Genomic DNA, 109484 nt, shown 5'->3' on the forward strand with positions numbered 1-109484 from the left:
GCGGCGGCGAGGCGCTGGACGCGGGCCACGTCCGTGATGTCGGAGCGCAGCGTCGAGGCGTCGGCGACGGAGCCGACGAGGCGGGCCGGGCGGCCCTCGCCGCCGGGCACCAGGCGGCCGCGCAGCCTGAGCCATTTGGGCGGCCCGTCGGGCTGGAGCACCCGGAACTCCAGCTCCCGCTCGCCGATCGTCATGTGGTCGGCCTCGACGACGGACATCAGCGAGGGCAGGTCCTCCGGCACCGTCAGGCCCATCAGGCTCTCCACCCGGCCGTCGAAGTCCTCCGGGTCCATGCCGAACAGCTCCAGGACGTCGTCGTCGACCTGGACGCGCCCGGTGTCCATGGCGAGGCTGAAGCCGCCCGGGGGCAGTTCCGAGCCGTCGACGAGGGCGGGGGGCGCCGGGGAGGCGACGGCGTCGGCGACGAGGCCGAGGCAGTGGCGGTCCTCGGCGTCGAATCCGCCGGGCCGCTCGCTCACCGCGAGCAGGCAGCCGCCGCCGTCGTGGCTGACCGGCAGGGCCGCCAGGTGGAAGTCACGGCTGGGTACGCGCCGCGACTGGGCCTGCGCCGCGAGGTCCTCCGGGTCCAGCCACACCTGCCGTCCGCGGTGCGCCTCGGCCACCGGGGAGTGCCCGGCGACGGGGTAGCTGTCGCGCACCCCGCACTGCGTCCTCGGGACTCCGGCGGACTCCGCCAGATAGAGCAGTTCGCCGTCCGCGTCGGGCGTGTACAGGCCGGCGAAGGCGGCGCCGGCGAAGACGAGGGCCTGCTCCAGGATCCTGCGCACCCGTTGGGGTGAGTCCGGGTCGGCGGCGATCGCCGTCAGGGCGCCTTCCGCACGCAGCGTCCTCCTGCTGCCTCCCGCAGCGCCCTCACCGACCACATTGGCCATTACAGCGCTTATGGGACACCTGCGCAGCCCCTGTGGCCGTTCGGCGGCTCCGGAGGGGGACCCGCGCGGCGGGCCGGGTCCGCGCGGGGGAGCCTTACGGCGCCGGGCCGGGGGTAACCGGAGGGTGCGCCAGGGAAGCGGGACGGGGCCTTAGGCCGCTCCCCCGAAGCATCCGGCCGCCTTTCCTCGCCGCTCGTCGTGCGCGAGGACCCCGTACGGGGGAGATTGGGTCCCGTGGCCGGTGGCGCGGCCGCGCGAGGAGGTGGTCGGCGTGTCGGAGGGGCAGTCCTCCGCGCAGGCTCCGTCCGGGGTACGGGCGCCGGTCGGCCGTCCGCTGCTGTCGCTGTCGCTGGCCGCGATGATGGACGAGGTGCACGCGCACTCCGGGGCGGTGTACCTGCTCGCGCCGGACCAGCCGGTGCTGGAGATGGCGGTCATGGCGGGGCTGCCGCGCGCCTTCGCGGCGCCGTGGGAGCGGGTGGGGCTCAGTGCCCCGATCCCGGTCTCCGACGCGGTGCGCGAGCGGCGGCTGGTCTGGGTGGGCGGCGAGGAGGAGATGGCCCGCCGCTATCCCCGGATCGCCATGGTGCTGCCGTACCCCTTCTCCCTGGCGGCGCTGCCGGTGGCGACAGCGGCCAGGGCGTACGGCGCGATCTTCGTGACCTGGCCCGGCGCGCACCCGCCGGACCTGTCCGACTGGGAGCGTGATCATCTGACCGCCGCGTGCGACCGGCTGGCGGTGCGGCTCGAGCGGGCCGCCGAGCAGAGCCTGCCGCTGGCGCCCGAACCGGATCTGCTGGCGGCGCCGCTGGTCGGCGGCATGGCGGGCACGCTCGGCTCGGTGGAGGCGGCGCGGATGGTGGCCCGGCTGCCGTACGGCCTGTGCTCGCTCGATGTGCACGGGCGGGTCACGTTCGCCAACACCGCCGCGTCCGAGCTGCTCGACGTCGCGACCACCCGGCTGCTCGGCGCCCACCTGTGGGCGTCGGTGCCGTGGCTGAACGACCCCGTGTACGAGGACCGCTACCGGGCCGCGCTGTTCAGCCAGCACGTCACCTCGTTCGTGGCGCTGCGTCCGCCGAACGAGTGGCTGTCCTTCCGGCTGTATCCGAGCACGACCGGACTCAGCGTCCGGATCAGCCGGGCGCGCGCGGTCGCGGAGATGAACCGCACGATGCCGCGGCCGGAGCGGGCGGGCACGCGGCTGGTCACCATCTCCCAGGTGCTGAGCCTGGCCGGCGCGCTGACGGAAGCGGTCGGGGTGCAGGACGTGGTGCAGCTCGTCGCGGAGGAGATCGCTCCGGCGGTGGGCAGCCAGGGGCTGGTGATCCTCGGGTCCCGCGCGGGCCGGCTGCGCGTCCTGGGCCACCGCGGGTACCGGGATCCGCAGGTCGTCGAGCGGTACGACGGGATGCCGCTGTCCGAGCCGACGCCCGGCAGCCAGGTGCTGCGCACCGGGGTACCGGCCTTCTTCGAGTCCCGCGGCGACCTCGAACGCCTGTACCCGACGCTGGTCGAGCACGTGTCCGAGTTCACGGCGTGGGCGTATCTGCCGCTGATCGCCTCGGGCCGCCCGGTGGGCACGTGCGTGCTGTCGTACGCGGCGGCGCACCACTTCACGACGGAGGAGCGGGCGGTGCTGACCAGCCTGGCCGGGCTGATCGCCCAGGCGCTGGAACGGGCTCTGCTCTACGACGCCAAGCACCGGCTGGCGCACGGGCTGCAGGAGGCGCTGCTGCCGCACACGCTCCCGCCGATGGCAGGTGTCGAGGCGGCCGCGCGCTATCTGCCGGCGACTCAGGGGATGGAGATCGGGGGCGACTTCTACGACCTGGTGCCGACGGAGGGCATGGCGGCGGCGGTGATCGGGGACGTGCAGGGGCACAACGTGCGGGCGGCCGGCCTGATGGGGCAGGTCCGCACCGCCGTCCGCGCGTACACGGCGGTCGGGCAGGCGCCGGAGGAGGTCATGCGCAGCACCAACCGGCTGCTGCTGGACCTGGGCTCGGAGCTGTTCGCGAGCTGTCTCTATCTGCGGCTGGATCCCGCGCACGGGCGGGCCGTGATGTCCCGGGCGGGCCATCCCCCGCCGTTGCTGCGCAGGCCGGACGGGCGGGTGAGGGTGCTGGACCTGGCCGGTGGCCCGCTGCTGGGGATCGACGGCGCGGCGACGTATCCGTCCACGGAGGTGGACCTGGCGCCCGGTTCGCTGCTCGTGCTGTACACCGACGGTCTGGTGGAGTCCCCCGGCACGGACTTCGAGGACGCTCTCGCCGACCTGAGCCGCCGCCTCACCGACCTGGGCGACCTGCCCCTGGACGACCTCGCCGACGCGCTCGTCCAGCACGGCGCGGACCCGGAGGGCCGCCCGGACGACGTCGCGGTCCTCCTCCTCAGGGCACTCCCGACACCGGAATAGCCGGGACCGCCGTCCCCTGGCGGGAGCGCTCACGGCTCCGGCAGAACCCCGCGGGGCAGTCATGCGCAGGCGAGCGCTCCCGGACACGCGCCAGGGACTGCCGACGCCCGGCAGGAGCGCCCGCAGTGCCGGGCGAGCTCCCGCAGGGCAGAGATGCGCACGGCACGGCCGTCCCGGGCACAGTCACGGAGCATCGGAGCACGGCCGAGCCGGGCGAGGCTCGCGGGTGTCACGCCCGGCCGGTCCGGGTCGGGTGGCATGCGGTGCGGGCGGGCTGCCGGGGTCCGGGGACGGAGGTGCCGGGGGAACGGCTCGGCCCCGCCACGGGTGTGGGGCGGGGCCGGCTCCGGGTGGCAGAAGGTCAGTGGGTCCGGGTCAGGCCGGAGTCGTGGCCCGCCCCCTTGCCGGCTCCGCCGTCACCGGCGCCCTCTCCGGCTTCCCCGCCGGCGCCTGCCTGGTCACCGCCGGCGCCCTGGTCGCCGCCTACGCCCTGGTCGCCGCCGGCGTTCTCGTCGCCCGCCTGGTCGCCGGCGCCGGCCGCGCCTCCGTCGCCGAGGGTCGCGCCGACCGCCTCCAGGGCCGTGGTGACCGGCTGGAAGAACGTCTCGCCGCCGTTGGTGCAGTCGCCGCTGCCGCCCGAGGTCAGGCCGATGGCGAGACCGTCCTGGGTGAACATCGAGCCGCCGCTGTCACCGGGTTCGGCGCAGACGTTGGTCTGGATGAGGCCGGTGACCGTGCCCTCGGGGTAGTTCACCGTGGCGTTCAGGCCGAGCACCTGGCCGTCGGCGAGCCCGGTGGTACTGCCCATCCGGAACACCTGCTGGCCCACGGTCGCCTCCGCGGCCTGGGAGATCGCAACCGTCTGGTCGCCGACGTCGACCTCGCTCGGCGCCTGCGTGGCGGGGTCGTCGTACGTGACGAGGGCGAAGTCGCCCTGGCCAGGGAAGACCGCCTGGTCGACCGTGGCGATCGGCTGTCCGCCCTGCGTGTCGGACCACTGGTTGCCGCCGGCGGCGCAGTGACCGGCCGTCAGGAAGGCAGGACTGCCGTCGGCCGCGGTGACGTTGAAGCCGAGCGAGCAGCGCGCTCCGCCGGAGAAGATGGCGTCACCGCCGGAGACGAAGGTCTTGAAGGTTCCCGCCGACTTCTTGACGGTCGCCATGCCGGAGCCGAGGCTCTCGACCGTGGACTCCAGCCGGTCCCACTTCTCGCCGGTCACCGTGCTGTCGGCGGTGACGAGGATCTTGTTGGTGCGCGGGTCCACGGCCCACGAGGTGCCGGGGATGGTCGCCTTCGTCTTCAGGGTCTGCGCCCCGGCCTCCAGCTCGGTCATGCTGTTGTCGACCTCGCGGACGGCCGCGCCCGCCTTCTTGGCCTGCACGATGACGTTGTTGTCGTCGCCCGCCACGACGTTGACGACGAGCTGCTTGTTCTCGCCGTCGTAGTAGGAGCCGGCGAACGCGTCGCCGAGGAGGCCGGCGAGCTGCGAGGCGAGGTCCGAGGCGTCGCCCGCCTTCAGTGTCTTCGGCGCCGCCGCCGCGTCGCCCGACGCACCGTCCTGCGACGCGTTGGCGTTCGGGAGCAGGATCGCGGCGGCTCCGAGCGCCACCACACCGCCCGCGGCTATCGCGGCCTTGCGCTTCGGAATTCGCTTGTGACTCAAACTTCTCGACCTCCTGTGGGGGACCGGAGTCGTGCCGCCGTTCGGCAGCTGTTCGGGGCGCCTGGACGGCTGTTGGTACGCATGGGGCGGCGGGTGCGTTCAACGGTGCGTCACCCTCACGCACCGGAATCGGCCATGATCGGTGCGTGGTGACCATGGAGCGGAATCCCGGTTTCAGCGAATCTGCACAGCGAAAGCCCAACCCGGTCACCGGAGGCGGTGGTCGTTCACAGGCCGGCGGACCGGGTCACGCCTTTGCGGCCGGTGTGCCGGATTCCGCCCACGGGGCCGCAAGCGGCCGGATGGGGCGATGCGGTGGGGCATGTGAAGAAGTCGCCGCCGACCCGTGCCCCCGTCTGCACGCTTGGGCCCTCCTGCGGCGCAAGTTGCCTGGTGAGACGTTTGATTGATTGGAAGCCGCCGCCCGCCGCGTGCTTTGATCCATCGCACCGCAAGGCCGTTCCGGGCTCCCGGCGACGGGCGTCCGGCGCCCGCGGTCGCGGCCTTCACCGGTCCCCGGAGGGGGCCGCTCCCCCCTTGTGACATTCCATACGAAGGGAAGTTCCCACATGAACTCCACCCCCCAGGTCGAGACCGTCGAGATCTCCGACGCCGACCTCGACAACGTCTCCGGCGGCCTGTCCGTGAACGCCGTGAACACCCTGACGGGCGCGGTGGACAGCATCGCCCCGGTCTCCGGTCTGGTCGACACGGCCGTCGGCACGGTCGAGGGTGTGACCGGTCTGAACACCGCCCCGGTCACCAACCTGGTCGCCGGTCTCTGATCGCGTCCTCGCGTCGCCGAGTCCCGGAGCCGCCCCCCGGCTCCGGGACTCCGTGGTGCGGCAGGGGTCACCCCGTCCCCTCGCTTCGCCGCCCCGTCACATCACTTCGCCACCCCGTCACATCGTTCGCACTGTTCGTCCAGGTGAGGGAAGACCCGTGCAGTTCCGCCAACAGGCCCTCGCCAAGCTCCAGTCGCCGGAGGAGCTCGACCTCCCGGTGCGTTTCGCCCGCCCGCAGGGCTGGCTGGTGCTGTCCGTGACCGTGATCGCGATGGCGGCCGCCTCGGTGTGGGCGCTGACCGGATCGGTGTCCTCCACGGTCGCCGCGCCCGCCGTCCTCACCCACGGCAAGGGCAGTTACGTCCTGCAGAGCCCCGTGGCCGGCCAGGTCACCGCCGTGCTCGCGAAGGAGGGCGAGCGGCTGCCCGCCCGCTCCCCCGTTCTGAAGGTGCGCACCGAGCGCGGCGACACCGTCGTCCGCTCCCTCGACGCGGGCCGGATCAGCGCGCTCGCCGCCGGCACCGGACAGATCATCGGCACGGGGGCGGATGTCGCCGCCGTGGAGAAGGTCCCCGGCGGCGATGCTCCGCTGTACGCCACGGTCTACGTCCCGGCCGGGAGCGCCGCCGACATCCCGGCACACGCCCCCGTCGACCTGACGGTGCAGTCGGTGCCGAGCCAGGAGTACGGGGTGCTGCACGGCGAGGTGACGTCGGTGGACCGTTCCGCCCAGTCCGCCCGGCAGATCGCCGCGTTCCTCGGGGACGCCCAGCTGGGCGAGCAGTTCACGAAGGAGGGCAGACCGGTGGCCGTCACGGTCGAGCTGGCGAAGTCCTCCGCCACGAAGAGCGGTTACGCGTGGTCCTCCGCCGAGGGCCCGCCGTTCGAACTGACCTCGATGACCCTCGCCTCGGCCTCGATCCGGCTGGCCGACCGGCGTCCCGTCGACTGGCTGCTGCCGTGAGCACCGCGCAGGAGACCCGCGGCCGGCGCCGTGCCGCCCCGACCGGGCGGACGGTGCCCAAGTCCCGGGCCGGGACCGTGCGTAGCCCCACCGTGCTCCAGATGGAGGCCGTGGAGTGCGGCGCCGCCTCGCTGGCGATGGTGCTCGGCCACTACGGCCGTCATGTCCCGCTGGAGGAGCTCCGCATCGCCTGCGGCGTCTCGCGGGACGGCTCGCGCGCCAGCAATCTACTCAAGGCGGCCCGCAGTTACGGGCTGACCGCCAAGGGCATGCAGATGGACCTGGCCGCCCTCGCCGAGGTGACGGCCCCGGCCATCCTGTTCTGGGAGTTCAACCACTACGTCGTCTACGACGGCATGGGCCGCCGGTTCGGCCGGCGCGGCGTGTACGTCAACGACCCCGGCAAGGGGCGGCGGTTCGTCCCCCTGGAGGAGTTCGACGGCAGCTTCACCGGTGTCGTGCTGGTGATGGAGCCCGGCGAGGACTTCACCCGGGGCGGCCGCAAGCCGGGCGTGCTCGGTGCGATGCCGGCCCGGCTGCGCGGCACGGCCGGCACCATGCCCGCGGTGGTGCTGTCGAGTCTGCTGCTGGTGGCGGTGGGCGCGGCGGTGCCCGGACTGAGCCGCACCTTCATCGACGACTTCCTGATCGGCGGGCGTACCTCGACGCTGGACGCGCTGTTCACGTCGATGGGCGCGTGCGTGCTGCTGACGCTGGTGCTGACCTGGCTCCAGCAGGGCAATCTGCTGCGCGGCCGGCTGATCTCGTCGACGCTGTCCAGCGCCCGCTTCCTGCGCCATCTGCTGCGGCTGCCGGTGACGTTCTTCGCCCAGCGCAGCCCGGCCGACCTGGTGCAGCGTCTGCAGTCCAACGACGCGGTGGCCGAGACGCTGGCCCGCGACCTGTCGTCGGCGGGCGTGGACGCGGTGGTGGTCGTGCTGTACGCGGTGCTGCTGTACACGTACGACCCGCAGCTGACCTTCGTGGGCATCGGGGTGGCGCTGCTGAACATCGCGGCGATGCGGGTCGTCATCCGGCTGCGCGCGACCCGTACGGCGAAGCTGCGGGCGGACACGGCGCGGCTGACCAACACGGCGTACACGGGTCTGCAGCTGATCGAGACGCTGAAGGCGACCGGCGGGGAGGACGGCTACTTCCGCAAGTGGGCCGGGCAGCACGCCATCACCCTGGAGGAACAGCAGCGGCTGGGGGTGCCGAGCGCGTGGCTCGGGATCGTCGCGCCGACGCTGGCCACGCTCAACAGCGCGCTGATCCTGTGGATCGGCGGCATGCGGGCGGTCGAGGGGCACATCTCGGTCGGTCTGCTGGTGGCCTTCCAGGCGCTGGTCACCCGGTTCACCGCACCGCTGACCCGGCTCAACGGCGTCGCGGGCCGGATCCAGGACTTCGCGGCGGACGTGGCCCGGCTGAAGGACGTGGAGAGCTTCCGCGCGGATCCGCTCTACGGCCGTCCCGGCGCCGGTGAGTCGACCCGCCGGCTGCACGGCCATGTCGAGCTGCAGAACCTGACGTTCGGCTACAACCCGCTGGACAAGCCGCTGCTGACCGGTTTCGACCTGACCGTGGGTCCCGGACAGCAGGTGGCGCTGGTGGGCGGCTCCGGCAGCGGCAAGTCCACGGTGTCCCGGCTGATCTCGGGCCTGTACACGCCCTGGGAGGGCGTGATCCGGATCGACGGGCAGCGCATCGAGGACATCCCGCGCGGTGCGCTGGCCGCGTCCGTCTCCTTCGTCGACCAGGACGTGTTCCTGTTCGAGGGCAGCGTCCGCGACAACGTGGCGCTGTGGGACCCGTCGATCCCGGACGAGGCGGTGGTGGAGGCACTCGAGGACGCGGCGCTCTACGACGTGATCGTGCGCCGTCCGGGCGGCATCCACAGCCCGGTCGAGCAGGACGGCCGGAACTTCTCCGGCGGCCAGCGCCAGCGCCTGGAGATCGCGCGGGCGCTGGTGCGCCGGCCGAGCATCCTGGTGCTGGACGAGGTGACCAGCGCGCTGGACGCCGAGACCGAGCTGGTGGTGATGGACAACCTGCGCCGGCGCGGCTGCGCGTGCGTGGTGATCGCGCACCGGCTGTCCACGGTGCGCGACAGCGACGAGATCGTGGTCCTGGACCAGGGCACGGTCGTGGAGCGCGGGCGGCACGAGGAGCTGGTGACGCGCGGCGGCGCGTACGCGGCGCTGGTCAGGGAGCGTTGAGATGACAGCCGTGCACGAGGGGCAGGGCGGCGACCTCGTCCTGGGCGCGCTCGGATCGCTGGGCACGCCGATCGACTGCTCCGGGTTCGGGCGGCTGGACCTGGAGGGGCCGCAGGTGCTGTGGCTGATCGTGTCCGGCGCCGTGGACCTGTTCGCGGTGGACGCCGAACAGCAGGGCCACTGGCATCATCTGGGCCGGCTGGAGGCGGGTTCGCTGGTGCTGGGTCCGGTGGCAGGACCGGCGCACACGCTGGTGGCGCGGCCGCTGCGGGACTGCGTGGTGCGCCGCATCGGCCTGCGCGAGCTGTACCAGCCGGCGAGCACCCAGACCTGGTCGTACGACGCGTACGGCAACCCGCAGTACGTGCCGCCGACGACGAGCCCGCTGGAGTACGCCCTCGCGCTGGGGGTCGGGCGGAGTCTGTCGGTGCTGTTCCAGGCGCCGATGGCGACGGAACGGGCCGCGGCCCCCACCGACGACGACGTGTTCTGGATGCAGGTCCCGCCGGGCAGTGTGCAGTACGGCTCGCTGTACGGGGCGGAGGCGGCGGCCGAACTGCTGATGGATCCCGCGCTGTGGCAGAGCATGGTCGACCAGCAGTACCGGCTGATGACCACGCTCGACCGGTGGATCGAGCAGCTGGAGCAGACCCACGAGGACCGGACCGCCGAGGGCATCCGGGCCGGTGAAGCGGTGCGGGTCCAGGCCGACCGGACGCTGCTGGCGGCGATCGGCAAGCGGTCCGGGCAGCGCACGACGGCGGCCGACGCGGATGCCACGTACGCGGCGTGCCGGCTGGTGGCCCGGGCCGCCGGTGTGCCGCTCGCGGCGGCAACGCAGTCCGGCACCGGCGGGGACCGGCTCGATCCGGTCGAGCAGATCGCCCTGGCGTCCCGGGTGCGCACCCGCATCGTGCGGCTGGAGGGGCGCTGGTGGCGGGACGACGTCGGTCCCCTGGTGGGCCGTCGCGCGCTGTCGGGTGCGCCCGTGGCGCTGCTGTGGCGGCGCGGCGGCTATGTGGCGGTGCATCCGGCGACGGGCCGGGAGACACCGGTCGAGAAGGCGAACGCGGAGGAGTTCGAGCCCCGGGCGGTGATGTTCTACCGGCCGCTGCCCGAGCGGCGGCTGAGCCCGCTGCGGCTGCTGCGGTTCTGTATGTCGGGCACGCGCGGCGATCTGACGGGTCTGCTGCTGAGCGGGCTGGTGACGGTGGTGATCGGGGCGCTGGTGCCGCTCGCCACGGGCAAGGTGCTCGGCGAGTTCGTGCCGGCGGCGCGGACGGACCTGATCGTGCAGCTGTGTCTGGCGGTGATGGTCTCCAGTGTGGTGGCCGCGGCCTTCATGCTGCTGCAGAACCTCACCCTGCTGCGGCTGGAGGGCCGGGTGGAGGCCACGCTCCAGCCGGCCGTCTGGGACCGGCTGCTGCGGCTGCCGACCCGGTTCTTCACGGAGCGTTCCACCGGTGAGCTGGCGAGCGCGGCGATGGGCATCAGCGCGATCCGCCGGCTGCTGGCCGGGGTGGGGCCCACGGTGACCCAGTCGGTCACGGTGGGGGCGGTGAACCTCGGGCTGCTGCTGTGGTTCAGCGTGCCGATGGCGCTGGCCGCGATCGGGCTGCTGGTCGTGATCGCGGGGGTGTTCCTGGGTCTCGGACTGTGGCAGGTGCGCTGGCAGCGGCGCCTGGTGGTGCTCACCAACAAGCTGAACAACCAGGCGTTCCAGACGCTGCGGGGGCTGCCGAAGCTGCGGGTGGCGGCGGCGGAGAACTACGCCTATGCCGCGTGGGCGTCCCAGTTCGCCCGCGGCCGTGAGCTCCAGCAGCGGGCCGGCCGGATCAAGAACCTGTCGGCGGTGCTGGGCGCGGTCTACCTGCCGCTGGTCACCCTGGCGATGTTCATGCTGCTCGCGGGGCCGGCGCGCGGCTCGATGACGGCGGCGGAGTTCCTCGCCTTCAACACCTCGGTGACGATGGTGCTGACCTCGGTGACCCAGCTGACCGGCGCGTTCGTGTCGGCGGTCGCCGCGCTGCCGCTGTTCGAGCAGATCAGGCCGGTGCTGGACGCCACGCCGGAGGTGCGCGCGGCCAGCACCCGGCCGGGTCCGCTGTCCGGTGCCGTGGAGGCGCGGCGGCTGTCCTTCCGCTACTCCGACGACGGGCCCCTGGTGCTGGACGACGTGTCGTTCGAGGCGCGGCCGGGCGAGTTCGTGGCGGTGGTCGGCCCCAGCGGCTGCGGCAAGTCCACGCTGCTGCGCCTGCTGATCGGTTTCGACCGGCCGGTGTCCGGCAGTGTCCTCTACGACGGCCAGGACCTGGCGGCGCTCGACCAGTCGGCGGTGCGCCGGCAGTGCGGTGTCGTGCTCCAGCACGCGCAGCCGTTCACCGGGTCCATCCTGGACGTCATCTGCGGGAGCGAGCCGTACACGCCGGAGGAGGCGATGGCGGCGGCGGAGATGGCCGGGCTGGCCGACGACATCCGGCGGATGCCGATGGGGCTGCACACCATCGTGTCGGGCAGCGGCGCGGTCTCCGGCGGTCAGCGCCAGCGGCTGATGATCGCCCAGGCGCTGATCCGCCGGCCGCGGATCCTGTTCTTCGACGAGGCGACCAGCGCCCTGGACAACGAGACGCAGCGCACGGTGATCGAGAGCACCAGAGCGCTGAAGGCGACGCGGATCGTGATCGCGCACCGGCTGTCCACGGTGCTGGACGCGGACCGGGTGGTCGTGATGGAGAGCGGCAAGGTGGTCCAGCAGGGTCCGCCCGCCCGGCTGCTGGCCGACACCGGCGGACGCCTGCACGAGCTGGTACGGCGCCAGCTGGCGTGAGCGGCCCGCTCTCCTAGTGCCCCGACAGGCAACGTTCGCCCCGTCGCGACGCCCGGCACGCACTCTCGCCGCACCGGCCGAAAGCCCAAGTACGTCCAGTACGAGGACTTCCGGCCGACACGCCGAGAGCACGCACCGGACGCCGCTCCTTGACGGGCAAACGTTGCCTGCCGCGGCACTAGGCGTCCATGCCCGGTACGGGGGCGCCGGAGGGCATGCCCGCGGTGACATAGGCGGCGTACAGCTCCTGCCACGGGGCCCCCGCGCCCGCGTGCGGCCCCTCGAAGCGCTCGCCCCGGGCCCGCGCGTCCAGGGCGGCGAGGCACACGTCCCAGCCCGCGCTGTTGCGGGCGGCGGTGTTCTCGGTGCCGAGGACGTTGGTGAGGGTGAAGCGGGTGCGCTTGTCGGTCAGTTCCTCCAGGTCGAAGTGGAGCTCGTCGTCCTCCCAGGTGAAGGAGAGATGGCGGGGCGCGTCCACGGCGATGACCCGGCCGCTGGTGTCCTCCAGCGCGGGGTCGCCGCTGAAGGACACGGTGCCGCCGGGGCGCAGGTCGAACTCGGTGCGGGAGGGGAACCAGCGGGCCAGTTCGTCCGGGTCGGTGACGAACTGCCAGACCCGGTCGACGGGGTGGTCGTACTCGCGGGTGAAGCGGACGGCCGGGCGTCCGTCGTCCAGGGTGACGAAGGTGCCGGTGGGGTTGGCGGCCATGGGGATCAGTCCTTCGGTGCGGGGGTGCCGTGGGTGTCGGTCCGCTCGTCCAGGCGCCGGCCCAGCGCGTCGAGGCTCTCGCTCCACAGCGTGCGGTACGGGGCGAGCCAGGCGTCGAGGGCGGCCATCGGGGCGGGGTCGAGGGCGTGGACACGGCGCTGCGCGTCCTGCCGCACCCGGACCAGGCCCGCCTCCCGGAGCACCTTCAGATGCTTGGAGGTGCCGGGCTGGCTCAGGCCGCACGCCTGCGCGATCTCGCCCACGGGCCTCGGCCGCTCGAGGAGCAGAGCGACGATGGCCCGCCGGTGCGGGTCGGCGAGGGCGGCCCAGAGGGCATCGGACATGGAACCCAATATGCCTCTGCGGTTATATGCCTGTCAAGGAATGGAAGGCCGGTCTTCGCCCTCCGCGGCGCCCGGCCCGTTGGTCCGCGCGGTGAGTGGGTACCCACGGGCCATGCGAACCAGCGTGGTGGATGTCGGATCGAAGACCGTCAGACTCGTCGTGTCGGACACCGAGGGCGGTGCGCCGCTCCCGGTGCACACCTCCAAGTGGCGGCTGCGGCTGTCCGAGCAGGTCACGCCGGGCGGGCCGGTGCCGGAGCGGGCCGTGGAGGACCTGGTGGACGCCGTGGGCGCGGCGAACAGGGCCGCCGCCCGCTGGGGCGCGGCGGGCCCCCTGGCCTTCGCGACGGCCGTGGTGCGCGGCGCCCCGAACCGCCGGCAGGTGCTGCGTACGGTCCGGGAACGGACGGGCGTCGACCTGTGCACCCTGCCGGGTGAGGTGGAGGCGGAGCTCACGTTCCTCGCGGCACGCCGCTGGATGGGCTGGCGCTGCGGACCGCTGGCGCTGCTGGACATCGGCGGCGGGTCGCTGGAGGTCGCCTTCGGCCGCGGCAGGCTGCCCGACTTCGCGGCCTCGCTGCCGCTGGGCGCGGCGCGGCTGACGCACGAGTACTTCGAGGCGGAGGACCCGCCCTCCCACGACCGGGTGCGGGCGCTGCGCCGCCGGGTGCGCCACCAGTTACGGGACGCGGCGGCCCGGATCCGCTGGGAGGGCCCCCGTACGGCGGTCGCCACGTCCCGCACCTTCCAGCAGCTGGGGCGGCTGTGCGGGGCGGCGCCCGGGCGACACGGGCCGTTCGTGGAGCGCGAGCTGTCGAGCGAGGATCTGCGGGTGGCGATCGACCAACTGGCCGCGCTGCCCGCCGCCGAGCGGGCCAGGCTGCCCGGCATCTCCGCGCCGCGCTCCGCGCAGAGCCTGGCGGGGGCGGTGGTGGCGCACACGGCGATGAAGCTGACCAGCCTGCGCACGGTGACGATCTGCCCCTGGGCGCTGCGCGAAGGAGTGCTGTTGCGTCACATCGAGGACGGACCGTCCTGGTGGGCGGAGATCACCCGCCTCAACGAGAAGGAGGCGGCCGCCACCGACCCCGTGCCCCTGCGCATCGCCACCGCGCGCGGCTGACCGCCACACCACGACGAGGGGAGACACCCGTGTCCGAGCAGGACGACCGCAACGAGCCCGAGTCGGCTGTCGAGGAGGTGCTGCGCGAGGTCGAGGAGGCCGAACGCCGCGAACGCGACTCCGCCGGGACCGGCGGCGACCGGGGTGAGGCGGGCGACGCCATCACCCCCAGCACCGAGGCCCAGGAGGAGTCCAGGGGCGAGTAGGGCCCGTCACCGCCTGGCCGGGGATGGTGTGGCCGATGTCCCGCAGACCGCCGGTGATCTCGGTGATGACGTGGTGCGCACCGTCCTCGTTGCCGGTGTGGCCGAGCCAGGTCGGTGTGGCGATGACGAGGATGCGGGATCCAGCAGCGTCGCGTGCACGTCCGGCCAGTCGTCGCCCTCGTGCACGGCCTCGCTGACCACGCCCGGGGCGATGTCGAGGTCCACCGCGCGGACCACGTCGACGCTTTGGGGTACCCCCATCGCAGGCCGGTACCACGCCGGCGCGGGTGTCCCGGCGCCGTCCGGGTACCCGGTGCGCATGGAACACGCTCGACCGGAACCGCTGCTGCCCGAACCGCGCGGCCCCCTCAGCCGGGCCGTGCTGAACCATCTGCGGGGCACCGGCCCGCTGCCGGACGGGGAGGAGGTCGCGGCCGCCCCCGTGTACGGCGACGACCTCCAGCTCGCCCTGTACCTCTGCTACGAACTGCACTACCGGGGGTTCGCGGGCGTCTCCCCGGACCTGGAGTGGGAGCCGGAGCTGCTGCGCACGCGTGCCGCCCTGGAGCGGCGCTTCCTCACCGCCCTGCGCGCGGACGCCTCGCGCCACGACACGGTCGACGACGCGCTCGCCGGGATCCTGGTGGAGCCGGTGGACGGCACGGGCGTCAGCCACTTCCTGCGCGACAAGGGCGAGCTGTGGCAGCTGCGGGAGTACGCCGCCCAGCGCTCCCTGTACCACCTCAAGGAGGCGGACCCGCACGCCTGGGTGCTGCCCCGGCTGCGCGGGCGGGCCAAGGCGGCGATGGCGGCGGTGGAGTTCGACGAGTTCGGCGGCGGCCGGGCCGACCGGGTGCATGCCCGCCTGTTCGCCGAGCTGATGACCGACCTGGGCCTGGACACGACGTACGGCCGGTACCTGGACGCCGCCTGCGCGGAACTCCTCGTCACGGTGAACCTCATGTCGCTCTTCGGTCTGCACCGCTCCCTCAGGGGCGCCCTGGTGGGACATTTCGCGACGGTCGAGATCACCTCCTCGCCCGGTTCCCGGCGGCTCGCGCAGGCGATGCGCCGCACGGGCGCCGGCCCGGCCGCCGAGCACTTCTACGACGAGCACGTCGAGGCGGACGCGGTGCACGAGCAGGTGGTGCGGCACGACGTCATCGGCGGTCTGCTGGAGGACGAGCCGCACCTCGCCCCGGACATCGCCTTCGGGGTGGACGCCACGGTGTTCACCGAGGACCTGCTGGGCGACCGGCTGCTCGCCGACTGGCAGGCGGGCCGCTCGAGCCTGCGCACCCCTCCGGCCTCAGAAGTTCACCCATGACTCTCGTGTACGGGGGTACTCGGCCGTTCGTGAAATCACTCGTACCCCCGGGCGTGTACGCCCCCCAGGAGGACACCGCACTGCTGGCCGGTGCCCTGCTCGAGGAACCCGTGCCACCGGGAGCCGACGTGCTCGACGTGGGCGCCGGCTCCGGCGCGCTGGCGGTGGCCGCCGCACGGTGCGGCCACCGTGTGACCGCGGTCGACGTGTCGTGGCGTGCGGTGTGCGCGACCCGGCTGAACGCGCTGCGGGCCGGTGTGCCGGTCCGGGTCCGGCACGGAAACCTGTTCACGCCGGTGCGTGGCCGGACGTTCGACCTGATCCTCGCCAACCCCCCGTACGTCCCGGCGCCCGGCGGACGCGGGCTGCCGCGCGGCCCCGCCCGGGCCTGGGACGCGGGTGACGACGGCAGGCTGGTCCTGGACCGGATCTGCCGGGAGGCTCCGGCGCTGCTGCGGCGCGGCGGTGTGCTGCTGCTGGTGCAGTCCGCGCTCAGCGACCCCGAGCGCACGCTCGGCGGGCTGCGGACGGCCGGGCTGAAGGCCGCGGTGACCCGGCGCCGGCGCATCGCGTTCGGTCCGGTCCTGCGGGACCGGGAGCAGTGGCTGCGGCAGCGGGGTCTGCTGCCCGCGGCGGAGAACGAGGAAGAGCTGGTGGTGGTCCGTGCCGAACTCCCCGTCTGACGCCCCGCGACGCGTCACCGTGCAGCGCAAGGGGCCGCTGCTGCTGGAGGGGCCGGTGGAGGTGGAGCTGGAGGACGGCACGGTGGTGTCCTCCGACCGCTTCCGGGTGGCCCTGTGCACCTGTCGCCGCAGCCGCCGATACCCCTGGTGCGACACCAGCCACCGCGACCGCGCGTAAGGCCGTCCCGGCCCGGTGCCGCGGGGATGAGCGCGCGACGGCACCCCGCGGGCGCCGGGCTGTGCCCCGGGGCCCGCACCGGCGCCGGGCCCCGCTGAAAAGCCCGGAGGCCGGCGGGCGGCCCCACTCCGCCCGTCGGCCTCCTTGCGCGAGATCGCACGTTCCGCGAGGGGGCTCGCACTCCCCAAATCTGCGGGCCGCCGCGCGGTCACGGGAACCGTGCGATCCCGGTCTCAGAACGCGAAGACGCTCGTACCGTGAGCGTTCATCACGCACATGTTGGAGAAGATCCGCTCGTAGGAGACGCGCTGCCCCTGCCACACCCCGTCGACGGTGACGAGCACCGGGTCGTACTGCTTGGTGCAGATGACGCCTTCGCGCATCGTCAGGGCGTCGAGGTCGCCTCCGACGTCGTTCAGATCCGCGCAGGCCGACGCGGCCGCCGGGTGGGTGCCCGAGGGCGCCGGGGCACAGGTCAGGGTGACCGCGCGTTCCGGCGTGACGGTCGCCGCGCTGTCGCCGTGGCCCACGGTGAGCACCAGGGCCGAGGGGGCGTAGAGCGCGGACGGGGCATCTCCCGGGGCAGCCAGCGCGGCCCCGGACAGGGGTGCGCAGACGGCTGCGGCCGTGAGGCCGAGGGTGGTGGCCCAGCGCGCGGTGTTCCGCATTGTGTGCATCCTTCCGCTTCGTTTCATCGGTTCGCCGGCCTGTGCCCGGTAGTGCCGGACCGGCGTGCCGGAGTCTGCCGAGTCCCCGGCGGAAACTCACGTCGACCATGCGCGTTTCAGTAACCTTGCGTGTTGAATCAGTGGCGTGAAGTGACAAGGTGAACAAGGCTCGACCCGGCAACCGGGCGGCCGCCGCATATGCGATGCGGCCAGATGGCCGAAAACCCGCCGCTGGTTAATCGGCCTGAAACATTCCGATTCCGCTGTCGGCAGACCGTTCCATGACCCCTTGTGTTCATGGAGCTGCCGAGTAATGGTCATTACATGATTACGAACGAGCAACGAGAACAACTGCGGGGCTGGTTCGCGGGCCGGCTCCCCGACGGTCTCTTCGACGGGCCGGCCGAGATCACGGCCGACCGCGAGGAGATCCTGGTGATCGGCCGCATTCCCGGCCCCGAGCGGACGGAGGACACCTCACCCGCGGAGCGGGACGCGGCGGTCGAGGGCAGGATCCAGGAGTTCCGGGAGCGCACCCGGGAGGACCGGATCGCGGTCGCCCGGGACGCCGAGCACCGCTTCCGCCGGAAGGTCTCCTGGGGCGTGGAGTGCGAGGGCCGGCGCGTCCTGTTCACCCATGTGGCCGCGCCCGTCATGACCCGGCTGCGCCAGCCGGAGCGTCAGGTCCTCGACACCCTCATCGCGGGCGGGGTGGCCCGGAGCCGCAGCGACGCGCTGGCCTGGTGCGTGCGTCTGGTCCAGCGGCACTCCGACGACTGGCTCACCGAGCTCCGCGAGTCGCTGGAGCACGTCCAGCGGGTGCGGGACCGGGGACCGGACGGCGCACCCCAGCAGGACGGGCCGCCGTCGGCGGACGGCGGCTGACTCCGACGCCGCCGCTCGTCACGCGAGGCCGCCCGACCACCCGGCTGCCCGGCCTCCCGGGCGCTGGACGCGCTCGGCGCATACTGTCATCCGCTGCGTGCTGGCCGAACTCGACCTCACCCTGGCCCTGTCGGGCCACACCACCGCGGCCTCGGTGGGCCCCGGCGACCTTGCCTCCGGTCCCACCGCCGGGTGAGAAGAGCCGGAACCGTGCCGCGCGGCCGGGGTGAGGGCCCGGGTGGGGCCCGCCCGGCCGCGCGCGCTCAGGCCAGTGGCTCGGTCAGCTCCGCGTAACGGGCCCGCGGGGTGTGCGTCCCGGTGATGGAGAGGGTGTCGGAGTCCGAGGCCGTCCGTATGGGTTCGGCCGCCCAGCGCTGGTCCAGCGTCCGGTCGCGCACCTTGACGACGATGTCGGCGTTCGCGTCGGGGTTCGCGGGCGTCAGGGCCAGCTGTTCGTCCCAGCGGGGCAGCAGTTCGCCCTGGATGGTGAGGTCGTAGCGCACGTCGTCGCGGCGCCGGTCTCCGGTGTCGGCGCAGGTGCCGAGGACGACGACACCGGCGTCCTTGTGCGAGTCCAGGCACAGCCCCGGGTCGGCCACGTTGCGCAGCAGCCCGTCGTCCTCGTACGTCCACTGCTGGGTCCACTGCGAGGAGCAGTCCGCCAGCCGGGTCCCGGAGCCGTCCTGGGGCTCGCCCCGGGTGTCGAGACAGAGCCCCGAGCCGATGTGGCGCAGCCGGGTGCGCCCCGGTGCGCTGGGGAGTCCGGCGGCGCCGGGCGGGGACGCGGAGGGCACGGCCGCGCGGCCGTGGGCGCCGGTCGAACCCGTCGGGTCGGCCGCGCCGCCGCCCGGGGTGGGCGCGCCGGAGATGAGCACGCTCACCAGCACCCCCGCGGACACCGCGCCGAGGCCGGTGAGCAGGGTTCTGGTGGAACGCACCGGGTCCGGGAGGGTCATGCCGGTGAGGCGGTCGGGCACGGGGATCCGGGCCAGCAGCCGGTGCCGGCCGCTGCCGGACGGTCCGTCGCCGCCCCGGCGCCGGCGCCGGGCGGCCCGTCCGGTGCGCGGTCCCGCCGTTGTGCGCCCCGGGCGCGAGTCGAGATAGCGCCGGGCGCCCCACCCGAGCACCGCCTCGGCGATCAGTGTGCCCAGGCCGCCCTCGAAGTGGCTCAGTTGCTCCGCCGCGTTGCGGCAGTAGCGGCACTCCGACAGATGCTGCCGCACGTCCGGCAGCAGGGCCCCGCCCCGGCGGATGGGAACGTCGAGGAGACGGTTGTAGAACCGGCAGTCCTGCGTCGGCGCCAGTTCCTGATGGGCGAGGACACAACTCTGACGGAATTTGTCCCGCGCCTGTTCGAGTGCGCCCAACGCGATGTCGGGATCCATGCCCAGCAGACCGGCCGGTACGGAAATCGGCTCGGCCTCGACCTCGACATGCCAGAGCAAACAGCGCGCGAGTGCGGGCAGCGAGCGGAAAGCCCGATGCGCGAGTGTGCGGTTTTCCGGAGTCATGGTCGTCGCCGCGCGCATGCCGCGCCCGCCGGCCGGTTTCTGCAACGCCGGCAGAACTTCCGCTATTCGGTCGTCGGCCGCCCACTCCCGGACCGTGTCCCGCACTCCCACCAGCAGGACCGGCCGGAGGGCGACGGCCGATTCGCCGACGGCGACCCGGTCCAGGACCCGGTGCAGGGCGGCGGCGGTGACCATCGCGGCGGTCTGCCCCGACGAGGCGAGGCAGACGGCGGCGTAGTCCTGCATCGCCCGCCAGTGCCGCGCCGTCAGCAGCGCGACGGAGTGGGCGGCCTCGCCCTCCGGACGGCCCCGCAGCCGGGCCGCGAGGGCCTCGTCGGATTCCCCGGGGTCCCCGCCCGGCGGGGAGTAGGGGGATCGAGGGGGGTGGGGGGTGTGCACTGAGATGGTTCCTTCCCACAGCGCATGTGACATTCGAGCGTTTCTCGACGCCGAAAAGGGGCACGAGCGGTGCAAACCTCTTTGGCGTGCGCGGGGGGCGGGAATTCACCTGCGGCGAATCGGATCCGGTTCTTCAACTGCGTGCGCGTCCCCGGCCTTTACCCCCTCACAGGTGGCTCACTCTCGCACAACCCGCAGTCGGCCAACAAGGCGGTTGGGCAACATCCCCGCGTTGACAGAAAGTCAGAAAGGGAAGGCGGCCCGCGGCCCTCGCTCCGGCTTTCACACCCGGTTTTCTTCCGGTTCACATCGCGGACGGCACAAGGGCCGCCCGGCGCCCACCCGAGCACCCGCCGGCGGCCCCGCCCCGGCCGGTGCGCACCCCGTGTGAACGACGCGCTCCCACCCGGCATGCGCGCACGCTCCCGGCGCACGCCGGAGCGCAGTCAACTGGTCACGGCCCTTCTCGGAGGTCACGCGCAGAAACGGCGGCTCTCCTGCGCGCACGGCCGCCGGCCCCGATCCTCCCGCCCTCGGCCGGCGGCCCCGAGGGGCCCCTCTCCCCCGCGCCGGACGGCGGCACACACTCAGATCTGCCAGGAGCGCAGCCGGTCGGCCGCCGCGTAGACATCGGCCTCGCCGGAGATCAGATCCCGCGCGAGGTCGACCAGGGCGCCGTAGGGCGGATCGATGCCGGCCCCGCTGACGAACATGTAGGCGACGGCCGTGGCGCAGGCGAAGCGCGCGTTGGCCGAGGGCAGCGGGCGCAGGACGGCCAGCGTGTGCAGCAGCGCGGCCGCCCGCCAGGCCGCGTCGGAGTTCACGCCCAGCCGGGGCGGATCCACGCGGTGCCGGGCGACGGCCGCGACCAGTGCGGAGAAGTCGTTGACGGTGGGCTGGTCCGGGAGGACCTCCTCGTGCCGCTGGAGCAGCCAGGGCACGTCGATGTGCAACACGGGTGCCATCGGTCAGGCGGCCCGCCCCTCGCCCTTGGCGGGTGGTTCGTCGTCCGGGAAGGCGGCGGCGAACTCGTCCTTGTGGGAGGCGAAGAACCGGCGGAAGGCCTCCGCACCCTCCTGGAGCGCACGGTGGCGGGCTATGTCGGCCGCGGCCGCCTCCCGCACGAGCGCCTTCATGGACGTACCGCGCTCCTTGGCGATCTGCCGCAGGTCCTCGAGCTCGCGGTCGCTGAACTCCACGTTGAGAGCTGGCATGACCTTACGGTACCGCTCGGGTACTGACTCGTAAATATGCCCAGGTCACCAGGCCTTCGCCGGGGTACCGACGGATGCAGGACACAACGATCCGGTGAGACGCGGGTCACATTCCCGCTCCGTGTTGTCACATTCCGGGCCGCTGTCCCCGTCGCATGGGTGAGCGCGCACCTGGGAGGCCACCCATGTTCAGCACCCCTGTACCCGGCACCGACGAACCGCTCGACGAGGCGACCGAGGTGTTCCTCGGCCATCGCGAGCTGCTCTTCGGCGTCGTCTACAACATGCTCGGCAGCGTCGCCGACACCGAGGACGTCCTGCAGGAGACCTGGCTGTCCTGGACCGCCCGCGGCGGCGGGGGCGCGCCGCTGGACGGGGTCGCCAACCCCCGCGCCTATCTCGTGCGGGTGGCCATGAACCACGCGCTGAGGCGCCGCGCGGCGGTCAGCCGCAGCCGGGAGACCTATGTCGGTCCCTGGCTGCCCGAGCCCCTGGTGGCACAGGAGGAGGCGGACGATCCCGCGCTGCGCGCCGAGTCGGTGTCGCTGGCGATGCTGGTGGTGCTGGAGTCGCTGAGCCCGCTGGAGCGGGCGGTGTTCGTCCTGGGCGAGGTCTTCGGCTATCCGCACGCCGAGATCGCGGAGATCATCGGCCGCAGCCCGGCCGCCGTACGGCAGCTGGCGCACCGCTCGCGCGCGCATGTGCGGGCCCGGCGCCCCCGGTTCCGGTCGCACCCGCGCGTCCGGCGGGAGGCGACCGAGCGGTTCGTGCGGGCGGCGCTCGGCGGGGACATCGCGGCGCTGATGGAGATCCTCGCCCCGGACGTGACGGTGTGGACCGACGGCGGCGGCAAGCGCAAACCGGCGGGACTGCGCCCGGTGCACGGCCGGGACAAGGCGGTCCGGCTGTTCGGCGCCTACGCCTCGGGGCGCGGTCCGCGCGCCGCCCGCGACCTGGAGCCGCGCTACCGGAAGGTCAACGGCGACGACGCGGCGGTGCTCTTCCAGGGCGGCTCACCATTCGCCGTCATGGTGCTGGACCTCACCCCGGACGGCGAGCGGGTGCGCGGCGTCTATGTCGTCGCCAACCCCGACAAGCTCGGCCATGTGCCCGGGGAGGAGGCATGAGGACGGTGGAGCGGGCCGGCCGCGGCGAGCGGATCGCCGACTGGTTCGACGGCCGGCTCGGCACGCACACCCTCGGCCGGAAGTATCTGCGCAAGGTGTTCCCGGACCACTGGTCGTTCCTGCTCGGCGAGATCTGTCTGTACAGCTTCGTGGTGCTGGTCCTCACCGGCGTGTATCTCACGCTGTTCTTCCACCCGTCGATGAACGAGGTCACGTACCAGGGCAGCTACGTCCCCCTCAACGGCGTACGGATGTCCGAGGCGTACGCCTCCACGCTGGACATCAGTTTCGACGTGCGGGGCGGACTGCTGATCCGCCAGCTGCACCACTGGGCGGCGCTGGTGTTCATCGCCGGGATGCTCACGCACATGATGCGGCACTTCTTCACCGGTTCGTTCCGCAAGCCGCGCGAGGTCAACTGGCTGTTCGGCTGGAGCCTGCTGTTCCTCGGCCTGTTCGAGGGGCTGTTCGGCTACTCGCTCCCCGACGACCTGCTGTCCGGCACGGGCATGCGGTTCGTGAACGGGGCGCTGCTCGCGGTGCCGGTCGTCGGCACCTACCTGTCGATGTTCCTGTTCGGCGGCGAGTATCCGGGCGAGGACATCGTGGCCCGCTTCTACTCGCTGCACGTGCTGGTGATCCCGGGGATCATGGCGGCGCTGGTGGTGGCCCACGTACTGCTGGTCGTGTACCACAAGCACACCCAGTTCGCGGGGCCCGGACGGACCGAACGCAATGTGGTCGGCGCCCCGTTCATGCCGGTCTACCTGGCGAAGGCGGGCGGCTTCTTCTTCCTGGTGTTCGGCGTGCTGACGGCCGTCGCCGCGGTGGCGACCGTCAACCCGGTCTGGTCGTACGGCCCCTACCGCGCGGACCAGGTCTCCACGGGCGCGCAGCCCGACTGGTACCTGGGCTTCGCCGAGGGACTGGTGCGGATCATGCCAGGCTGGGAGATCACGCTGTGGGGGCACACGCTGGTGCTCGGCGTGCTGATCCCCATCGTGGTCTTCCCGCTGCTGCTGGTCCTCATCGGCGTGTACCCGTTCCTGGAGGCCCGGTTCACCGGTGACCGGCGTGAGTACCATCTGCTGGACCGGCCGCGCGACCGTCCGGTGCGCACGGCGATCGGGGCGGCCTGGATCAGCCTCAACCTGATGCTGCTGGCGGGCGGCGGCAACGACATCGTGGCGACCCGCCTGCATCTGTCGATCAACACGGTGACCTGGGCGGTGCGAGCCGGGGTGTTCGCCGTCCCGGTGGTGGTGTTCGCCGTCACCCGGCGCGTCTGCCTCGGCCTGCAGCGGCGCGACCGGGAACTGGTGGAGCACGGCAGGGCGACCGGTGTGATCAAGCGGCTGCCGCACGGTGAGTACGTCGAGATCCACGAGCCGCTGGACCCGGCCCGGCTGCACACCCTGACCGCCCACCGGCGGCCCGGGGAACTCGTGGAGCGCGGTCCGGCGGACGAGGGGCCGCCGGACCGCGGGGCGGAGCGTCAGCCCTGATCGGCCACGAAGGAGGCCATCCGGGTCAGCGCGGCGTTCCAGTTGATCGTGTGCTCGTTGGTCGACCAGGACTGGATGTCGTCGATGAAGCAGAACTGGCCGACGCAGCCCTGCAGTTTCGACTGGGCGTAGGGGTCCTGGATGCTGGAGTTGGGTCCGCCGGAGAGCGTGCCGGGCGGCGGGTTCGGCAGGTCGGGGTCGAGCTGTCGGGCGTACCAGCGGCTGTGCTGGTTGTGCGCGCTGACCTCGCCGTAGCCGGTGACGTAGGACATGTTCAGGGCGTTGCGGCCCAGGATGTAGTCCATGCTCTGCAGCGCGCCGTCACGGTACTCGCGCGCGCCGGTGAGGTCGTAGGCGGTGGCGAGGACGACCGCGTTGTTGAGGACCTGGTGGCTGGAGCCCCAGTCGTAGACGTTGCCGTCCGGTGCGTACGGCATGCCGTACGGGTGGGCCCGCAGCGTGGCCAGGTAGCGGTCGGCGCCCTCGACCACCGACTGGCGCACGGCGTGCCGGCCGGGCAGCCGGTTCGGCACGGTCGCCAGGTCCAGCCGGCCGGCCGCCGCGGTGCGCGACCAGTCGAAGCCGAGCGGGCCGAAGATGTCAGCGGTGTGCACCGGGGAGTTCAGCACATACTCCTTGAACTGCCGCTCCCCCGTGGTGATGTAGAGCTCGGCGGCCGCCCAGTAGAACTCGTCGGACACCGTGTCGTCGGGGTAGGCGCCGCCGCCGATGCCGTCGTCCGGGTCGGCGAGCAGGTCCGGGTGGTCGAGGGCCGCCGCCCAGGCCGTGCGCGCGGCCGCCAGGGTCCGGGCCGCGAACCGCTTGTCGTACGGGCGGTAGAGGCGGGCCGCCTGGGCGGCCGTGGCCGCGAGGTTGAGGGTGGCCGCCGTGGTCGGCGGGTGCAGTTCCCGCTTCTGCGGGTCGTCGCTGGGCAGCAGGGGCAGGCCCGTCCACTGCTCGTCGTGGATCTTGTGGTGGGCCATGCCGGCCAGCGGCTCGCCCTCGGGGACCTGCATCTTCAGCAGGAACTCCAGTTCCCAGCGGGCCTCGTCCAGGATGTCGGGGACCTTGTTGCCGCTCTCCGGGATGTCCAGCGTGCCGTCGCGGAGCTTGTGCGGATCGCCGGTGCGGGCGTGCCGGGCGCGCTCGTAGGTGCTGAGGACCTCCCAGGTGCTGATGCCGCCGTTGACGACGTACTTGCCGTGGTCGCCGGCGTCGTACCAGCCGCCGGTGACGTCCAGGGTGTGGTCGCAGACACCCGGTTGGCAGGGCACCGCGCCGTCGCCCTGGTTGGGGGCCACGTCCACGTGCCCGGCCGGGCGGCCGTATCCGGGGCGCAAGTCGTCGCGGATCTCCGTGCCGCTGCGCTGGGTGTAGTAGTACTTCGCCGAGTCGAGGCGCAGCCGCTCGTACGCGCGCGCGTCGATGTCGAAGGGCCGGCTGGTCTCGCCGTCCACGACCAGGGTGTAGCCGGTCCCGCGTCCCCGGTAGGAGCCGAAGTCCAGGGAGTGGACGTTCTGCCCGGAGGAGCCGTCCACGCCGCGCGGGACGGTCCAGCCCGTGCGGACCACCCGGCCGTCGTCGTCCTTCAGCCGCCAGGGCAGCCGCTCCACGGCGTCGGTGACGACGGTGGCGTTCTTCGGACCGGAGGGCAGGTAGGCGACCTGGTTGACGCGTACCCGGGGCCCGGTGTCGGGTTCGTACGGCTCGGGGGCGACGCCGCCCAGCAGGGACACGTCGTCCACGCAGAACCGCCAGGGGTCCGCGCTGCCGCCGAGCTGGAAGCCGACCTGTCCCTGTGCGGTGCCGACGGGTGCGGTGAAGGTGTACGAGTAGGTGTCCCCAGAGACGCTGAGCTGCGGGGACACCTCGTAGTAGGTGTCGTACGGCGACACCTGGAGACCGACGATCGCCCGCACGACATGGCCCGCGGGCGAGCCGGTCGCGCTGAAGGAGAAGCGGTACGACTCGCCCTCGACCAGGGTGATGTCGTTCTGGCCCACGACCGCGTCCCAGCGGTTGGCGGTGCCGCCGGGGACGTCGGCGCACAGGCGGCCCTCGGACGGGCCCGCGGTGACGCCGTCGGAGGCCCACCAGGAGTCGGTGCCGTTGTCGAAGGTCCCGTTGCGGACCTGCTCGACCTCGTCGGCGCCGGCCGGAGCGGCGGGCAGCGCGGTGAGGGCGGTCGCCAGCAGGCCGGTCAGGGACAGCAGAGCGGTTCTGCGTCGTTTCACGTCTGGGCTCCTCTGCGGAGGTGCGGGGGAATGGGAGCGCTCCCATCTCCGTACGCGCCCCATGGTTGTGGCTGGTGTGACGGTCCGTCAACGCCTGGGACGGGACCGGTGACGTTCCGCCCGGCCCCGGGACGGGCCGGGGCTTCGCGTTCGCGCCTGGCCCCGACGCACTAGGCTGGGGCCCTGGCGATACACCGGTTCACGGTGAGTGTGCGTGGGAGTGGCGACGATGAGGCCGGACGACCCGTTCGACGATGCCGTGACGGCCCGGGCCGTCATCGCCGCCGACGGCACGCTCGCGCGGTGGAGCGAAGGGGCGCGCCTGCTGCTGGGCTACCCGGCCGAGGAGGTCGTCGGCCGCCCGGTCGCCGACCTGCTGGCCGACGGGGCGTCCCCGCCCCGTCTTCCGAACGACCGCTGGAGCGGCACCCTCGCACTGCGGCGCCGTGACGGCGGGACCGCCACCGTGTGGGTGCTCGCCCACCGCAGACCGCCGGACGGCGACGGCCCCGGTGAGTGGCTCGCCGTCACCCCCCTGGAGGCATCGGAGCACGAGCTGCCGGACGACCCCCTGGTCAGGGCGGCCGTGTACCAGTCGCCCTGCGCAACGATGGTCTTCGACGACGCGCTGCGGCTGCGCGGGGTCAACGACGCCATGGCGTATCTGCTCGGGCTGCCGGCCGGGCATCTGCGGGGCCTCAGGCCCACCGACATCGGCGGCCGGCCGCAGCACACGGAACTCGAACAGCACCTGGAGCAGGTGCTGCGCACCGGCCGGCCGCACGAGATGCAGACGCACATGAAGGCCACCAGCGAGTCCCGCGCGCACGCCTGGCTTGCCCGGCTCGCGCCGCTCACCGACGGGGCCCGCCGGGTGCGCGGGGTGTGCGTGACGGCCCACGACTTCACCGAGCAGTACCGGGCGCGGGAGCGGCTGCAACTGGTCAACGAGGCCAGCATCCGCATCGGCACCACCCTCGACGTCACCCGTACGGCTCAGGAGCTGGCGGAGGTCTGCGTCCCGGCGCTGGCCGACTTCGTCAGCGTGGACCTGCTGGAGCCGGACGAACCCGGGGGCGAGCCCGTCGAACCGCTGACCACCCCGGTCTCGCTGCGCCGGGTCGCCCATCTCTCCCGCACCCCTGGCGCCCCGGAAAGGACGGCCGAGGTGGGCGAGATGGTCGTGTACCCGGCCGCCGCGCCCCACGCGGACTCGCTGATCGCGGGCCACAGCATCATGGCCTCGGTGTCCTCCGGCGAGCTCGACCCGTGGCTCAGCGTGGACGAGACGCGGGCCCGGCAGCTCCAGGAGTTCGGCATCCACTCGATCCTCTCCGTCCCGCTCCAGGCCCGCGGCACCACCCTCGGCGTCGCCGCCTTCACCCGCTTCAGCCACCCCGAGGCGTTCACCCACGACGACGTGCTGCTCGCCGAGGAGGTCACCGCGCGCGCCGCGGTCTGCATCGACAACGCCCGCCGCTACTCGCGCGAGCGGGAGACCACCCTCGCCCTCCAGCGCAGCCTGCTCCCCCGCACCCTGCCGCGCACGGCCGCCGTGGAGGCCGCCACCCGCTATCTGCCGGCCTCGCGCTCCGGTGTGGGCGGCGACTGGTTCGACGTGATCCCGCTGTCCGGGATGCGGGTGGCGATGGTGGTCGGCGACGTGGTGGGGTACGGCATCCAGGCGTCCGCGACGATGGGCCGGCTGCGCACGGCGGTGCGTACCCTGGCCGACATCGACCTGGCCCCCGACGAACTCCTCACCCATCTGGACGACCTCGTGCACCACCTGTCGCAGGAAGGGGGCGGCGACCACGGCGGCGGCGGTGAGGTCGGGGCGACGTGTCTGTACGCGGTGTACGACCCGGTGTCCCGGCGCTGCACCCTGTCCCGCGCGGGGCACCCCGCGCCGGTCCTGGTGGCGCCGGGCGGGGCGGCCCGGCACCTCGAACTGCCGTCCGGTCCGCCGCTGGGCACGGGCGGGCTCCCCTTCGAGTCCGCCGAGCTGGAGCTGCCGGACGAGGCGGTGCTGGCCTTCTACACCGACGGGCTGGTGAAGTCCCGCGGCCGCGACACCGAGGCCGGTCACGCGCTGCTGCGCGAGGCGCTGTCCCCTGCCTCCGGACCGCTCGACGGGACGTGCGACCGCGTGCTGCAGAGGGTGCTCGCGCCGGGCGGTGCGACCGACGACGTGGCCCTGCTGCTGGTCCGCACCCACGGGCTGCCGGCCGCGCAGGTCGCCACCTGGGACATCCCCGCCGACCCGGCGCTGGTCGCCCCCATCCGCAAACAGGTCCTCGACCAGCTGGCCGCCTGGGCGCTGACCGAGGCCTCGTTCACCGCCGAGCTCGTGGTGAGCGAACTGGTCACCAACGCCATCCGGTACGGCGCCCCGCCCATCCGGCTGCGGCTGATCCACGACGACTCGACGCTGATCTGCGAGGTCTCCGACACCAGCCACACGGCCCCGCACCTGCGCCGGGCCAAGACGTGGGACGAGGGCGGCCGCGGACTGCTGCTGGTCGCCCAGCTCACCCAGCGCTGGGGCAGCAGGCACACGGCGGACGGCAAGACCATCTGGTCGGAGCTGGCGCTGGTGGACGAGATGTGAGACGGGGTGGCCGCCCCGGGTGAAACGGGCCCCGGCGCCCGGCCTCGGCGGCAGTCGCGCTCGTGGTGCCCGGCGCACCAGCCTCCCGCGGCTCCGGAAGCGGTACGCCGGGGACATCCGGACGGCCACCGGGCGGCCCGGCCCTGCCGGCACCCGGTGCCGCACCGCCGTGCTGAGCGCCGCCTTCGGGGGGCTGGGTCCCGGGGCCGGGCGGCGCCACGTCCCCGTCGTGCTGACGAACGTCCCGCACCCGCGCGCTGTACGGCTACCCGGGTGCCGCCCGCCTCGACCCCGCAGGCGAGCAGCCGGGCCGGGCGACGACCGTGACACTCGCGCCCCGGGCCGCCGCCCGGGCGGTGCCGCGCTGTGCGAGCCCCGGGTCAGCGGCGCGCACGGCGGCCCCGGCGGCCCTCCCGGTCACTCCGCCGGACGAACGGGAGCCGCTCGGGGTGCCGTGGCGGGGCCGGTGCGCTCAGTGCCGGGCGCCCTCCCTCCTCGGCGTCCGTCACGGTGCTCCGCCGGGCAGCGGGCTCCTGACCCCCGGCAGCGGCGAGGCGGCGGGGCCCGTGCTCAGTGACCGGCGATCGGGTGCGGAACGTAGGGCCGCTCGAGTTCCTCGGTCTCCTTGTCGCTCAGTTCCAGTTCGACCGCGGCCACCGCGTCCTCGAGGTGCCCGGGCCTGGCCGCTCCGACGACGGGCGCGGTGACGGTGTCCCGCTGGAGCAGCCAGGCGAGGGCGACCTGGGCGCGCGGTGCACCGCGCCGTTCCGCGATGCGGGTCACCGCCTCGACGACGGCGCGGTCGCCCTCCTGGTAAAGGGTGCTGCCGAAGCGGTCGGTGGCGCTGCGCCCGGTGGTGGCGTCCCAGTCCCGGGTGAGCCGGCCCCGGGCGAGCGGGCTCCAGGGCAGGACGCCCACGCCCTGGTCGGCGCAGAGCGGCAGCATCTGCGCTCCTCCTCCCGGTAGAGGAGGTTGTAGTGGTTCTGCATGGACACGAACCGGGTCCAGCCGTGCAGGTCCGCCGTGTACTGCGCCTTGGAGAACTGCCAGGCGTACATCGAACTCGCCCCGATGTAGCGCACCTTGCCGGCCTTGACGACGTCGTGCAGGGCCTCCATCGTCTCCTCGATCGGGGTGTCGGGGTCCCAGCGGTGGATCTGGTAGAGGTCGATGTAGTCGGTGCCCAGGCGGGTGAGGCTGTGGTCCAGCTCGGTCATGATCGCCTTGCGCGAGAGCCCGGCGCCGTTGGGTCCGGGCCGCATCCGGCCGTGCACCTTGGTGGCGAGCACGATGTCGTCGCGGCGGGCGAAGTCGCGCAGCGCCCGGCCGACGATCTCCTCGCTGGTGCCGTCGGAGTACACGTTGGCGGTGTCGAAGAAGGTGATCCCCGCCTCCAGCGCCTGCCGGATCAGCGGGCGGGAGGCCTCCTCGTCGAGGGTCCACTCGTGTGCGCCGCGGTCCGGGATGCCGTAGGTCATGCATCCCAGACAGATCCGCGACACCTCCAGGCCGGTGGAACCGAGCTTCACGTACTGCATCGTTGCTGCTCCTGCCTTCGGGGAGGGTCCGTGGCCTTGTTGCCGGACGGGTCAGACGGAGCGTACGTGTTCGTGTGCGCTCCAAGCCGGGTGCGCGTCACTCCCGGCGCAGCAGGTCCAGGGCCCGCTCCCAGCCGAACTCCGGCCGCCCGCCGTCCACTTCGCCCTCGCCCTCGTAGGGGTCGCCGAAGCGCACGCCCATGCCGCGCAGCCTGGTGAGGCTGTCCCGGTAGGCGGGGTGGGCCGCCAGCGCGCCGGCCACGCACGGCAGGACGGCGATCGGCACGCCGAGCCCGGCCGCCTCGCACAGGGTGCCCAGGGCGAGGGTGTCGGCGATGCCGGCCGCCCATTTGTTGACGGTGTTGAAGGTGGCGGGCGCGACCACCACGGCGTCCGGGGCGGGGAAGGGGCGCGGTTCCCCTGGCCTGCGCCAGGCGGACCTGATCGGACGGCCGGTCTGCGTCTCGACGGCGGCGGCGTCGAAGAAGCCGTTCATGGCGAGGGGTGTGGCGATGACACCGACCTCCCAGTCCCGCTCCTGTGCGCGGGTGATCAGCTTGCTGACGTCCGCGGCGACACCGGCGGCGCAGACCACGACGTAGAGAAAGGGCTTCTCGCTCACCCGGAAACCCTATGCGCGCGCGGGAAAACCGATTGCCGCTCCCCCGGGGCAAGCCCCAGGATCTGGCCATGAGCCCCCGTTCACTCCCGTTGCCGCTGTCCGCCGCCGCGTCCGCCGCGGGCCGACAGCAGCAGTCCGGTCCGTGGGAGGGACCGACTCCGCAGCGGTCATGACGGCCGCGCTGCTCGCGGGGCTGCTCGCCGGCTACGGCATCGCCGTCCCCGTGGGTGCCGTCGGCGCGTACCTGGTCTCCCTCACCGCCCGCACCTCGCTGCGCACCGGAGTCGGCGCGGCCCTCGGCGTCGCCACGGCGGACGGGCTGTACGCCCTGGCCGCCACGGTGGGCGGCTCGGCCCTCGCGGCGGCGCTGCGGCCGGCGCTCGGCCCGCTGCGCTGGGTCTGTGTGCTGGTGCTGCTGGCGCTGGCGGCGTGGGGCGGGGCCGGCGCCGTACGGCAGTACCGGGGTCACCGGCTCGCCGTCCGGCAGGGGGCGGCGCCCGTACGTCCGGCGCGGGCCTTCGCGACGCTGCTGGGGATCACCCTGCTCAATCCGACCACCGTGATCTACTTCGCGGCGCTGGTGATCGGCTCCCGGAGCGGGGAGGCGGCCTCGCTGCCGGAGCAGGCCGTGTTCGTCACGGCGGCCTTCGCCGCTTCCGCGAGCTGGCAGGTGCTGCTGGCCGGGGGCGGTGCCCTGCTGGGGCGGGCGCTGACCGGTCGCCGGGGGCGGCTGGCGACCGGGCTGGTGGCGAGCGGCGTGATGACGGCGCTCGCCCTGCGCATGGCGGTGGCCGCCTGAGCGGGGCACCGTCAGGATGAGATCGGCGGGCCGCGGTGTTGGACGGTGACCGGCTCGTTGACGGTATCCGAGAGACGATGGGACGGATGTCATGCCTCTGCAAGGCGAGTACGAACCCAGCCCCACCCGATGGGTGCGCGAACAGGTGGAGCTCTACGAGAGTTCCGGCGGCACGCGCGGGACGACGCTGCAGAACACGCGGCGCCCGGTCATCCTGCTGACCAGCGTGGGCGCGAAGAGCGGCAAGCTGCGCAAGACGCCCCTGATGCGTGTCGAGCACGAGGGGCGCTACGCGGCGGTGGCCTCGCTCGGCGGCGCCCCCAGGCATCCGGTCTGGTACCACAACCTCAGGGCCGACCCCCGGGTCGAGCTCCAGGACGGGCCGTCGAAGTGGGACATGACGGCCCGTGAGGTCACCGGGGAGGAGAAGGCCGAATGGTGGGAGCGCGCCGTCGCGGCCTATCCGCCGTACGCCGACTACCAGAAGAAGACGGACCGCGAGATCCCCGTCTTCGTGCTGGAACGGTCCGAGCACGGCTGACCGACGCCGGGGCCCGGCGGGCGGGGCGGAAAAACTTCGCTCCGGTGTGCATGAAGCGCCGGCCGCCGGGCAGTCGTGCTTCAGGCCCCGCCGCGTTCCCCCGTCGCGGCGGGGCTTTCCCGTGCCTCGCGCGCTTCCGCGGAGCCCCGGTCGGTGACGTCGAGGAAGACCTGTTCGGCCTCGGGGACCGCGCGGGCGATGGACCGTTTGATGCGTACGGCGACCAGCTCGACCCGCTCGCTGTCCAGTCCGGGCGCCAGGTCGACGCGGGCGGCCACCAGCACGGTGTCCAGTCCGGTCTTCATGGTGAAGAGCGCTTCCACGCTGTCGATCTCGGGCTGTGCGCGCAGCAGCTCCCGGATCCGTCCGCCGGTCTGAGGGTCGGCGGCCTCGCCGATCAGCTGGTCGCGTGCGTCGCGCCCGAGCCGGTAGGCGACGTAGACCAGCAGCACCCCGATGGCGAGCGACGCGGACGCCTCCCACACCACCTGTCCGGTGGCCATGTGCAGCGCCATGCCGGCGATGGCCAGGGTCACGCCGACCACCGCGGTGCCGTCCTCGGCGAGCACGGTGCGCAGCGCCGGATCCCGCAGGCTGCCGCCCTGCCGGCGCACCTGGTACAGGGCCCGCAGCAGGGAGCCGCCCTCGGCCAGCAGGGCGACGCCGAGCACGATCAGTCCGGCGACGTAGCCGCTGAGCTGCTCCTCGCCTCCCGTCCTGAGCGCGTCGACGCCCTGGTAGAACGAGAAGCAGCCGCCCATGACGAAGATGCCGACGGCGGCGAGCAGTGACCAGAAGAACCGCTCCTTGCCGTAGCCGAACGGGTGACGGCGGTCCGGTGGGCGCCGGCTGCGCCGCAGCGCCGCCAGCAGGAACACTTCGTTCAGGCTGTCGGCGACGGAGTGCGCCGCCTCCGACAGCAGCGCCGGGGAGGCGGCGGCCAGTCCGCCGACGGCCTTGGCGGCGGCGATCACCAGGTTGGCGGCGAGCGCCACCAGCACCGTGATCCGGGTTCTGCGATCCGATCGAGTACTCACCCTCGGCCGATTGCCCCGGTCGGCCCAGGCCACACCGTGCCGTGGGCGGAAAAAGGGGAACGCGGTCTCTGGGACGTGCGGACGACGACGAGGAGGGCACCATGGGGCGCGACGGCGGGGACGACGGGGACGGCGGCAACAGCGCGTACGGCAGGAGGCCCTTCAAGCGGTCGAGGGCGCACTTCAGGGACCGGATCACCGCGGACGGCCGGGACGGCTGGCCGGTGGCGGCCGGGCGCTACCGGCTCGTGGTGAGCCGGGCCTGCCCGTGGGCGAGCCGGGCGCTGATCTCCCGGCGGCTGCTGGGCCTGGAGGACGCGCTGTCCCTGGCGGTCGTCGATCCCCTCCAGGACGACCGCAGCTGGCGCTTCACCCTGGACCCTGACGGGCGCGACCCGGTGCTGGGCATCCGGTATCTGAGCGAGGTGTACGACCGGCGTGAGCGGGACTTCCCCGGCGGGGTGAGTGTGCCGGCGATCGTGGACATACCCAGCGGCCGGCTGGTCACCAACGACTACCAGCAGATCACCCTCGATTTCGCCACCGAGTGGACGTCCCTGCACCGCGAGGGCGCGCCCGACCTGTATCCGCGGGCGCTGCGCGACGAGATCGACGCGGTGATGGACGACGTCTTCCGGGACGTCAACAACGGCGTGTACCGGGCGGGTTTCGCCACCGGCCAGGACGAGTACGAGGAGGCGTGCGCGGCCGTGTTCCGGCGTCTCGAGCGGCTCGCGGGGCGGCTGGAGACGCAGCGGTACCTGGTGGGCGACACCATCACCGAGGCGGACATCCGGCTGTTCACCACCCTGGTGCGGTTCGACGCGGTGTACCACGGCCACTTCAAGTGCAACCGGTGGAAACTGACGGAGAACCGGGTGCTGTGGGCGTACACCCGTGACCTGTACCAGACGCCCGGTTTCGGCGACACGGTGGACTTCGACCACATCAAGCGGCACTACTACCAGGTGCACACCGGCATCAATCCCTCGGGCATCGTGCCCCTCGGTCCCGATCTGTCCGGCTGGACCGAGCCCCATCACCGCGAGGAGCTGGGCGGCCGGCCCTTCGGGGACGGCACCCCGCCCAAGCCGGTGCCGGACGGCGAGGAGGTACCGGCGCGGGGCCGCCCCTGACCGCCTCCGCGGGCCGCCCGGCCCGGCGGACTCCCATCCGACGACAACGACAGAGCCGAACAGGAGATTGACGTGGCGAAGAAGAGCAAGAAGAAGATGCCGCTGGCGTACAAGCCCATCGGTTTCGCGCTCGGCTGGACGAGCGGCACCGTGGCGGGGATGGCGTTCCAGAAGACCTGGAAGGTGATCCGGCACGAGGACGACGCGCCGGACGCGCTGGACCGCGACCGCCGGTGGGGCGAGATCCTGCTGGCCGCGGCCATCCAGGGCGCCATCTTCGCGGTGGTGCGCAGTGCCGTGGACCGGGCCGGTGCCAAGGCGATCGAGCGTTCCACCGGCACCTGGCCGGTCCCGGACAAGGGCGGCCGCGACTGACCGGGGCGGTCAGCCCTGCTTGGGGGCCGTCGGAACGCCCCGGCGGACGGTGAAGGAGTGGCCCGCCGGGTCGGCGTAGCCGCGCTCCTCGGCGGGTCCGGAGGGGTCGCCCGCCTCCATCGGGCGGCCCCCGAGGCCCACGATGAGACGCTCCACCGCGTCCAGGTCGTCCACGACGAACTCCAGGTGCGCCTGGAGCGAGTTCTCCGGGCGTGGCCAGCTGGGCGCGGTGGCGTTGGCGTCGCGGCGCAGGGCCAGCCGGAAGCCGTCGGCGGCCCGGATCTCCACCCGGTTGGCATGGGCGTCGGCCTCCTCGGCGCCCAGCAACTCCTCGTAGAACTCGGCGAGCTTCTCGGGCTCGGCGCAGTCGAGCACCACCACGCCCGTCGTCACCAGTGCCATGTCTCCTCCGCAGGGGTCCGGGCGCGGGGCGCTCCCGCACCGCCCTGTACGTGACACCTGTCCCCACTCGCCGGTTTCGGTCGGGCCGGCGAGCGACGAACGTCACAGAGACACGAAAGAACTCGGTCGCAATTCGAAGACATATGTCAATCGAACATGCTCAAATTCGCTCGACCGAAGGTAACTTGCAGGGCAGGGACCGGTGTTGGGGCCGATCCCCTCTCCCCGAGCACCGGAGCAGGCTGGAGGCGATGGCGTCGTGCGGTACGAACCTGCACCGCTGACCCGGCATCTGCGTGTCCGTCAGGACCGTGGCCACACGGTCCTGGAGTTCCGCGGCGAGATCGACATCGCGGCGGCCGCGGAGATCGTCCCCCACCTGGACGTGGCGACCGCCGAACCGGACGCGAGGGTGGTGATCGACCTGACCGGGGTCGAGTTCTTCGACCTGTCGGGGCTGCGCCTGCTCTACCGGGCCCGGCACCGGACCATGGACGGCTCCGGCAGCCTGCGTCTCGTCTGCACCCACCCGTTGACGCTGCGGATGCTCCGCATCACCGGCCTGTCCCGGCTGCTGCGTCCGTGGCCGAGCGTGGACGCGGCCCTGGAACAGCCCGAGTCCGCCTCCGGCCCGGTCTGACGCGCCCCCGGCGGCCGCCGGGCGCCCGCCGTGCGCCCCCTCGTGCTTCGGACGCGGCCCCGCATCCGCCAACTTCCCTGCCTGTTCCGGGACCTGAGGGGCATCCGGACTTCCAGGGAAGGAGGGCCGTCGCCATGACGACTCCCGATGAGGGACCGGCCGTACGGGTGCCCGGGTGGGTGAAGGCGGTCGGCGCGGTGGTGGTGCTGCTGGCCGTGCTGGTCGCCGGGATGGGACTGAGCGTGCTGCCGGGCCTGAAGGACCTGTTCGGCACGGAGACCCGGGACCGCACCGGGCCCGCGCTGCTCGAGTCCGTCCAGGACATCAGCCGCTACGACGCCGCCTCGGGCAGCTTCCAGGTGGTGGTGGACCTGGAGAAGGACGCCAGGTTCCTCCCCGACGCGATCCGCGGCAGCCGCACGCTCTACGTGGGCGCCGGCACCGTGGACGCCTATGTCGACCTCGGCGAGCTGGACGGCGACGACGTCCGGGTCGACGAGGACCGCACCTCGGCCACCCTGCGGCTGCCCCACGCGCGCCTGGGCACCCCGGCGCTGGATCCCGAGCGCTCCTATGCCGTGTCGAAGCAGCGCGGGCTGCTCGACCGGCTCGGCGACGTCTTCGCCGACAACCCGAACAGCGAGCAGGCCGTGCAGAAGCTCGCGGTGCGGCACATCGGCGACGCGGCCGAGGAGAGCGGGCTCGTCGAGCGGGCCGAGGCCAACACCACCGAGATGCTGGAAGGGCTGCTGCGCTCGCTGGGCTTCGAGCGGGTGCGGGTCACCTACGGCGACTGATGACCGCGTCACCGGGTAACCGCGTTGTCCCGAAGGAAAGTTGACGAGCCGAGGAGATCTTGATGGTCCGCGCCGCCCCGCGTCCGCTGCCGCTCCCCGTGCGGCTGCTGGTGCTGTTGTGCGCCCTCGTCTTCATGGTCGTGTTCGCGGTGATCCTCGCCCGGCTCACCTTGCAGCCCTCCCCCGCGTCGGAGGCGCTGACCCACACGAACCTGCGTCCCGGGCGCTCCCTGAGGGCCTATCTGGACCAGCCCGGGCTGCGTGACGCCGTGCGGCAGATCGGCGGCAACATCCTGCTCGGCGTGCCTTTCGGCGTCCTCGCACCGGTCGTCGCACCGAGCACCCGCGGATTCCTGCGGGTGCTGGTGGTGACGGCCGTGGTGATGCTGCTCGTGGAGTCCGCCCAGGGCGCCCTGGTGACCGGGCGCGCCTTCGACATCGACGACGTCATCCTGAACACCTGCGGCGCGCTGGCCGGCTATCTGCTGCTGGGCCGGCGTCTCAGCCGGGCCGTGCACACACGCGGGCCACGTGCCTGACCGCGGGCGGCGGGCACGGTGGCCTCACAGGTCCCGGCAGTCGGAGACACCGTCCAGCCACGCGGCTCCCTGGATGTAGATGTTGGTCATCCAGGCGTCGTAGTCCGGAAGGTAGGACCAGACGTCGTTGGTGTACCCGTCGGACGTGACCTCCTCGGCGTGCGTCTGGCAGCGGACCCGGATCGTGGTCGGGCCGGGGAAGGCATAGACGCGCCTGGCGCCGAGCGCGGGCTCCGCCTTGGTCCACACGCCGGTGCCCCAGGTGCGGAAGACATGCCCCGTCACCGGACCGGTGTCGACGCGGACCGCCCCGACGTAGCCGCTGTTCAGGCGGACGTCGCTCACCATGATCTTCGTCCCGGACTGCCGCGCCTCGGCCATCTTGCCGTCGCCGAGGTAGAGGGCGATGTGCGTGAGCTCCCACGAGGTGCCCCAGGCGAGCAGGTCACCGGGGCGCAGCGGGGCGAGGCCCTGGTCGGCCGTGAAGCGTTCGGCGGCCCGGTGGGTGTAGTACTGGGTGCTGGCCGCGCCGTTGAGGATGTCCGAGCCGGTGGCCCGGGCGTAGGCGTGGCGGACCAGGCCGGAACAGTCGAACCCGAACCGCTCGGGGTCGTGCTCGCTGGCCGGGTCGCTGGGGTCCACCTGCCCGTAGGTGGGGCCGGGCTGCGGCCCGTGGCCGCCGCCCCAGGTGTACCAGGTGCCCGCCGCGACCTCCGCGCAGGCCGCGCTGATCGCCCGCTCCGCGGCCGGCGAGGCACCGGGCGCGAGGACTGCGCACTCCCCGTCGGCGGCGGGCGCGGGCGGGGCGGCGGCCGCGACGGTCGCGGGCACCCAGAACAGTAAGGCGAGCAGGCCGGTGATGACGGTATGGATGACGCCGGTTCTCCGGAGCATGCCGGAACCCCCGTTTCGATGGCTGTGGTCGAGGCGCCGGTACGAAGGCGGGGCCCGCGCGGCGCCGTCGTGGGTGAGGTGCCGTCCGGCCGGACGCGACACAGTGTTCCGGCCGGGGCCACGGCCCGTCGAGCGTCCGGCGTCCCCCTCTCGGAAGGGCAACGGGAAACCCCGGGGCAACCCCTGCCGAGCAGCGCGTTCGTCGGCGGACGGCGCGTCAGGTACGGGCGCAGGAGGAGCGGGTGACGGACATCGGCAGACCGGCGGCGGACGCGGTCCGCCCCTCGGGGGTCATGTCCTCGCGCAGCCGGCAGATGCGCTGGAGCCGGGCGGCGGGGTCGAGACCCCACAACTGGACCGTGCCGTCGTTGCTGCTGCTGGCGACCGTGCGCCCGCCCGGAGCGAAGACGACGTCCCACACCGCGTTCGTATGGCCGGTCAGGGTGGCCCAGAGCCGCCCGGCCGTCTCCCACAGCCGCACCGTGCGGTCGTTGCCGCTGCTGGCCAGCATGGTCCCGTCGGGTGAGAAGGCCACGCCCCGCACGGAGCCGGCGTGCCCGGTCAGTGCTCCTCGCAGTCGCTCGCGCCGCGGGTCCCACAGCCGTACGGTGCCGTCATTGCCGCTGGTGGCGAGGGTGTGTCCGTCCGGGCTGAAGGCGACGCCGCGCACCGCTCCCGTGTGACCGGTGAGGACGGCCGGCGCGCGGCGCCGTGTCACGTCCCACAGCCGTACGGTCAGATCGTCGCCGGCGCTGGCAAGGGTGCGTCCGTCGGGGGAAAAGGTGACCGCGTTGACGTAGTCGCTGTGGCCGGTGAGCGTGGCGGTCTCCCGGCGCCCCGCGACGTCCCACAGCCGCACCGTGTGATCGGCGCCGGCGGAGGCCAGGGTGGCGCCGTCCGGGGCGAAGGCCACCGAGAAGACCGCGCCGCTGTGGCCGGTGAGGGTCTTCAACTGCCGGCGTCCGGCCACGTCCCACAGCCGTACGGTGCCGTCGGAGCCCGCCGACGCCAGGGTTCTGCCGTCGGGGGCGAACGCGACCGAGAACACGCTTTCGCGGTGTCCGGTGAGGGTCGCCGGCCGGCGGCGCCCCGCGACGTCCCAGAGGCGGACCGTGTGATCGGCGCCGGCGGTGGCCAGCAGCTTGCCGTCGGGGCTGTACGCCGCCTGCCAGACCTCCGTGAACGGGCGGGTGGTCAGCGTCGGGCCCCTCAGGTTCCACAGCACCACCGACCGGTCGAAGCCGGCGGTGGCCATCATGCCGCCCGCCGGGTCCACGGCGACGCCCATGACGTAGTCGGTGTGTCCGGCGAGGGTCCCCGCGGCGCGGCCGGCGCGCACGTCCCACAGTCTGGTCGTGCCGTCCCCACCGGCGCCGACGACCGTGGTGCCGTCGGGGGTGTAGGCGACGGCGTTGACGTCGTCGCTGTGGCCGGTGAGGGTGGCGGTCTCCCGGCGCCCGGCCACGTCCCACAGCCGCACCGTCCGGTCGACGCCGCCGGTGGCGATGCGGCGGCCGTCCGGGGCGAACGCCGCCCCCAGCACCTCGTCGGTGTGTCCCCGCAGCACGGCGAGCCGACTGCGCGCCGTCACGTCCCACAGCCGTACGGTGCGGTCCTCGCCGGCCGACACCAGGGTGTGCCCGTCCGGCGCGTACGCGAGGGCGTTGACGCGTCCCGTGTGTCCGGTGAGGGAGCCGGCGGTCCGGAAGCCGTCCCGCGTGTCGTGCAGTTGGACGCTGCCCCGCGCGGTCGCGACGGCGAGGGTGCGTCCGCGCGGGGCGAAGGCGACGGCCCGGGCGCCCTCGGTGTCCGCGGACAGCAGCGTCGTACGGCGGTCCGCCGTGCTCCAGACCCGTACCGGTCCGGCCGTCGACGTGGCGGCGAGCATCGCGCCATCGGGGCTGAAGGCGACCGCGCGCACGCGTCCGGGCACCGTGAACGCGGCGGTCCTGCGGCGGTCCGCCACGCTCCACAGGGCCACCGTCCCGTCCGAGCTCGCGGTGGCGAGCGAGCGGCCGTCCGGTGCGAAGGCCACCGCGTTGACCGGGCCCCGGTGCCCGTCGAGGCGGGCGGCGAAGGCCTGGGCCTGGGTGGACAGCAGGGCTCCGCGGGCCTCCGGCGTCGGCTCGGCGCGGTAGGCCGCCTCGGCGAGGAGCATCGACGCCTCCGGCCGGCCGCCGGTCAGGGCCTGGGACTGCGCCGCGAGGGCCCGCGAACGGGCGATGCGCTCCTGGTCCAGCGCGCCGGCCCGCTGCTGGTGCGCGAGGCACCCGGCGGTGAGCGCGAGCCCCAGCAGGACGACGAGGGAGACCAGCGTCCCCTGACGGACCCTCACCTGGCGCCGGGCCTGCTTGCGACGGTTGCCCTCCTCGGCCAGGCTCGCCCGCAGGAACGCCTCCTCGCCGGGGCTGAGCCGGCGCCATCCGTCCAGTTCGTCGGCCCACGTGCGCGCGGTCTCCAGCCGGGGACCGCGGTAGAGGGCGGAGGTGTGGCGGCCCTCGCGCTCCCAGTCGGCGGCCGCCTGGGCCAGCTGCTGGTGGGTGAGGAGCCCGGCCCGGTCGGCGTGGATCCAGCCGCGCAGCCGCGGCCAGGCGTGCAGCAGGGCCTCATGGGTGATGTCGACGGTGTGACGGTCCATGGTGATCAGCCGGGCCCGGACGAAGGCGTCCAGCGCGGTGGCGGCGACCTCCGCGTCCCCCACCTGCTCCAGCAGGGCGTCCCGTGCCATCCGGCGCCGGGTGGCCCCGGTTCCCTCGGCCACGTGCACCAGCCGGGACAGCAGCCGGCGGATCGTCTGCTGCTCGGCCGGGTAGAGGCGGGTGAACACGTCCTCGGCGGTCCGCGCGATCGCTCCGTGGATGCCGCCGGTGCGCTCGTACCCGGCGACGGTCAGCACGGATCCGTCCCGTTGCTGCCAGGTGGCGAGCAGCGCGTGGGAGAGGAGGGGCAGCGCGCCGGGCGGGGTGTCGCCGGCCTCGCCGGGTCCGCGCGCCTCCTCGGTCCCCTCGCGCAGCCCGGCGTCCCGCAACAGGAGTTCCACGAGGCCCGGTTCGAGGGTGACGCCGGCCAGTTCCGCGGGACGGGTGATCGACTCGCGTAAGCCGGCCGTGGACATCGGGCGCAGGACGAACAGGCCCTGGGTGAGGACCTCGGCGAGGCAGGGTGATTCGAGGCAGCGTCCGAGGAAGTCGGCCCGCATGCCGAGCACCACGACGGCAGGGTCGGAGTCCGGGGAGGCCGCCAGGGCGCGCAGGACGCGGACGAAGTCCCGCCGCTCGCCCTCGTCGGCGCAGAGGGTGAACAGCTCCTCGAACTGGTCCACGATCACCACCGGCCGCACAGGCGGCCGCCGCTCCCCCGCGGGGGTGTCCTCCGAGAGCCGGTGCAGGGCCTCCAGCAACGTCTCCGGCCGGTGCCGCACGTTCCCCGCGGTGACGCCCAGGTCGGCGCCCAGCGTCTTCGAGGAGCGCTCAAGGAGCTCCTCCAAGGGGTGGGCCGTGGGAGTGAGCGAAACGACCGGCCATCGGTCCGTGCCCGGCATCGGAAAGCCGTCGGGGCGCCGCAGGGCGGGCACCAGCCCGGCGTGCAGCAGCGACGATTTGCCGGCGCCCGAGGGGGCGACCACCATCAGCGGTCCCTGCCCGATACGGGCGAAGACCCGCTCCACCAGCGCGGCCGTCGCCCGTTCCCGGCCGAAGAACCACCGGTCGTCCTGCGCGGTGAACGCCGAAAGGCCCCGGTAGGGGCACGCGGTGCCGAACGGCCCCGAGAGCGCGCCGGCCCCGGCCGGGCCGCCGTCGCCGCCGCCGCGTCCGGCCGGGGCGTCCTGGACCAGCTCGAGCAGCGCTCCCCGGGCCTGCAGCACCTGGTCGCAGCGGCGGGCCACGTCGACGGTCGCGCGCTTCGCGCCCGTCTCGATCTTGCTGAGATATCCCTTGCTGTAGTGCGTCCGGCGGGCCAGGGCGGCCAGTGACAGGCCTCGTTGCTGTCTCAGCCGCCTGAGTTCCCCGGGGAAGGACCGCGTGGTCGGCGCGCGCCCCTCCCCGTCGTTCTTCCCGTTGGACGCGTCCCCGTTCCGTTCCCCCACAGCGGTCCCCCTGACGGTGCGTGTCTGGGCCGTGACGGCATCGCCCAGACTACTGCGGGGGTCCGACAACACACGCGGCTTTCCGGTGCCGCCGAGCGGCACCGGAAAGCCCTGACCTGGACCGTCGCCCGTCGCTGACCGCTACGGGCGATTCAGCTTGACCGAGTTGACGGGCGTGAGGTCGCGGTAGACGCCCCAGCCCTCCCCGATGGTCTCCGTGCAGTTGGTGCCGTTGTATCCGTTGCAGAGGCTGGCGGTCGCGCCGCCGTACTGGTTGTTGTAGACCCAGTGGTGACCGAACTGGTTGCTCAGGTTGTGGGCGCCGTAGCTCCAGAAGATGTGGGTCGGGTTCGGGTTGTTCCTCGGGTCGACGCCCTCTCCGTAGATGCAGACGGCGCCGTAGGGGCATCCGTCCCACTCGTCCGCCGCCGGCTTGGCCTCGGCCGAGCCGCTCAGTGCCACCACCGCGGCCGCCGCCGTCGCGAACGCGGCGGTGCCGCGGAAGAACTTGCCCATGTGCTTCCCCCTGGTCGGTGTCCCTGCCGGCCGGCAGGTGTGCTGTCGCTGACACCTGAGACTGTGGCCCGCGGGGCCGCCGGGGTCGACGGGTTTCCCGTCGCCCGTCACGCGGGCAGCCGGGAAACCCCCGGTGACCTGGCCACTGGGGAAACGCGGGCGACGGGGGATCCCCCCTCGCCCTAAGGCCGCTCGTCCTGATCCTGGCGGGCGCGGGGGGCCTGGCGCGGGGTCCAGGTGAACTTGTCCCCGCCCACCCAGCGGACCACGTCCGGGTCGTCCAGGTCGTGCACTCTGATCCCGTACGCGGCGGCGGCCTGGAGCACGTCGGTGATGGACCTGGCCTCACCGACCACCTGTCCGTCGATCTCCACGATCCGGAACGGCGGCGTCCCGGGCTGTACCCCGAGCACCGTGATCCGCGGGTGCGACATGTACGGGCTCGCGCTTTCGGTCATGCATCGAGGGTAGGCCGCAAACGCCCCGAGCGCGGGTCCTGGTGCCCCACGGAACATGCCCCCGCCCGGGCTCCGGGCGTCCGCCGTGCGGCCGTACCCACGCTGGGGAACTCTGGAGCGAGGAGGTGGCGATGGACCCCGTCGAGGCACTGGACAGGATCGCCTTCCTGCTGGAGCGGTCCCTGGCACCGACGTACCGCGTCCGGGCCTTCCGCACCGCCGCGCGAACGCTGTCGGAGCTCGGCGCGGACGAGGTGCGGGAGCGGGCGGCGGCCGGAGTGCTCGAGCGGCTCAGGGGGATCGGGCCGCGGACGGCGCAGGTGGTGCTGGAGGCGCTGGCCGGGGAGGTGCCGGGCTATCTGAGCAGGCTCGAGGAGGAGGCCGCCGGGGAGCCCGCCGACCGGGCGGGTCAGGAACTGCGGGCGCTGCTGCGCGGGGACTGCCATGTGCACTCCGACTGGTCGGACGGCGGCAGCCCGATCGCGGAGATGGGCCGCACGGCGGCGCGGCTCGGCCACGAGTGGGCCGCCCTCACCGATCACTCGCCGCGGCTGACCGTGGCGCGCGGGCTGTCCGCCGGCCGGCTGCGCGGGCAACTGGAGGTGGTCGCGCAACTCAACGAGACCTGGGCGCCGTTCCGGCTGCTGACCGGCATCGAGTGCGACATCCTCGAGGACGGGTCCCTCGACCAGGACCCGCGGCTCCTCGGGATGCTCGACGTCGTGGTGGTGTCCGTGCACTCCAAGCTGCGGATGGACGGCCGGTCGATGACGCGCCGGATGGTGGCGGCCGTGCGCGACCCGCACTCCGACGTGCTCGGGCACTGCACGGGGCGGCTGCTGAGCGGGCGGGGCCGGCCGGAGTCGCGGTTCGACGCGGACGAGGTGTTCGCGGCGTGCGCGGAGACCGGCACCGCCCTGGAGATCAACAGCCGGCCCGAGCGGCTGGACCCGCCGCGGCGCCTGCTGCGCCGGGCAGTGGAGGCGGGAGTGCTGTTCTCGGTCGACAGCGACGCGCACGCGCCGGGCCAGCTGGACTGGCAGATCCTCGGGTGCGCCCGGGCGCAGGAGTGCGGTGTGCCGCCCGGGCGGGTGGTCACCACGTGGTCGGCGGACGAGCTGCTGGCGTGGACCCGGGAGCGGAAGGTGCCCGCCGGAGTGGCGGGCGGATGAGGTGGTACCCGGACCGTCCGCGAGGAGAGGAGACGCCGCGTATGGACAGGGCGGCCGTGTTCGATGTCGACGGCACGCTGGTCGACACCAACCATCTGCATGTGACGGCCTGGTGGGAGGCGTTCCGGCAGGCCGGTCACCGGGTGCCGATGCACGCCGTCCACCGGGCCGTGGGACTGCCCTCGGCCGGTCTGGTGGCGCACCTGCTGGGCGAGGACCGGGACACCGGCCGCGACGAGGAGCTCAGCGCCGCGCACAAGGCGCTGTACGGGCAGTACTTCGACCGGTTGCCGGCGCTGCCGGGTGCCGGGCGGCTGCTGAAGCGGCTGCACCGGGACGGCTGGACGGTGGTGCTGGCCACGTCCGCGGGCGGTGCGGAGCTGAGCGCCCTGCGCCGGGTGATCGGCGCCGACGCGGCGATCGACGCCACGGCGAGCGCCGACGACGTGTCGGAGGGCAAGCCCGCCCCCGAGCCGGTCGAGCACGCGCTGGAGCTGGCCGGGGTGCCGGCGGAGCGGGCCGTCCTCGTCGGGGACACCGTGTGGGACATGCGGGCGGGCACCCGCGCGGGGGTGCGGTGCGTGGGCGTGCTGTGCGGCGGCATTCCGCGCGCCGATCTGGAGGAGGCGGGCGCGGAGGCAATCTACGACGACCCGGAGCATCTGCTGGCCTCCCTGGGGGAAGGGCCGCTGGCATGAGGGTCCGGTGGCTCGCTGCCCGGCGCGGCCGGGAGACGGGCGGCTGATGACGTCGCCGGTGGAGGAGACGGGGCAGCGCGGCGCCGTACGGAGGGTGTCACCGGCACGGGCGGCGGCGGCAGCGGTACGGCGCGACGTGCGCTCCGTCGCGGGCGCCGCGCGTGCGGCGTGGCGGGGCCCCGGCCGGGAACGCGACCTGCTCGTGCAGTCGCTGAAGGCGGCCGCCGCGGCGCTGCTGGCCTGGCTGGTGGCCCGGGTGTGGATCGGCGACCCGATGGCCCTGATGGCGCCGTGGGTCGCGCTGGTCCTGGTGCAGGCCACCGTCTACAGCTCGCTGGTCCAGGGGGCCCGGCAGTTCACGGCGATCTGTGTGGGGGCCCTGGTGGCGTCGGGCGCGCAGGCGGTCACCGATGACACGACGGGGGCCCTCGCCCTGTCGGTTCCGGTGCTGATGCTGCTGTCGAACTGGCCGCGCTTCGGCGACCAGGGCATCTACGCCGCGACCACGGCGGTGTTCGTCATCGCCACGGGCACGGTGAGCGCGGCCGCCGTCGGGCACCGGCTGGGGCAGGCGGCGCTCGGCGCGGTCATCGGGGTCGCGGTCAACGCGCTCGTGCTGCCGCCGATCCATCTGCGGGACGTACGGGAGAACCTGGCGGCCCTGGCCCGGGAGGCGGGTGACGTGCTGCACCGGGTGGCCGGGGATCTGCGCGAGGGCGAGTGGGACGGGCAGACGGCCCTCGGCTGGGTCGGCGCCTCCACGGGGCTGCACAGCCGTCTGGAGGCGCTGCGCTCGGCGCGCGGCTGGAGCAGGGAGAGTCTGCGGCTGACCTCCGGCGTGCTGCGCGCGCTGAGCCGGGTGCCGGCCAAGGCCCTGCCGCCGGAGGACGAGGACGAACGGTTCAGCCGGGTCACCGGCCATGTGACGACGCTGACCCGCACGCTGGCGGTGGCCGCGGACGAGCGGCGGACGCCCGCCGCACCCGACACGGACGCGCTGCGCCGCTACGCGGAGCTGCTGGAGCTGATCGGTGACAGCTGCCGGGCGGAGGCCGACCGGCTGGTGGACGACGACGCGCGGGCGGACCCCACGCTGGACGAGCGGACGGCGGCGGTGATGCGGGAGCTGCACGAACGGCTCCAGGAGGGGCTGCGGGAGCACGCCGGTCAGGGTGCCGCGCCGACGGCCGTGCTCGGGGCGCTGCTGCTCCAGGCGGAGAACCTCTGGGCCGAGCTCGACGGCGGCGGGGCCGGTGACGCACCTCACGCCCGTGGGCGGCCGGGGGCGGAACACCCGGGGGTGGTGGACCGTTGAACAGGACGTGGGTGCGGATGGGACAGTGTCCCCGGGCCTCACCATTCGCCCACAGGGACGATCGTTCGGCTGAAGCCCTGTGGAGCCTTTCGCCGAGAGGCGACCGCCGTTCGCGCCCACTCCTTGTCCGCCCCGACCGTGATTCCCCCGTCGCGGTCGGGGCTTCCTCTGTGCGCCGCCCCGCGTCACCTGGCGCGCGGGCGTGACGCCCGCGCCGTTGGTGGGTACCCGGCCGTCCCGGCGGAGCGTACGGCCGAGAGGAGCCGATGTGAGCAGCGCAACGGGCAGGAAAGTCGTCGTCACCGGCGCCACCGGCAACGCCGGGACCAGCGTGCTACGGGTCCTCGCGCAGGAGCCGGAGGTCGCGTCCGTACGGGGTCTGGCCCGGCGCATCCCCGAGTGGTCACCGCCGAAGACCGAGTGGTCGGCCGTGGACGTGGCCTCGGACCGGTTCGATCTCGTCGAGGAGTTCGCGGGCGCCGACGCGGTGGTGCATCTGGCGTGGGCGTTCCAGCCGACCCATGATCCGGCGACCACCTGGCGCACCAATGTGTTCGGCAGTCTGCGGGTGTTCGACGCGGTGGCCGAGGCGGGGGTGCCGGCGCTGGTGCACGCCTCGTCGGTAGGGGCGTACTCGCCGGGGCCGAAGGACCGCGCGGTGGACGAGTCCTGGCCGACGCACGGCTGGCCGGACGCCGCCTACTGCCGGGAGAAGGCCTATCTGGAGCGGGCCCTGGACACGTTCGAGCGGGACCATCCCGGGACGCGGGTGGTGCGCGTGCGGCCCGCGTTCCTCTTCAAGCGGCAGTCCGCGAGCGAGCAGCGCCGCATCTTCGGCGGGCGGTTCCTGCCGGGACCGCTGGCGCGGCCCGGTCTGCTGCCCTTCCTCCCCGACGTCCCGGGGCTGCGGGTGCAGGCGCTGCACACCGACGACGCGGCCCAGGCATACCGGCTGGCCGTGCTGTCCGCGGAGGCGCGGGGCGCGTTCAACCTCGCGGCGGAGCCCGTGATCGACGCGGATCTGCTCGGGGAGATGCTGGGCACCCGCCGGGTGCGGCTGCCGCGCCCCGCGGCCCGCTCGGCCGTGGCCGCCGCCTGGGGGCTGCGGCTGCTGCCGGCCTCCCCGCATCTGTTCGACGCCGTGCTGCGGCTGCCGCTGATGGACTGCACGCGGGCGCGCGTGGAGCTCGGCTGGCGGCCGGTGCGCACGGCGACACAGGTGGTGGAGGAGTTCCTGCTGGGCATGCGGCAGGGCGCCGGGGAGGAGACGGAGCCGATGCGGGGGCGGAAGGTGGGCTGAGCCCGGGTTTCGCCGGCCTGTGCGGAGGTACCCGCGAGGGCTCGCCCACGGATGAAGGGAGAGGGCCGTGACCGACCACCGTCTCGAAGGCCCCGGTGAGAACGGCGCCGGCGTTCCCCGGGACCTGCCCGACCAGCAGGCCGGTCCCGGTGAGGACCCCTGGGAGGTCGCGCCCGGCGCCGCGGAACGGGAGAGCGGGAAGAAGGACGAGGAGCCTCGGGAGCCGGAGTCCGGCGGACCCGCGGCCGACGTGCCGGACACGGACGAGGCAGGCACCGGCCGTCAGGGCGCCCCGCACTCGGCGTCCCCCAACCCGGAGCATCCCGTGCCGGACGAGCCGGCCGACTAGGGTCCGCCGTCCGGATCACGCCGCAGCACACCGACGATGCCCTGTCAGCACAGTGAGCGGGGCCCGGTGCGTGCGGGGGGGCGGAAGAGGGCGCCAGGGACGAGCCCTGGCGGCCGACGGCAACGCCGCGGGTGCGCACGCCGGGCCCCGCGTCGGCGCCTCGCCGTCAGCGCGGGGTGCGCTCGCGCAGGGCGTTGTGCCAGGCGGGGGGCGGAGAGGCGGGGTCCGGGTCGGGGCGGCGGCCGCCTCGGGCGAAGAAGTCGGCGAGCGGCAGGATCGCGGCGCCGACGGTGACCGCGTCGGGGCCGAGACGGCCCAGTTCGATCGTCACCTTCTCGGCCGGGTGGCGCAGCGCGTACGACAGGGCGTGCTTGCGCACGGCGGGCAGGAAGCGGGAGCCGAGCTGGAGGCCGGCCCAGCCGCCCACGAGGATGCGCTCCGGCTGGAAGAGGTTGATCAGGTCGGACAGGCCGGCCCCGAGGTACTCGGCGGTCTCCTCCAGCACGGCGAGCGCGACCGGGTCGGGGCCGGTGGCGCCGGACGGGTAGGCGGCGGCGAGCATCGCCGTCAGCGCGGTCTCCTCGTCCGTGCCCTCCGGCACCCGGCCGCCCTCCTCGCGCCAGCGGGCGAGCAGCGACTCGGCGCCCGCGTACGCCTCGAGGCAGCCCAGCGCACCGCAGCGGCAGCGGCGGCCCCTGACCCGCACGGTCAGATGCCCCCATTCCACGGCCCTGCCGTGCTCCGCCTCCGGGGTGACCAGGCAGGCGCCGACCCCGGAGCCGAACAGCACCACCAGGGCGTTGCGGGCGCCGCGTCCGGCGCCGAACCACATCTCGGCCTGGCCGAGGGTCCTGGCGCCGTTGTCGATGAAGTAGGGCACGGTGGCGGGCAGCGGGGAGCCGGTGCGGAGCATCGCCTCCAGGGGGATCGAGTCCCAGCCGATGGTCTGCCCGTGCACGACGGCGCCCCGGTCGGGGGTGTGCTCGACGATGCCGGGGACGCCGATGCCGACGCCGAGGAGCCGCTCGGGGTCGAGTTCCGCGGCGGCGAGCACCTCGCCGATGCCGGAGCGGATGTGGTCGACGATGACCTCGACGTCGTAGCGCTGGTGCTCCAGCGGGCGTTCGGCGCGGGCGAGCTCACTGAGGGTCAGGTCGAACAGTTCGATGCGCACGCGGGTCTCGCCGACGTCGACGCCGATCATGTGGCCGCTCAGTGGCGCCACGCGCAGCAGGGTACGCGGCCGGCCGCCGTCGGACTCGACGCTGCCGGCCTCCTCCACGAGTCCGTCGGCGACCAGGTCGGCGACGACGTTGCTCACGGATCCGGAGCTGAGTCCGGTCGCGGGGCCGAGTTCGAAGCGGCTCAGCGGGCCGTCGAAGTACAGCCGTTGCAGCACGGCCGTGCGGTTGGCCCGCCTGAGGTCGCGCACCGTGCGCCCGTTCCGCCCCGCCATGTGGCTCCTTCCACGACCCTGCCCGGCCTTCCCGACCTGCAACATACCGCTCGCGCGGGGGTCCGCGCGACTTCCCTGACCCCTTATTTAATGTAGTGAATTAACCAGTACCGACCGGCCGGGAAATTCGCTGGCTCCTCCTGCCGCCCGGCACCTACGCTGGAAAACGTAAACCTAGACCCCCTAGGTTTTGCGGCCCGCCCGAATGGCGGGTGCGGCCCGCGCACCGAGACCGCAGGAGACACCCCCATGAGAGCGCTCACCGAGCAGGACATCCGCACGTCGTTCATCAACTGCTCCAAGGGTGAGGCCAAGCGGCTCGCCGTGCCCCGGGACCTGGACGAACGCCCCTGGCACCAGCTCGACTTCCTGGGCTGGCGCGACCCCGGCGCGCCCGACCGCAGCTATCTCGTCACCGAGCGCGGGGACGGTCTCGTCGGTGTGGCCCTGCGGTTCCAGCCCGGCCGGCGCGGCTTCCTGCACCGCAGCATGTGCTCCCTGTGTCTGACCACCCATCCGCGCGGCGGTGTCTCGCTGATGACGGCCCGCAAGGCGGGTGCCGCAGGGCGGGAGGGCAACTCGGTCGGCGCCTACATGTGCACCGACCTCGCCTGTTCCCTCTATCTGCGCGGCATCAAGGTCTCGCAGTCCGGGGCCCGCTTCGAGGAGAGCCTCACCCTTCAGGAGCAGATCGACCGCACGCGCCAGAACCTGTTCGCCTTCCTCGACACCCTGTAGGCCCTGCCCGGCTTGTCCCCCCGGGGGGCTTCCGTAGCGCCCGGACACGTTCGACGCGTCCGGGGACGGGGAACCGTCGGAGGATGCAAGTGGTACGGGAGATGACCGCGCCGGCCGTTCGCTTCGTCAAGCGGCACCGGGACCCGGTGACCGTGCAGACCGTCCGGTCGGCGGCCGCCGCGACGGTCGCCTACGTCATCGCGGTGCGGCTGAGCCCGGAGGCCGCCCCGCTCACCGCGCCGCTGACCGCGCTGCTCGTCGTCCAGGTCACCCTGTACTCCACCCTGACCACCGGGATGCGCCGGGTGAACTCCGTGGTGACCGGGGTGGTCCTGGCCATTCTCTTCAGTCTGCTGGTGGGCCTGTCCTGGTGGAGTCTGGGCCTGCTGATCCTTTCGGCGCTGATCGCCGGCCATCTGGTGCGGGTGCACGAGTTCGTCCCCGAGGTGGCGATCAGCGCGATGCTGGTCCTGGGCGTGACCACCCACGGTGACACCGCCTGGGCGCGGATCGTGGAGACGCTCATCGGAGCGGTGGTCGGCATGGCGTTCAACCTTCTGCTGGCCCCGCCGGTGTGGGTGGAGGAGGCGGGCGAGTCGATCGAGGGGCTGGCCCGCCGGGTGCGGCAGCTGATGCTGCGGATCGGCGAGGAGGCGGCGCAGGGCCCGCCCTCCGAGCGCGCGGCGGCCCGGCTGCACGAGGCGCGCCGGCTGGACCACGACATCTACGAGGTGGACGCGGATCTGCGGCAGGCCGAGGACAGTCTGCGGCTCAACCCCCGGGTGCGGGAGGGCCTGCTGCACCGCATCGTGCTGCGCACCGGCCTCGACACGCTGGAGATCTGCACGGTGGTGGTGCGGGTGCTGGCGCGCACCCTGACCGATCTGGCCAAGGAGCGCGGGCGCGGCCGGCTGTTCGAGGCCGAGACGGGGGCGGTCTTCCAGCAGCTGCTGTCCGAGATCGCGGACGCCGTGGTCAGCTTCGCGGTGCTGGTGACCACGAGCGTCAGCGCGAACGCGGAGTCGGCGGAGGAGCGGCTCGCCTCCGAACTGCGGCAGGCGGCGGCCACCCGTGACAAACTGGCCCAGCTGCTCTTCCAGGAGGCCCGGCGCGACGCCCGGCAGTGGCAGCTGCTGGGGGCGGTGCTGACCGAGGTCAACCGCATCCTGGACGAGATGGACACCGAGCACCGTACCCGCCGGCTGTTCGAGGAACTGGACCGGCACTCGCAGGAGCAGCGCGAGCGGCTGCCGTGGCTCACCCGGCTGCGGGAGCGCCTGCGCACGAAGCGCGACGGTGCCTGACGGCGTTCCCGGTGGGCCAGGGCGGGAGCAGCGGGAGACGACCTGAGGGTGGGGATGAGCAGGGCCGACTGGAGCAGGCGGCGGTTCGTGGGCGCCCTCGCGGGGGCGGCGGCCGCAGTGACGGTTCCGGCGTGCGACGGTGATTCCTCCCCCGCGGACGCGCCCGTCCCGCAGGCTCCGCCCGCCGGGCCGCGCCCGCTGTACCTCGGCACCTACACCTACACCTCCGCCGAAGGCGGCGGCGAGGGCGGCGGGCCGGCCGGCTACGACCCGGAGAGGGGGCGGATCACCGCGACCGGCACGCTCACCGGCGTCCCCGACCCGTCGTATCTGGCGGTGCACCCCGACGGCCGGACGCTGTACGCGGTGAACGAGCGTGAGGACGGCGCCGTGACCGCCGTCCGGCTGTCCGACCGGAGGATCTCGGCAGCCGGAGCCCGGGCGGGGCGAGCCCCTGCCATCTGTCGGTGCACCCCGGTGGGCGGTACCTGCTGAGCGCCGACTACGGTTCCGGCACCGTCGCCGTGCACCACATCGGGGCCTCGGGGGCGCTCGGCGAGCGCACCGCGCTGGTGACGCACTCCGCTCCCCCGCCCGGCCCCGGCCAACAGGGTCCGCACGCCCACCCGTTCCTCACCGGCCCGGACGGCGGTCATGTCCTCGCCGTCGACCTGGGCACGGACACGGTGTACACCTACCGGCTGGACGAGACGTCGGGCACGGTCTGCGTGCCGTGGGCGAGCCGTTCGCCTCACCGGTCGCCGTCTGTGCGCTGCCGCTGTAGGGGCCGCCGGCAGGACGCGGCGGTGGCCTGGGAGAGCAGTACGTGCATGCGTTCGGTGAGTTGGGAGACGTCGTCCGCGGGCGCGTGGAACGGCAGGCGTACGTCGCCGTGCGCGCGGACGCGCTCGATGCGCAGGGTCAGTCCGTGCCGGTCGACGGCGAGCGGCTGGACCCGGACCGCGCCGTGCAGGCTGCCGTGATCGACCAGGCGCGTCAGCCGTTCGACGGCGTCGGCGTGGCAGTCGGCGAGGTGGGTCAGCAGCCGGGCCTCGGCGGCGGCGAGCGGGTCGGGCGCGGCGGCGGCGAAGTCGTCGACGTCCACGAGTACGGCGCCGGACGGCCGGCGGAGCACCACGCGCGTGGGCCGGAAGGCGAGTTGTCCGCCCTCGACGCGGAACCAGCCGGCCAGCCACAGCCGGGCCCGGATCCGGCTGCGCACGGGGACGGGGGCCACGTCGGCGAACTCCAGCACGGCGGACGGCTCGCCGCGCGGCGCGCAGATCGCGGTGGTGAGCAGGACGCTGTCCTCGGGCACGTCCAGCAGTACCCGGCCGTCGTCGGTCACGGTGTGCGCGCCGACGAACTCCTCCCGGGCGCCCTCCGCGGTCACCGCGCAGGACCAGGCGGCGGCGAGCACCGAGCGGGCCCGTTCCGCCGCGCCGGGTCCGGCCGCCCAGCCGTGCGTGTCCACACCCATCCCCAACCTCCTATTAGGTAAGCCTTGCCTAAGCTATAGGAGATCGGGGTGCGCGCCAACCGGACGGCGTGCCGGATGGCGTGATCTTTACGAGACCTTTCAGGACGTGAGTACGCCGAGCAGCGCACGCGCGCAGAGGTCGCGCACCTGCGCGCGCCCCAGCTCCGAGCCGCGCAGCCACTCCAGGCAGACGGCGGTGGTGAAGGCCAGCCAGCCGCGCACCGCGATCCGGACGTCCGGCCGGTTCTCCAGGGCGGACCCGAACTCGGGGTCCGCCGCGAGCGCGGCCAGGATCTGCCGCTCCTGCGCGGCCAGCGCCCGCTGATAGACCCGGCGCACCGCCTGGTCCCCCGCCGCGTCGGCACGGTGGAAGGCGCGGTACCCGTGGGCATGGGCCTCGACGTACTCCAGATAGGTGTCGAGCCCCGCGGTGAGCTGTTCGCGCACCGGGACACCGGGCACCGCCGCCGTCAGCCGGAGCATCCGCTCGCTCTCGCGCTCCACCACCGCCGCGAAGAAGTCACGTTTCGTCGGGAAGTAGTGGTAGAGCAGCCCCCGGGAGACCCCGGCGATCTCGGCGACCTGCTCGATCCACACGTCGTCGTAGGGACTCTCGGAGAACAGCCGCGCGCCGACCGACAGAAGTTGCTCCCGGCGCTCCTCGGTGCTGAGCCGGCGACGCGTGCGCCCGCCCTGGTTCGCGGCCATCCCCGCACTTTACTTGACGCCGGTTCAACAACCGGACCAGACTGGGCGCGCGTTATTGAACTCGCGTACAACACGTCGCACTCGCTCGCGGGGCCGAACGCCCGCCGGGCCGAAGGAGATCGCGTCATGGCGGAGACGACGACACGGACCGGACCGCCGGACGGACTGCCCAGGGGATTCCGCGGCGCGGACCAGGGCTGGCCCGCGCTGCACCGCATCCCGCACCCGCCGTACCGCGTGCCGCTGGCCGGTGACGTCCTCGGGGCGAGCCGGCGCACCCCGCTCCAGGACACCCTGAAGTACGCCCGCCGGCTGGGGCCGATCTTCCGGCGGAACGCGTTCGGCAAGGAGTTCGTGTTCACCTGGGGCGCGGAGCTGGTGGCGGACCTGGCGGACGAGTCACGGTTCGCCAAGCACGTCGGGCTGGGTGTGGCCAATCTGCGGCCGGTGGCGGGCGACGGGCTGTTCACCGCGTACAACCACGAGCCCAACTGGCAGCTGGCGCACGATGTGCTGGCCCCCGGGTTCAGCCGGGAGGCCATGGCCGGCTACCACCCGATGATGCTGGACGTCGCCGAGCGGCTGACGGACCACTGGGACCGTGCGGCGGCCGGCGGGCGGTCGGTGGACGTGCCCGGGGACATGACCAAGCTGACGCTGGAGACCATCGCGCGGACCGGGTTCGGGCACGACTTCGGGTCGTTCGAGCGGGCCCGCCCGCATCCCTTCGTCACGTCGATGGTCGGCACGCTCACGTACGCCCAGCGGCTGAACAGCGTGCCCGGGCCGCTGGCCCCGCTGCTGCTGCGCCGGGCCGGCCGGCGCAACGCGGCGGACATCGGGCGGCTGAACCGGATCGTGGACGAGGTGGTGCGGGTGCGGCGGGCGGGCGGGAGACGGGGTTCAGACGGGGGTGGGAACGGGGATCTGCTGGACCGGATGCTGGACACCGCGCATCCGGAGACCGGGGAGCGGCTGTCGGCGGAGAACGTGCGGCGGCAGGTCATCACCTTCCTGGTGGCCGGTCATGAGACCACGTCCGGTGCGCTGTCGTTCGCCCTGCACCACCTCGCGCGCGAGCCCGAGGTGGCGGCCCGCGCCCGCGCGGAGGTGGACCGGGTCTGGGGCGGCACGGCGGCCCCCGGGTACGAGCAGGTCGCCAAGCTGCGCTACGTCCGGCGGGTCCTGGACGAGTCGCTGCGGCTGTGGCCGACGGCGCCGGCGTTCGCGCGGGAGGCGCGGGCGGACACGGTGCTGGCGGGGGAGCATCCGATGCGCCGGGGCGCGTGGACGCTGGTACTCACCCCGATGCTGCACCGGGACCCCTCGGTGTGGGGCGATGACGCCGAGCGGTTCGATCCGGACCGGTTCGAGGCGCGGGCGGTGCGGGGGCGGGCGCCGCACGTTTTCAAGCCGTTCGGGACGGGGGCGCGGGCGTGTATCGGGCGGCAGTTCGCGTTGCACGAGGCGACGTTGGTGCTGGGGTTGTTGTTGCGGCGGTACGAGTTGCGGCCGGACGCGGGATATCGGCTCCGGGTGACGGAGCGGCTCACGTTGATGCCGGAGGGGTTGCGGTTGTGGCCGTCGCTGCGCTGAAGGGGTGCGGCGGGCTGGTGTGACCCGGGGTCGGGTCGCGCCCCGGGTTGCACTGGACGGGGGGTGGTGGCGCAGCCCGGCGCCGGCGTGGTGCCTCCCCCACTCTCGGCTCCTCCCCCACTCTCGGCTTCGCTCGAGCGGGAGGTACCCCCATGAGCGGGGGGACCCCCATCGCCCATGGGGGTACCTCCCAGGCCCTTCAGGCACTGGGGGAGGCACGACTGCCCGCGGATCGCGGCAGCGGGCAGTCGGCTCGGTGAGGTCAGGGGGGTGAGGGCTGGAGGTGTTGGAGGCGGGTGGGGTCGGCGAGGATGTGCATGGTGGTGATGCGGTGGTCGGTGATGGTGATGGACATGACCGACTGGATGCGGCCGTCCACCACGCTGAGCAGGCCCAGGGAGTCGTTGACCAGGGCCAGTCGGCCCGCGGCGGTGTAGCGGGAGAACAGCATCGCCGACTCGGCCACCGGCTTCGCGCCCCGGAGGACCTTGGAGCCGGCCACCCCGCGGACCAGCGCGCCCGCGTCGGCCCGGAGCACCACGTCCGGGTGCAGGACGGCGACCAGCGCCTCGAAGTCACCGCCGCGCGCGGCGGCCATGAACGCCTCGAGGACCTGTCGCTGCCGGCCGAGGTCGGGGTCGGAGGGCGGGGTCGTGTCGCGCACCCGGCGGCGGGCCCGGCTGGCCAGTTGGCGGGTCGCCGCGGCGTTGCGCTCCACGACCGGGGCGATGTCGTCGAACGGCACGGCGAACATGTCGTGCAGGACGAAGGCCAGCCGCTCGTCGGGCTCCAGTCTCTCCAGGACGACCAGCAGTGCCACCCCCACCGAGTCCGCCCGCAGCGCCTCCTGTTCCGGATCCGTCGAGGGGACGGAGACGGGTCGGATCACCGGGTCCGGGACGAAGGTGTCGTCCATCGGCTGCTCGCGCCGCGCGGTGCGCGAACGCAGCATGTCCAGGCAGATCCGGCCGGTCACCGTCGTCAGCCAGCCGCCCAGGTTGTCGATGGCGGCGGTGTCCGTGCGGCCCAGGCGCAGCCAGGCCTCCTGGACGGCGTCGTCCGCCTCGGTGAGTGAGCCGAGCATGCGGTAGGCGACCGCCTTGAGGTGTCCGCGGTGCTCCTCGAAGCGCTGTGCCAGGACTTCCTTGTCGTCACCCATGAGGGTCACCGGGAAAACAGCTCGAAGGCGACCGCGGGGCGGTTCCCGAACCGCTTGCCCGTCTCCTCGGCGAAGCCGGTCAGCAGACCGCGGGCGTACGCCTCCGGCTCCTCGTCGGTCAACGCCTCGATGTAGGCGCGGTGTTCGAGCAGGGAGCGGATCGCCCGCTCCATTCCGCCGGTCGCGTTCACGGCGTGCGTCGGCGCGTTCGATCCGGCGACCGCCACCCAGCGGACGCCGTTCCAGGGTTCCAGGCCCTGCTCGATGAGCTCCGGGAAGATCCAGCGGTTGCCGGCGTCACCGGCCGCGTCGAGCGTCGCCCGGCCGACGGCCACGTGGTCGGGGGTGTTCCAGTAGGTGCCGCCCCAGGTGTCCCGGTGGTTCAGGGTGATCACCAGCTCCGGCCGGTACCGGCGGACGGCGGCGGCGATGTCCCGGCGCAGCGCGGGGCCGTATTCGATGACCCCGTCCGCGTGGTCGAGGAAGGCGACCTCCGACACGCCGACGACGGCGGCGCTCGCCCGCTGCTCCAGCTCCCTGAGCGGGCCGCACTGCGCCGGCTCCAGCGTGTCGATGCCCGCCTCGCCGCGGGTCGCCAGGACGTAGGAGACCTCACGGCCGGCGTCGGTCCAGGAGGCGATCGCCGCCGCGCAGCCGTACTCGAGGTCGTCCGGGTGGGCGACCACTGCCAGGGCTCGCTGCCAGTCGTCGGGCATGGGCTGGAGTTGACTGATCGTCGGCTCGGTCATGCGGGAAGACTAACCCGCCGCACCGACCCGGCGACGGGCCCGGCATCACGCCTCGTCGCGTGCCAGCGCGAGCAGCCGGTCCAGGACGCGGGGGCCGCCGGCCCGGACGCCGTCGTGCTCGAACTCGTCGGTGACCCAGGTGCGCAGCCCGCGCACGGCACGGGCGGTCTCCAGCGCGTGGGGCGTGTGGACGTACATGTCGTCGTGGTAGACCGCCGCCGCGCCCGGGACCTCGTTGACGGCGAGGCGCGCCGGGTCGTACAGGGGCGTCCAGTCGGTGCGCGCGGCGAGCAGTTCGGCGGTCTCGCGCAGGGGGCGCAGCGCGGGGTCGCAGTCGAACATCCAGGGGTGGATGGTCTCGCCGGTGAACAGCAGCGGCTCGTCACCGGCGAGCGTCTTGGCCGCGTCGAACCGCGGGAACTCGGCGCGTACGCGTTCGGCGGACCAGGCGGTGGGCCGGGCGTCCTGGGCGTAGATCGCCTCGTGGACGAGTGCGTACAGCGGGTGGCCGGCGAAGGACAGCAGGCCCTGCACCTGTTCCTGGAAGGCGTCGGAGAGCTGAGGGCCACCCGGGGCCGGCACGAAGGCGTCCTCCAGGAGATGGTGCAGCCGGTGGCTGCCCTCGCCGCTGCCGAGCATGAGGCCGAGGGACTGGAACGCCTCGACGGTGAGGCGGTAGCCGTTGGGCAGGACGACCTCACGGGTGAGCAGGTGGTCCGCGATGCGGCGGGCGCGCTCGACGTCCCGCGGGTAGCGGGCGTAGTGGGCGGCGACCTTGCGTTCGATGCGCGGGTAGGCGGCCCGGTAGACGTCGTCGGCGTGGGCGTACAGGGACGGCAGGCCGCCGGTGACGAGCACGGTGTCCAGGCCCTCGGGGGCCATGGACAGATACGCGACGGTGCAGAAGCCGCCGAAGCTCTGGCCGAGCACGGTCCAGGGGGCGCCGCCGGTCACCCGGGGGCGGATGGCCTCGCAGTCGCGCACGATGGAGTCGGCGCGGAAGCGGGTGAGGTAGTCGGCCTGTTCGGCGGGGCCGCCGCGCAGCGGGAGGGTCTGCCGGTTGGCGGGGGTGGAGTGGCCGGTGCCGCGCTGGTCCAGGAGCAGGACCCGGTAGTCCTCGAGGGCGCGGCCGAGCCAGGCCGGCCTTCCGATGAAACGGTTCGCTCCGAAGCCCGGGCCGCCCTGGAGGTAGAGCAGCCAGGGCAGCTCCCGGCCGGCCTTGTCGCTCGCGACGGCCTCACGCGCGTACAGCTCGATCGTCTCCCCCGAGGGGTCGTCGTGGTCGAGGGGCACGGTGAAGCGGTGGTCGGTGAGGACCACGCCGGGCTGGCGGTAGCTGACGGTCAACGGGGCTCCCGGGACGAACGGATTGTCGGACCGTGACCCAGTTCAGCACACGTTCCTCCGGCCAACGAGCCCGGGATCATGCAAATCTTTGCCGCCCGCCCGCCCGTCAGCGGGCCGCGAGGCTGGAGCGCCGGACCACCAGCTCCGGACGCAGCACGACGCGGCGGTGCTCGTGGGGCCGGTCGGCGGCGGGGGTCTCGGTCTCCTCCAGCAGCAGCTCGGCCGCCAGCCTGCCCATGGTGACGGCGGGCTGGCGCACCGAGGTGAGCGGCACGGCCGCCGCGGCGGCGAACTCGATGTCGTCGTAGCCGACGATCGCCAGGTCGTCGGGGACCGCGACCCCGGCCGCGTACATCGCCTGGAGGACGCCGAGGGCGAGCAGGTCGTTGGCGCAGAACACGGCGGTGGGGCGTTCGGCGAGTCCGAGGAGGCGGGCGCCCGCGTCCCGTCCCGCGGCCACGTCGAGCCGCTCGGTGGGCAGCTCGTGCAGCCGGTCGGGCCCGAGTCCGGCCTCGGCGAGGGCGTTGAGCGCACCGGTGCGGCGGTCGCGGACCTGGTTCAGCCCGGGCGGGCCGCTGACGTACCCGATGGAGCGGTGGCCGGCCTCCACCAGGTGCCGTACGGCCAGGGCGCCGCCCGCGACATCGTCCACGGAGACCGAGCACTCGGTGGCGCCCTCGGCGACCCGGTCGACCAGGACGAAGGGGATGCCGTGCCGGCGGAACGCCTCGATGTTGCGGCCGCTGGCGTCCGCCGGGGTGAGCAGCACGCCGCGCACCCGCTGTTCGGCGAAGAGGGAGAGGTAGTCGGCCTCCTCGCCCGCGTCCTGGGCGCTGTTGCAGACCATCACGCCGAGTCCGGCCTCGCGCGCGGCGCGCTCGGCGCCGCGCGCGACGTCGACGAAGAACGGGTTGCCCATGTCGAGGACGAGCAGGCCCATGATGCGGCTGCGGCCGGCGCGCAGTTGACGGGCGGACTCGCTGCGGACGTAGCCGAGCCGGTCTATGGCGGACTGCACCCGCGCCCGGGTCTCGGCGGCGACCGTGTCCGGGCGGTTGATCACGTTGGAGACCGTGCCGACGGAGACTCCGGCGACGCGGGCGACGTCCTTGATACCCACCGACTGGGCCATCGGGATGGGACCTCCAGAAAGACGGGGGGCGGCGCGGCGGGCCATCACATTACCCGCAGGATCGCCCCTGATCGGTCACGGTTCGGCGGGCAGCAGGAAGTCGACGACGCGCAGCGGAGAGGGGGTCGTCGCGGTGGACTTCTCCTGGTACATGACCGACAGGACGCCGTCCTGGGCCACGCGGGTCTCGTCGATCACCACCTCGCCGAAGGCGTTCAGCGCGCCGCCGTCGTACAGCAGCCGCCAGTCGGTGTGTCCGGAGGCGGCGGAGGCGGCGGCGACCCGGACGTGCGGCAGGACGGCGTAGGCGTTGTCGTGGCGGTCCAGGACCAGCTTGGTGCGCCCGCTCGAGTTCAGCGGGACGGGGATCTCGGTCTTGCGCCAGCCGGTGGCGGTCCGGCGCAGGTGGAAGGCGCGGCCGTGCGCGGTGCGGTCGGCGACGTGGTCGGTGGTGCAGGGGCCGAAGCGGCCGGGGACGTAGGAGATGACCGCGTGCGGCCGGCCGGCGGAGTCGGTGCACTGGCTCTCCTGGTTCATCAGGGAGTGGTCGGGGCTCAGCGGGTCGACCACCAGTCCGGCGTCCGTGACGGAGACCAGGTGCCGGGTTCCGGTCCGGCCGACGACGGTGCCGGCGTCGTCGCGCCAGGTGCGGCCCCGGTCGTCGGAGCAGACGTAGCCGGTGTCGTGGTTGGTGAGGCCGCCGCCGCTGTGTGTCACGGTGCCGCTCTGCTCGCGCCAGGTGAAGAGGGTGTGCAGCCGGCCGTCGCGGTCGTAATCGATGCCGTGCAGGTACATGTTGCGGGCCGTCGAGCTGCCGTGCTCGCTGGTGTAGGTGCCGGTGGAGGCGCTCCGCTCCCCCAGCGCGGTCCACCGGCCGCCGTCGTACTCGGCGAGCGCGTTGCGCCCGTTGCCCGAGACGCCGGTCCGGTAGCTGAGCTGGAGCCGGCCCTCGGGGGTGGCGATGAACTGCGGGTAGGTGAACCGCGGGGTGAGGGCGAGTCCGTCGAGCGTGGACCGGGGCGCCGCGAAGCGGTTCGGGGTCCAGCCCGTCCCCGTCGGATCGTCCAGGAGCCCGGCGACCGACTTCACGTAGGTGAAGCCGTCACTGTGGGAGTCCATGACGAGGTGCAGGCGTCCGTCGGTCCTCGAGACGCCCATGGAGATGACCTTGTGGGAGTCGTCGTAGCGCAGGCTGTGGCCGACCCGCACGGCGTCCCAGCCGCTCACCCCCAGCGCGCGGCGCCCGACGACCGCATCGCGGTCCGCGGTGTACCACACGGCGTACTGGTGGGCCTTGTACGTGAGCAGGCCGTTCTTCTGGAAGGCGTTGTTGTTGACCAGGCCATCGTAAGAGACGAAGTAGAGGGCGCCGGGGTCGGGCGTGCTGCTGCCCACAGGGGTGACCGAGGGACCGGGCAACACAACGCCTCCTCCCGGACATCACCCGTCCGCACGATCTGCCCGGGTCGGACGGGACCGTGCGGACGGGGCAAGGAATGCCGTGGCGCTAGAAGTTGTAGTCGTCGATGTTCTTCTTGTCGAACACCGTCGGCTCACCGAGGGTCACCACGCCGTTCTCCTCGATGTCGAACCAGCCCATGTCACCCGCCAGGAACAACTGGCCCTCCTTGCCCGTGATCTGGCCGGAGGCGAGGGCGGCGGCGGCGCGCGCCGCGAGCTCACCGAGCTTCTCGGGATCCCAGAGCGCGAACTCCTCGACCGTGCCGTCCTTCACGTACTCGCGCATGTCGTTGGGGGTGCCGAGACCGGTCACCTTGACCCTGCCCTTGTACTCGGAGTCGGACAGGTACTCGGCGGCCGCCTTGATGCCGACGGTGGTCGGAGAGATGATCCCCTTGAGGTTCGGGTGCTCTTCGAGGAGCCGCTTGGTCTCCGCCGTGGACTTCTCTTCGTCGTCGTCGCCGTAGGCGATCTCCACGAGCTTGATGTCCCCGTATTTGGAGCTCTGGATCTCTTCCTTCATGAACTTGATCCAGGTGTTCTGGTTCGTGGCGTCGCGACCGGCCGAGAGAATCGCGATCTCACCCTTGTAGTCGATCTGCTTGGCGATCAGCTCCACCTGGATCCAGCCGATGGCATCGGCCTTGGCCTGTGAGACGAACACATTGCGGCACGTCGGGTCGGTGTCGGAGTCGTAGGTGACGACTTTGATTCCGTCACCGAGCGCGTCCTTCAATGTGTCACAGAGCGCGTCGGCGCTCTGTGCGGAGACAGCCATGGCCTCCACCTGTTGCCGCTTGAGCTCTTCGATGCTCGAAATCTGCCCGGCCGTGTCGGTGGCGTCGTCCGGACCTCTCTCCACGAACGAGGAATCGAGTTGCGTGAGTGCCCTTTCCCCGCCCTGGCTGGCCAGACCGAAGTACGCGCCACTCACCTGCTTGGGGACGAACCCGATGGTCATCCCCTTCTTTATCTCCGCGTGCGGATTGGCTTTTCCCGCGGTGACGTTCGACGTATCGCCGTCGCTGCTTCCGGCGCCGTCGGACGCGTCGTCACCGCAGGCGGTGAGCCCACAGGTGAGCGAGAGGACGGTGGCCGCACCCATGACAGAACGGAGTAAAGATGATCTGGACATTTACCATTCCCTTGAGGATGCCTCTGGCATGAGGGACGAAGGCGCACCCGTCGGGCGCACGCGTGCCAGAAGGCTGATGTGCTCGCCGAACCCGCCTCGAAGCGACACGCCCCGGAGCAACAGTTCGGATCATCCCTGTTCTCCCGCGGCATCGTCGGACCGGACGAACCTCGGCCGCACCAACTGTCGAGCACAGGGCAGTTCGCTCCATGAAAGGTTTCAACAAGATGTCACCGGAGATTAGGTGCGCAGTGAACTGTGCGTCAATGACTGTGTCCAAACCGTGAGCAGGGAGCGGGCTGAAACGATTAACGACTATCTGCGTGAACCCATCAGCCTCTTCCGCCGTTGTTCGTCCCCGACGGCCGACCGGGCCCGGCCCACGCTGTGGCGTTCCGGGCGGAGGACGCCCCGGGAAGACACGTCCCGTTGCCCGCCCGAAAGAGGCTCGGCCCGCTCCCCCTACGGGCCGAGCCGGTCCGGTGGCGCGTCAGGCCAGATGGAACACCTCGGTCAGCGGTTTCATCGCCTCATCGGGACGAGAGCCGTCGAGGGACTCGAAGAACGGGGACATCTCCGCCTGCCAGCGGGCGTTGACCTCGGTGGCCTCCATGCCTGCCTTGGCCGCCTCGAAGTCCTCGGTCTCCAGGTAACCGACGAGAAGGCCGTCGTCACGCAGGAAGAGGGAGTAGTTGTACCAGCCGGTGGCCGAGAGGGCTTCGCGCATCTCGGGCCACACGGCGGCATGGCGTTCGCGGTACTCGGTGATCCGGTCCCGGCGGACCTTGAGCAGAAAACAGACGCGTTGCACGAGTACCGCTCCTCCAGGTGGTCGGGATCAGAAGTCGAACTGGTCGATGTTCTCGGCGTTGAAGACCGTGGGCTTGCCCAGGTTGATCACACCGTGCTTGCCGATGGTGTACTCGCCCATCGCGCCGGCCTTGAAGGTCTCGCCCTCCGCGCCGGTGATCTGACCGGAGACCAGCGCGACCGCCGTACGGGCGGCCAGCTCACCGAGCTTGGCCGGGTCCCAGAGCTCGAACGCCTCGACGGTGCCGTTCTTGACGTACTTGCGCATGTCGTTGGGGGTGCCGAGGCCGGTGAGCTTGACCTTGCCCTTGTACTTGGAGCCGGACAGGTACTGGGCGGCGGCCTTGATGCCGACGGTGGTCGGGGAGATGATCCCCTTCAGCTCGGGGAACTCCTGGAGCAGCCCCTGGGTCTGCTGGAACGACTTCTGCGCGTCGTCGTCACCGTAGGCGACCTTGACGAGCTTGATGTCCTTGTACTTGGGATCCTTGAGTTCGTCCTTCATGAACTCGATCCAGGTGTTCTGGTTGGTCGCTGTCTGTGCCGCGGACAGAATCGCTATCTCGCCCTTGTAGTCGATCTGTTCGGCGAGCAGCTGCACCTCGGTGCGGCCCAGGTCCTCGGCGGACGCCTGGGAGACGAAGGCGTCGCGGCATTCGGCGTTGGTGTCGGAGTCGTACGTGACGACCTTGATGTCGTTCTTCATGGCCTGCTTGAGCGCGGTGCACAGGGCGCCGGGGTCCTGTGCGGACACGGCCATGGCGTCCACCTGCTGCTGGGTGAGCGTGTTGACGTACGAGACCTGGCCGGCGGTGTCCGTGGCACTGGAGGGGCCGACCTCCTTGTAGGAGGAGCCCAGTTCCTTCAGGGCCGTCTCCCCGCCCTTGTCTGCGCTGGTGAAGTAGGGGTTGTTGACCTGCTTCGGCAGGAAGCCGACGGTCAGGCCCTTCTTGGTGGCCGCGCCGGGGTCGGCCTTGTCGGCCGCGGTCGCCTTGCCGGCGCCCTCGTTCTTGACGTCGTCCTTGGTGGTGCCACCACCGCAGGCGGTGGCGGTCAGGGCCAGCGAGGCGACGACGGACACCGCGATGGCCAGTCGGCGGGTTCCGGCGGGGATGAGAGACATGAAGGTTCCTTGCTTGTTCATGGATCGACGGGTCCGGGCACGGAATCGTGATCGGATGGAACGGTTGAGCGGATTCAGGTGGCTGCGGGAGGTGGAGCGGTCTCCACCCGTTTGCGGGCCCTCGCCCGGGCGATGTCACGGCCGACACGCGGGGCGAGAACGGATACGACGAGCAGGACGCCGGTGACGACGATCTGCGACTGGGCGGACACGTTGACCAGGCTCATGACGTTCTGCAGAGTGCCGAGCAGGAACACACCCGCGATCGCGCCGCCGAGGGTGCCCTTGCCACCGTCGAAGTCGACCCCGCCCAGGAGCACGGCCGCGATGACGGACAGTTCGAGCCCGAGGGCGTTGTCGTAGCGGGCGCTGGCGTAGTGCAGCGCCCAGAAGACGCCGGTCAGCGAGGAGAGCACCCCCGTGGTGACGAACATGGCCAGCTTCAGCCGCTTGACCCGGATGCCGGCGAAGCGCGCGGCCTCCTCGCTCGCCCCGATCGCGAACAGCGACCGCCCCAGCGGGGTGGCGTGCAGCACCACGACGGCGATCGCGAGCAGGACGGTGAAGGGGAGGGCCGCGTACGGGATGAACGTGTCCCCGATCCGGCCCGCACCGAAGTCCAGGTACTGCAGGGGGAAGTCGGTGACCGAGTCGGAGCCGAGAACGATCTGGGCGATGCCCCGGTAGGCGGCCATGGTGCCGATGGTGACGGCCAGGGAGGGCAGTCCGAGACGCGTCACCAGCACGCCGTTGACCAGGCCGCAGACCGCACCGAGCAGGACGCACAGCACGATGGCCGTCTCGATGGCCATGCCCTGGTTCCAGAGTGCTCCGAGCACCGCACCGGACAGACCGGCCGTGGAGCCGACGGACAGGTCGACCTCGCCGGAGACGACCAGCATGGTCATCGGCAGGGCGATGAGCGCGATCGGAAGGGTGTTGCCGATCAGGAAGGAGATGTTCAGCGCGTTGCCGAAGTTGTCGACGAACGAGAACGAGCAGATCAGCAGGGTGAGCAGCAGCGCGCCGACCGCGGTGTCCCAGCGCACCGCACCGGCGAGTCCCGCCAGGCGGACCGGCTTCGCCGTCTTGGTGTCAGGCATGGCGGGCACTCCTCTTCTGTGCGGCCTGCTTGCGCAGCACGGAGGCGACCCGCAGGGCCAGGATCCGGTCGACGGCGATGGCGAGCAGCAGCAGGACGCCGTTGATGGCCGTGACCCAGACGGAGCTGACGCCGATCGCGGGAAGGACGCTGTTGATGGAGGTCAGCAGCAGCGCGCCGAGGGCCGCGCCGTAGACGCTGCCGGAGCCCCCGGTGAAGGCGACGCCGCCGACCACGACGGCGCTGACGACGGTGAGTTCGTAGCCGGTGCCGGTGGCGGAGTCGACGTTGCCGAATCGGGCGAGATAGAGGGCGCCGGCGAATCCGGCCAGCGCGCCGCACAGGACGTAGGCGGTCATGATGCGCCTGCGGACGGGGATACCGGCCAGGGTGGCGGCCTCGGGGCTGGAGCCAATGGCGTACATGTCACGGCCGCTGCGGTAGCTGCGCAGGTAGTAGCCGACGACGACGAGGACGGCTGCCGCGAGCAGGGCGAGGTACGGGACCGCCAGGACTCCGTCGTGGCCGAAGTCGACGAAGCCGTCGGGCAGGGCGTCGGCGGTGATCTGCCGGGACCCGACCCAGATGGAGGCGACCCCGCGGACGATGTAGAGCGTGCCGAGCGTGACGACCAGTGCGGGTACCTTCCCGAAGCTGACCAGAACGCCGTTGAGGAGGCCGAACAGAGCGCCCATGGCGACGGCGAGCAGAACCGCCGTCAGCGGGCTGCCCCCGTTGTGCACATGGTCACCGGCGGCGAAGGCGCTGATGCCGAGCACGGAACCGACGGAGAGATCGACGTTGCGGGTGATCACCACGACGGCCTGCCCGACCGCCACCAGGACCAGGATGGTGGCGTTGAGCAGCAGGTCCTTGATGCCCTGCTCGGACAGGAACCCGCTGTTGGTCAGCTGCGTGACGGCGAGCATGCCCACGAGCACGGCTGCCACGGCCAGTTCGCGGATCTTGAACACCCGGTCGATCAGGCGCCGTCCCGCGGTCGGGCTCGGTGCGGTCGTCTCACGCGCCGACGGAGCGGTCAGGGTCATGCCGCGTTCCCTTCCCGCGTGACACGCCCGGTGGCCGCCGCCATCACGGATTCCTCGGTGGCCTCGGCCCGGGGTATCGCCGCGGTGATCCGGCCCTCGTGCATCACCAGCACGCGGTCGGCCATGCCGAGGATCTCGGGCAGGTCGGAGGAGATCATCAGTACGGCGACGCCCTGGGCGGCGAGCGAGGACAGCAGGCGGTGGACTTCCGCCTTGGTACCGACGTCGATGCCGCGGGTCGGCTCGTCCACGATCAGTACCCGGGGCTGTGTGGCGAGCCACTTGGCGAGAACGACTTTCTGCTGGTTGCCGCCGGACAGGGTCCCGACGGCGTCGGCGACTCTCGCGTACTTCACCTGGAGCCTGACCGCCCAGTCCACCGCCCTGCTGCGCTCGGCGCGCCGGCTCATCAGCCCGCCCCGTGTGGTGGCGGCGAAACCGGTGAGCCCGATGTTGCGTTCGACGGACATGTCCATCACCAGTCCCTGCGCCCTGCGGTCCTCCGGAACCAGAGCCAGACCCGCGGCCATGGCCAGACTGGGTGCCCCCGGCTTGAGCTTCCTGCCGAGCACCTCGACCTCTCCGCCGTCGAACCTGTCGACGCCGAAGACGGCGCGGGCTATCTCGCTGCGGCCGGCCCCGACCAGTCCGGCCAGGCCCACGATCTCACCGCGCCGGACGTCGAAGGACACGTCGGTGAAGACGCCCTCGCGGGTCAGCCGTCGTACGGTGAGCGCGACCTCTCCTACCTCGGTGGCCTGTTTCGGGTAGAGCTCGTCGAGGTCCCTGCCGACCATCCGGCGCACCAGGTCGTCCTCGGACAGGCCGGCCAGTGGCTCACTGCTGATCAGGGCTCCGTCGCGCAGTGTGGTCACCCGCTGGCACAGCTCGAAGATCTCCTCCAGCCGGTGGGAGATGAAGAGCACCGCGGCACCCTGTTCGCGCAGCGTCTCGACCACACCGAAGAGGCGGGCGACCTCGCTGCCGGTGAGGGCCGCGGTCGGCTCGTCCATGATCAGGACGCGGGCGTCGAAGGACAACGCCTTGGCGATCTCGACAAGCTGCTGGTCGGCGATGGACAGACCGCGGGCCGGCTGGTCGGGGTCGAGGTCCACCCCCAGGCGGCCGAACAGGTCGGCCGTCGCCCGCTTGACGGCCCGGTGGTCGACCCGTCCGAGCGAGCGGGAAGGCTGGCGGCCCACGAAGATGTTCTCGGCGACGGACAGGTCTGGGAAGAGCGTGGGCTCCTGATAGATGACGGCGACACCCGCGTCCCGGGCATCGGCGGGGCCGTGGAACTCGACCGGCTCGCCGTCCAGCAGCACCGTGCCCGTGTCGGGCCGGTGGACACCGGCGAGTGCCTTGATCAGGGTCGACTTGCCCGCGCCGTTCTCGCCGGCCAGGGCGTGCGCTTCTCCCGCGTACAACCGCAGACTGACTCCGCGAAGGGCACGAACCGCGCCGAAGGACTTGCTCACCCCCGCCAGTGCGAGCACCGGAGTGGTCTCCGGTTCAGGGTGCGTCATTGCATGGCTCCATGGTGTGCCCAAGGTGGTTCGGAAGCGGGAGGCGGGGCGCCATGACGACGATGGATGCCACCCCTCCGCTGGTGAATTGATTCAATGAATGGCCGGGAAGCTAGCTTCGCCGGGCGGCCAGGTCAAGCCGTTCGGCGGGATCCGGCCACACAATCCGCTCACGATCCCCGCCCTCTCTCTTCACTCACCCTTCTGACGTGCACAAAGAGCAGGCACTCCACCCCCGGTACCCGCGTACGGCACGATTGGGTAACGGGGCGTCAGGTATCACCCCCACTCTTGACCTCCCGGTAGTGCGGGATTAGCTTGCCCAGGGCACTGAATCGATTCATTTCACACTTCCCCACCCCGCGGGCTCCGCCGTCGGGGCGGCACCCGACACGTGAGGTTGATATGCCTGACATCGCTTCGGTAAAGTCCGCGCTCACCCGGCAGCGGATCGAGACACCCTCTTGGGCGTACGGGAACTCGGGGACCCGCTTCAAGGTGTTCGCCCAGCAGGGCGTCCCCCGCACTCCGCAGGAGAAGCTGGACGACGCGGCCAAGGTGCACGAGTTCACCGGGGTCGCGCCGGCCGTGGCGCTGCACATCCCGTGGGACCGGGTCGACGACTACGCGGCGCTGGCCACGTACGCCGAGGACCGCGGGGTGCGGATCGGCACGATCAACTCCAACACCTTCCAGGACGACGCCTACCGGCTGGGCTCCGTCTGCCACCCGGACGCCGGGGTGCGCAGGAAGGCCGTGGACCATCTGCTGGAGTGCGTCGACATCATGGACGCGACCGGCTCCAGGGATCTGAAGCTGTGGTTCGCCGACGGGACGAACTATCCCGGCCAGGACGATGTGCGCGCCCGCCAGGACCGGCTCGCGGAGGCCCTCGCCGAGGTGTACGGACGGCTCGGCGAGGGGCAGCGGATGCTGCTGGAGTACAAGCTCTTCGAGCCGGCGTTCTACACCACGGACGTGCCGGACTGGGGGACGGCGTACGCGCACTGTCTGAAGCTCGGTGAGAAGGCCCAGGTCGTGGTCGACACCGGGCACCATGCCCCGGGCACCAACATCGAGTTCATCGTGGCGACGCTGCTGCGGGAGGGGAAGCTCGGCGGGTTCGACTTCAACTCGCGGTTCTACGCCGACGACGACCTGATGGTGGGGGCCGCGGATCCGTTCCAGCTGTTCCGGATCATGTACGAGGTGGTGCGCGGGGGCGGGTTCACGCCGGAGGTGGCGTTCATGCTGGACCAGTGCCACAACATCGAGGCGAAGATCCCGGCGATCATCCGGTCCGTCATGAATGTGCAGGAGGCTACGGCCAAGGCGTTGCTCGTCGATCGGGGGGCGCTGGGCGAGGCCCAGCGGGCCGGGGATGTGCTGGGCGCGAACGCCGTGCTGATGGATGCGTACAACACGGACGTGCGTCCGCTGCTGCGTGAGGTGCGGGGGGAGATGGGGTTGGACCCCGAGCCTCTGGTCGCGTACGGCCGGTCCGGGTGGGGGGAGCGGATTGTTGCCGAGCGGGTGGGTGGGGAGCAGGCGGGGTGGGGGGCGTAGGCGTCTGCCGGGTTTCTGTTCGTCGCGGGGTGCGGGCTGAGTGTGGCTGGTCGCGCAGTTCCCCGCGCCCCTGGGGAAGTGCACTGACCCTCTTTCATGTAAGGACTGGATGTTCATGGCAACCCATCCCGCAGTCGCTGATCTGCTCGGGCGGTCGCATCGGCTTGGTGGCGATCCGCGGAATACCAACTACGCCGGGGGGAACGCCTCCGCGAAAGGTGTCGAGACCGATCCCGTCACCGGTGGTGACGTCGAGCTGATGTGGGTCAAGGGGTCCGGCGGGGATCTCGGGACGCTGACCGAGGCGGGGCTGGCCGTGCTGCGGCTGGACCGGCTGCGGGCGCTGACCGGGGTGTACCCGGGCGTCGAGCGCGAGGACGAGATGGTCGCGGCGTTCGACTACTGCCTGCACGGCAAGGGGGGTGCCGCGCCCTCGATCGACACCGCGATGCACGGACTCGTCGACGCCGCGCACGTGGACCATCTGCATCCCGACTCGGGTATCGCGCTCGCCTGTGCCGCCGACGGGGAGAAGCTGACCTCCGAGTGTTTCGGCGACACCGTGGTGTGGGTGCCGTGGCGGCGGCCGGGGTTCCAGCTCGGGCTGGACATCGCCGCCGTGAAACGGGCCAATCCCCAGGCGATCGGGTGCGTGCTCGGGGGGCACGGGATCACCGCGTGGGGGGACACCTCCGAGGAGTGCGAGCGGAACTCGCTGCACATCATCCGCACCGCCGAGGCGTTCCTCGCCGAGCGCGGCCGGCCGGAGCCCTTCGGTCCCGTCCTCGAGGGGTACGAGGCGCTGCCCGTTCAGGAGCGGCGGGAGCGGGCCGCCGCGCTGGCACCGTATGTGCGGGCCGTGGCCTCGCAGGACCGGGCGCAGGTCGGGCACTTCGACGACTCCGGGGCCGTACTGGAGTTCCTGGCCCGGGCCGAGCATCCGCGGCTGGCCGCGCTGGGCACCTCCTGTCCGGACCACTTCCTGCGCACCAAGGTGCGGCCGCTCGTCCTCGACCTGCCGGCGACCGCGCCGCTGGAGGAGGCGGTCGCCCGGCTGAAGGAGCTGCACGCGGCCTACCGCGAGGAGTACGCCGCCTACTACGCGCGGCACGCGGACGACGGCTCCCCGGCGATGCGCGGGGCCGACCCGGCGATCGTGCTGGTGCCGGGCGTGGGCATGTTCAGCTTCGGCAAGGACAAGCAGACGGCGCGGGTGGCCGGTGAGTTCTACCTCAACGCGGTCAACGTGATGCGCGGGGCCGAGGCGGTCTCCACCTACGCGCCGATCGAGGAGTCGGAGAAGTTCCGCATCGAGTACTGGGCGCTGGAGGAGGCCAAGCTGCGGCGGATGCCGGCGCCGAAGCCGCTCGCCACGCGGGTGGCGCTGGTGACCGGCGCGGGCAGCGGGATCGGGAAGGCGATCGCGCGGCGGCTGGCGGCCGAGGGCGCGTGCGTCGTCGTGGCCGACCTGAACGGGGAGAACGCCGCCGCGGTCGCCGAGGAGCTGGGCGGACCCGACAAGGCCGTCTCCGTGACCGTCGACGTGACGTCCGAGGAGCAGATCGCCGAGGCCTTCCGGGCCGCCGTGCTCGCCTTCGGCGGCGTCGACCTGGTGGTGAACAACGCCGGGATCTCCATCTCCAAGCCGCTGCTGGAGACGTCCGCGAAGGACTGGGACCTCCAGCACGACATCATGGCCCGCGGCTCCTTCCTCGTCTCGCGCGAGGCGGCCCGGGTGATGACGGCCCAGGGGCTGGGCGGGGACATCGTCTACATCGCGTCGAAGAACGCCGTGTTCGCCGGCCCGAACAACATCGCCTACTCCGCCACCAAGGCCGACCAGGCCCATCAGGTGCGGCTGCTGGCGGCCGAGCTGGGCGAGCACGGGATCCGGGTCAACGGTGTCAACCCCGACGGTGTGGTGCGCGGTTCAGGGATCTTCGCGGGTGGCTGGGGTGCCCGGCGCGCCGCCGTGTACGGGGTGCCGGAGGAGAAGCTGGGCGAGTTCTACGCGCAGCGGACGCTGCTGAAGCGGGAGGTGCTGCCCGAGCATGTGGCGAACGCCGTGTTCGCGCTGACCGGCGGCGATCTGACCCACACCACCGGACTGCACGTCCCGGTCGACGCCGGCGTCGCCGCCGCGTTCCTGCGATGAGCGGCGCGGTGCGGTCGTACGCCGCGGTCGACCTCGGCGCGTCCAGCGGGCGGGTCATGGTCGGCCGGGTGGGCCCCGGCAGCCTGGAGCTGACCGAGGTGCACCGCTTCCCGAACCGGCCGGTACGGGTGCCCGAGGGGCTGCGCTGGGACATCCTCGGGCTGTACGCCGGAGTGCTGGACGGGCTGCGGGCGGCCGGCGCCGTCGACTCGGTCGGCGTGGACAGCTGGGCCGTGGACTACGGCCTGCTGGACGCGGACGGGGCGCTGCTCGGCAACCCCGTGCACTACCGCGACGGCCGCACCGACGGGGTCGCGGAGCGGGTGTGGGCGACGGTGCCGGCCGACGAGTTGTACGCGGCCACCGGCTTGCAGTACGCGCCGTTCAACACCTTGTACCAGCTGGCCGCGGCGCGTGGCTCGGCGCAACTGGCGCGGGCGGAGCGGTTGCTGCTGATACCCGACCTGCTGACGTACTGGCTCACCGGTGAGCAGGGCACGGAGCTGACCAACGCCTCCACCACCCAGCTGATCGACCCGCGCACCCGCGACTGGGCGCACGGGGTCGCGGACCGGCTGGGCATCGACCTCGGGCTGTTCGCGCCGCTGCGCCGGCCGGGTGATCCGGCCGGGGTGCTGCGACCCGGAGTGCTGGAGGAGGCGGGGCTGACCGGTCCGGTGCCGGTGACGGCGGTCGGCTCGCACGACACGGCCTCCGCGGTGGCCGCGGTGCCGGCGGACGGTGAGCGGTTCGCGTACATCTGCACCGGCACCTGGTCGCTGGCCGGCCTCGAACTGGAGGCGCCGGTGCTCACCGAGGAGAGCCGTGCCGCCAACTTCACCAACGAGCTGGGGCTGGACGGCACGGTCCGCTATCTGCGCAACATCATGGGTCTGTGGCTGCTCCAGGAGTGCGTACGGGCCTGGGGCGAGCCGGATCTGGGGGCGTTGCTGCGGGAGGCGGCCGAGGTGCCGGCGCTGCGGTCGGTGGTGGACGCCGGGGACACGGCGTTTCTCGCGCCGGGCAGGATGCCGGAGCGGATCGCCGAGGCCTGCCGGGTCTCGGGGCAGCCGGTACCGGTCTCGCCCGCCGAGGTCACGCGCTGCATCCTGGACTCGCTCGCGCTGGCGCACCGCAAGGCGGTGGAGGACGCGCAGCGGCTCGCCGGACGGGAGGCCGACGTGGTGCACATCGTGGGCGGCGGCACCCGGAACGCCCTGCTGTGCCAGCTGACCGCCGACGCCTGCGGACTGCCGGTGGTGGCCGGGCCGACGGAGGCGGCGGCGCTGGGCAACGTCCTGGCGCAGGCCCGCGCGCACGGGATGGCCGGAGATCTCGCCGGAATGCGGCGCCTGCTCCGCCGTACCCGGTCGCCGGCGCGGTACGCGCCGCGCGGCGGCACCCGGCGCTGGCGGGCGGCGCAGGCCCGGCTCGCCGGAGGCTGACCCGGGTCTCCCCCGGGCCGCGGCCCCCGCACTACCCTGCATGAACCGATGATCGAATCGACGAGGAGCCGCGATGCGTGTCGCACTGTTCCTGACCTGCGTCAACGACACGCTCTATCCGGACACCGGGCGCGCCGTGGTGAAACTCCTGACCCGGCTGGGTGTCGACGTCGACTTCCCGATGGCGCAGACCTGTTGCGGTCAGGCGCACTACAACACCGGCTACCGGCATGGGACGGAGCCGCTGGCCCGGCACTTCGCCGACGTCTTCGGGGAGTACGAGGCGATCGTGACGCCGTCCGGGTCGTGCGGGGCGATGGTGCGGGAGCTGTATCCGAGGATGGGTGAGCGGGCCCGTGCGGAGGGGCGCGGGGACAGCCTCGCGGCGGCGCTCGCGCCGGTCGTGCCGAAGACGTACGAGCTCACGGAGTTCCTGGTGGACGTGCTGGGGGTGACGGACGTCGGGGCGTACTACCCGCACAAGGTGACCTATCACCCGACCTGTCACGGGCTGCGCGGACTGGGTCTGGGCGAGCGTCCGCTGCGGCTGCTGCGGGCGGTGAAAGGGCTGGAGCTGGCCGAACTGCCGGGCGCCGAGGAGTGCTGCGGGTTCGGCGGCACCTTCGCGCTGAAGAACGCCGACGTCTCGGCGGCGATGGGCGCCGACAAGGTGCGCAACGCCGCCTCGACGGGCGCCGAGGTGCTGTGCGCGGCGGACAACTCCTGTCTGATGCACATCGGCGGCACGATGACGAGGCTGCGCACCGGCATGCGGCCGGTGCACATCGCGGAGATCCTGGCGAGCACGGAGGAGGAACCGGCCGGATGAGCGGGACGTTCGTCGGGATGCCGGCGTTTCCGGAGGCCGCCCGGGACGCCGTGCGCGACACCACCCTGCGCGGCAACCTGCGGCATGCCACGCACACCATCCGGGCCAAGCGCGCTCAGGCCGTGGCGGAGGTGAGCGACTGGGCCGAGCTGCGGGAGGCCGGGAAGCGGATCAAGGATCACACGCTGCGTCATCTCGACCGGTATCTGGTGCAGTTGGAGGAGTCGGTGACGGCCGCGGGCGGCACCGTGCACTGGGCGGCCGACGCCGACGAGGCCAACCGGATCGTCGCGCGGCTGGTCAAGGAGACCGGTGAGTCGGAGGTCGTCAAGGTCAAGTCGATGGCCACCCAGGAGATCGGGCTGAACGAGGCCCTGGAGGCCGAGGGGATCCGCGCCTACGAGACCGATCTGGCCGAGCTGATCGTGCAGCTGGGCGAGGACCTGCCCTCGCACATCCTGGTGCCGGCGGTGCACCGCAACCGCGGCGAGATCCGGGAGATCTTCGCCCGCGAGATGGGCCGGTGGGGCCGCCCCGCCCCGGAGGGGCTCACGGACACGCCCGCGGACCTGGCGGAGGCGGCGCGGCTGCATCTGCGGGAGAAGTTCCTGCGCGCCAAGGTGGGCATCTCCGGTGCCAACTTCATGGTCGCGGACACCGGCACGCTGGTGGTGGTGGAGTCCGAGGGCAACGGGCGGATGTGCCTGACCCTGCCCGAGACGCTGATCTCGGTCGTCGGCATCGAGAAGATCGTGCCGACCTGGCGGGACCTGGAGGTGTTCCTGCAGACCCTGCCCCGCTCCTCGACCGCCGAGCGGATGAACCCGTACACCAGCACCTGGACCGGCACCACGCAGGAGGACGGCCCGCGCGTCTTCCACCTGGTGCTGCTGGACAACGGCCGCACCGACACCCTCGCCGACGAGGTGGGCCGGCAGGCGCTGCGCTGCATCCGCTGCTCGGCGTGCCTCAACGTGTGCCCGGTGTACGAGCGGGCCGGGGGGCACGCCTACGGCTCGGTCTACCCCGGGCCGATCGGTGCGATCCTCAGCCCGCAGCTGCGGGGCACGGACAACCCGGTCGACGCGTCGCTGCCGTACGCCTCGTCGCTGTGCGGGGCCTGTTACGAGGTGTGTCCGGTCGCCATCGACATCCCCGAGGTGCTGGTGCATCTGCGGGAGCGGGTGGTGGAGGGCGGAACGGTGACGCGGGCGGGCAACAAGGTGGTGCTGCGGCCCGCGAAGGGGCACGCCGCCGAGCGGGCCGCGATGCGCGCCGCGCGCTGGGCGTTCGCGCGTCCCGGTGCCCTGCGGGCCGGCCAGCGCCTCGCCTCGCGCACCCGGCGGCTGCATCCGCGCACCCTGCCGGGACCCGGCCGGGCGTGGAGCGGGACCCGGGACCTGCCGCCGGTGCCGGCCGAGCCGTTCCGGGACTGGTGGAAGCGTACGCAGGGCGGAAAGGGCGGTGCCGCGTGAGCAGCAGGGAACGGATCCTGGGCCGGGTGCGGCGGGCCCTCGCGGACGTGCCGGGGGACGACACGCCGTACGAGCGGGCGGTGGCCCGGGACTATCTGCGCGAGCACGGCGAGCGTACGGCCGCGCAGACGGCGGACCTGCTCGCCGAGAACCTGGCCGACTACCGGGCGGTCGTGCACCGCACCGACGCCGACGGGCTGGCCGGTGTGGTGGCCGGGCTGCTCGCCGCGCGCGGCGCGTCGACGGTGCTGGTGCCGCCGGGGCTCGACGCGGCGTGGCTCGCGTCGGCCGAGGTGACCCGGGTGGCCGACCTGGCGGAGAGCACCCCGCACGAACTGGACCGGGTGGACAGTGTGGTGACGGGTTGCGCGGTGGCCGTGGCCGAGACGGGCACGATCGTGCTGGACGGCTCACCCGACCAGGGCAGGCGGCGCATCACCCTGATCCCCGACCACCACATCTGTGTGGTCCGGGTCCCGGACCAGGTCGTCTCCTCCGTCCCGCAGGCCCTGGCCCGCCTCGACCCGGCCCGCCCGCTCACCTGGATCTCCGGGCCGTCGGCGACCAGCGACATCGAGCTCGACCGGGTGGAGGGCGTGCACGGGCCGCGCACGCTGGAGGTCGTGCTGGTCGGGTGACCCTCGACGCCAGGAACGTGGAGACGCAGCGTCTCGCCGGGGCGACGCCCCGTCAGGTGCTGGGCGTGGTGGGCGTTGCGGGGCTGGTCCTCACGGTCGTCGGGCTGCTGTTCGGCACCCTGGCGGCGCCGGGCCGGATCGTGCCGTTCACCGTGGTCCGCGGGGACGCGGTGCTGCCGGAGCGGATGGTGGGCGTGTGGGTCGCCGTCGCCTCAATCGGCGCGGCGACGCTCGGGACGGGCCTGGCCACGGCCCGGCGGATGCTGCGCACGCCGGCCGCGTGACGCAGGGATGTTCCGCCGTGTCAACCCCGTGCGGATGCGGCTCGGTGATCGGCTAACATCCCGCCTTGTCCGACATCGACGGCCACACAGCACGAAAGAACCCGATGCCCGATCCACTGACCCCGGACCCGCTTGCCGCCGTCGTCGCCGCAGGTGAGACCATCACCGTTCCCGAGAGCCACAAGAAGGCGCTGCGGGCCGAGCTGCGGCCGGGCGAGACCGTGCGGGCCGTCTACCACGACGGGTGGGGCTTCGCCGTCCTCACGGACGAGGGGCTCATCCTGCTCGGCAGCGTGCTCTCCCCCCGGGCCACCCGGGTGCCGCGGCCGCTGCTCGTTCTCCGGCCGGCGTCGGGGGTCCTCGACTCCGTCGAGATCCTCGTCGACGGCAGGCCGCGCAAGCTACGCGGCTCGAAGATCGACCCCAAGGGCGCGCTCCTCGAGGCGGCGGGGGAACTCCTGCCGCCCGGCTCACCGTTGCGCCCCGGGCGCCGCACGCGACTCTTCACGTGGATGAGGCGGCACCCGGTCGCGGTGACCGTCCTCGCGGGCGTGCTGGTGGTGGGCGGGGTGGGGTCGGCTTCCGGGCCCGGGCCCAGCTCCGGCTCGGCCTCCGGCTCCGGCTCCGGCTCCGGCTCCGGCGGGGACGTTGCCGTGGCACAGGACGACGGGAAGCCTGCCGCCGCCGTCGCCGACTTCACGGGGTCCGCGCTGGACACGGCGGCGCTGCGGGCCCGTGAGGACGGCTGGCGGACGGTCTCGGCCTCCTACGCCGCCTCCGGCACGCGGTCGGTGCGGACCGAGGAACCGGGCTGGCGGGTGTGCTTCCAGACGCCCGCCCCCGACCGGCCCGCGCGGCCGGCCGACGGCACGCTCACCCTGTTCGCGGTCCCCGAGCAGGAGGAGTGCCCGGCCCGGCTGAACGGGCCGCGTCGGCTGACGATGCCGGACCTCGTCGGCTCGCGGTTCGACAAGGCCAAGGAGACACTCGAAAACCTGCGCCTCGACCCCGTGTTCCCCTTCCACGCCCATACCGGCAAGGCCCTGGCCGAACGGGACACGGACGACTGGAACGTGTGCCGGCAGGACCCCGGACCCGGCACCCGGCTCTCCGGGTCCGAGTCGGTACGCCTGTGGCTGATCGGCTTCGGCGAGCCGTGCACCGAGCCCAGCCCGGACCCCAAGCCGAAGCCCAAGCCCAAGCCCAAGCCGCAGCCTGATCCGAAGCCCTCGTACAACAGCACCACGGGCGGCGGCTCGACGGGAGGAACCGGCAGCACCGGCGGTGGCACGTCGAGCGGGGGCGGCTCCAGCAGCGGCGGCACCTCCGGCGGTTCGGGCTCCGGCGGAGGCGGTCAGGCCGGTGTCGGGTTCGGTCAGTTCTGCTCGCCCGTGGGCGCCACCGCGATCACGGCCGACGGCCGTCCCGCCAAGTGCTTCATGGGCAAGGACGGCCGCGCCCGCTGGGGTTACAACTCCGGCTGACGACGACCGGCTATTACGCCTTCGCGTAGTCCTGGGCCATGCCGCCCGCGAAGTCGTACACCACGACCTGCTCGTCGCCGACGACCCACGCGTCGTGTCCCGGCGGGCAGACGAAGACGTCGCCCGGACCGACCTCACCCTCGCCCCCGTCGTCCATGCGGATGTGCATACGCCCCTGGACCACGTAGCCGTTGTGGTGGATCCGGCAGGTGTCCGTCCCCGCGATGGGGCCGACGGACTCGGACCAGCGCCACCCCGGTTCGAAGGTGGCGACAGCGAAGTCCAGCCCGGTCATATGAACGGCTTCGAGGTGTCCCCTGGGGAAATCGCGTCGCTCGTCGGGCTTGTCCAGCGTCTTGACCTCGAACATGCCCCTTCTCCCTTCCGGTCGTCTCCCTGCACGACCGGGTCCGGTCTCCGTCTGCCCCGAACGGCACCGGCGGGGGCCGGGCCCCACCTCTTCATCGTCCGCCCGTCCCGCCGGGGCCGCCATTCGGGTGAGGGGCCGGGGGGCAGGTCAGCCGTCGGCCCCGCAGAGCCGGGCGAACCGCGCGGCGTCGACGTTGCCGCCGGACAGGATGACGCCGACCCGGTCCGGGAGCGGGGCCGCCCGGCCCGTGAGCAGCGCGGCGAGCGGGGTGGCCCCGCTCGGCTCGAGGACGATCTTCAGCCGCTCGAAGGCGAACCGCATCGCCTCCCGGATCTCGTCGTCGCCGACCAGCACGATGCCGTCGAGGAGCCGCCGGTTGACCGAGAAGGTCAGTTCGCCCGGGGTGGGCAGGGCCTGGCCGTCGGCGATGGTGCGGGGCACCGGGATGCTGACGCGCCGGCCCGCCTCCAGCGACCTCTTGGTGTCGTCCCCGGCCTCCGGCTCGACGCCGATCACCCGCGTGGCGGGATGCAGGCCCTTGACCGCGGTGGCGCTCCCGGCGATCAGTCCGCCGCCGCCGACCGGGGCCAGCAGCAGGCCCAGCTCCCCGGCCTCCTCGACCAGTTCCAGCGCCGCCGTGCCCTGACCGGCCATGACGTGCGGATGCTCGTAGGGCGGGACGACGGTCAGGCCCCGCTCGGCGGCGAGGGCCTCGGCGACGGCGGCCCGGTCACCGGTGTACCGGTCGTAGGTGACGATCTCGGCGCCGTAGCCCTCGGTGGCCGCCCGCTTCGACGGCGGGGCGTCCTCGGGCATGACGATGACGGCGCTGGTGCCCACTTCCCGTGCGGCGAGGGCGACCGCCTGGGCGTGGTTGCCGGAGGAGTAGGCGACGATGCCCCGGGACAGCTGCGCGGGCGTCAACCGGGAGGCCGCGTTGTAGGCGCCGCGGAACTTGAACGCGCCCACGCGTTGGAAGTTCTCGCACTTGAGGTGGACCTCGGCGCCGACGAGAGCGTCCAGTGTGCGGGAGCGCAGGACGGGTGTGCGGTGGGCGACGCCCTGAAGGCGCTCGGCGGCGGAGCGGACGTCGTCGAGGGTGATCGGCGGGGTGGTGGTCGTCACGCAGGGACCTTAGACCATGCGTCCGGCGCCTGGACAGATCGTCCAGGCGCCGGCTCGCGGTGTCGGCCGCCTCGGCGGCGGTTCACCGGTGGCGCTGTGGCGTCAGAGGCTCGTCTCGCCGGCGAGGCCGAAGAAGTCGTGCCACTTGTGGCCGTCGATGAAGCCGTCCTTGCCGTTGGACACGTTCACGTAGACGTCGGCCAGGTCGTTGTGGGTGAAGGTGACGATGTCGTCCTTGCCGTCGCCGTCGTAGTCACCCACGTACGGGAACTCACCGTCCGGGGCGAAGAAGTCCGCCCACTTGCGGCCCCCGCCGAAGGTCCGGCCCTCGGACAGGGCCACGCAGACGTCGCTCGCCTGGCCACCCGTGAAGGTGACGATGTCGTCCCTGCCGTCACCGTCCACGTCGGTCGGTGAGCCGCCGAGCATCAGGCCGCCGGCGTCGCCGTAGTGGACCTCGAGTTCCGCGATGGAGGTGAAGGTCTTCTCCCCGCCCGGCCGCCCGATGACGCGGACGCCGTCGCCCGCGGTCGGGTCGAAGGAGAAACGGAACGCCGGCCGAGCGCTGGGAGCGCGCCGGGATGTTCTTCGACGCCAAGGACTACACCGCCGCCGCGCGCGTCCTGGGCGCGCTGGTCGAGGAGGTGCCGGAGCAGACCGCACCGCGGCTGCTGCTGGCGCGCGCCTACTACCACTCGGCCCAGCTGCGCCGGGCGGAGGCGGAGTTGCGGGTCATCGTGGAGCGCGACCCGGTGGAGCACTACGCCCGGCTGATGCTGGGGCGCACCCTCCAGCGGCAGGGGCGTGACGACGAGGCCCGGCCGCATCTGCGCATCGCCGCCGCGCTGGACGGCGACTTCGACGACGCGTAGGCCGTCGGCGGCTCGTGCCGGTGCCCGGTCTCCCTCCCGGGGGCCCGGGCACCGGCACGGCGGCCCCTGTCAGGAGACCGTGGTGCCGCCGTCTCCGTAGGTCCGCCGCCCCCGCCGCTGGGCGGCCTCCCCGAGAACGATGTCGGCGGCGAGGAACGCGGCCAGCGGGATGCCGAGCAGCGGCACGAAGTAGCCCAGGACGGCGATCAGCGCCAGCAGCGGGACGAGCACGTACGGCGGTACGTGCTGCCAGGCGCCCCGGGGGATCGGCCGGCCGAAGGCGGAGCCGCGGCCCCGCTGCCACCACAGGCGGTAGCCCCACAGGATCAGCAGGATCAGGGCGAGGGCGAGGATCATCAGCGCGATCTGGTTCGCCAGGCCGAACAGGGCGCCGGTGTGCAGGTCGATGCCCCATCTGGTGAGCTTCGCCAGTACCGGGTAGTCGTCGAACCGCAGGACGTCGGTCACCTGCCCCGTGCCGGGGTCGACGGCGACCGAGTCCTGCTTCTCCGGCCAGCTGCGCTGGATCTGCCGCACCACGTACGCGGAGTCCGCGTCGGCCGGCGGGACGATCTCGACCGGGTTGTCCAGCCCCTCGGCCCGTCCCGCAGCGAGCACCTGGTCGAGGCCCGCACCGCTGTCCGCGTCGCCCGCCGCGGCGCCGGCCGCGCCGTGCTCCGCGTGTTCACCGGACGCCGCGGCCGACACCGAAGGGGTTTCCTGGCCGAGCGAGGTCCGCAGCTCGCCGATGTTCGCGCCGGCGTAGGTGGACCAGGTCAGACCGGTCGCCGAGAGGAACACGAAGCCGGTCGCGGCCCAGACGCCCACACTGCCGTGCAGGCCCAGCGTCCGCCTCCGTCCCTTCGTGCCGCGTACCTTGCGCAGCGCGCGGCGCCGGGAGTACCACAGGATCAGCCCGCCGACCGCGATCACCCACAGCCAGCTGGCCGCCAGCTCGCTGTAGAGCCGGCCCGGCTCGCCGAGGTGCAGATCGCGGTGGAACTCGTCGATCCAGGTGCGCAGGGGCAGCGCGCCGGAGGAGCCGTACTGTTCCAGCTCGCCACGCACCTCGGCGGTGTAGGGGTCGACGAACACGGCCAGGGTGTGGTCGGGGTCCACACCCGGTATGCCGGAGAGCAGCACGCGGGTCGTGGCACCCTCCTCGGGTGCGGGGCGTACGGCGGTGATCGTGCCCTCGGGGCGGGCCTCGCGTGCGGCGGCGACCTGTTCGGAGACGGGCAGTTCGCGGTCGCCGACGGGAACGGTCAGCTCGTGGTCGTAGACGATCTTCTCGGCCTGGAAGGAGGCGGCGTACAGCAGGCCGGTGAGTGCGGCGACGAGGAGGAAGGGCGCCACCAGCACGCCCGCGTAGAAGTGCAGGCGCAGGACGAGGGGGCGCATGGCGGCCCAAGTGCTCCTGGCCGGTGTGGGGGCGGGGGGTTGCGGAGCCTCGTCCGTTCTGGTCGAGGGAGCGGTGGTCATCGGCGGGGTTCTCCCGGGGACGTGGGGACCATGGTGGTGCAGTAGTCGGGGTGACGGGGCGTCGGGTTCCCGGGAAGGACGTGTGACCTGTGACACACGGGTCGGGCGTGCGATCCTGACTGCATGGACATGCCGGACGAGCGCGCACCCCTGGCCGAACGGGTCGAGCAACTGCTCGCCGCGGAGGGGCCCTTGCCCATCGTGACGGCCGGTGATCCGGTGCTGCGCGCGGGCACCGAGCCGTACGACGGCCAGCTGGGGTCCACTCTGCTGGCCCGGTTCGTCGACGCGCTGCGGATCACCATGCACGCCGCTCCGGGCGTCGGGCTGGCCGCGCCGCAGGTCGGCGTGGGGCTGCGGATCGCGGTGATCGAGGATCCGGCGCTCGTGCCCGAGGAGGTGCTCCTGGCGCGCGGCCGGGTGCCGCAGCCGTTCCGGGTCCTGGTCAACCCCGTCTACGCACCGGTCGGCGCCGGGCGGGCCGCGTTCTTCGAGGGGTGTCTGAGCGTGCCGGGGTACCAGGCGGTGGTGGCGCGCGCCGCCGGAGTGCGGCTGACGGGGCAGGACGAGCACGGCCGGGCCCTGGACGAGGTGTTCACCGGCTGGCCCGCCCGCATCGTGCAGCACGAGACGGACCATCTCGACGGCACGCTGTACCTCGACCGCGCCGAGCCGCGCTCGTTGTCGTCGCACACGGCGGTGGCGCGGCGCTGGTCGCAGCCGGCGCCGGACGAGGCGGCGCGGCAGCTGGGCTTCGAACTGCCGTGAGCGGGCGCCGGTCCGCCCCCCGTGGCGGCTCCCGCCCGCCGCCCCGCGCGGACGGGAGAGCCGATACGGCTCAGGCGTCGTCCCGGTACGCCTCCAGCAGCCGCAGCCACACCTCGCTGATCGTCGGGAACGACGGGACCGCGTGCCACAGCCGCCGGACGGGGACCCGGGCGGTCACCGCGATGGTCGCGGAGTGGATGAGCTCCCCGACGCCGGGGCCGACGAGGGTGAGGCCGCGCAGGATCTCCTCCTCGAGGTCGACGACCATGCGGGCGCGGCCCTTGTAGCCGTCGCCGTAGAGCCCGGCGCCGGAGACCGAGGACAGGTCGACGTCGACGGCGCGGACGCGGTGGCCGGCCCGTTCCGCCTCGGCCAGGGAGAGACCGACGGCGGCGGCCTCAGGGTCGGTGAAGACGACCTGGGGCACGGCGGCGTGGTCGGCGGTGGCGGCGTGCGCGCCCCACTCCTCGGCGCTCACGGACTCGCCGGAGGCCAGGGCGGCGATGGCGGCGCCCGCGATCCGGGCCTGGTACTTGCCCTGGTGGGTGAGGAGCGCCCGGTGGTTGACGTCCCCGACGCCGTACAGCCAGTCGTGGCCGGTGACCCGCAGGCTGTCGTCGACGGAGAGCCACGAGCCGGGCTCGAGGCCGATCGTCTCCAGGCCGATGTCGTCGGTGCGCGGCGCGCGGCCGGTGGCGAAGAGGATCTCGTCGGCCTCGATCCGGTCGCCGGCGTCGGTGACGACGAGGACGGTGCCGTTCTCCCGGGTCACCGACTTCACCGAGGTGCCGGTGCGGATGTCCGCGCCGGCCTCGGCGAGGGACTCGGCGACCAGCTCGCCGGCGAACGGCTCCATGCGGTCGAGCAGGCCGCTGCCGCGCACCAGGACGGTGACCCGCGAGCCGAGCGCCTGCCAGGCGCAGGCCATCTCGGCGGCGACGACGCCCCCGCCGACCACGACCAGCCGGCCGGGCGCGGACTGGGCGCTGGTGGCCTCGCGGCTGGTCCACGGCCGGACCTCCTCCAGTCCCGGCAGGTCGGGCAGCCGGGCGCGGCTGCCGGTGCAGACGGCGACGGCGTGCCGGGCGGTGAGGACGCGCCGGCCGCCGTCGGGTCCGGTGACGGTGACGGTGCGCGGGCCGGTGATCCGTCCGTGTCCGCGGTACAGGTCGGCGCCGGTGCTCTCCAGCCACTGGACCTGGCCGCCGTCCTTCCAGTCGCCGGTGAACCAGTTGCGGCGGGCGAGTACGGCGTCGGTGTCCAGGGGACCCTGGACCGACCGGCTCAGTCCGGGCAGTCGACGGGCGTCGGCCTGGGCGAGCACCGGCCGCAGCAGGGCCTTGCTGGGCGTGCAGGCCCAGTAGGAGCACTCGCCGCCGACCAGTTCGCTCTCCACGACGGCGGTGGTGAGCCCGGCGGCGCGGGTGCGGTCGGCGACGTTCTCGCCCACGGGCCCGGCTCCGAGCACCACGACGTCGTAGGCGGTTGATTCCTCGTGCGTGGTTCGCGTTTCCGTCATGGCGTCAGTCTGGTGGGTGGTGTGCCCCCTGGCCACATGGGTAGGGGCGCGGAATACGTGACCGGCGGGCCGTGTTGTGCCGAGGCCCGCCCCCGACACCAGGAAGAGGGATTCGCTCATGAGCAGCACCGTGGAGCTCACCAAGGAGAACTTCGACCAGATGGTCACGGACAACGAGTTCGTGCTGATCGACTTCTGGGCGGAGTGGTGCGGCCCCTGCCGTCAGTTCGCACCGGTGTACGAGAAGGCGGCGGAGGCGAACCCGGACCTGGTGTTCGGCAAGGTGGACACCGAGGCGCAGCCGGAGCTGGCCGCGGCCTTTGGCATCCAGTCGATCCCCACGCTGATGATCGTCCGCGATCAGGTCGCCGTGTTCGCCCAGCCGGGTGCCCTTCCCGAGGCCGCGCTGACGGATGTCATCGGGCAGGCCCGGAAGCTGGACATGGACGATGTCCGCAAGCAGATCGCCGAGCAGCAGGCACAGCAGGGTCAGGCGCCGGCCGCGGGCGAGTGACCGCGGCCGCGGTGGGACACGCGGGCCGCGGACAGCGGCCCACGCGGTTCTGGAACGGGTACCGGGTCTAGAACGGGTACCGGGCGACGTCCCCGCGTACCGTCGTCCACCGCAGGTCGGTGAAGGCGTCCAGGTTGGCGTCCCCGCCGAAGCGGGAGCCGGTGCCGGACGCGGCGACCCCGCCGAAGGGGGCGACGGCCTCGTCGTTGACGGTCTGGTCGTTGATGTGGACGATGCCCGTCGGGACGCGGTCGGCGAGGTCCAGAGCCCGGGCCGGGTCGGCGGTGACGATGCCCAGGGCGAGCCCGTAGGGGCTCGCGCCGGCGAGGGCGACCGCCTCGTCGGGGGTCGCGAAGGACCGAACGGGGGCCACGGGCCCGAAGACCTCCTCCGTGTAGGCGGGGGTGAGGTCGTCCGCGTCGGCGAGGACCGTGGGCCGGTAGAAGAGCCGGTCGTGGGTGCCGCCGGCGGCGAGCTTGGCTCCTCCGGCCGTGCTGGCCTCGACCAGGCCGTGCACCTTGCCGAGCTGGCCGCGGTCGATGAGCGGTCCCAGGTGGACCTGTTCGCGGTGCGGGTCGCCGACGGCGAGGGAGTCGGCCTTGGCGGCCAGCCGCTCGACGTACTCCTCGTACAGCGACGCGTGGACCAGGTGCCGTCCGGCGGTCATGCAGATCTGGCCCTGGTGGAAGAAGGATCCCCAGGCGGCCGTGGAGATGACCGCGTCGAGGTCGGCGTCCTCCAGCACGATGAGCGCCGAGTTCCCGCCGAGTTCCAGGTGGGCCCGCTTCAGATGGCGTCCGGCGGCCTCTCCGACCGCCCGGCCCGCGTTGGTGGAGCCGGTGAAGGAGACGACGGGGATGTGCGGGTCCGCGACCAGGGCCTGGCCGGTCTCCGCTCCCCCGGGCAGCACGTGCAGCAGCCCCTCGGGCAGTCCCGCCTCGGCGAACACGGCGGCGAGTGCAAGGCCGCCGCAGACGGCGGTGCGCGGGTCGGGCTTGAGGACGACCGCGTTGCCGAGTGCCAGGGCCGGCGCGACGGAGCGGATCGACAGGATCAGCGGCGCGTTGAACGGGGCGATCACGCCCACCACCCCGACCGGCACGCGCCGGGTGTAGGAGAGCCGGGGCTCCTCGGTGGGCAGCACCTGTCCGGTGGGGCGGGAGGCGAGGGCGGCGGCCTCGTAGCACTCCTGGGCGGCCACGTGGAGTTCGAAGTCGGCCTTGCCGGGGATGTTGCCGGCCTCGCGGATCAGCCACTCCCGCAGTTCGGCGTGGGCGGCGAACAGGTCGCCCGCCTTGCGGAGCACCGCCGCGCGGACGAAGTGCGGGGCCTTGGCCCACGCCGGCCAGGCCGCGTGGGCGGCCTCGGCGGCGGCCTCGACGTCCTCGGCGGTGGCGAGGGTGACGGTGCCGAGGGAGTCACCGGTGGCCGGTTCGGTGACGCGGTGTTCGGGCCCGGTGAGCGGGCGGGCCGGCCGGGTCGTGGGGTCGAGCAACGTCATGACGGCTCTCCGATCGGTCACCGGCGCGCCGGGGCGGCGCGGGTGCGGTCGTCGTTCGCGTACCCCTGTGGTTGAGCGCGCAACATCTTAGCCTCGGGAGGGCCCGGCGGCACGGGGTCGCGCCCCGTCGTCCGCCGGACCCGTGTCCGTCGGCCGTCTCCCACGGTCTCAGCTGGACTCGCGTCGCACCACCGAAGCCCCGAGCACCTTGTGGGCCTCGGGTGCGCCCGCGTGGTCGCGCACCGCGCGGTCGACCAGCTCGGCCAGCTCACGGCCGGAGGGCAGTTCGAGGTGGACGGTGCTCAGCCGGGGCCGCAGCAGCCGGCCCAGCATGAGGTTGTCCGCGCCGACGACGGCGACCTCCTCGGGGATGCGGATGCCCTCGTCCTGCAGCGCGCGCATGAGCAGCATGGCGTACTCGTCGTTGTACGTGAACACGGCGTCGAGGCCGAGATCGCGCCAGCGGGCGGCGAGCCGGGCCGCGGCGCCCTCGTCGTAGGCCAGTGGCAGCTCGGTGACCGTGGCGTCGGTGCCCTCCACCGCGGCGCGTACGCCCGCCAGCCGGGGCGTGGAGAAGGTCTCAAGACCGGGCTCGCGGGGGACGACCACGCCGATCCGGCGGCGGCCACGGTCGAACAGGTGGGCGCCGGCGCTGTGGCCGACGACGTCGTGGTCCATGAGCAGGGCGTGCGCGCCCTCGACGGTCTCCGGGCCGAGGGTGACGACGGCCCGCGCCCCGGAGCGTTTGAGCACCTCGACGCCGCGCGGGCCGAGGCCGGAGCCGGGGACCAGGACGGCGACGGGCCGCAGTTCCGCCCAGGAGGGGGCGGCCTCGTCGTCGTGCAGGCCGACGGTGCCGTACTGCACGACCGTGTAGTCGAGGCGGCCGAGGGCGCTCTGCAGGTCGTTGATGAACTGGCTGTAGAGGGGGCCGACGGGGAAGGCCGGCGCGGGCATCAGGACCATACGGCTGTGCCCGGCGCGCAGGCTGCGGGCCGCGGCGTGCGGCACGTATCCGAGTTCTCGCGCGGCTTCGCGGACCCGGCGCCGGGTGGGTTCGCTGATCCGGACGGCCCCGGCGTTGTTCAGGACGTAGGAGACGGTCGCGCGCGAGACGCCGGCCAGGCGGGCCACATCGGCGCTCGTGGGGACGGAGCGCGTCGGTGCGGGGGGCGCGGACGCGGGCGGGTTCGATATCTGCACCATGACGTACCGCATCCTTGCAGAAGCCGTAACGGGTTTGTCAGCGGGGTGAGTTGAGACGCTCACCCGGTCTTCACGGGGGATGTCACCCGGTCGACGAGGTCGAGCCAGGCGGTCTCCAGCCGTTCCAGCGGCATGCCGCACTGCCGGATGAGGTGGTGGATCAGGGCGGGGTCGAGCTGGCCCATCAGCGTGTGGGCGAGCAGGTCGCAGTCCGCGTCCGGAACCGCCTCGCGCAGCAGCAGGACCACGTGGTGGCGCAGGACCTGGCGGGGCGGGCTGGTGAAGCGGCGCCCCGGCTCCGGCTCGGCGGCCAGTTGCAGCTCCAGCTCCTCGGCGGTCCGGCGGAGCGTGGCGAGGCCGAACGCCCGCAGCCGCTCGGCGGGGGGCGCGCCCGGGCCGAGCGGGGGCGGTCCGGTGAGGAAGGAGGCCTGGAACTTCTTCTCGGAGTGGTCGAGGAGCGCCGTGAGCAGTCCGGTGCGGTCGCCGAAGCGGCGGAAGACCGTTCCCTTGCCCACGCGGGCAGCCGCCGCCACCTCCTCCATGGTGATGCCCTCGGCCCCGCGCTCGGCGACGAGCCGGGCGGCCGCCTCCAGCAGCCTGGCGCGGTTGCGGGCGGCGTCGGCGCGCAGGCAGGGCTCCTCGGCGTCGGTGCCGACCTGGAGCAACTCCAGTGGCCCGACGGGCTCCTGCGGCGTCGGTACGGGCGGCGGGACGGCGGACATGAAGACAGGGTAAAGCACCGGGATGAAACTGGACCGCGGTCCGGTTAAAGTGCTACAACTACGAACCGGACCCCGGTCCGTTTCTATCGAAGCTTTCAGCCCTTCTGGAGTCTTTCCATGTCTGTTCGCATCCTCGCCCTCGTCGGCAGCCTTCGCGCGGGTTCGCACAACCGTCAGCTCGCCGAGACCGCGGTGAAGCTCGCTCCCTCGGGCGCCGACGTAACCCTCTACGAGGGGCTGGCGGAGATCCCGTTCTACAACGAGGACATCGACGTCGAGGGCACCGTCCCGGCCGCCGCCGTCAAGCTGCGCGAGGCCGCCGCGACCGCCGACGCGCTGCTGTTCTTCACGCCCGAGTACAACGGCACGATCCCGGCCGTCCTGAAGAACGCCATCGACTGGATGTCCCGCCCGCACGGCGCCGGTGCCCTCAGCGGCAAGCCGGTCGCCGTCGTCGGCACCGCCTACGGCCAGTACGGCGGCGTCTGGGCGCAGGACGAGGCGCGCAAGGCCGTCGGCATCGCCGGCGGCAAGGCGATCGAGGACATCAAGCTGTCCATCCCCGGCTCCGTGGTCCGCTTCGCGGAGACCCACCCGGCGGACGACAACGAGGTCGCCGAACAGCTGACGGAGGTCATCACCCGCCTGCACACGGTCGCCGCGCGGTCCTGAGAACAGCCTCTCCGGCGTGTGAGGGGGATCGGGGGTCCGGAGGCAGCGCTCCCGGACCCCCGCTCACCTCACGCGGCCGCCCGCGCGGACCCGCCGTCGCGGTGGATCGGCGCCGCCGACCCCGTCAGCGGGACGCCCGTCCCGCCGCGACGGGAGGCGACGATCTCCGCCGCGATGGACAGGGCCGTCTCCTCGGGCGTGCGGGCACCGAGGTCGAGCCCGATCGGCGAGCGCAGCCGGGACAGCTCCCGCTCCCCCACCCCCGCCTCCCGCAGCCGCCGCTCCCGGTCGGCATGCGTGCGCCGCGACCCCAGCGCACCCACGAACGCCACCGGCATCCCCAACGCGACCCGCAGCAGCGGAACGTCGAACTTCGCGTCGTGCGTGAGCACGCACAGCACCGTCCGCGCGTCGGTCCGCGTGCCGCGCAGATAGCGGTGCGGCCAGTCGACGACGACCTCGTCCGCCTCAGGGAAACGGTCCCGGGTCGTGAAGACCGCCCGGGCGTCGCACACCGTGACGTGGTAGCCGAGGAACTTCCCCGCCCGCACCAGCGCCGCCGCGAAGTCGATCGCCCCGAAGACGATCATGCGGGGCGGCGGCACCGACGTCTCGACGAACAGCGTCACCCCGCCGGGGCAGAACGCCCCTTCCTCCCCGACCGCGACCGTGCCGGTACGGCCCGCGTCCAGCAGGGCCCCGGCCTCGGCGGCCGCCGTCCTGTCCAGCTCGGCCGGCCCGCCCAGGCCGCCCCTCCAGGTACCGTCCGGCCGTACGAGGAGCGCCGCGCCGAGGCGGTCCGCCGGACCCTCGACGACCCGCACCAGAGCTCCGGGACCGCCCTCGTCCGCCACGGACAGCGCCGCGCCCAGCACCTGCCTGAACGGGGAAGGCGCCGGCACCGGGGTGACCATGATGTCGATGACGCCGCCGCAGGTCAGACCCACCGCGAAGGCGTCCTCGCCGCTGTAGCCGAAGCGTTCGACGCGGGTGCCGCCGTCCGCCAGGGCCCGCGCGCACAGGTCGTACACCGCGCCTTCCACACAGCCGCCGGAGACCGAGCCGATCACCGTGCCGTCCCGGTCGACGGCGTCCCGGCCCTCGACGCGGGTGTGCGGTGTGCCGACGGCAGGCGTCAAACTCGTGGCGCCGGTCGTGGCGGTGGTCATCGGGCGGCCTCCTCGGCGAGTTCGGACAGCACGGCCACCACGAGGTTGCGCATGAGTGTCACCTTGTATCCGTTGCGGGGCAGCGGCTCGGCGCCGCGAGTTCGGCGTCCGCGGCGGCGGCGAAGTACTCCGCTTCGGCCGGGGCACCACTGAGGACGCGTTCGGCGGCGTGGGCCCGCCAGGGGCGGGAGGCGACCGCACCGAAGGCGAGGCGGGCCTCGCGGACGACTCCGCCCGAGACGTCCAGGGCGGCGGCGACGGAGCCGATCGCGAAGGCGTAGGAGGCCCGTTCGCGGACCTTGCGGTAGCGGGAGCGGGCGGCGACGCGCGCCGGCGGCAGGGTGACGCCGGTGATCAGCGCGCCGGGCGGCAGGGCGGTCTCCCGGTGCGGGGTGTCACCGACGGGGCCCGGGCGTCACCTCGTCGTCAGGCGACCGCCGTGGGGGCCACGGTACGGAGTTCACGGAGCGCCGCGGCCACCGCGGGGCGGGTGTGGCCGCCCGTGCGGGTACAGGTCAGCAGCTTGCGGTGCGGGTCGCCCGCACAGCGCACGCGGGTGATCGGCAGATGCGGCGTCAGATGGGCCAGACGCGGGATCAGGGCCACGCCCAGGCCGTGGGCGACGAGATGGGCGGCGACGTTCCAGTCCAGGGCGTGATGGACGACGTCCGGGGAGAAGCCGGCCGCACCGCACGCGGACATCACATGCGGCCGGCAGGGGCTCTCCGGCACCGGAGCGATCCACGGCTCACGCGCCGCCTCGGCGAGGTCGACCCGCTCCGTACGGGCAAGCGCGTGCCCGGCCGGGACGACCAGGTCGAAGGGATCGTCCAGCAGCGGCCGCTGGTCGAACCGCGCGTCGCTCAGCGGCGGGTTGTGCGGCGTGGACTCCACCACGGCCAGATCCGTCGCCCCTTCGAACAGCAGGTCGAAGCTCTGCGGCACCCCCGCCTCCGCGATCCGCACCGACAGCCGCGGATGGCGCGCGCCCATCCGGGCGGCCATCGGCGCCAGCAGCACCGAGATCGCCACCGGGAACCCGGTGACCCTCAGCACCCCGGCCGGAGCGTCGTGATCGGCCCGCAGATCCAGCTCCGCCTGCTCCCAGCGCGCCTGGATGGCGTCGGCGTGTGCCAGCAGACTCTCCGCGGCCGGGGTCAGCCGCACCCCGCGTCCCTGCGGCTCCAGCAGCACGACGTCGAGGTCACGCGCGAGCTGGCGGATCTGCTGGGAGGCGGCGGACGGGGTGAAGTGCAGGGCGCGGGCCGCCGCGGTGACCGTTCCGTAGTGGGCGACCGCCCTCAGGACGTGCAGCCTGCGCAGATCAATCATGTAGGCAACGCTTCACGGTCAGGTGCACAAAGTCAACCTGGACGTGTAAGGACGTGAGGACGCACCCTGGATGTGTCGCGACAATCGACAAGCACCGAGGCGACTGAGTCCCAAGAGGAACGTCCCAAGAGGAACAAGGAGTCACCAATGACCAGCACCACCGGCGCCACGGGGACGACCGGCACCTTCTGCCCGTACTGCGGGTGGCCGGACGACGCCGAGCCGTTCCAGGTGGTCTCCCGGCACGGCACCGCGGCCGGCAGCACGGTGTGGACCCGGTGCGGCTGCGGCTCGCTCCAGGTGCGCTCCGTCGACGGACGCGGCGCCCGCATCGTCTCCCGCAGCCGCCCCGCCGACGCTCCCTGGAGCGGGGCCGGCCGGTGAACGCACGGGGCGGCCGTTGACAGACCGTCCGCCCCGGCGGTACTGATCGGGAACGGGGCCACGGGAGCAGGCAGGAGGCATGGACGTGCAGGAACTCCCGTTGTCCGGGGTGACGGTGGTCAGTGCCGAGCAGGCGGTGGCCGCCCCCTACGCCACCCGTCAGCTCGCCGACCTCGGCGCCCGCGTGATCAAGCTGGAGCGGCCGGGCGAGGGCGACTTCGCCCGGCGCTACGACACCACCGTGCACGGCCACTCCAGCTACTTCGTGTGGCTCAACCGCTCCAAGGAGTCCCTCACCCTGGACCTCAAGGACCCGCGGGGCTGGGACATCCTGCACCAGCTCCTCCAGGACGCCGACGTCTTCGTGCAGAACCTCGCACCGGGCGCCGCCGGCCGGCTCGGCCTGGGGACCGGCGAGCTCACCCGCCGCCACCCGAGGCTGATCCCCTGCACGGTCTCCGGTTACGGCACGAGCGGGCCGTGGGCCGACCGCAAGGCGTACGACCTGCTGGTGCAGTGCCAGACGGGCCTGGTGTCGCTGACCGGGACGGAGCGTGAGAGCGCCCGTACCGGCATCTCCGTCGCCGACATCGCCGCCGGGATGTACGCGTACAGCGGTGTGCTCACCGCCCTCTACACCCGCGCGACCACCGGCACGGTCCGCCCCGTGGAGGTGTCCCTGTTCGAGGCGCTGGCCGAGTGGATGGGCCAGCCCGCCTACTACACCCGCTACGGCGGCAGCCAGCCCCCGCGGCTGGGCACCCAGCACGCCACCATCGCCCCGTACGGGACCTACCGGGCCGCCGACGGCCACGAGGTGCTGTTCTCCATCCAGAACGAGCGCGAGTGGGCGGCCCTGTGCACGGAGTTCCTCGGACGGCCCGAGCTCACCGACGATCCGCGGTTCGCGACCGGCTCGGACCGGGTGGCGCACCGGGAGGAGCTGAACCTGATCATCGCGGAGCGTTTCGCCCGCGACGACGCCGAGGAGCTGCTGAAGGACCTGGAGGCGATCGGCATCGCCTGCGCCGGTGTCAACGACATCCCCGCCTTCCTGGACCATCCGGTGCTCGCCGCGCGCGACCGCTGGCGCGAGGTGGAGGTGCCGGGTGCGACGGTGTCGGCGCTCATCCCGCCCGCCGACCTGGCGGGCCTGCCCGCACGTATGGACCCGGTCCCGGCCGTGGGCGAACACACCGAGGCGATCCTGACCGAACTCGGCCGCACCCCAGGCGAGATCGAGGCCCTGCGGGCGGACTCGGTGGTCTGAAGCGGACCCGTCGGGGCAGCATCGACCGCGCTGCGACGCAACGCGTCTCGCGACCGCCCTGTGCGGGGAGCCGACAGTCCGGTAGTCGCTTCGTCCGGGTCATCGTGAGGCAGCCGCACCTCGCCGGGCACGATCCGCCGCGGCACGCCCTCCGCCTGCCGGCCACCCGCCGGCTCCCCGGTCCCCGGCTGCGGGGACGCCGGTCCCGGCGGGCGACGTCCTGCGCGACGCGCACGCTGGACCGCCCGGACCGGCGCGCGGCCGGCCCCTGTCGCCCCTCCCGCTCCCTCGGCGCCGGGCCCTTCCCACCCCGGGCCAGTCCGAGGGCGCCGTCCCCACGGGGCACTACATCTAGGGCTGCCGCTGGTGCAGGGCTTCCAGGACGTCCTCGTCCGTCAGCTGGTCGAACTCCGCGTACCACTGGCCGACGGCCATGAACGCGGCGGGCTCGTGCAGGCACACCACCTCGTCGGCCTCGGCGCGCATGTGCGCCACGCCCTCGGGCGCGCCGACGGGCACCGCCAGCAGGAGCCGGCCGGGTCCCTGTGCGCGCAGGGAGCGCAGGGCGGCGCGGGCGGTGGAGCCGGTGGCCAGTCCGTCGTCGACGACGATCACGGAGCGGCCGCGCAGGTCCGGAGCGGGCCGGCCCCGGCGGTAGAGCTGTTCGCGGCGGCGCAGTTCGGCGCGCTCGCGTTCGACGACGGGCGCGAGGTCGGACTCGGTCAGGCCCAGCCGCCGCAGGGCGTCCTCGTCGAACAGCGGCACCCCGTCACCGGCCATCGCGCCGACCCCGTACTCCTCGTGGAAGGGGGCGCCGATCTTCCGTACGACGAGGACGTCGAGCGGAGCGTCCAGGGCGCGGGCGACCTCGGCGGCCACGGCGGCACCGCCGCGCGGCAGGGCCAGCACGACCGGGTCCGGCAGGGCGCCCTCGTCCTGCCTCTGCCGCAGTCGTGCCGCCAGTTCGCGGCCGGCCTCCCGGCGATCACGGAACCGCATGGCGGATGCCTCCCTCCGCACGGCGACGGCACCTCAGCACCTGATACGCACCCCACGTACCCGCTCCCCGGCGCCCGAAGCACGGCCGGGGGCATGGGTCCCCGGGGCTCGGGCAGTCGGGGGGCATGGTCGGTGACACGGGCGACTACGGGCAGGCGCGGCGCCCCGACGAGAGCGGGCACCGCGCGGTGGCGCGGGACGACGAGGTCCGGATCGAGGCGTGGGCGGCGAGCCGGGAGCACTGTCTGGCGGAGGCGGTGTCGGCGATGGTGGAGTCCTTCGCCGACGTCTCCGGGGTCCGGCCGACCGGTGTGGCGCGCATCCGTCTCGACGCGGCCAGCGACGACGATCTGCTGGCCGCGCTGCTGGACGAGATCCTTTACCGGCTGGATGTGTACGGTCAGGTCCCGGTGGACGTGGAGGCGGACGAGGCGGAGGGCGGCCTCGATGTGCGCCTGGCGGTCGCCGGCCTGTCCCAGGTCCGCCTCACCGGTGCCGCGCCGGCGGCGGTGACCTGGGAGGACCTGCATGTCACCCCCGGACCGTGCGGATGGTCCTGCGCGATCACCATGGACGCCTGACCCCTCCGTCCCGCCGGGGCCCCCTCGGGCCCGCGCTCAGTGGGTGGGGGACGCCGTGCTGATGTCCGCGAGGGCGGAGTGCGGGTCCTCCGTGGCGGCGAGGTCACCGAGGCTGACCATGCCCACCGGACAGCCCCCGCGTTCGACCACGGGCAGCCGGCGGACGGCGTGCCGGCGCATCAGCTCGACGGCCCGGTCGGTGGTGTCCTCGGGGTCGAGGGTCACCAGGGGCGGGCGGGTGCACAGCGCACCGACCGTCGTGACCTCGGAGTCGTGCCCCTCGGCGACGCCCCGCAGCACGATGTCGCGGTCGGTGAGCACACCGAAGAGATCGCAGTCGTACGCGACCAGGACGTCGCCGATGTCGTGCTCGCGCATCAGGCGCGCCGCCCGCGCCACCGTGGTCATGGGCTCGACGGACGCGGTGTCCGCGGACATCACGTCCCGTATCCGCCTGGTCATGGCACCTCCAGGGTCCGGGTGACCGGCCTGATTTCCGTGTGCGCCGCGTAGCCCGCGGCGCACACCTCAAACCGGCGTCCGCCCGGTCCGCCGGGGGCGGTCAGACGGCCCCGGGGACCTCTTCGGTGACCCCGTTGAGCGGGGAGTCCGGGTCGGTGCCGTAGGGGCGGGTGATCGCCTCGAGACCGTGGCCGGCCGGATCGCGGAAGTACACGCCGCGCCCGCCGTCGTTGCGGTTGATGCGGCGGGGGTGCTGTCCGTGCGGGTCGGCCTGGATGGGGACCCCGGCGTCCACGAGCCGGGCGAGAACCGCGTCGAACTCCTCCTCGGAGACGAGGAACGCGTAGTGCTGTACCGGGATGTCGATGTCGACGGCCGCGAAGTCCAGGGTGACGCCGTTGGCGGTGGTCACCGGGAGGAACATCCCGGTGGGTTCGCCGACCTCGAGGCCGAGGATCCCGGCGAGGAAGTGGGCGGACTTCTCCCGGTCACGGGAGAGAACGATCGTGTGGTTGAACTCGACTGACAAGGCAATGCCTCCACGGGCATCCGCGGCGCCTCCATGCCTCACCCGGCCGGTGACCGGCACGCGATGCCGCGCCGTCGAGCGTAGACAGGGCGGTGGAACCCTGTCGAGCCGAGAACCGGCCGCCCGGCCTGTTCTCGGCCGTTCGGTGCTGTGCGATCGCGAAGTCCGTCGCCGTGAAGGGCGGAGAGCCGGTCAGCGCGGGGTGCCGCCCCGGCCGCCCTCCGCCTCGACGGCCTCGTCCACCCGGCCCGCCGCCCAGGCCAGGAACTCCCCCACCTCCTCCCCCGGCAGGGCGAGCGCCGACTCCCGGGGGCGTTCGAAGCTGCGCAGCGCCTCGGTGAGCAGCGGCGCGAAGTACGTCTCGGAGGCGGCGACGATCCCGGCCGCCCTGCGCTTGGGGAACCAGTGCCCCGTACGGCAGTACACGACGGAGCGGCAGCCGTTGAGGACGCGGTTGTCGGCCGAGTGGCCCTCGCCCTGGGCGTGCTCCCGTACGGAGGCGCGGAGCGCGGTGAGGACGGCGGACCGCCGGGGCGCGGCGATCACCTCGCGGGGCGGCGCGCCGTACAGCGGGAGGCCGGCCTGGTGGGCGATGGAGCGGTCGAGGACGTACCAGAAGGCGTGGGACTCCCGGGCGTCGTGGCTGACCCGCTCGGGCAGGGACGGCCCGGTGTTGAGGTCCATGAGGTATCCGGCCGCGTCGGACGGACGGGCGGCGAACCCGGCGGGATACACCACCAGTTCCAGCCCGGCGGCGGGGCAGTCCAGGGCGGCGTGGGTGAGGTTCCGGGCCAGGCCGGGCAGCGAACGGTGCGGCAGGGAGTCGTCCACCACGACCGTCACGTCGATGTCGCTGCGTCCGTGGCGGTAGTCGCCGAGGGCGAGGGATCCGACGGCCAGGACGCTCACCAGGTGCGGGCCGCAGGCCGCGCGGGTGCGGCGGACCAGTTCGTCCAGGTAGGGGCGGAGCACGGGCGGGACGGACGTACGGCTCATGGGGACAGTGTCGGGCCTCGGCCGGGCACGCGGGTGTCAGTTCCAGAGGTCGTCGCTGTCGCACACGCGCGCGCCCATGTTGCGTTCCATCATCCGCAGGGCCGCGTCCGCGAGGTCGGCGTGCATGTGGGCGACCGCGTCGCGCGGGACGACCACGTCGAGGTGCCTGATGTGCGCGTCGAGCGAGGAGTACAGGACGCACTGCTCCGTCACCTGGCCGCACAGCACCAGCCGGTCGATGCCCTGCTGGGCGAGCAGATAGCCCAGCGGGGTCTCGAAGAAGATCGAGTGCCGGGCCTTGACGACGAAGAGGGAGGAGTCGTCCGGCCGCAGCGGCTCCACGAGGCGCGCGTGCGGTCCCGCCAGCGCCTTGTCGAGCAGTTCCCCGTGGTGGGAGCGCCACTCACCGAAGTTGTCGTTGACGTAGACGACCGGGACGTCCTTGCGCCGTGCCCGTTCCAGCAGGGCGGAGACGACCGGGACGACCGCCTCGGCGGACGGCAGCAGGAGTTCGGCGTCGGGGTGGTCGTAGGTGTTGATCATGTCGATGACGATCAGCGCGGTCTTGCCCATGCCACCAGGGTTCCACCTGCAAAGGCGGGTCAGACATGGCGGCGCGGTACTTGACAGAAGACCTCTCGCGTCACAGCCTTTGGCAACGTTGTCATACTGTTCGGCACGACGGGCGGGCGAGGCCGGTTCGGGCGCGTGCCGCCGCTGCTTTCCGATGGGACACCACGCTCATGAAGGAACCACCAACGGGCGATCCGCAGTCGGTCGCGGTCGACCTGCGGGCCGTGTGCGGGATCGACTGGATCCGCCTCACCTTCGAGGGCGACGCGAGCGACCCGCTGTTCGCCCCGCCCGCCGCGGGCCACCCGCACGGCGGCACGACCGCCAGGCCGGTCCGGTCGAGCTATCCGCTCGAGTTCGTCGTCGAGGTCAGCCCCGAGCGGGCGGAGTGGACGAGCGTCTACCACACCATCGCCGGGACCGGAGGGGTGGTGAACATCCAGCCGGCCCACCCGGTCCGGGGCCGCTGGGTGCGGCTGACGTCCCTGCGCCGCTCCAGCTCCCACCCGCTCGGGCTCAACGGATTCGAGGTGTACGGCAGCGCCGGCGACGGCCGCCCGGCCGGCGCCCTCCTCGGGGCGATGCCCGGCCGGGTCGGGCTGCCGGGCCCGGTCGACGCGCTCGCGGGACGGCGCGGGCCGGCCGGCCCCGGTGACGCGCTCGCGGGACGGCGCGGGCCCACCGGCTCCGTGGACGAGCTCGCGGGACGGCGCGGGCCCACCGGCCCGGTGGCCATCAGGGCCGTCCGGCCCTAGCCCCGGCGGGTGCGGTCGCCGACGATGGACGAATGATCCACAGCGATGGCTTCCGTGTGCTCGACCGGCAGGAGTGCCTGCGCCTGCTGGCCATGGCACCGGTCGGCCGGGTCGTCTACACCCGGCAAGCGCTGCCCGCGGTCCTGCCGGTCAACTTCTCCCTGGACACGGACTCCGCCGTGGTGCTGCGCACCTCGGCCGCGTCCGATCTGCTGCGGGCGATCGACGGCGTGGTGGTCGCCTTCGAGGCCGACGACTTCCACCCCGGGCGCCGGGCCGGCTGGAGCGTGGTCGTCACCGGCCGCGCGGCCGTGGTCACCGATCCGGCGGAGCACGAGCGTCTGCTGCGGACCGGCCCCCGGTCCTGGATGCCCATGCGGGACGGCGTGTTCGTCCGGATCGACGCCGAGATGGTGACGGGCCGCGAACTCACCGGCGTGCCCTGCTGATCCGCCGGCCGCGAGGGCTCCGGACGGCGTGCGGCGGGTGTGCCGTACGGTACGCGTGTGACCGCCTACAGCCCTGAGAACGCCCCGGGCCGCTACGGCCCCTCCGCCACCGTCGAGGCCGCGCCCCATGAGGTGGGCCGGGTGCGCACCGAGTACTCGCCCGAGCACGACGGCGATCCCGACCCCGGGGAGATCGTCTGGACCTGGGTGCCCTACGAGGAGAACGACGGCCGGGGCAAGGACCGTCCGGTGCTCGTCGTCGCCCGGGAGGCGGGCGGGACGTTCCTCGCGGTGCAGCTGTCCAGCAGGCGGCGCGAGGGCGACCGGGAGTGGGTGGCGATCGGCAGCGGGCCGTGGGACCGGTCGGGCCGCGACTCGTGGGTGGACGTGGCCCGGGTGCTGCGGCTGCACGAGGTGGGGATGCGGCGGGAGGCGTGCGCCCTGGACCGGATGCGGTTCAACCTCGTGCGTCAGCGGCTGCGGGAGCGGTACGGCTGGAGCTGACCGCCGGCGGGCCGGACGACAGAGGGGCGAACGCACGCTCGAAGGCGGCGCGGACCGCGCTGTCGTGGGTGCGGTCCAGGATGCCGAAGACGATGTGCGCGAAGGCCCCCGCGAAGCGCCCGCCCGGCTCCAGCAGTCCGCGGAACGCCGCCGCCACCTGAGCCGGGTCGTTGCGGAACACCCCGCAGCCCCAGGCGCCCAGGACCAGCCGCCGGTAGCCGTGGGCGGCCGCGGTCTCCAGCACCCGCTCGGCCCGTGTCCGCAGGGCCGCCGGCACCTGTGGCGCGCGCTCCGGCGCCGAGCGCAGGATCACGCCGGCGTTGGGAGCGGGCGAGGTGAGGAAACCGGCCGTGAACGGCTCGTCCATCAGGCGGCCGCGGTCGTCGCGGAAGACGGGCACGGCCGGTGAGTGGATCACCCGGTCCGAGTAGAACGGATCGCGGTGGGCGCGGTGGTGGTCGTAGAAGCCGGGGGCCCGCAGCAGACAGGTGTACAGCGCGGAGGAGCGGCACAGGGCCTCCTCCTGGGCCTGCGCGCCGTTGAGGTAGCCGCCGCCGGGGTTGCGGGCGGAGGCGAAGTTCAGGACGGCCACGGGGCCTTCGAGCCGGCGGGCGGCCCGCAGGCTGCTCTCCCCGGTGACCTCGAACCGGGTCTCCACCGGGCGCAAGGACGGGACCGGGACCGGGTCCGGCCCGAACATCCGCGTGCCGTCGGCCGCGGCCCCGATCGCCGCCGCGAGGGACACCTCGTGTCCGCCGGACGCACGGTAGGCCCCGGCCGCCACGATCTCCTCGGTCTCGCGGGCCATACCGCGCAGGCGCGCGCTCACGGCGCCACCCCCGTAGCCGCCGTGACCGCGCACCGCTCGTTCCCCCTCGTCGTGCTCACGCACGCATCGTGGGCGATGCTGGTGATGCCGCGCAACGGAGTTTCCGCCCCGTGGCGGACCGGGCGGCAGGCGGCGGGCGGCAGGGGCCCGGCGACAGGCCTGAGGAAAGGATGACCGAACCGGGACGTCACGCCAGGCACTCTTGTGCCGGGCGACGCGAGGGTTTTGGGTGGACGGGTTGCTGCCGGCCGGGAGGAACCTCCGGGCCGGCGACATGGTGGACTCCCCAGGAGGATCCCGACATGTCCGATTCGGCAGGCGGCTGTACCCAGCCGCACACCGCCGTCACAGAAGCCGAGGTGGACGCCCTGGTGCGGGGCATCTGCTTCAAGACCGGACCACCGCGCCGCACGGGCGTCGAGGTGGAATGGCTCGTCCACGAGCTGCGGGACCCGCGGCTCCCCGTGTCACCCGAACGGCTCGAAGCGGCCTACGCCGCTCTGCGCACCGTGCCCCTGAGGTCGGCGCTCACCGTTGAGCCCGGCGGCCAGCTGGAGCTGAGCTCGCCGCCCGCCGCCTCCCTGATGGAGTGCGTCGCCACCGTCTCCGCCGACCTGGACGCCGTCCGCGCGGTGCTGCGCCGGGACGGACTGGCCCTCGTGGGCCTCGGTCACGACCCCTGGCAGACCCCCCGCCGCTTTCTGCGCGAACCGCGCTACGACGCCATGGAGGCCTGTCTCGACCGCACCGGCCCCGCCGGCCGCGCCATGATGTGCACCTCCGCCTCCGTGCAGGTGTGCGTGGACGCCGGCTACGAGGAGCCCGGACCCCTCGGCCATGTGCGGCGCTGGTGGCTGGCGCACCAGCTGGGCGCGGTCCTGGTCGCCGTGTTCGCCAACTCCGCCATCGCCGGTGGCCGGCCCACCGGCTGGCTGTCCACCCGCCAGCTGCGCTGGGCGCAGATCGGCACCGGCCGGGCGGGCGGCCCCGTACTGGACGCCGACCCGCGCGCCGTCTGGGCCCGGCACGTGCTGGACGCGCCCGTGATGTGCGTGCGCGACGGGGACGGTCCGTGGCAGGTGCCCGAGGGGCTCACCTTCCGGGAGTGGACCCGGTCCCTGGTGCCGCGGCCGCCCACCCGGGAGGACCTCGACTACCACATGACCACGCTGTTCCCGCCGGTCAGACCGCGCGGCCATCTGGAGCTGCGCATGATCGACGCGCAGCCCGGAGACGACGGCTGGATCGTGCCGCTGGCCGTGACGGCGGCGCTGTTCGACGACCCCGAGGCCGCCGAGACCGCCTACCGGACGGTGAAGCCGCTGGCCGAGCGGACGCACGGCATGCCGGCCCCGCACAATCCGCTGTGGCGGGACGCGGCCCGGGTCGGACTGGCCGATCCGGAGCTGCGCGAGGTGGCCGCCGCCTGCTTCGAGGCGGCGCTGCGCGCACTCCCCCGGATCGGCGCGGCCACCGAGGTCGTCGACGCCGTCGCGGCGTACCGGGACCGCCATGTCGCCCGGGGCCGCTGCCCGGCCGACGACACGCTCGACGCGCTGCGGACGGCGGCCCGGGCCGCTGCCACCGCCCCCACGCACGGGAAGGACATCCCCTCATGACCGACCACGCCCTCGACGCCGGAGCCCTGCGCGAGCGCGCGGTCGCCTCGCTGATCACCGCACGGAACCGCACGACACTGCTCACGAGCTGTGTGGAGGATCCCGATCTGACCGCGCAGCACTCGCCGCTGATGTCGCCGCTGGTGTGGGACCTCGCCCACATCGGCAACCAGGAGGAGCAGTGGCTGCTGCGGGCCGTCGCCGGCCAGGAGGCGCTGCGGCCCGAGATCGACGGCCTGTACGACGCCTTCGAGCACCCGCGCGCACAGCGTCCGAGCCTGCCGCTGCTGCCGCCGGACGAGGCCCGCAGGTACGCCGCCGACGTGCGCGGCCGGGCCCTGGACGTGCTGGAGGCCACCGCGTTCGACGGAACGCGGCTGACGGAGGCGGGCTTCGCCTTCGGCATGATCGCCCAGCACGAGCAGCAGCACGACGAGACCATGCTCATCACCCATCAGCTGCGCCGGGGCCCGCGGGCCCTGACCGCGCCGGACCCGGGGCCGGCCCCGGTGTTCACGGGCCCGGCGGAGGTCCTCGTGCCGGGCGGCCCGTTCACCATGGGCACCTCGGACGAGCCCTGGGCGCTGGACAACGAACGGCCCGCGCACCGGCGGGAGGTGGCCCCCTTCCGCATCGACACCACACCGGTGACGAACGCCGCGTACCAGGCGTTCATCGAGGACGGCGGCTACGCCGAGCCCCGCTGGTGGACCGCCGAGGGCTGGGCCCACATCCGACGCAACTCGATCACCGCGCCGCTGTTCTGGCGCCGGGACGGCCGGCAGTGGCTGCGGCGCCGGTTCGGGGTCACCGAGGTGGTGCCGCCCGACGAGCCGGTGCTGCACGTGTGCTGGTACGAGGCCGACGCCTACGCCCGCTGGGCCGGGCGCCGGCTGCCCACCGAGGCGGAGTGGGAGAAGGCGGCCCGTCACGACCCGGCCGGTGACCGGTCGATGCGCTATCCCTGGGGCGACGCCGACCCCGGCCCCGAGCACGCCAACCTCGGCCAGCGGCACCTGCGTCCGGCACCCGCCGGGAGCTATCCGGCCGGTGAGTCGCCGCTCGGGGTGCGGCAGCTGATCGGTGACGTGTGGGAGTGGACGTCGAGCGACTTCGCGCCGTACCCGGGCTTTCGCGCGTTCCCGTACAAGGAGTACTCGGAGGTGTTCTTCGGTCCGCAGTACAAGGTGCTGCGCGGCGGTTCGTTCGCCGTCGACCCGGTGGCCTGCCGGGGCACCTTCCGCAACTGGGACCACCCGATCCGGCGGCAGATCTTCTCCGGGTTCCGCACCGCGCGCTCGGAGGCCGTCTGATGTGCCGTCATGTGGCCTATACGGGGCCCGAGGAGCCGCTCGGCGCACTGCTCGTGCGGCCGCCGCACGCCCTGTACCGGCAGTCCTGGGCCCCCCGCCGGCAGCGGTACGGCACGGTCAACGCCGACGGCTTCGGCGTCGGCTGGTACGCGGCCGGTGATCCGGTGCCCGCCCGCTACCGGCGGGCGGGGCCCGTCTGGGCGGACCTGTCGTTCGCGGACCTGGCCCGGGTCGTGCGCACCCGCGCGCTGCTCGCCGCCGTACGCGACGCGACGCTGTCCGGGGCCGATGCCGAGGCGGCGGCGGCCCCGTTCGCGGCCGGGACCTGGCTGTTCAGCCACAACGGGGCGGTGCCGGACTGGCCGGGTTCGCTCGCGCCGCTGGTGGCGGCCCTGTCCGCCGAGGACGTGCTGTCGCTGGAGGCCCGCAACGACTCGGCGTTCGTGTGGGCCCTGGTGCTGGCCCGGCTGCGGGCCGGTGACGACGAGGGCCAGGCCCTCGCCGACACGGTCGCGGAGGTCGCCGAGGCGGCCCCGGGGGCACGCCTCAACCTGCTGCTCACCAACGGCGACACGGTCACCGCGACCGCCTGGGGCGACACGCTGTGGTACCTCGCCCGGCCCGGCGGCGGCACCGTCGTGGCCTCCGAACCCTACGACGACGATCCGCACTGGTCGGAGGTCCCCGACCGGACCCTGCTCACGGCGAGCGGCACGGACGTCCTGCTGACCCCGCTCAAGGAGCCCGGCGACCCCCTGACGTCCGCCGGCGCGCCCGTACCTTCGAGGGAGCCCCGCACGTGAGTCCGTTCCGCCTCACCCGCACCCTGCCCGAGGACGCCACCGGCGCCGCCCTGCGCGCCGACGTCCGCGAGGGCCTGACGGGCAGCCCCAGGACGCTGCCGCCGAAGTGGTTCTACGACGCCCGGGGCAGCGAGCTGTTCGAGGAGATCACCGAGCTGCCCGAGTACTACCCGACCCGCGCCGAGCGGGAGATCCTGCGCGGCCGCGCCGGCGGGATCGCCGAGGCGTCCGGTGCCCGCACCCTGGTCGAACTGGGCTCGGGCTCCTCGGAGAAGACGCGGTATCTCCTCGACGCGCTCTCCGGCCTGCACACCTACGTTCCCGTCGACGTCAGCGAGAGCGCCCTGACGCAGGCCGGGCAGGCGCTGGCCGCCGAGCGGCCGGGCCTCGAGGTGCACGCGCTCATCGCCGACTTCACCGCCCGGCTGACGCTGCCGGAGGCCCCGGGGCCGCGGCTGGTGGCGTTCCTCGGGGGCACCATCGGCAATCTGCTGCCCGTCGAGCGGGCCGCGTTCCTCGCCTCCGTCCGCGCCCTGCTCGCCCCGGGCGACGCCCTGCTGCTGGGCACGGACCTGGTGAAGGACGAGCGGGTGCTGGTCCGGGCGTACGACGACGCGGCCGGGGTGACGGCCGCGTTCAACAAGAACGTCCTGCACGTCATCAACCGGGAGCTGGGCGCCGACTTCGATCCGGACGCCTTCGCCCATGTCGCGCTGTGGGATGCCCGCGAGGAGTGGATCGAGATGCGGCTGCGCTCCCGTACCGCGCAGACGGTGAAGATCCCCGCCCTGGAACTCGCCGTGGACTTCGCGGCGGGCGAGGATCTGCGCACCGAGGTGTCGGCGAAGTTCCGGCGGCAGGGAGTCCGTGAGGAACTCTCCGCCGCCGGACTGGAGCTCACCCGGTGGTGGACGGACCGGGAGGAGCGGTTCGCCCTGTCCCTGAGCGTCGCCCGCTGAGGCGGGCGGGCCCGTCAGAAGGCCAGGGCCTCGGTGATGCGGCGGGCGGCGCGCTCGGCCTCCGTGGCCGGGTCGGAGCCGGTGAGCACCTTGGTCATGTACTCCTTGATCGGGTTGTCCGCCTCGACCTCGCTCCACTGGGGGGTGATGGGGGTCGCCCGGCCCTGTGCGGCTCCGGCCGCCATGGCCTCGAGGCCCTCGTCCCCCGACACCGAGTCGGCGAGGCTCGTCTTGTTGGGGACGTAGTTCATCGTGCGCGCCAGCTCGGTGTTCCAGCGGGCGCCGGTGAGCGCGGCGACGACCTTCACCGCGTCGTCCCTGACGTCGGTCTTCGCCGGGACGACGAGGTCGGAGCCACCGGTGAAGACGGCGCCGGGCCGCTTGGCGGTCCGGCCCGGGAGGGGGAAGTAGCCCAGCTTGCCCTTCAGGGCCGGATTCGCCTTGGCGATCGCCTGTGCCAGTCCGGGGACTCCCACGATCTGGGCGACCTTGCCTTCGGCGAACACGCCTGCCTGCGGCGGGTGTTCCTCGTCGGAGTCGGCCGGTCCCTCGCCGAGCGCCTGGAGCCGGCGGTAGAAGTCCATGCCGCGCAGCGCGGCCTCGCTGTCGAGCGCGCCGCGCCAGGTGCCGTCATCCTCCGTGGCGAGCTCACCGCCCTCCTCCCAGATGAACCCGGCGAGGGTGTACCAGTCCTGCCCGGCCAGGTAGATGCCCTGGTTGCCGCCGCTGTTGAGCTTCTCGGTGACGGTGAGCCACTCGTCCTGGGTCTCCGGCGGGTCGGTGATGCCGGCGTCGCGGAAGAGGTCCTTGCGGTAGATGACGACGCGGTTGGCCGCGTACCAGGGGATGCCGTACTGCTGCGACCCCCACTGGCCGGGTTCGGCGAGGCCGGGGAGCCAGTCGTCGCGGCCCCAGTCGCGCAGGGACTCCAGGGTGAGGTCGAGCAGCCGGTCGCCCTCCGCGTACGTGGAGACCTGGGTGTTGCCGACCTCGATGACGTCGGGCCCCTCCGGTGCCTTGGTCTTCAGCGCCTTCTGCACCTTCTCGCCGATGCCGGTCCACTCCTGGATACGGATGTCGAGGTCGATCTCCGGGTGTTCGCTCTCGAAGTCCTCGGTGAAGCGGTCCAGATAGTCCTGCGATGCGCTGTTCTGCATTAACCAGACGGTGACCTTGCGTTGTTCCGCGGCGCTGTCGGACAGCATTCCGCAGCCGCTGAGCAGGGAGGCGGACACGCAGACGAGGGCGAGCAGACGGCGTCTCACGGGGACCTGTTTCTGTCTGGAGGGGCTGGACAGGGAGGGGCCCGACGTGGGGGGCGAGCGGACGCTCGGGCGGGTGATCAGCATCTTGGTATGTACCAATGCCCGGGGTCAAGCCGTCAGGCGAACGGTGCCGGCGCCTCGCGCTCCGCCGCGCGGTGGGGCACGGTGGAGTGACGTGTGACACAGGCGGTGCACCGTGCGCGGGCGTCCGCCGGGGAGAGGAGCAGCAGCATGTCGGACCACACCTACCGGGTCACGGAGATCGTCGGCACCTCGCCCGACGGCGTCGACAGGGCCGTACGCAACGGCATCGAGCGCGCGTCGCAGACGCTGCGCAATCTGGACTGGTTCGAGGTGACCCAGGTGCGCGGCCAGATCGAGGACGGGCGGATCGCGCACTGGCAGGTGGGGCTGAAGGTCGGCTTCCGTCTGGAGGGAACGGAGTGAGCCTGCCGGGGTCTCAGGTCCGTCCCTGGCGCTCCTGAGCGTCCTTCAACTCCCCGGAGGGGGCCGTCCAGCGGGCCTGGACGACGGTGAAACCGGCCCGCCGGGCGTCCAGACAGACCAGTTCGTCGTCGTCCACGAACACGCGGATCTCGCGGGTGCGCGCCAGGCGCCGCAGGATCGCCAGTTTGGTGTGCCGGGCGGGCCGCCGGTCGGCGTTGCCGCGCATGTACAGCTCCCCCTCGGGCAGCTCCTGGGCGGCGAGCCAGTCCACCGTGTCGCGCCGGCAGCGCTCGGGCCGCCCGGTGAGATAGACGATCTCGCACTCCCGCGCGTGGCGCCGCACCAGCGCGATGCCCTCATCGAGCGGGGGATCCTGCGGGGCGGCGGCGAAGAAGGCGTCCCAGTCGCGGGGCCTGCGCTCCAGGAACCTCTGCCGGTGCGCCGTGTCGGCGAGGGTGTTGTCGAGGTCGAACACGGCCAGGGGGCGCTCGTTGCGGTCGGTCACATCGTCACCTTAGACATCCGCCGGGCGGAATCCTGGGGGCCGCCGGGTGTTGAACCCGGTATGGGTTCCGTCATCTCCTCGGTCCGCTTCTCCGTCCTCGACCGCTCGCGCACACGTGAGGGGCACACCGCCCCCGAGGCGCTGCGCGACACCGTGAGCCTGGCGCGGGAGGTGGAGCGGCTCGGCTACCACCGGTTCTGGGTCTCCGAGCACCACGGGGTGCCGGGGGTCGCCGGTTCGGCACCGACCGTCCTCGCCGCGGCTGTCGCGGGGGCCACCCGGACCATCCGCGTGGGCACCGGCGGGGTGATGCTGCCCAATCACCGGCCGTTCGTGGTGGCCGAGCAGTTCGGGGTGCTGGAATCGCTGTTCCCGGGCCGTATCGACATGGGCCTGGGCCGCTCGGTGGGGTTCACCGACGGGGTGCGCAGGGCGCTGGGCCGCGACAAGGGCGACGCGGACGACTTCGCCGGCCAGCTCGAGGAGCTGCTGGGCTGGTTCCGGGGCGCCTCCCCCGCCGGGGTGCGCGCCCGGCCGTCCGAGGGCCTGACCGTGCCGCCGTTCGTGCTGGCCATGGGGGAGGGTGCCACGATCGCGGCCCGCGCGGGCCTGCCGATGGTCATCGGCGACCTTCGCGACCGCGACCGGATGCGGCGCGGCATCGACCGCTACCGCGAGATGTTCCGCCCCTCCGGGTGGGCCACCGAGCCGTACGTCGTCGTCTCCGGCACGGTCGCGGTGGCCGCCACGCGCGAAGAGGCCCGCCGGCTGCTGGTCCCGGAGGCGTGGTCGATGGCGTACTCCCGCACCCACGGCACCTTCCCGCCGCTGCCGCCCGCCGAGCGGGTCGAGGCACGCTCCATGACCCCCAGGGAGCGGGGCTTGTACGAGTCGGGGCTCACCGGGCAGCTCGCCGGCACCGAGGAGGAAGTGGCGCACGAGCTGGAGTCGCTGCTGAAGGACACGGACGCGCAGGAGGTGCTGGTCACCACCAGCACCTACGACCGGGAGGCGCTGCTGGACTCCTACCGGCGGCTCGCCGCGCTCGCGGGGCTCGGGGACGGCGCGACGCGCCGGTGACAGCGCACCGGCGCGTTCCCGCGGCCGCGAGGGGGGCGGGCGGTCTACTGCCTGCCCTTCCGGGGGCCCTCGCCCTTCTTCGGGGCGTCACGGCCCGGCCGTCCGGTGTCCTCGATCATCTCCGTCTCGGCCTCGATGCGCTCCTTGCGGACCTGTCCGCGCACCGTCTCCTGCGTCGCCTTCTCCTCCGTGGTCATCCTGACCCGCTCCACCGGGACCGTCTCGGTCCTCACGACGGGGCGCTCCTCGTGCAGGGTGACCTCGTACTCGTCCTCCGAGATGTCCGGGCCCGCCATGGCCTGGTCACGGTTGCTCTCCGTGATCGGCTCGCGCTCCACGCGCACTTCCTCGTGGCGCACGGGTACGGTCTCCTGGACCTCCTCGGTGACCACGTACTTGCGCAGCCTGGCCCGTCCGCTCTCACGCCGCTCCACGGAGACGTGCATCTGCTCCTCGGAGCGGGTCATGGCGTCGTCCCGCGGTCCCGTGCGGGCCTCGCCGCGGCGGCCCGCGGTACCGGCGGTTCCCGCCGCGCCGGCCGTGGCTGCGGTTCCTGCCGCGCCGGCTGTACCCGCGGTTCCCGCCCTGCCGGTGGTGCCCGGCGCGGCCCCTTCCCGGGAGGTGTCGCCCCGGCGCCCGGCCAGGCCGGCCGCTCCGGCTGCCCCTGCCGCTCCGGCCGCGCCCGCGGCACCCGCGCTGCCGGCGGTCCCGGTCGTGTCCGGGCTTCCGCCCTTGTCGTCCTCTCCCTGTTCGGCCAGGACCGAGTCCCAGTTGATGCCGTAGTACTCGTACAGGCGCTGCTCCTCGTCCACCGACAGGTGGCCGCCCGCGTCGATGTCCACGGTGGGGGCGTTCTTGATCTTTTCCTTGCGGTAGGGAACCTCGAGGTGGTCCTTGACCAGGGCGGCGTCACGGATGGGTACGAACGACTCGCTGGAACCGAACATGCCCGTTTTGACGGTCACCCACTCGGGGCGTCCGCTCGCGTCGTCGAGGAAGACGTGCTTCGCGTCGCCGATCTTGTTGCCGTCCCCGTCGTACACGGGGTGATCCAGGAGGATCGAGATCTCTTCGCGGGTGATCATCTTCCATCACCCTCCCTTCGGGGGTCACTCTCCTCCGGTTCTCCTGATCAGCTCACGGAAAACGGTACAAACGCCACAAAATACACTTAATTTTCCACAGTGCTCACTGACGGTCACCGCTCCCGTGGCCTGCTGCGGCCTCCGGCTGTGCCGCGCGGGCCAGCGCCCGGCGGTCGTGGTGCCGGCCGGGCGGGATGAGGGGCAGCACCTCGACCTCGGCGATCACGTCCCGGGCCGAGGCCACCCGCCGGAGCGAGGCGAACAGGGTGTCCTCCCCGACGAAGGCGGCCGCGGTGGCCGCCCCGCCGTCGCGGTTCCGGTAGCGGATGCGAACCGGCTGCACCGGGACCCCGGCGTCCAGGGCCGCCTGGAAGACCGCGCGGCGGAAGGTGCCCCGGGCCCTGCCGCACCAGGTGCTGCCCTCCGGGAACACCGCGACGGCCGCACCGCCGCGCAGGACGCCCGTGAGGGCGGCGACCGTGCCGGGCAGTGCGCGCAGCCGGTCGCGGTCGATGAACAGCGCGCCGCCGCGCGCGGCCAGCGCCCCGGCCACGGGCCAGCGCCGAATCTCGGACTTGGCCAGCATCCGGGCCGGACGCACCGCGGCGAGCAGCGGGACGTCCAGCCAGGAGATGTGGTTGGCGACGAGCAGCAGTCCGCCGGCGGGCGGGGCGGCGCCGGTGATCCGGAGCCGGACCCCCGCGGCCCGCACGACGCACCGGCACCATCCGCGCACCGCGGCCGAAGGGATCCACCGCCCGAACGGCAGCAGCACGATCCCGCCGAGCAGCAGCAGTCCGACCGCCGCCGGACGGAGCACGGCAGGCGCCGCGGCCGCCGCGGACGACGTGGCGTCCACACAGCGCCGCGGGGTGCAGGGCGCCGACGGCAGCCAGACGCTCATCCGGCGGGGACGAGCGAGAGGAAGTGCCGCAGATAGCGGGGGTCGACCCGGTCCATCGACAGCAGCACGTAGAGGTCGGCGACGCCGAAGTCCACGTCGTGCGCGGGCTCCCCGCAGACCCAGGCGCCGAGCCGGAGGTAGCCGCGCAGCAGGGCGGGCAGCTCGGCGGAGGCCGCCGGAGGTTCCTCGCTCCGCGGCCGCCAGGGCAGCAGCGGGCGCACCCGGTACTCCTCGGGCGCGAGGTGCCGGGCCCGCACCCGGCCCCAGGTGGCGGAGGCGAGCGCGCCCCCGTCGGCGAGCGGGACGGAGCAGCAGCCTGCCAGCCAGGTGTGACCGCGGTCGGCCATGTAGCGGGCGATGCCGGCCCAGATGAGTCCGATGACGGCGCCGTAGCGGTGGTCGGGGTGCACGCACGAGCGCCCGACCTCGACGAGGGACGGCCGCAGCGCGTGGAGTCCCGA

At 73.1% G+C, this 109484-nt stretch carries 102 protein-coding genes and 7 pseudogenes (2 of these 109 cut by a window edge); 55 read left to right on the plus strand and 54 right to left on the minus strand.

Annotation, left to right across the window (positions count from 1 at the left end; translation table 11 throughout):
- Window positions 1–893 carry the start of a SpoIIE family protein phosphatase gene (locus AC5L3C_RS01915; RefSeq protein ID WP_493646498.1) on the minus strand. Its footprint begins 1552 nt before the window's first position, so the window shows 893 of its 2445 coding nt (coding positions 1–893); it begins with the start codon at window positions 891–893; the stop codon falls past the left edge of the window.
- A 271-nt stretch (window positions 894–1164) separates the two neighbouring features.
- On the opposite strand from AC5L3C_RS01915, the gene AC5L3C_RS01920 reads away from it, so the two are divergent.
- Entirely contained in the window at window positions 1165–3312 is a 2148-nt protein-coding gene (locus AC5L3C_RS01920) for a PP2C family protein-serine/threonine phosphatase (protein WP_493646499.1), read from the plus strand.
- 361 nt (window positions 3313–3673) lie between these two features.
- Here the strand turns inward: AC5L3C_RS01920 and AC5L3C_RS01925 are convergent, their stop codons facing one another.
- Window positions 3674–4975 (minus strand): S1 family peptidase, encoded by a 1302-nt coding sequence (locus AC5L3C_RS01925; RefSeq protein ID WP_493646500.1) that lies wholly within the window; start codon window positions 4973–4975, stop codon window positions 3674–3676.
- A gap of 569 nt (window positions 4976–5544) precedes the next feature.
- Between AC5L3C_RS01925 and AC5L3C_RS01930 the strand changes: the two genes are divergently transcribed.
- The 4 genes from AC5L3C_RS01930 to AC5L3C_RS01945 all read left to right on the plus strand — a co-directional run bounded on the left by AC5L3C_RS01930 (window position 5545) and on the right by AC5L3C_RS01945 (window position 11770).
- On the plus strand, window positions 5545–5760 hold the full coding sequence (locus AC5L3C_RS01930; protein WP_125501864.1) for a type A2 lantipeptide: 216 nt from the start codon (window positions 5545–5547) through the stop codon (window positions 5758–5760).
- Window positions 5761–5917: 157 nt separating this feature from the next.
- Window positions 5918–6724: a hypothetical protein gene (locus AC5L3C_RS01935; RefSeq protein ID WP_493646501.1), complete on the plus strand. Its 807-nt coding sequence runs from the start codon at window positions 5918–5920 to the stop codon at window positions 6722–6724.
- On the plus strand, window positions 6721–8943 hold the full coding sequence (locus tag AC5L3C_RS01940) for an NHLP family bacteriocin export ABC transporter peptidase/permease/ATPase subunit (protein WP_493646502.1): 2223 nt from the start codon (window positions 6721–6723) through the stop codon (window positions 8941–8943). Before AC5L3C_RS01935 ends, AC5L3C_RS01940 begins: the two co-directional genes overlap by 4 nt.
- 1 nt (window position 8944) lies before the next feature.
- Window positions 8945–11770, plus strand: a complete 2826-nt coding sequence (locus AC5L3C_RS01945; protein WP_493646503.1) for an NHLP bacteriocin export ABC transporter permease/ATPase subunit — start codon at window positions 8945–8947, stop codon at window positions 11768–11770.
- A gap of 178 nt (window positions 11771–11948) precedes the next feature.
- Here the strand turns inward: AC5L3C_RS01945 and AC5L3C_RS01950 are convergent, their stop codons facing one another.
- Together AC5L3C_RS01950 and AC5L3C_RS01955 are read right to left on the minus strand one after the other, a co-directional pair.
- A complete protein-coding gene (locus AC5L3C_RS01950; RefSeq protein ID WP_493646504.1) occupies window positions 11949–12479 on the minus strand; it encodes an SRPBCC family protein in 531 nt (176 codons plus the stop codon).
- Between the two features lie 5 nt (window positions 12480–12484).
- A complete protein-coding gene (locus AC5L3C_RS01955; protein ID WP_493646505.1) occupies window positions 12485–12823 on the minus strand; it encodes an ArsR/SmtB family transcription factor in 339 nt (112 codons plus the stop codon).
- Window positions 12824–12935: 112 nt separating this feature from the next.
- Here AC5L3C_RS01955 and AC5L3C_RS01960 point away from each other — a divergent pair, with 112 nt between their 5' ends.
- Both AC5L3C_RS01960 and AC5L3C_RS01965 read left to right on the plus strand, forming a co-directional pair.
- Window positions 12936–13946 (plus strand): Ppx/GppA family phosphatase, encoded by a 1011-nt coding sequence (locus AC5L3C_RS01960; protein ID WP_493646506.1) that lies wholly within the window; start codon window positions 12936–12938, stop codon window positions 13944–13946.
- A gap of 29 nt (window positions 13947–13975) precedes the next feature.
- Window positions 13976–14152, plus strand: a complete 177-nt coding sequence (locus AC5L3C_RS01965; RefSeq protein WP_493646507.1) for a hypothetical protein — start codon at window positions 13976–13978, stop codon at window positions 14150–14152.
- A 4-nt stretch (window positions 14153–14156) separates the two neighbouring features.
- Here AC5L3C_RS01965 and AC5L3C_RS01970 read toward each other — a convergent pair.
- Window positions 14157–14473, minus strand: a pseudogene (locus AC5L3C_RS01970) (flavodoxin family protein); the annotation flags it as partial.
- On the opposite strand from AC5L3C_RS01970, the gene AC5L3C_RS01975 reads away from it, so the two are divergent.
- Genes AC5L3C_RS01975 through AC5L3C_RS01985 form a run of 3 tightly spaced genes read left to right on the plus strand, consistent with a single transcriptional unit; the run spans window position 14472 to window position 16340 of the window.
- Complete coding sequence (locus tag AC5L3C_RS01975) at window positions 14472–15479, plus strand: iron-containing redox enzyme family protein (RefSeq protein WP_493646508.1); 1008 nt, start codon at window positions 14472–14474, stop codon at window positions 15477–15479. The pseudogene AC5L3C_RS01970 and the gene AC5L3C_RS01975 sit on opposite strands and share 2 nt — an antisense overlap.
- Complete coding sequence (locus tag AC5L3C_RS01980) at window positions 15476–16162, plus strand: HemK2/MTQ2 family protein methyltransferase (protein ID WP_493646509.1); 687 nt, start codon at window positions 15476–15478, stop codon at window positions 16160–16162. Before AC5L3C_RS01975 ends, AC5L3C_RS01980 begins: the two co-directional genes overlap by 4 nt.
- Window positions 16143–16340, plus strand: coding sequence for a CDGSH iron-sulfur domain-containing protein (locus tag AC5L3C_RS01985; RefSeq protein ID WP_125501900.1), 198 nt, complete (start codon window positions 16143–16145; stop codon window positions 16338–16340). The genes AC5L3C_RS01980 and AC5L3C_RS01985 overlap by 20 nt, the downstream gene beginning before the upstream one ends.
- 233 nt (window positions 16341–16573) lie before the next feature.
- On the opposite strand, the gene AC5L3C_RS01990 is transcribed toward AC5L3C_RS01985, so the two are convergent.
- Window positions 16574–17008, minus strand: coding sequence for a protease inhibitor (locus tag AC5L3C_RS01990; RefSeq protein ID WP_493646510.1), 435 nt, complete (start codon window positions 17006–17008; stop codon window positions 16574–16576).
- Window positions 17009–17332: 324 nt separating this feature from the next.
- Between AC5L3C_RS01990 and abmR the strand changes: the two genes are divergently transcribed.
- A complete protein-coding gene (gene abmR, locus AC5L3C_RS01995; RefSeq protein ID WP_493646511.1) occupies window positions 17333–17893 on the plus strand; it encodes an ATP-binding transcription factor AbmR in 561 nt (186 codons plus the stop codon).
- 263 nt (window positions 17894–18156) lie between these two features.
- Here abmR and AC5L3C_RS02000 read toward each other — a convergent pair whose 3' ends face one another.
- From AC5L3C_RS02000 to AC5L3C_RS02010, 3 genes are all read right to left on the minus strand, one after another.
- Window positions 18157–19803 carry an RICIN domain-containing protein gene (locus tag AC5L3C_RS02000; protein WP_493646512.1) on the minus strand — a complete coding sequence of 549 codons (1647 nt, stop codon included), beginning with the start codon at window positions 19801–19803 and terminating at the stop codon, window positions 18157–18159.
- 587 nt (window positions 19804–20390) lie between these two features.
- Window positions 20391–20768, minus strand: coding sequence for a toxin Doc (locus tag AC5L3C_RS02005; RefSeq protein WP_149549038.1), 378 nt, complete (start codon window positions 20766–20768; stop codon window positions 20391–20393).
- Between the two features lie 3 nt (window positions 20769–20771).
- Window positions 20772–21017: a hypothetical protein gene (locus AC5L3C_RS02010; protein ID WP_103541942.1), complete on the minus strand. Its 246-nt coding sequence runs from the start codon at window positions 21015–21017 to the stop codon at window positions 20772–20774.
- A 185-nt stretch (window positions 21018–21202) separates the two neighbouring features.
- Between AC5L3C_RS02010 and AC5L3C_RS02015 the strand changes: the two genes are divergently transcribed.
- Together AC5L3C_RS02015 and qcrB are read left to right on the plus strand one after the other, a co-directional pair.
- Window positions 21203–22144 carry a sigma-70 family RNA polymerase sigma factor gene (locus tag AC5L3C_RS02015; RefSeq protein ID WP_493646513.1) on the plus strand — a complete coding sequence of 314 codons (942 nt, stop codon included), beginning with the start codon at window positions 21203–21205 and terminating at the stop codon, window positions 22142–22144.
- Complete coding sequence (qcrB, locus tag AC5L3C_RS02020) at window positions 22141–23649, plus strand: cytochrome bc1 complex cytochrome b subunit (RefSeq protein ID WP_493646514.1); 1509 nt, start codon at window positions 22141–22143, stop codon at window positions 23647–23649. Before AC5L3C_RS02015 ends, qcrB begins: the two co-directional genes overlap by 4 nt.
- On the opposite strand, the gene AC5L3C_RS02025 is transcribed toward qcrB, so the two are convergent.
- Window positions 23640–25883, minus strand: coding sequence for a glycoside hydrolase family 9 protein (locus AC5L3C_RS02025; RefSeq protein ID WP_493646515.1), 2244 nt, complete (start codon window positions 25881–25883; stop codon window positions 23640–23642). The two genes, qcrB and AC5L3C_RS02025, sit on opposite strands and share 10 nt — an antisense overlap.
- Window positions 25884–26112: 229 nt before the next feature.
- Here AC5L3C_RS02025 and AC5L3C_RS02030 point away from each other — a divergent pair, with 229 nt between their 5' ends.
- Window positions 26113–28494 (plus strand): SpoIIE family protein phosphatase, encoded by a 2382-nt coding sequence (locus AC5L3C_RS02030; protein WP_493646516.1) that lies wholly within the window; start codon window positions 26113–26115, stop codon window positions 28492–28494.
- A 257-nt stretch (window positions 28495–28751) separates the two neighbouring features.
- Window positions 28752–28913, plus strand: a pseudogene (locus tag AC5L3C_RS02035) (DUF4232 domain-containing protein); the annotation flags it as partial.
- 151 nt (window positions 28914–29064) lie between these two features.
- On the opposite strand, the pseudogene AC5L3C_RS02040 reads toward AC5L3C_RS02035, so the two are convergent.
- Both AC5L3C_RS02040 and AC5L3C_RS02045 read right to left on the minus strand, forming a co-directional pair.
- Window positions 29065–30032 (minus strand): annotated as a pseudogene (locus AC5L3C_RS02040) (aldo/keto reductase).
- Window positions 30033–30129: 97 nt separating this feature from the next.
- Window positions 30130–30654 carry a flavoprotein gene (locus AC5L3C_RS02045; protein WP_493646517.1) on the minus strand — a complete coding sequence of 175 codons (525 nt, stop codon included), beginning with the start codon at window positions 30652–30654 and terminating at the stop codon, window positions 30130–30132.
- 169 nt (window positions 30655–30823) lie between these two features.
- Between AC5L3C_RS02045 and AC5L3C_RS02050 the strand changes: the two genes are divergently transcribed.
- Together AC5L3C_RS02050 and AC5L3C_RS02055 are read left to right on the plus strand one after the other, a co-directional pair.
- Window positions 30824–31453: a LysE family transporter gene (locus AC5L3C_RS02050; protein ID WP_493646518.1), complete on the plus strand. Its 630-nt coding sequence runs from the start codon at window positions 30824–30826 to the stop codon at window positions 31451–31453.
- Between the two features lie 91 nt (window positions 31454–31544).
- Window positions 31545–31994: a nitroreductase family deazaflavin-dependent oxidoreductase gene (locus tag AC5L3C_RS02055; RefSeq protein WP_125501923.1), complete on the plus strand. Its 450-nt coding sequence runs from the start codon at window positions 31545–31547 to the stop codon at window positions 31992–31994.
- An 80-nt stretch (window positions 31995–32074) separates the two neighbouring features.
- On the opposite strand, the gene AC5L3C_RS02060 is transcribed toward AC5L3C_RS02055, so the two are convergent.
- Window positions 32075–32995 carry a cation diffusion facilitator family transporter gene (locus AC5L3C_RS02060; RefSeq protein WP_493653715.1) on the minus strand — a complete coding sequence of 307 codons (921 nt, stop codon included), beginning with the start codon at window positions 32993–32995 and terminating at the stop codon, window positions 32075–32077.
- Window positions 32996–33132: 137 nt separating this feature from the next.
- Here AC5L3C_RS02060 and AC5L3C_RS02065 point away from each other — a divergent pair, with 137 nt between their 5' ends.
- Together AC5L3C_RS02065 and AC5L3C_RS02070 are read left to right on the plus strand one after the other, a co-directional pair.
- Window positions 33133–34167, plus strand: coding sequence for a glutathione S-transferase family protein (locus tag AC5L3C_RS02065; protein ID WP_493646519.1), 1035 nt, complete (start codon window positions 33133–33135; stop codon window positions 34165–34167).
- A 96-nt stretch (window positions 34168–34263) separates the two neighbouring features.
- The gene (locus AC5L3C_RS02070) at window positions 34264–34542 is read left to right on the plus strand and encodes a DUF4235 domain-containing protein (protein ID WP_190162793.1); all 279 of its coding nucleotides are present in this window, start codon (window positions 34264–34266) and stop codon (window positions 34540–34542) included.
- 9 nt (window positions 34543–34551) lie between these two features.
- On the opposite strand, the gene AC5L3C_RS02075 is transcribed toward AC5L3C_RS02070, so the two are convergent.
- Entirely contained in the window at window positions 34552–34944 is a 393-nt protein-coding gene (locus AC5L3C_RS02075) for a VOC family protein (RefSeq protein ID WP_493646520.1), read from the minus strand.
- Between the two features lie 259 nt (window positions 34945–35203).
- Here AC5L3C_RS02075 and AC5L3C_RS02080 point away from each other — a divergent pair, with 259 nt between their 5' ends.
- The 3 genes from AC5L3C_RS02080 (at window position 35204) to AC5L3C_RS02090 (ending at window position 36920) form a co-directional block, all read left to right on the plus strand.
- Entirely contained in the window at window positions 35204–35584 is a 381-nt protein-coding gene (locus tag AC5L3C_RS02080; RefSeq protein ID WP_493646521.1) for an anti-sigma factor antagonist, read from the plus strand.
- 134 nt (window positions 35585–35718) lie between these two features.
- Entirely contained in the window at window positions 35719–36381 is a 663-nt protein-coding gene (locus AC5L3C_RS02085; protein ID WP_493646522.1) for a DUF4230 domain-containing protein, read from the plus strand.
- Window positions 36382–36443: 62 nt separating this feature from the next.
- A complete protein-coding gene (locus AC5L3C_RS02090) occupies window positions 36444–36920 on the plus strand; it encodes a VanZ family protein (protein WP_493646523.1) in 477 nt (158 codons plus the stop codon).
- Window positions 36921–36944: 24 nt separating this feature from the next.
- Here the strand turns inward: AC5L3C_RS02090 and AC5L3C_RS02095 are convergent, their stop codons facing one another.
- The 4 genes from AC5L3C_RS02095 to AC5L3C_RS02110 form a co-directional block, all read right to left on the minus strand.
- Window positions 36945–37814: a C40 family peptidase gene (locus AC5L3C_RS02095; protein ID WP_493646524.1), complete on the minus strand. Its 870-nt coding sequence runs from the start codon at window positions 37812–37814 to the stop codon at window positions 36945–36947.
- A gap of 217 nt (window positions 37815–38031) precedes the next feature.
- Window positions 38032–41901 (minus strand): nSTAND1 domain-containing NTPase, encoded by a 3870-nt coding sequence (locus AC5L3C_RS02100; RefSeq protein WP_493646525.1) that lies wholly within the window; start codon window positions 41899–41901, stop codon window positions 38032–38034.
- Between the two features lie 141 nt (window positions 41902–42042).
- Complete coding sequence (locus AC5L3C_RS02105) at window positions 42043–42417, minus strand: hypothetical protein (RefSeq protein WP_125501938.1); 375 nt, start codon at window positions 42415–42417, stop codon at window positions 42043–42045.
- Window positions 42418–42599: 182 nt separating this feature from the next.
- A complete protein-coding gene (locus AC5L3C_RS02110; protein ID WP_125501939.1) occupies window positions 42600–42875 on the minus strand; it encodes a hypothetical protein in 276 nt (91 codons plus the stop codon).
- A gap of 131 nt (window positions 42876–43006) precedes the next feature.
- Between AC5L3C_RS02110 and AC5L3C_RS02115 the strand changes: the two genes are divergently transcribed.
- From AC5L3C_RS02115 to AC5L3C_RS02135, 5 genes are all read left to right on the plus strand, one after another.
- Window positions 43007–44047 (plus strand): PHP domain-containing protein, encoded by a 1041-nt coding sequence (locus tag AC5L3C_RS02115; protein ID WP_493646526.1) that lies wholly within the window; start codon window positions 43007–43009, stop codon window positions 44045–44047.
- Window positions 44048–44088: 41 nt separating this feature from the next.
- Window positions 44089–44745 (plus strand): HAD family hydrolase, encoded by a 657-nt coding sequence (locus AC5L3C_RS02120; RefSeq protein WP_125501943.1) that lies wholly within the window; start codon window positions 44089–44091, stop codon window positions 44743–44745.
- A 46-nt stretch (window positions 44746–44791) separates the two neighbouring features.
- Window positions 44792–46060, plus strand: coding sequence for an FUSC family protein (locus AC5L3C_RS02125; protein WP_493646527.1), 1269 nt, complete (start codon window positions 44792–44794; stop codon window positions 46058–46060).
- A gap of 268 nt (window positions 46061–46328) precedes the next feature.
- Window positions 46329–47360: an SDR family oxidoreductase gene (locus tag AC5L3C_RS02130; RefSeq protein ID WP_493646528.1), complete on the plus strand. Its 1032-nt coding sequence runs from the start codon at window positions 46329–46331 to the stop codon at window positions 47358–47360.
- A 67-nt stretch (window positions 47361–47427) separates the two neighbouring features.
- Window positions 47428–47709 (plus strand): hypothetical protein, encoded by a 282-nt coding sequence (locus tag AC5L3C_RS02135; protein WP_125501949.1) that lies wholly within the window; start codon window positions 47428–47430, stop codon window positions 47707–47709.
- A 166-nt stretch (window positions 47710–47875) separates the two neighbouring features.
- On the opposite strand, the gene AC5L3C_RS02140 is transcribed toward AC5L3C_RS02135, so the two are convergent.
- Complete coding sequence (locus tag AC5L3C_RS02140) at window positions 47876–49165, minus strand: ROK family protein (protein WP_493646529.1); 1290 nt, start codon at window positions 49163–49165, stop codon at window positions 47876–47878.
- Between the two features lie 249 nt (window positions 49166–49414).
- Here AC5L3C_RS02140 and AC5L3C_RS02145 point away from each other — a divergent pair, with 249 nt between their 5' ends.
- From AC5L3C_RS02145 to AC5L3C_RS02155, 3 genes and pseudogenes are all read left to right on the plus strand, one after another.
- Complete coding sequence (locus tag AC5L3C_RS02145) at window positions 49415–49903, plus strand: FBP domain-containing protein (RefSeq protein ID WP_125501953.1); 489 nt, start codon at window positions 49415–49417, stop codon at window positions 49901–49903.
- 83 nt (window positions 49904–49986) lie between these two features.
- Window positions 49987–51207 (plus strand): FUSC family protein, encoded by a 1221-nt coding sequence (locus tag AC5L3C_RS02150; RefSeq protein WP_493646530.1) that lies wholly within the window; start codon window positions 49987–49989, stop codon window positions 51205–51207.
- A 54-nt stretch (window positions 51208–51261) separates the two neighbouring features.
- Window positions 51262–51932 (plus strand): annotated as a pseudogene (locus AC5L3C_RS02155) (beta-propeller fold lactonase family protein); the annotation flags it as partial.
- Window positions 51933–51958: 26 nt separating this feature from the next.
- On the opposite strand, the gene AC5L3C_RS02160 reads toward AC5L3C_RS02155, so the two are convergent.
- Together AC5L3C_RS02160 and AC5L3C_RS02165 are read right to left on the minus strand one after the other, a co-directional pair.
- Complete coding sequence (locus tag AC5L3C_RS02160) at window positions 51959–52687, minus strand: DUF2470 domain-containing protein (RefSeq protein WP_493646531.1); 729 nt, start codon at window positions 52685–52687, stop codon at window positions 51959–51961.
- A gap of 99 nt (window positions 52688–52786) precedes the next feature.
- Entirely contained in the window at window positions 52787–53395 is a 609-nt protein-coding gene (locus AC5L3C_RS02165) for a TetR/AcrR family transcriptional regulator (protein WP_493646532.1), read from the minus strand.
- A 126-nt stretch (window positions 53396–53521) separates the two neighbouring features.
- Between AC5L3C_RS02165 and AC5L3C_RS02170 the strand changes: the two genes are divergently transcribed.
- Window positions 53522–54991, plus strand: a complete 1470-nt coding sequence (locus AC5L3C_RS02170; protein WP_493646533.1) for a cytochrome P450 — start codon at window positions 53522–53524, stop codon at window positions 54989–54991.
- Window positions 54992–55253: 262 nt separating this feature from the next.
- Here the strand turns inward: AC5L3C_RS02170 and sigJ are convergent, their stop codons facing one another.
- From sigJ to AC5L3C_RS02225, 11 genes and pseudogenes are all read right to left on the minus strand, one after another.
- On the minus strand, window positions 55254–56150 hold the full coding sequence (gene sigJ, locus AC5L3C_RS02175) for an RNA polymerase sigma factor SigJ (RefSeq protein WP_493646534.1): 897 nt from the start codon (window positions 56148–56150) through the stop codon (window positions 55254–55256).
- A 5-nt stretch (window positions 56151–56155) separates the two neighbouring features.
- Complete coding sequence (locus AC5L3C_RS02180) at window positions 56156–56899, minus strand: PIG-L deacetylase family protein (RefSeq protein WP_493646535.1); 744 nt, start codon at window positions 56897–56899, stop codon at window positions 56156–56158.
- A 45-nt stretch (window positions 56900–56944) separates the two neighbouring features.
- On the minus strand, window positions 56945–58246 hold the full coding sequence (locus AC5L3C_RS02185) for an alpha/beta fold hydrolase (protein WP_493646536.1): 1302 nt from the start codon (window positions 58244–58246) through the stop codon (window positions 56945–56947).
- Between the two features lie 106 nt (window positions 58247–58352).
- On the minus strand, window positions 58353–59378 hold the full coding sequence (locus tag AC5L3C_RS02190) for a LacI family DNA-binding transcriptional regulator (protein WP_493646537.1): 1026 nt from the start codon (window positions 59376–59378) through the stop codon (window positions 58353–58355).
- Between the two features lie 75 nt (window positions 59379–59453).
- Window positions 59454–60794, minus strand: a pseudogene (locus AC5L3C_RS02195) (BNR repeat-containing protein); the annotation flags it as partial.
- A gap of 91 nt (window positions 60795–60885) precedes the next feature.
- Window positions 60886–61974 carry a rhamnose ABC transporter substrate-binding protein gene (rhaS, locus tag AC5L3C_RS02200; RefSeq protein ID WP_493646538.1) on the minus strand — a complete coding sequence of 363 codons (1089 nt, stop codon included), beginning with the start codon at window positions 61972–61974 and terminating at the stop codon, window positions 60886–60888.
- A gap of 490 nt (window positions 61975–62464) precedes the next feature.
- Window positions 62465–62785: an L-rhamnose mutarotase gene (locus tag AC5L3C_RS02205; protein WP_493646539.1), complete on the minus strand. Its 321-nt coding sequence runs from the start codon at window positions 62783–62785 to the stop codon at window positions 62465–62467.
- 27 nt (window positions 62786–62812) lie between these two features.
- Window positions 62813–63907, minus strand: coding sequence for a rhamnose ABC transporter substrate-binding protein (gene rhaS / locus AC5L3C_RS02210; RefSeq protein WP_493646540.1), 1095 nt, complete (start codon window positions 63905–63907; stop codon window positions 62813–62815).
- Window positions 63908–63981: 74 nt separating this feature from the next.
- A complete protein-coding gene (locus AC5L3C_RS02215) occupies window positions 63982–65010 on the minus strand; it encodes an ABC transporter permease (RefSeq protein ID WP_493646541.1) in 1029 nt (342 codons plus the stop codon).
- Window positions 65003–66058, minus strand: coding sequence for an ABC transporter permease (locus tag AC5L3C_RS02220; RefSeq protein WP_493646542.1), 1056 nt, complete (start codon window positions 66056–66058; stop codon window positions 65003–65005). Before AC5L3C_RS02220 ends, AC5L3C_RS02215 begins: the two co-directional genes overlap by 8 nt.
- Window positions 66055–67584, minus strand: a complete 1530-nt coding sequence (locus tag AC5L3C_RS02225; RefSeq protein WP_399979963.1) for a sugar ABC transporter ATP-binding protein — start codon at window positions 67582–67584, stop codon at window positions 66055–66057. The genes AC5L3C_RS02220 and AC5L3C_RS02225 overlap by 4 nt, the downstream gene beginning before the upstream one ends.
- Window positions 67585–67989: 405 nt before the next feature.
- Here AC5L3C_RS02225 and rhaI point away from each other — a divergent pair, with 405 nt between their 5' ends.
- From rhaI to AC5L3C_RS02265, 8 genes and pseudogenes are all read left to right on the plus strand, one after another.
- Window positions 67990–69150 (plus strand): L-rhamnose isomerase, encoded by a 1161-nt coding sequence (gene rhaI, locus AC5L3C_RS02230; RefSeq protein ID WP_493646543.1) that lies wholly within the window; start codon window positions 67990–67992, stop codon window positions 69148–69150.
- A 115-nt stretch (window positions 69151–69265) separates the two neighbouring features.
- Window positions 69266–71305: a bifunctional aldolase/short-chain dehydrogenase gene (locus tag AC5L3C_RS02235; protein ID WP_493646544.1), complete on the plus strand. Its 2040-nt coding sequence runs from the start codon at window positions 69266–69268 to the stop codon at window positions 71303–71305.
- A complete protein-coding gene (locus tag AC5L3C_RS02240) occupies window positions 71302–72750 on the plus strand; it encodes a rhamnulokinase (protein ID WP_493646545.1) in 1449 nt (482 codons plus the stop codon). The genes AC5L3C_RS02235 and AC5L3C_RS02240 overlap by 4 nt, the downstream gene beginning before the upstream one ends.
- Window positions 72751–72823: 73 nt before the next feature.
- Entirely contained in the window at window positions 72824–73579 is a 756-nt protein-coding gene (locus AC5L3C_RS02245) for a (Fe-S)-binding protein (RefSeq protein WP_493646546.1), read from the plus strand.
- Window positions 73576–75054 (plus strand): LutB/LldF family L-lactate oxidation iron-sulfur protein, encoded by a 1479-nt coding sequence (locus AC5L3C_RS02250; protein ID WP_493646547.1) that lies wholly within the window; start codon window positions 73576–73578, stop codon window positions 75052–75054. The genes AC5L3C_RS02245 and AC5L3C_RS02250 overlap by 4 nt, the downstream gene beginning before the upstream one ends.
- Window positions 75051–75692, plus strand: coding sequence for a LutC/YkgG family protein (locus tag AC5L3C_RS02255; RefSeq protein ID WP_493646548.1), 642 nt, complete (start codon window positions 75051–75053; stop codon window positions 75690–75692). The genes AC5L3C_RS02250 and AC5L3C_RS02255 overlap by 4 nt, the downstream gene beginning before the upstream one ends.
- Before the next feature lie 20 nt (window positions 75693–75712).
- Window positions 75713–75976 (plus strand): annotated as a pseudogene (locus AC5L3C_RS02260) (ABC transporter permease); the annotation flags it as partial.
- A gap of 104 nt (window positions 75977–76080) precedes the next feature.
- The gene (locus AC5L3C_RS02265; protein ID WP_493646549.1) at window positions 76081–77460 is read left to right on the plus strand and encodes a PASTA domain-containing protein; all 1380 of its coding nucleotides are present in this window, start codon (window positions 76081–76083) and stop codon (window positions 77458–77460) included.
- A gap of 13 nt (window positions 77461–77473) precedes the next feature.
- Here the strand turns inward: AC5L3C_RS02265 and AC5L3C_RS02270 are convergent, their stop codons facing one another.
- The 3 genes from AC5L3C_RS02270 to AC5L3C_RS02280 all read right to left on the minus strand — a co-directional run bounded on the left by AC5L3C_RS02270 (window position 77474) and on the right by AC5L3C_RS02280 (window position 79384).
- Window positions 77474–77830 (minus strand): cupin domain-containing protein, encoded by a 357-nt coding sequence (locus AC5L3C_RS02270; protein WP_493646550.1) that lies wholly within the window; start codon window positions 77828–77830, stop codon window positions 77474–77476.
- Window positions 77831–77977: 147 nt separating this feature from the next.
- Entirely contained in the window at window positions 77978–78955 is a 978-nt protein-coding gene (locus AC5L3C_RS02275) for a pyridoxal-phosphate dependent enzyme (RefSeq protein WP_493646551.1), read from the minus strand.
- A 102-nt stretch (window positions 78956–79057) separates the two neighbouring features.
- Window positions 79058–79384: an FG-GAP-like repeat-containing protein gene (locus AC5L3C_RS02280; protein ID WP_493646552.1), complete on the minus strand. Its 327-nt coding sequence runs from the start codon at window positions 79382–79384 to the stop codon at window positions 79058–79060.
- Between the two features lie 152 nt (window positions 79385–79536).
- Between AC5L3C_RS02280 and AC5L3C_RS02285 the strand changes: the two genes are divergently transcribed.
- Entirely contained in the window at window positions 79537–79827 is a 291-nt protein-coding gene (locus tag AC5L3C_RS02285; RefSeq protein WP_493646553.1) for a tetratricopeptide repeat protein, read from the plus strand.
- Between the two features lie 69 nt (window positions 79828–79896).
- Here the strand turns inward: AC5L3C_RS02285 and AC5L3C_RS02290 are convergent, their stop codons facing one another.
- Complete coding sequence (locus tag AC5L3C_RS02290) at window positions 79897–81309, minus strand: PepSY-associated TM helix domain-containing protein (protein ID WP_493646554.1); 1413 nt, start codon at window positions 81307–81309, stop codon at window positions 79897–79899.
- A gap of 123 nt (window positions 81310–81432) precedes the next feature.
- On the opposite strand from AC5L3C_RS02290, the gene AC5L3C_RS02295 reads away from it, so the two are divergent.
- Window positions 81433–82077 (plus strand): peptide deformylase, encoded by a 645-nt coding sequence (locus tag AC5L3C_RS02295; RefSeq protein WP_493646555.1) that lies wholly within the window; start codon window positions 81433–81435, stop codon window positions 82075–82077.
- Between the two features lie 70 nt (window positions 82078–82147).
- Here the strand turns inward: AC5L3C_RS02295 and AC5L3C_RS02300 are convergent, their stop codons facing one another.
- Entirely contained in the window at window positions 82148–83596 is a 1449-nt protein-coding gene (locus AC5L3C_RS02300) for a dihydrolipoyl dehydrogenase family protein (protein ID WP_493646556.1), read from the minus strand.
- 118 nt (window positions 83597–83714) lie between these two features.
- Here AC5L3C_RS02300 and trxA point away from each other — a divergent pair, with 118 nt between their 5' ends.
- The gene (gene trxA, locus AC5L3C_RS02305; RefSeq protein WP_493646557.1) at window positions 83715–84110 is read left to right on the plus strand and encodes a thioredoxin; all 396 of its coding nucleotides are present in this window, start codon (window positions 83715–83717) and stop codon (window positions 84108–84110) included.
- A gap of 67 nt (window positions 84111–84177) precedes the next feature.
- Here the strand turns inward: trxA and AC5L3C_RS02310 are convergent, their stop codons facing one another.
- The 3 genes from AC5L3C_RS02310 to AC5L3C_RS02320 form a co-directional block, all read right to left on the minus strand.
- Window positions 84178–85611, minus strand: a complete 1434-nt coding sequence (locus AC5L3C_RS02310) for an aldehyde dehydrogenase family protein (RefSeq protein ID WP_493646558.1) — start codon at window positions 85609–85611, stop codon at window positions 84178–84180.
- Window positions 85612–85779: 168 nt separating this feature from the next.
- Window positions 85780–86817 (minus strand): LacI family DNA-binding transcriptional regulator, encoded by a 1038-nt coding sequence (locus AC5L3C_RS02315; RefSeq protein ID WP_493646559.1) that lies wholly within the window; start codon window positions 86815–86817, stop codon window positions 85780–85782.
- Between the two features lie 59 nt (window positions 86818–86876).
- Window positions 86877–87539, minus strand: coding sequence for a TetR/AcrR family transcriptional regulator (locus AC5L3C_RS02320; RefSeq protein WP_493646560.1), 663 nt, complete (start codon window positions 87537–87539; stop codon window positions 86877–86879).
- A gap of 117 nt (window positions 87540–87656) precedes the next feature.
- Here AC5L3C_RS02320 and AC5L3C_RS02325 point away from each other — a divergent pair, with 117 nt between their 5' ends.
- On the plus strand, window positions 87657–88211 hold the full coding sequence (locus tag AC5L3C_RS02325; protein ID WP_493646561.1) for an NADPH-dependent FMN reductase: 555 nt from the start codon (window positions 87657–87659) through the stop codon (window positions 88209–88211).
- Window positions 88212–88279: 68 nt separating this feature from the next.
- Here the strand turns inward: AC5L3C_RS02325 and AC5L3C_RS02330 are convergent, their stop codons facing one another.
- From AC5L3C_RS02330 to AC5L3C_RS02340, 3 genes and pseudogenes are all read right to left on the minus strand, one after another.
- On the minus strand, window positions 88280–89380 hold the full coding sequence (locus AC5L3C_RS02330; RefSeq protein WP_493646562.1) for an XdhC family protein: 1101 nt from the start codon (window positions 89378–89380) through the stop codon (window positions 88280–88282).
- Window positions 89377–89786: pseudogene (locus AC5L3C_RS02335) on the minus strand (FAD binding domain-containing protein); the annotation flags it as partial. The gene AC5L3C_RS02330 and the pseudogene AC5L3C_RS02335, both read right to left, overlap by 4 nt.
- Window positions 89787–89806: 20 nt before the next feature.
- Complete coding sequence (locus AC5L3C_RS02340) at window positions 89807–90712, minus strand: LysR family transcriptional regulator (protein WP_493646563.1); 906 nt, start codon at window positions 90710–90712, stop codon at window positions 89807–89809.
- A gap of 147 nt (window positions 90713–90859) precedes the next feature.
- Here AC5L3C_RS02340 and AC5L3C_RS02345 point away from each other — a divergent pair, with 147 nt between their 5' ends.
- The gene (locus AC5L3C_RS02345) at window positions 90860–91096 is read left to right on the plus strand and encodes a hypothetical protein (RefSeq protein WP_125502039.1); all 237 of its coding nucleotides are present in this window, start codon (window positions 90860–90862) and stop codon (window positions 91094–91096) included.
- Window positions 91097–91175: 79 nt separating this feature from the next.
- Window positions 91176–92366 carry a CaiB/BaiF CoA transferase family protein gene (locus AC5L3C_RS02350; protein ID WP_493646564.1) on the plus strand — a complete coding sequence of 397 codons (1191 nt, stop codon included), beginning with the start codon at window positions 91176–91178 and terminating at the stop codon, window positions 92364–92366.
- A gap of 351 nt (window positions 92367–92717) precedes the next feature.
- Here the strand turns inward: AC5L3C_RS02350 and AC5L3C_RS02355 are convergent, their stop codons facing one another.
- Window positions 92718–93365 carry a phosphoribosyltransferase gene (locus tag AC5L3C_RS02355; protein ID WP_493646565.1) on the minus strand — a complete coding sequence of 216 codons (648 nt, stop codon included), beginning with the start codon at window positions 93363–93365 and terminating at the stop codon, window positions 92718–92720.
- A gap of 125 nt (window positions 93366–93490) precedes the next feature.
- On the opposite strand from AC5L3C_RS02355, the gene AC5L3C_RS02360 reads away from it, so the two are divergent.
- A complete protein-coding gene (locus AC5L3C_RS02360) occupies window positions 93491–93946 on the plus strand; it encodes an archease (RefSeq protein ID WP_493646566.1) in 456 nt (151 codons plus the stop codon).
- 36 nt (window positions 93947–93982) lie between these two features.
- Here the strand turns inward: AC5L3C_RS02360 and AC5L3C_RS02365 are convergent, their stop codons facing one another.
- From AC5L3C_RS02365 to AC5L3C_RS02380, 4 genes are all read right to left on the minus strand, one after another.
- Window positions 93983–94408, minus strand: a complete 426-nt coding sequence (locus AC5L3C_RS02365; RefSeq protein WP_493646567.1) for a CBS domain-containing protein — start codon at window positions 94406–94408, stop codon at window positions 93983–93985.
- A 100-nt stretch (window positions 94409–94508) separates the two neighbouring features.
- Entirely contained in the window at window positions 94509–94937 is a 429-nt protein-coding gene (locus tag AC5L3C_RS02370) for a VOC family protein (protein ID WP_493646568.1), read from the minus strand.
- Between the two features lie 192 nt (window positions 94938–95129).
- Complete coding sequence (locus AC5L3C_RS02375; RefSeq protein WP_493646569.1) at window positions 95130–95933, minus strand: nucleotidyltransferase domain-containing protein; 804 nt, start codon at window positions 95931–95933, stop codon at window positions 95130–95132.
- A 36-nt stretch (window positions 95934–95969) separates the two neighbouring features.
- Entirely contained in the window at window positions 95970–96506 is a 537-nt protein-coding gene (locus tag AC5L3C_RS02380) for a cysteine hydrolase family protein (RefSeq protein WP_125502054.1), read from the minus strand.
- 170 nt (window positions 96507–96676) lie between these two features.
- Here AC5L3C_RS02380 and AC5L3C_RS02385 point away from each other — a divergent pair, with 170 nt between their 5' ends.
- Genes AC5L3C_RS02385 through AC5L3C_RS02395 form a run of 3 tightly spaced genes read left to right on the plus strand, consistent with a single transcriptional unit; the run spans window position 96677 to window position 98214 of the window.
- Window positions 96677–97261, plus strand: coding sequence for a discoidin domain-containing protein (locus AC5L3C_RS02385; protein WP_493646570.1), 585 nt, complete (start codon window positions 96677–96679; stop codon window positions 97259–97261).
- A 32-nt stretch (window positions 97262–97293) separates the two neighbouring features.
- Entirely contained in the window at window positions 97294–97710 is a 417-nt protein-coding gene (locus AC5L3C_RS02390; protein ID WP_493646571.1) for a pyridoxamine 5'-phosphate oxidase family protein, read from the plus strand.
- A gap of 57 nt (window positions 97711–97767) precedes the next feature.
- Window positions 97768–98214, plus strand: a complete 447-nt coding sequence (locus AC5L3C_RS02395; protein WP_493646572.1) for a type II toxin-antitoxin system PemK/MazF family toxin — start codon at window positions 97768–97770, stop codon at window positions 98212–98214.
- On the opposite strand, the gene AC5L3C_RS02400 is transcribed toward AC5L3C_RS02395, so the two are convergent.
- On the minus strand, window positions 98168–99043 hold the full coding sequence (locus AC5L3C_RS02400; protein WP_493646573.1) for a TIGR02452 family protein: 876 nt from the start codon (window positions 99041–99043) through the stop codon (window positions 98168–98170). The two genes, AC5L3C_RS02395 and AC5L3C_RS02400, sit on opposite strands and share 47 nt — an antisense overlap.
- A gap of 302 nt (window positions 99044–99345) precedes the next feature.
- Here AC5L3C_RS02400 and egtA point away from each other — a divergent pair, with 302 nt between their 5' ends.
- Genes egtA through egtD form a run of 4 tightly spaced genes read left to right on the plus strand, consistent with a single transcriptional unit; the run spans window position 99346 to window position 103737 of the window.
- Window positions 99346–100662 (plus strand): ergothioneine biosynthesis glutamate--cysteine ligase EgtA, encoded by a 1317-nt coding sequence (gene egtA, locus AC5L3C_RS02405; protein WP_493646574.1) that lies wholly within the window; start codon window positions 99346–99348, stop codon window positions 100660–100662.
- Window positions 100659–101975 carry an ergothioneine biosynthesis protein EgtB gene (gene egtB, locus AC5L3C_RS02410; protein ID WP_493646575.1) on the plus strand — a complete coding sequence of 439 codons (1317 nt, stop codon included), beginning with the start codon at window positions 100659–100661 and terminating at the stop codon, window positions 101973–101975. Before egtA ends, egtB begins: the two co-directional genes overlap by 4 nt.
- Window positions 101975–102778, plus strand: coding sequence for an ergothioneine biosynthesis protein EgtC (egtC, locus tag AC5L3C_RS02415; protein WP_493646576.1), 804 nt, complete (start codon window positions 101975–101977; stop codon window positions 102776–102778). The genes egtB and egtC overlap by 1 nt, the downstream gene beginning before the upstream one ends.
- Window positions 102775–103737 carry an L-histidine N(alpha)-methyltransferase gene (gene egtD, locus AC5L3C_RS02420; protein ID WP_493646577.1) on the plus strand — a complete coding sequence of 321 codons (963 nt, stop codon included), beginning with the start codon at window positions 102775–102777 and terminating at the stop codon, window positions 103735–103737. The genes egtC and egtD overlap by 4 nt, the downstream gene beginning before the upstream one ends.
- A 14-nt stretch (window positions 103738–103751) precedes the next feature.
- Here egtD and AC5L3C_RS02425 read toward each other — a convergent pair whose 3' ends face one another.
- Window positions 103752–105002, minus strand: coding sequence for an extracellular solute-binding protein (locus AC5L3C_RS02425; protein WP_493646578.1), 1251 nt, complete (start codon window positions 105000–105002; stop codon window positions 103752–103754).
- Between the two features lie 231 nt (window positions 105003–105233).
- Here AC5L3C_RS02425 and AC5L3C_RS02430 point away from each other — a divergent pair, with 231 nt between their 5' ends.
- Window positions 105234–105449, plus strand: a complete 216-nt coding sequence (locus AC5L3C_RS02430) for a dodecin (RefSeq protein WP_493646579.1) — start codon at window positions 105234–105236, stop codon at window positions 105447–105449.
- 13 nt (window positions 105450–105462) lie between these two features.
- Here AC5L3C_RS02430 and AC5L3C_RS02435 read toward each other — a convergent pair whose 3' ends face one another.
- Window positions 105463–105954 carry a phosphatase domain-containing protein gene (locus AC5L3C_RS02435; protein WP_493646580.1) on the minus strand — a complete coding sequence of 164 codons (492 nt, stop codon included), beginning with the start codon at window positions 105952–105954 and terminating at the stop codon, window positions 105463–105465.
- 60 nt (window positions 105955–106014) lie between these two features.
- Between AC5L3C_RS02435 and AC5L3C_RS02440 the strand changes: the two genes are divergently transcribed.
- Window positions 106015–107034 carry an LLM class flavin-dependent oxidoreductase gene (locus AC5L3C_RS02440; protein WP_493646581.1) on the plus strand — a complete coding sequence of 340 codons (1020 nt, stop codon included), beginning with the start codon at window positions 106015–106017 and terminating at the stop codon, window positions 107032–107034.
- A gap of 44 nt (window positions 107035–107078) precedes the next feature.
- Here AC5L3C_RS02440 and AC5L3C_RS02445 read toward each other — a convergent pair whose 3' ends face one another.
- From AC5L3C_RS02445 to AC5L3C_RS02455, 3 genes are all read right to left on the minus strand, one after another.
- On the minus strand, window positions 107079–108119 hold the full coding sequence (locus tag AC5L3C_RS02445) for a DUF2382 domain-containing protein (RefSeq protein ID WP_493646582.1): 1041 nt from the start codon (window positions 108117–108119) through the stop codon (window positions 107079–107081).
- Between the two features lie 103 nt (window positions 108120–108222).
- Entirely contained in the window at window positions 108223–109023 is an 801-nt protein-coding gene (locus AC5L3C_RS02450) for a lysophospholipid acyltransferase family protein (RefSeq protein WP_493646583.1), read from the minus strand.
- On the minus strand, window positions 109020–109484 hold the 3' portion of the coding sequence (locus AC5L3C_RS02455; RefSeq protein ID WP_493646584.1) for a GNAT family N-acetyltransferase. The gene runs 312 nt beyond the window's last position; 465 of the gene's 777 nt are visible here — the last part of the coding sequence; its start codon lies beyond the right edge, outside the window — the gene reads right to left on this strand; its stop codon occupies window positions 109020–109022. Before AC5L3C_RS02455 ends, AC5L3C_RS02450 begins: the two co-directional genes overlap by 4 nt.

The sequence above is a fragment of the Streptomyces speibonae genome, assembly GCF_984686075.1.

Bases quoted from the DNA above. Each gene is read 5' to 3' on its own strand.
- AC5L3C_RS01930 (WP_125501864.1), top strand. From the start codon at position 5,545: ATGAACTCCACCCCCCAGGTCGAGACCGTCGAGATCTCCGACGCCGAC.
- AC5L3C_RS01945 (WP_493646503.1), top strand. From the start codon at position 8,945: ATGACAGCCGTGCACGAGGGGCAGGGCGGCGACCTCGTCCTGGGCGCG.
- AC5L3C_RS01950 (WP_493646504.1), bottom strand. From the start codon at position 12,479: ATGGCCGCCAACCCCACCGGCACCTTCGTCACCCTGGACGACGGACGC.
- AC5L3C_RS01955 (WP_493646505.1), bottom strand. From the start codon at position 12,823: ATGTCCGATGCCCTCTGGGCCGCCCTCGCCGACCCGCACCGGCGGGCC.
- AC5L3C_RS01960 (WP_493646506.1), top strand. From the start codon at position 12,936: ATGCGAACCAGCGTGGTGGATGTCGGATCGAAGACCGTCAGACTCGTC.
- AC5L3C_RS01975 (WP_493646508.1), top strand. From the start codon at position 14,472: ATGGAACACGCTCGACCGGAACCGCTGCTGCCCGAACCGCGCGGCCCC.
- AC5L3C_RS01980 (WP_493646509.1), top strand. From the start codon at position 15,476: ATGACTCTCGTGTACGGGGGTACTCGGCCGTTCGTGAAATCACTCGTA.
- AC5L3C_RS01990 (WP_493646510.1), bottom strand. From the start codon at position 17,008: ATGCGGAACACCGCGCGCTGGGCCACCACCCTCGGCCTCACGGCCGCA.
- abmR (WP_493646511.1), top strand. From the start codon at position 17,333: ATGATTACGAACGAGCAACGAGAACAACTGCGGGGCTGGTTCGCGGGC.
- AC5L3C_RS02005 (WP_149549038.1), bottom strand. From the start codon at position 20,768: ATGGCACCCGTGTTGCACATCGACGTGCCCTGGCTGCTCCAGCGGCAC.
- AC5L3C_RS02010 (WP_103541942.1), bottom strand. From the start codon at position 21,017: ATGCCAGCTCTCAACGTGGAGTTCAGCGACCGCGAGCTCGAGGACCTG.
- AC5L3C_RS02015 (WP_493646513.1), top strand. From the start codon at position 21,203: ATGTTCAGCACCCCTGTACCCGGCACCGACGAACCGCTCGACGAGGCG.
- qcrB (WP_493646514.1), top strand. From the start codon at position 22,141: ATGAGGACGGTGGAGCGGGCCGGCCGCGGCGAGCGGATCGCCGACTGG.
- AC5L3C_RS02030 (WP_493646516.1), top strand. From the start codon at position 26,113: ATGAGGCCGGACGACCCGTTCGACGATGCCGTGACGGCCCGGGCCGTC.
- AC5L3C_RS02050 (WP_493646518.1), top strand. From the start codon at position 30,824: ATGACGGCCGCGCTGCTCGCGGGGCTGCTCGCCGGCTACGGCATCGCC.
- AC5L3C_RS02055 (WP_125501923.1), top strand. From the start codon at position 31,545: ATGCCTCTGCAAGGCGAGTACGAACCCAGCCCCACCCGATGGGTGCGC.
- AC5L3C_RS02065 (WP_493646519.1), top strand. From the start codon at position 33,133: ATGGGGCGCGACGGCGGGGACGACGGGGACGGCGGCAACAGCGCGTAC.
- AC5L3C_RS02070 (WP_190162793.1), top strand. From the start codon at position 34,264: ATGCCGCTGGCGTACAAGCCCATCGGTTTCGCGCTCGGCTGGACGAGC.
- AC5L3C_RS02075 (WP_493646520.1), bottom strand. From the start codon at position 34,944: ATGGCACTGGTGACGACGGGCGTGGTGGTGCTCGACTGCGCCGAGCCC.
- AC5L3C_RS02085 (WP_493646522.1), top strand. From the start codon at position 35,719: ATGACGACTCCCGATGAGGGACCGGCCGTACGGGTGCCCGGGTGGGTG.
- AC5L3C_RS02090 (WP_493646523.1), top strand. From the start codon at position 36,444: ATGGTCCGCGCCGCCCCGCGTCCGCTGCCGCTCCCCGTGCGGCTGCTG.
- AC5L3C_RS02095 (WP_493646524.1), bottom strand. From the start codon at position 37,814: ATGCTCCGGAGAACCGGCGTCATCCATACCGTCATCACCGGCCTGCTC.
- AC5L3C_RS02105 (WP_125501938.1), bottom strand. From the start codon at position 42,417: ATGGGCAAGTTCTTCCGCGGCACCGCCGCGTTCGCGACGGCGGCGGCC.
- AC5L3C_RS02110 (WP_125501939.1), bottom strand. From the start codon at position 42,875: ATGACCGAAAGCGCGAGCCCGTACATGTCGCACCCGCGGATCACGGTG.
- AC5L3C_RS02115 (WP_493646526.1), top strand. From the start codon at position 43,007: ATGGACCCCGTCGAGGCACTGGACAGGATCGCCTTCCTGCTGGAGCGG.
- AC5L3C_RS02120 (WP_125501943.1), top strand. From the start codon at position 44,089: ATGGACAGGGCGGCCGTGTTCGATGTCGACGGCACGCTGGTCGACACC.
- AC5L3C_RS02125 (WP_493646527.1), top strand. From the start codon at position 44,792: ATGACGTCGCCGGTGGAGGAGACGGGGCAGCGCGGCGCCGTACGGAGG.
- AC5L3C_RS02140 (WP_493646529.1), bottom strand. From the start codon at position 49,165: ATGGCGGGGCGGAACGGGCGCACGGTGCGCGACCTCAGGCGGGCCAAC.
- AC5L3C_RS02145 (WP_125501953.1), top strand. From the start codon at position 49,415: ATGAGAGCGCTCACCGAGCAGGACATCCGCACGTCGTTCATCAACTGC.
- AC5L3C_RS02150 (WP_493646530.1), top strand. From the start codon at position 49,987: ATGCAAGTGGTACGGGAGATGACCGCGCCGGCCGTTCGCTTCGTCAAG.
- AC5L3C_RS02160 (WP_493646531.1), bottom strand. From the start codon at position 52,687: ATGGGTGTGGACACGCACGGCTGGGCGGCCGGACCCGGCGCGGCGGAA.
- AC5L3C_RS02165 (WP_493646532.1), bottom strand. From the start codon at position 53,395: ATGGCCGCGAACCAGGGCGGGCGCACGCGTCGCCGGCTCAGCACCGAG.
- AC5L3C_RS02170 (WP_493646533.1), top strand. From the start codon at position 53,522: ATGGCGGAGACGACGACACGGACCGGACCGCCGGACGGACTGCCCAGG.
- sigJ (WP_493646534.1), bottom strand. From the start codon at position 56,150: ATGGGTGACGACAAGGAAGTCCTGGCACAGCGCTTCGAGGAGCACCGC.
- AC5L3C_RS02180 (WP_493646535.1), bottom strand. From the start codon at position 56,899: ATGACCGAGCCGACGATCAGTCAACTCCAGCCCATGCCCGACGACTGG.
- AC5L3C_RS02190 (WP_493646537.1), bottom strand. From the start codon at position 59,378: ATGGCCCAGTCGGTGGGTATCAAGGACGTCGCCCGCGTCGCCGGAGTC.
- rhaS (WP_493646538.1), bottom strand. From the start codon at position 61,974: ATGTCCAGATCATCTTTACTCCGTTCTGTCATGGGTGCGGCCACCGTC.
- rhaS (WP_493646540.1), bottom strand. From the start codon at position 63,907: ATGTCTCTCATCCCCGCCGGAACCCGCCGACTGGCCATCGCGGTGTCC.
- AC5L3C_RS02215 (WP_493646541.1), bottom strand. From the start codon at position 65,010: ATGCCTGACACCAAGACGGCGAAGCCGGTCCGCCTGGCGGGACTCGCC.
- AC5L3C_RS02220 (WP_493646542.1), bottom strand. From the start codon at position 66,058: ATGACCCTGACCGCTCCGTCGGCGCGTGAGACGACCGCACCGAGCCCG.
- AC5L3C_RS02225 (WP_399979963.1), bottom strand. From the start codon at position 67,584: ATGACGCACCCTGAACCGGAGACCACTCCGGTGCTCGCACTGGCGGGG.
- rhaI (WP_493646543.1), top strand. From the start codon at position 67,990: ATGCCTGACATCGCTTCGGTAAAGTCCGCGCTCACCCGGCAGCGGATC.
- AC5L3C_RS02235 (WP_493646544.1), top strand. From the start codon at position 69,266: ATGGCAACCCATCCCGCAGTCGCTGATCTGCTCGGGCGGTCGCATCGG.
- AC5L3C_RS02240 (WP_493646545.1), top strand. From the start codon at position 71,302: ATGAGCGGCGCGGTGCGGTCGTACGCCGCGGTCGACCTCGGCGCGTCC.
- AC5L3C_RS02245 (WP_493646546.1), top strand. From the start codon at position 72,824: ATGCGTGTCGCACTGTTCCTGACCTGCGTCAACGACACGCTCTATCCG.
- AC5L3C_RS02250 (WP_493646547.1), top strand. From the start codon at position 73,576: ATGAGCGGGACGTTCGTCGGGATGCCGGCGTTTCCGGAGGCCGCCCGG.
- AC5L3C_RS02265 (WP_493646549.1), top strand. From the start codon at position 76,081: ATGCCCGATCCACTGACCCCGGACCCGCTTGCCGCCGTCGTCGCCGCA.
- AC5L3C_RS02270 (WP_493646550.1), bottom strand. From the start codon at position 77,830: ATGTTCGAGGTCAAGACGCTGGACAAGCCCGACGAGCGACGCGATTTC.
- AC5L3C_RS02280 (WP_493646552.1), bottom strand. From the start codon at position 79,384: ATGCTCGGCGGCTCACCGACCGACGTGGACGGTGACGGCAGGGACGAC.
- AC5L3C_RS02285 (WP_493646553.1), top strand. From the start codon at position 79,537: ATGTTCTTCGACGCCAAGGACTACACCGCCGCCGCGCGCGTCCTGGGC.
- AC5L3C_RS02290 (WP_493646554.1), bottom strand. From the start codon at position 81,309: ATGACCACCGCTCCCTCGACCAGAACGGACGAGGCTCCGCAACCCCCC.
- AC5L3C_RS02295 (WP_493646555.1), top strand. From the start codon at position 81,433: ATGGACATGCCGGACGAGCGCGCACCCCTGGCCGAACGGGTCGAGCAA.
- AC5L3C_RS02300 (WP_493646556.1), bottom strand. From the start codon at position 83,596: ATGACGGAAACGCGAACCACGCACGAGGAATCAACCGCCTACGACGTC.
- trxA (WP_493646557.1), top strand. From the start codon at position 83,715: ATGAGCAGCACCGTGGAGCTCACCAAGGAGAACTTCGACCAGATGGTC.
- AC5L3C_RS02310 (WP_493646558.1), bottom strand. From the start codon at position 85,611: ATGACGTTGCTCGACCCCACGACCCGGCCGGCCCGCCCGCTCACCGGG.
- AC5L3C_RS02315 (WP_493646559.1), bottom strand. From the start codon at position 86,817: ATGGTGCAGATATCGAACCCGCCCGCGTCCGCGCCCCCCGCACCGACG.
- AC5L3C_RS02320 (WP_493646560.1), bottom strand. From the start codon at position 87,539: ATGTCCGCCGTCCCGCCGCCCGTACCGACGCCGCAGGAGCCCGTCGGG.
- AC5L3C_RS02325 (WP_493646561.1), top strand. From the start codon at position 87,657: ATGTCTGTTCGCATCCTCGCCCTCGTCGGCAGCCTTCGCGCGGGTTCG.
- AC5L3C_RS02330 (WP_493646562.1), bottom strand. From the start codon at position 89,380: ATGACCACCGCCACGACCGGCGCCACGAGTTTGACGCCTGCCGTCGGC.
- AC5L3C_RS02340 (WP_493646563.1), bottom strand. From the start codon at position 90,712: ATGATTGATCTGCGCAGGCTGCACGTCCTGAGGGCGGTCGCCCACTAC.
- AC5L3C_RS02345 (WP_125502039.1), top strand. From the start codon at position 90,860: ATGACCAGCACCACCGGCGCCACGGGGACGACCGGCACCTTCTGCCCG.
- AC5L3C_RS02350 (WP_493646564.1), top strand. From the start codon at position 91,176: ATGGACGTGCAGGAACTCCCGTTGTCCGGGGTGACGGTGGTCAGTGCC.
- AC5L3C_RS02355 (WP_493646565.1), bottom strand. From the start codon at position 93,365: ATGCGGTTCCGTGATCGCCGGGAGGCCGGCCGCGAACTGGCGGCACGA.
- AC5L3C_RS02360 (WP_493646566.1), top strand. From the start codon at position 93,491: ATGGTCGGTGACACGGGCGACTACGGGCAGGCGCGGCGCCCCGACGAG.
- AC5L3C_RS02365 (WP_493646567.1), bottom strand. From the start codon at position 94,408: ATGACCAGGCGGATACGGGACGTGATGTCCGCGGACACCGCGTCCGTC.
- AC5L3C_RS02375 (WP_493646569.1), bottom strand. From the start codon at position 95,933: ATGAGCCGTACGTCCGTCCCGCCCGTGCTCCGCCCCTACCTGGACGAA.
- AC5L3C_RS02380 (WP_125502054.1), bottom strand. From the start codon at position 96,506: ATGGGCAAGACCGCGCTGATCGTCATCGACATGATCAACACCTACGAC.
- AC5L3C_RS02385 (WP_493646570.1), top strand. From the start codon at position 96,677: ATGAAGGAACCACCAACGGGCGATCCGCAGTCGGTCGCGGTCGACCTG.
- AC5L3C_RS02390 (WP_493646571.1), top strand. From the start codon at position 97,294: ATGATCCACAGCGATGGCTTCCGTGTGCTCGACCGGCAGGAGTGCCTG.
- egtA (WP_493646574.1), top strand. From the start codon at position 99,346: ATGTCCGATTCGGCAGGCGGCTGTACCCAGCCGCACACCGCCGTCACA.
- egtB (WP_493646575.1), top strand. From the start codon at position 100,659: ATGACCGACCACGCCCTCGACGCCGGAGCCCTGCGCGAGCGCGCGGTC.
- egtC (WP_493646576.1), top strand. From the start codon at position 101,975: ATGTGCCGTCATGTGGCCTATACGGGGCCCGAGGAGCCGCTCGGCGCA.
- AC5L3C_RS02430 (WP_493646579.1), top strand. From the start codon at position 105,234: ATGTCGGACCACACCTACCGGGTCACGGAGATCGTCGGCACCTCGCCC.
- AC5L3C_RS02440 (WP_493646581.1), top strand. From the start codon at position 106,015: ATGGGTTCCGTCATCTCCTCGGTCCGCTTCTCCGTCCTCGACCGCTCG.
- AC5L3C_RS02445 (WP_493646582.1), bottom strand. From the start codon at position 108,119: ATGATCACCCGCGAAGAGATCTCGATCCTCCTGGATCACCCCGTGTAC.
- AC5L3C_RS02450 (WP_493646583.1), bottom strand. From the start codon at position 109,023: ATGAGCGTCTGGCTGCCGTCGGCGCCCTGCACCCCGCGGCGCTGTGTG.